The following is a 115,343-nucleotide window of genomic DNA, read 5'->3' as shown; positions in this document are numbered from 1 at the left end:
CGCACGCTGCAAACCTTGCTGAATATATCACAGGTTCCAAAATTGAAAAACTCTGTGCAGACCTGAACATTATGGTGCCGGGCCGCGCATTGGACGACGATGGTGGCGTATTACTGCGTTTCGACAATGGAGCTGCCGGTGTATTGATGGCTTCTCAGGTTGCTGCAGGTGAAGAAAACGCTCTTAAAATCCGTGTTTACGGAGAAAAAGGCGGTTTGGAATGGGCACAACAGGAGCCAAATACTCTCCTTGTAAAATGGTTAGATAAGCCAACAGAAATTTACCGTGCCGGTAATGGTTATGGCTTCCAATCGAGCTACATGACTGCCAATACACGCACTCCGGGCGGCCACCCTGAAGGCTACCTGGAAGCATTTGGTAACTTGTATCGCAACTTCGCCCGTACACTTACCGCGAAAATCGATGGCACTCAACCTGCTCCTGAATCTCTTGATTTCCCAAGTGTAGACGACGGTATCCGTGGTATGGCGTTCATCGACAACGTTGTTCGCTCTTCACAAAGTGAAGCAAAATGGACTACCTTCGAGATTTAGTACTCATCACTAGAACGACTGTATGAAAACGATAAAAGGACCTGGTATTTTTCTGGCGCAGTTCATGGGAGATGAAGCGCCTTTCAATAATCTGAAATCCATTTGCGAATGGGCTGCCTCAATTGGCTTTAAAGGAGTACAGATTCCATCCTGGGACACGAGGTTGATAGATCTGCAGAAAGCCGCTGAAAGCAAAACCTATGCAGATGAGATCAAAGGTATCGTGAATGCTGCCGGTTTGGAAATCACTGAACTGAGCTCTCACCTGCAAGGCCAGCTGGTGGCTGTAAATCCTGCATTCTCCGAAATGTTTGATGGATTTGCACCTGCAGCTTATCATAATAATATTAATGCTCGCACAGAATGGGCTGTTAACCAGCTCAAATATGCTGCTAAAGCAAGCCGTAACCTCGGATTAAGCGCACATGCTACTTTCAGCGGTGCCTTACTTTGGGCTCCTGCCTTATATCCTTGGCCTCAGCGCCCTGCAGGATTGGTAGAAACCGGATTTGCTGAATTAGCAAAACGCTGGCTGCCTATCCTCAACGAATTCGAGGAAAACGGAGTTGATGTTTGTTATGAAATCCATCCGGGCGAAGATTTGCACGATGGTATTTCTTTCGAACGTTTCCTGGAGGCTACCGGTAACCATAAAAGAGCTAACTTGCTCTACGATCCAAGCCACCTGCTTTTACAATGCCTCGACTATCTCGAGTACATCGATATCTACCACGAAAGAATTAAAGCATTTCACGTAAAGGATGCTGAATTCAACGCAACAGGCAGATCTGGTGTATATGGTGGTTTCCAATCGTGGATCGACAGGCCCGGACGTTTCCGCTCATTGGGAGACGGACAGGTTGATTTTAAATCCATCTTCAGCAAACTCACACAATACGATTATGCCGGATGGGCTGTCATGGAATGGGAATGCTGCATCAAGCATCCGGAAGATGGTGCTAAAGAAGGAGCTCCTTTCATTAAAGATCATATTATCCGAGTAACAGAAAAAGCATTTGATGACTTTGCCGGAGCTGGCACGGATGATGCTTTTAATAAACGCATACTCGGTATATAAATCGTACTGCAACAACCTATATTTTGGGATTTTGTTTATTGATTCTTTTGAACCCATAGACAAAATCCCAAAGTCATTAAATCAGTAATTCACAAAAAATCTATTATAAACAACTTATTAAAACTTCAACAAATGAGAAAGAGATATCTGGCGCCGCTGGTACTAAGTGCTTTATTTTTTGCAGCATGCGGAGGAGAATCCAAACAGGAAGAAAAGAAAGCTGATAACAGCGCTCAGGAAGCTCCGGCAGATAATTCAATGGTGTCTCCAAACGCAGGTAAACCTGAAAGCAAAGGAGAAAAATTAATGGCTGCCAGCGATTGCGGTACTTGTCACAAAGAAGGAGTTAAAGTTGTTGGACCTGCATTGAAAGACATTGCAGCTAAATATCCTAACACTCCTGAAAATGTTGACAAACTGGCTGAAAAAGTAATCAAAGGTGGTTCCGGTAACTGGGGTGAAGTAGCAATGCTGCCACATCCAAACGTTTCTAAAGATGATGCTAAAGAAATGGTTAGCTACATCTTGTCTTTAAAATAATCTCTATCATCAATCAACTTTATAGTAAATGAAAAAAATCATCATGGGTGCCCTGATGCTTGGTGCTGTAATAAGTACTCAGGCTGTTAATGCCCAGAAGTTAAATACCTTGTCATCTAAAGAGAAAAAACAAGGCTGGAAACTCCTTTTCGACGGTACTTCCACCAACGGTTGGCATAGCTACAACCAATCTTCTGCCAGCCCAGCCTGGAAAGTAGTTGATGGCGCTATTGCACTCGACCAATCTGCAAAGAAAAATGGAGCTCCGGGTGGCGACCTCGTTACCAACGATGAGTATGAAAACTATGAGTTTACTATCGATTGGAAAATCTCTGAAGCTGGTAACAGTGGCGTTATCTTCAGCGTGCATGAAGATCCTTCTTTAAGCCAATCTTATTTAACAGGTCCTGAAATGCAGGTGTTGGATGATGATAAACATCCGGATGGCAAAAACATCAAACATAATGCAGGTGATCTTTATGATATGATCCAGGCTCCTAAACGCATGGCTAAACCAGTTGGCCAGTGGAATACTGCAAAAATCATTAAAAAAGATGGCCACCTGACTCTTTGGCTGAATGGTACTAAAACTGCCGAAACTACAATGGGTACTCCTGAATGGGATGCTTTGGTTGCTGGTAGTAAATTCAAAAACTGGAAAGAGTTTGGTAAATACCAAAAAGGACGTATAGCCTTACAAGATCACGGTAACGATGTATGGTACCGTAATATCAAAATAAGAGAACTTTAATCCCTTTTCTCGCAAAGTCGCAAAGGAAGCAAAGCAGCAAAGGTTTTTTAAAGAATTAAATTCAAATTATTAAAATAAAACCCTTTGCCACTTTGCTTCTTTGCATCTCTGCGAGAAACAATAACCCACGTATACAATGAAAACATTAACCACGTTTTTAACACTCATGCTCCTCATTGGTGCGACAGTTGCAAATGCAGGTCATAAACCAAAAGTTAAAAGAGTTTTAGTGTTCTCCAAAACCAAAGGTTTCCGTCACGATTGTATTCCAGCTGCTAAACTGGCAATCATGAAACTCGGAGAAGAAAATGGTTTTAAGGTAGACACTACGGAAGATGCCAGTGTTTTCACTCCTTCCAATCTTAAAAATTATGCTGCTGTAATTTTCAGCTGCACTACCGGTGATGTGTTGGATAGTACACAACAGGTAGCTTTCGAAAATTATATACACAAAGGTGGAGCATGGATGGGGATTCATGCTGCTACAGATACAGAGTATGATTGGCCTTGGTACAACAAGTTGGCTGGTGCCTGGTTTTTAAGTCACCCTGCCCAACAAACCGCTACACTCAGAGTTATTGATCACAATCATCCGGCTACTAAAGACTTGCCAGATGAATGGATCCGTAAAGATGAGTGGTACAACTTCAGAAATCTTAACCCCGATGTTAATGTGCTGATCAAAATTGATGAAAGCACCTACAACGGCGGTAAAAATGGGGATAACCATCCAATGTGCTGGTACCATGATTTCGAGGGTGGACGCGCCTTTTATACTGAGCTGGGCCACGTTAAGGAAGCCTATCAGGATCCTGTATTTTTGAAGCATTTGCTGGGTGGAATCGAGTATTCCATCGGCAACTGGAAACCCACTAAAAAAGACTAGCTATAGTAATGAAAAATTCAATTAAACTTCTTCTTCTCCTGGCGCTTGTTGGTTTTGCTGCCTGTCAGAAATCCCGCCCGGGAAAACCTAAAGTACTGGTATTCACAAAAACTGCCGGCTTTCACCACTCTTCTATTACACCTGGTATTACCGCCATGTATAAATTAGGGCAGGAAAATGGATTTGATGTTGATACTACTGTTGATGCTTCTAAATTTAATGAAGACACGCTTCAACAATATTCTGCAGTAATCTTCCTCAATACCACTGGCGATCTGTTGGATAATTACCAGGAAGCCGACTTTGAAAGATATATTCAGGCTGGTGGTGGATACGTTGGTATTCACGCCGCTGCTGATGCCGAATACGAGTGGGGATGGTATAACCACCTCGCCGGCGCATGGTTTCAAAACCACCCTCCAGGTGTGCATAAAGCTTCTATCCAAATAGTTGATAAATCTTTCCCTGCAACTGAAGGACTCCCGGAAAAATGGGAACATACCGACGAATGGTATAATTATAAAAACGTAGATACCACTACTACTGTATTGCTGAAACTCGATGAAAAGAGCTATGAAGGCGGTACTATGAATGGTAATCACCCAATTAGCTGGTATCATGATTACGACGGTGGCCGTGCTTTCTATACTGGCTTAGGACATACCGAAGAATCATATACAGATAGCCTGTTCCTGAAACACCTGGCTGGCGGTATCAAATACGCTATCGGTAAAAACCTGGTGCTGGATTATAGCCGCGCTACTACCTTACGCGTTCCGGAGGAAGATCGTTTCACCAGAACCCAATTGGTATCCGGCGAATTATTCGAACCAACGGAAATGGCTATACTTCCGAACCTCGACGTGCTGATCGCTCAACGTCGTGGTGAACTGATGCTCTATAATAATGCCGAGAAAAAACTCTCTCAGGTAGGAATATTGAATGTTTATCACCATACCGATGCTCCTAAAGTAAATGCTGAAGAAGGTTTCATCGGTCTGGCTGCCGACCCTCACTTCAAAGACAATCACTACATCTATACGATGTATTCACCTAAAGACACTTCTGTAAACCGTTTGTCTCGTTTCAAATTCGAAAACAACAAACTTGATATGTCTTCTGAAAAAGTAATCCTTCAGTTCTATTCACAACGTGATATCTGCTGCCATACCGGCGGTTCTATCGCATTCGGACCTGATGGTTTACTTTATTTATCTACAGGTGATAATACCACACCATTCGACGAACCAGGTCAGAAATATGTGAGCAAAGGATTTGGCCCAACCGACGACAGACCAGGTCACCTCCAATATGATGATCTGCGTGGTTCTGCAAATACCAATGATCTCCGTGGTAAAATCATTCGTATTAAAGTAAACGAAGACGGTTCTTACTCTATTCCAAAAGGTAACCTCTTCCCTGAAGGTACTGCCAACACTCGTCCTGAAATCTTCGCAATGGGTACTCGTAACCCATATCGTATGACAGTGGACCAGAAAACCGGGTTTGTATATTGGGGAGAAGTAGGACCTGATGCAAATAACGATGATTCACTTCGCGGACCAAGAGGTTATGATGAGATAAACCAGGCCAAGAAACCAGGTTTCTTCGGTTATCCTATGTTTATCGCTAATAACAAACCTTACAGAATGTATGATTACGAAACAGGAGAAAGCGGACCATATTACGATCCGTTAAAACCAATCAACCATTCTCGTAATAATACTGGCTTGAAGGAACTGCCACCAGCTACATCTGCTTTCATCTGGTACCCTTATGGTAAATCTGAAGAATTCCCGATTGTAGGTTCCGGAGGTCGTAATGCCGAAGCCGGACCAGTATACTACAGCGAATTCTATCCGAAAGAAACACGTTTCCCTGAATACTTTAATGGTAAACTGTTTATCTATGACTGGATTCGTGGTTGGATCATGGCTGTAACAATGGATAAAAACGGTAATTTCTCTAAAATGGAGAAATTCATGCCGCATACCAAATTCATTGCACCTATCGACATGGAAATGGGCCCTGATGGCCGCATGTATGTACTTGAATATGGTAATGGCTGGTTTAGCAAGAATGCTGATGCTGGTCTTGTACGTATCGATTACAACGGTGGTAACCGCGCTCCTAAGGTTGAAATTTCTGCAAGTCACCAAACCGGTGGTCTGCCATTTAAAGTAAAATTAAGTGCTGAAGGTTCTAAAGATCCGGATGGCGATAAACTTACTTATATGTGGAACTTCGGTAATGGAACCAAAAAAGAAACTACCGAACCTTTTGTAGAATATACATACACTACCGCTGGCGAATACCAGGCATTCGTTGAAGTGGCTGATGATAAAGGCGCTAAAACCAAAAGTAAAAACATCGACTTATACGCCGGTAACGAAACTCCTGAAGTGAAAATCGACATCGCTGGTAACAAGATGTTCTACTTCCCGGGCAAACAAGTTCGTTATACCGTTAACATTAATGATAAAGAAGACGGTAATTCAGCTGATGGTAAACTGGATGTTAACAACATCTTTGTGAAAGCTGATTATATCGATGGAAAAGATAAAGCAGCAGCTCCTCAGGGTCACCAGATCATCAGCGGCGCTATTGCTGGTAAAAATATCATGGAAGTTTCTGATTGTAAGACTTGTCACAAAGTTGATGAAAAATCTATAGGACCATCATTCAAACAAGTGGCTGAGAAATACAAAAATGATCCTGAAGCACCTGAAAAACTGGCTAAGAAAATCATCAATGGTGGTGGTGGAGTTTGGGGAGAAACAGCTATGTCTGCTCACCCTGCCATTTCAATGGGAGAAGCTAAACAATTGGTAGAATATATCTACTCTGTAGGTGGTAATACTACTAAGGTAGCTTCCCTGCCTGTTAGTGGTAGCATTAACCCAACTTTGGGTGGCGAAGTAAAAGACAATGGTACATTGTATATGCTTGCCAGCTATACCGATAAAGGTGGTCCTGGTATCAAACCAATTACCGGTATTGCAACCATCGAACTGCGCAACTCTAAACTGGGTGCAGGCGATTATTCTAAAGGTAATGGCGTTTCTGCTTTCTCTATCAATAACATGAAGCTCTTAATTCCTACTGATGGTGGTTCTGCAAGTTATAATAAACTTGATCTGACTGAAGTTGGTGGAATTGAACTGACTTATATGTCTCAGGAAGCTCTTCAACAAGGATATGTTGTTGAAGTATTCTTAGATGATGAAAATGGTACTCGTTTGGGAGAACTAACAATCGGCCCGGGCGCAGTAGCCATGGCTCCTAATAAAGCTATGCTTAAATTTACTCCGGTTACTGACGGCAAATTACACAACCTGTATCTCCGTTTCAAATCAACCGACGCAAATCAAAAAGTGCAGTTAGGTGTGGTTTCTGTAGCATTACTTCCTTAATAATCAACATTTATAAGGAAAGGGCATCTCATTTTTGAGGTGCCCTTTTTTTTGCCATTTTCAGGCATGATAAGTTTATGTCGTATTACTACTATTTCTGTAATTTAAAAACTTATTTCTTTGCACTTTACAAATTAAAACCTATGCCTTTGAAAAAGATCCTACCCCTGGTACTATCGGTTGCATTCTTAGCATCCTGTTCGAAAAAAGATGAAAAAAATGTTGAAAAATCAAATGCAGAACTGAATCAATTTGCAGCAACTGCCAAAATTCAGTTACTCGATCTTACTTCCGATATTGCATTGATTAAAGTTAGTGGCGAAGCCAGTAAACTGCTTCAGTATAATGCCTCTGTAGAATTGACTACTGACGGTAGTTCCACTACTTTGAACCCACATAACAATGAAGCATTTTCATTTGCCTCACTTGTCAGAAAAACCAAGTATAAAGCCCGCCTGACGCTTCGTCAGAATAATGAAGTGAAAATAGCAGACTCCCTGGAATTTACGACTCCCAGCTTCAGCCTCGATTATATGAAAATGTATAACATGAATACCCCTGACTGGGCCAATCTCTATAACATTAATAAAATAGTTGGAATCGAAGGTGGAGAGCAAATATTTTATGGCGCAGGATTTAATGAGCAGACCAACAAAGCGGTATTGACCTCTAAAAATGATTCTACCAAAACTTATGATCTTACCGTTAAAACGCTGAATGATAATGCTATTAGCATATCATATCCTTTAAATATAGTAGTGGGTAAGGGGTATATAGATTTTAGTAACTTCTATCTGAAAATCAATAATACTATCTTCAGAACTTTTAGTGGTGCCCTTAATCAAAGATTGGATACAGCCACAGTAAAAATGTTTAATAGGGTTACTATACTGGATTCTTCCCGTGTTACTAATATGTCGGGCTGCCGTTTTGTTCAGCTTTATGGTAGATTCATGAATCAGAGTATTGGAGTTAGTCCTCGAACTATCCAAGGTATTCCGGCAATTCCTGGAAAAATTGAAGTTGAAATTTATCAGGGTACTCAAATCCTCCAACTTATTGAAGTGATGAATGGTTCTAACCAGAATGTTTGTGGCAAAGGATATCCGGCTAATGAAATGGAGTTTATAAGTGGTACGCCGCAAATGGAAAATATGATCGCATTTAATGAAATACACCAGATTGTAATAAGACCAACTTTACCGGCTGGAACTTATATGATGAGAGTAAAATTTACTCATGACAATGGTGATATTTATAAGACCAATCCAATAATGGTTGTAATTAGTGACTAAGTAATTATTGAAATCGAGTAGGAAGGTAGCCATTATTTGGTTACCTGTCCTCTCACATCACCGTACGTACGGATCCGTATACGGCAATTTGTCAGAATAATTTGATGTGATGTTTTCCAATTGCGCTAAATGTTGACTTACCCCCAACACTTATACATTTACTATTAAGTTTACTTTAGAGAATGGAAACTAATTTGCGTTGTAGGAAATAATCAATAAAAGCATAAAATTCCAGGCATTTATTATATAATAAGATGTCTGAAATTTTATAAACTAAATTATAACTACACTTGGTAAATATATGACATTTCGAATAATGCTTCATTAGCAGCCAGGTTGCCTTTAATTATTTCTGGGCCTATTACTGCATCAATTCCTTTAAATTCCTTTTTGAAACGCGCTACTTCATCTTTGGGAATATCTCCTCCAAAATATACATGTTTAAGATTTAGAAGTCCATCAATTCTTTTATCAAGGGGTGTTACATAAGATGCCGATAGTGTGTTCAGTTGCGGACTTTGGGATAAAGGATCGAATGAGGCAATGTTAATATGATCTATTTTCAGAATTTTTAATTCATTTACTTCAGGAACAAAATCAAGATTAGTTATCCTTTTACAGCGAGACAAATACACTAATTGCAAATCTTTCATTTTAGACAATAGTTTTGAATCATCATCATTAAAGTTGCTTAATTGTGAAAGCCATAGTACACGTAGGTCAGGAATATTAATAAGGAAGCTGTAATCTTTTATTTTAGTTTGATGAATACCAAGATTATGAATTGCAGGAATTTTAGATAGAAAATCAGCTTCTTTTAATTTAGGGATAGTTACACCTAAATGATTAAGTGCACCTGGCCAGACTATTTGATTAATATCCTGTTGAATATCTACAAGGTTAAGCCATTTTAGATTTTTTAACAATTGCAATGGTAATAATGAAGGATTTTTTTCCTCTACACTTCCTTCAATAGCTAATTTTTCAAGCATAGGAATTTTCTCAAGAAAATTAAGACTCTGTAATGTTCTGTCAATTCTAATCCAAAGCTTGCGAATGTGTGAGAACAACTCCCATTCTGCTTCATTAAGGAATGCATTCTTATAAAGGCGAAAATCTATCTGCGGTCTTTTTTTCAATGCATCAGCTATTGCTTCTAACTCGGAGGTGGAAATTCTGCTATTTATATGTATGCGGGAAACAGTATCCATTAACTCATCATTCTCAAGATCTTGGACATGATAAGTTTTGGGATAAAATTCATCTTTATAATAGTCTCCAAATTCAAGTATTTGATTTGCTCTCATTTTAATACCTTTTACGGCTTTACACCAAAGAACCCCCAAAGTTCTCTTTTAATGCTATTTACATCATTTAATAACGTTCCCCCGTTTTTCATCAGCCCATGTTGGTTAATAAGAGCCTGTTCTAAATAAGACCCGTCTTTGGTGTTTTTATATTCAATAAATCTCTTTTAACTTTTTTAATCAGTTCGCCCTACATATCACCTGATTTTAAGAGCTCTCGGCTTAAAGGTGACTTTAAAGATTTTACTTTTTGCCTTTCCCCAATTTAATAAACAACTCCGCGCAGAGCAATTTTATTATAACAATACATCTTAGTAAATACTCCCTTTTTCTCAAAATAAAAAAAGGCCGACCCAAAAGTATTTTGAGTCGGCCCCTTCGTATTAGTAGTGAATTTACACATTAAGTCATGAAGAAATAAATTCCCTCATCTCCTAATTTTTCCTATCTTATTTCTTCGCTTTAGCTCCCATCACAAAAGTGATAGTTCCTCCTTTCATTATTTCATCATGTGTTATGTAGTAACGATTTAAAGGAGTACCATTAAGAACCACTTTCTGTACATATACATTCTTATCGCTTTGATTCTTCACATCCACAACAAAAGTTTTCCCATTTTCCAATTGTAAGGTAGCTTTCTCAATTGCCGGACTACCCAGCGCATACTGATCGGAACCCGGACAAACAGGATAGAACCCAAGAGTAGTGAAAATGTACCAGGCACTCATTTGTCCGCAATCATCATTACCTCCTAAACCATCAGGCCCTGGATGATACATTTTTTTAAGAATCATTCTTACTCTTTCCTGAGTTTTCCATGGCTGACCTGTCCAGTTGTATAAATAAGCAACATGATGTGAAGGTTCGTTACCATGCACATAGTTACCGATGATTCCATCTCTGGTAATATCTTCGGTTTCTGCAAAGTATTTATCAGGCAATTCCATTGTGAAAAGAGAATCAAGATGCTGAGTAAATTGTTTTTTACCTCCCATCATAGCAATCATATCATCTGGATTATGCGGTACGTATAAGCTGTAGTTCCAGGCATTCCCTTCAATGAATCCCTGGTCGTGTGTTTGCAACGGATCGAAGCTGGCTTTAAATGTACCGTTATCCAAACGTGGACGCATGAATCCTGATTGAGAATCATACACATTCTTATAATTAGCAGAACGTTTGATAAACTCATTGTAAATATCAGTCTTACCCAACTTCTTCGCTACCTGTGCAATACACCAGTCGTCATATGCATATTCAAGTGTCTTGGAAACTGATGATCCGTTTTTATCTTCAGGTATATAACCTTTATCTATATAGTATTCCAATCCGTCGTAAGAGCGATGACGGGCAGTAGTTACACAGGCTTCCAGTGCTTTCTCAGCATCAAAGGGAGCATTTCCTTTCATAATAGCATCAGCAATTACTGAAACGCTATGATAACCGATCATACACCAGTTTTCATTTGCATAATGCGACCAAATTGGTAACATATGTTGTGCGCTTTGCTCGTAATGTTTCAGCATCGATTGCACCATATCTGCATTACGTTTAGGCTGAATCACATTGAATAACGGATGCAGTGCTCTATATGTATCCCAGAGAGAGAAAGTAGTATAGTTCGTAAAACCTTCGGCCTGGTGTATATTCATATCCAATCCTCTGTATGATCCATCAATATCCATATAGGTAGTAGGATTAATGAAAGCATGATACATAGCTGTATAGAAATTCTCTTTTTCTTCACGGCTATTGGATTCTATGTGGATTTTATTCAGTTCTTTTGTCCAAAGTGCTTGCCCCTGACGTTTTACCTCTTCAAAATCCCATCCTGGAATTTCAGATAGGTTTTTTACAGCGCCGGCAGTACTAACCGGCGACAATGCAAATTTGATTTTAATTTTCTCTCCGGCAGTTGTTTTAAAGTCGAAGTATGCACGAATTTGTCGACCTGCCATTTCAGGGAAATTCTTTGTCTGATCAAATTTTCTCCAGAAGCCACGATAAACGTCTTTAGAATTGTTTTGCTGCCCATATTGTACAAATGGTTTGGAAAACACCATAGCAAAATATTCAATTCTCGTACGTGCCCAACCGTTAGTTTGTCTCCAGCCTGTAATCAGTGTATCGTTTTCAACTCTGATGAAAGTCCAGACATTTTTATTTTCATGATTATAAATCCCCGACATCATATCCAATATGATATGAGCCTGATCTGTTTGTGGAAAAGTATATTGATGGAATCCAACTCTGTTGGTGGTAGTTAATTCAGCAAGGATGTTATCATCTTCCAGTTTTACTTTGTAATATGCTGGTTCGGCTACTTCTGTGCTATGAGAAAAGCGGGAGCGGTAGCCACTTTCGGGATTATCGGCGGTTCCGGGGTTTAACTGTAAGGTACCCACAGTAGGCATAATAAGGAAATCGCCCAGATCGGAGTGGCCTGTACCGCTAAAATGGGTATGACTAAAACCTACGATAGTTTTGTCTTCATATTGATAACCTGCACAATATTTATAAACATCGGGATTATACTTTCCATTCATATCGTATGGAATGGTATCAGTTTCAGGGCTTAGTTGCACCATTCCAAATGGTACAGTAGCACCGGGATAGGTATGACCCATCCTTTGGGTTCCTGTAATTGGCTTTACATATTGCAGCACATTTTCCTGAGCAAAGCTCTGCAAAGATGCCAGTAACAAAAATGATAAGATTGGTTTTTTCATGTGTTGATTTTGTTGTTACTCGCAAAGACGCAAAGAAGCTAAGAAGCAAAGGGAATTTTTTTAAGAAGCATAAGGATCGAAGCGAATATTTTTAAGAGCTACAATAGGTTTCTAATTAAACAAATTAGCTACATAATTGACATCCGCTTTGATCCTTATGCTTCTTAAAAAAATTCCCTTTGCTTCTTAGCTTCTTTGCGTCTTTGCGAGAAAGAAATTACTTAGAATAAGAGTATGGATAAGCAGCAGGGTCTATACCTCTTGTTTTCTCAGGAGCATCGCCCATTTTAAATTCAAGAGAACCACCTTTTTGTAAATCGTCGTGGCTTATCCAATTCTTCGAATATGGTTGCCCATTTAACGAAGCGCTTTGAACATATAAACTTTGTTCACTGTTCCCTGGTGCGTTGATCACCATTTTCTTTCCATCTTCCAAAGTCATCGTTAACTTAGGAAATAATGGAGTTCCGAAAACATATTGAGTAGTACCCGGACAAACAGGATAGAATCCCATTGCTGAGAATACATACCAGGCACTGGTTTGACCATTATCTTCATCACCGCAGTAACCATCTGGAGTAGCGTGATACAGCTTATTCATCACCTGACGAATCCAGTATTGTGTTTTCCAAGGCTGGCCAGCATAGTTATACAGGTAAATCATATGCTGGATAGGCTGATTACCGTGCGCATACTGACCCATATTCATAATCTGCATTTCGCGGATTTCATGAATAACGGTACCATAATAACTTTCATCAAAGATTGGAGGCATATTGAATACAGAATCCAGCATACCTACAAAAGATTCTCTTCCACCCATCAGGTTAGATAAACCCTGGATATCGTGGAAAACAGACCAGGTATAGTGCCAGCTGTTACCTTCAGTGAAGGCATCACCCCATTTGAATGGATTGAAAGGAGTCTGGAACTTACCATCCTTATTTTTACCACGCATTAATTTTGTTTCAGGATCGAAAAGGTTACGATAGTTCTGAGAACGTTTTTCGAACAATGCAATTTCCTTCTTAGGACGGTTCAAGGCTTTAGCCAATTGAAGGATTGTAAAGTCGTCGTATGCATATTCCAGCGTACGGGCAGCATTTTCGTTTACTTTTACATCGTAAGGAACATATCCTAATGTGTTATAGTATTTAACTCCCAGACGGCCTACAGAACTTAATGGGCCTTCATTTTCGGTATTTTTCAGAATAGCCTGATAGAGGGTATTAATATCGTATCCTCTGATTCCTTTGATATATGCATCAGCGATAAGAGAAGCGGAGTTGGAACCCACCATACAATCGCGGTGGCCAGGGCTTGCCCATTCAGGTAACCAGCCACTTTCCTTATAGGTATTTGCCAGTCCTTCCATGATCTTAGCACTTAAAGAAGGGTACATCAGTGTAAAGAATGGATGTACAGCGCGGAAAGTATCCCAGAAACCATTATCGGTGAACATATAACCAGGAAGTACTTCACCATTAAATGGACTGTAGTGTACTACTTCATTCTTACTGTTATATTCATAGAATTTTCTTGGGAACAGCAATACGCGGTATAAAGAAGAGTAGAAAGTACGAACCTGATCAACAGATCCGCCTTCAACAGACAGTCGGCCCAGTTCTTTATTCCAAACATCTTTAGCTTTCTGGCAGGTAGCATCGAAGCTATCCTGGCCGATTTCGCGTTGCAGGTTTAATTCTGCCTGTTCGAAGCTAATGAAGGAAGAAGCGGTTTTGATTCCTACCTTTTCACCTTTTTTAGTTTTGAATCCTACCACTGCGCCGGAATGATCCGCTTTCAGTTCTAACTGGCCCTTTACCAATACTGAATCGTGCCAGGTATCGGTAACAGTGAAAGGTTTATCGAATGTGATAACGAAATAGTTTTTGAAGTTGGCAGGAACACCACCACTGTTTTTGGTAGTATAGCCGATGATTTTCCTTTCAGCAGGAATTATTTTGATATAGGAACCTTTATCAAAAGCATCAACTACTACGAAAGCGCTATCAGTAGCAGGGTAGGTGAATCTGAGTTGAGCTGCTCTTTCCGTTGGAGTTATTTCTGTGGTAACATCCGGATCAGCAAGATAAACACTATAATAATAAGGTTTAGCTACTTCAGATTTATGAGAGAACCAACTAGCTCTTTTATTCTGATCAAATTTTACGGAACCTGTAACCGGCATAATGGCAAATTGGCCATAGTCGTTGATCCACGGAGAAGGTTGGTGTGTTTGTTTGAAGCCTCTGATTTTGTCGGCATTGTACTGATATGCCCAGCCATTACCCATAGTATTGGTTTGCGGCATCCAGAAATTCATGCCCCATGGCAGGGCGATAGCGGGATAGGTATTACCGTTAGACAGCGAAACTTTTGAGTCGGTACCCATTAGGGTATTTACCCAATCTGCTGGCGAGGTCACTTTATCCACTGCCTGGCTATAAGCGCCTTGTAAGCAAAATAAAGCTGCTGCTAACAATCCAACTTTTTTCATGCGTTCTTTTTAAATAAATGAAAATGGTGTTTGTTCATTTCAACAAACAATAAAGCCTTGAAAATACGTGATTTAAATCGCTAATTCGGCTTTAAAGTTAATTTGAAAAATCGATTTAGCACAGGTACCGAAAAAAAAGGGTCCCGTGACTGAATCCTTTTTTCCGTTTATTGCAATAGCAGCTTTAAAAATAAAAATATTTTTCGATTTTGTCTTCTTTTCAAGTCGATCCTCTGAGGATCATTCTACCTGGTAATTCCACAGCAAATTTTTTCAGGGGTCCTTTTCCTTTATCTAGTTGCTGCATTAGCATATCAATAGCTGTACGGGCAATATTATCGATGGGCTGTTCTATGACTGAAATACCTGGAGGATATAATCTGAAGATATCATGATCATCAAAACACATGACGGCTAAATCGTCCGGCATTTTCAATCCTAGTTGCGAAATTGCTTCCAAACCGATAATTCCGAGGTAGTTTGTGGCAAAAAATATAGCCTCCAGTTCGGGATTTTCTTCCAGGAAACTGCGAAGTTCTCTTAAAGAATCGCTTTGCTGGCGATGATATTTAAGTTGAAGTATATATTTCTTTTTAACAGCGATCTTGTTCTCTTTCAGCGTGTTAACATAGCCACGTTGGCGTTCTGTCAATTGAATAAGATCCAGATCCACTGTTACAAAAGCGATTTTTGTCAATCCCTTCTTTACCAGTTGTCTGATTCCCTGTTGTACGCCATCATAATTATTTGTTAAAACATAAGGCGCCTTAATTCCTGGGAAATAGCTATCCATCAGTACCAAAGGTCTTTGATTCTGAACGAGTTGCTGCACTCCTTTTTCCATTCCCGGTGCCGGAGTAATCAGATAACCATCCACCATCTGGCGACCGAGCATCTTAATTAGCTCAGCGCCTTTCTGTGCATTATTCTCTGTGCTGCAGTAAACTACATTGTAGCCATTGCGCTCTGCTTCCGTCTCAATCGTTTTTGCAAGGCTTGCAAAAAAACTACCGCTGATACTTTCAACGATCAGACCAAGGGTCTTAGACTGACCAGTTCTGAGGTTCACGGCCATTCTATGCGGTTCATAGCCCGATTTCTCGGCCACCTGCATAATCTTTTGCGCTACCTCGTCGCGTATCCGCATTTGCTTCCCCTTCCCATTCAATACAAATGAGACTGTGGAAGGCGCTACTCCAGCCAGTTTGGCTACATCCTTAAGGGTTAATCGTTCCATCTGCAAGGGCTGATTTTGGCATACATAAATTATTCATACGGGAATTACTCTCTGTTTAATGGTTGCATTTGCCCACTAGTGGTACTGCTATGACCGGGAAATTACAAAAATACCCGCAAATCCCAGGTAAGATTGAAAAAATGATTATCTTTCATTAATTCTAGTTAATAATATATCAGAATCAGCTACGTTATAGCATAGGTTCTTAGTTTTTGCATTCAATTGCCAACAACTACACTAACTGTAGACAATTCACAAAAGTTTTATGAAGTATTACTCAAATCAACTTACGGATCCTGTTTACATTAAGCCGGAACGTGAAACAAGCCTGGATCGGCTGTTTAAAAGCTGGATACGCGATGAAAGGGATCTTCCGTTTGTGTATTTGACAGTAAAAATTACGCTCGTTTTATGGCCACTGGCCATCTTGCTATACATTCCTGGTATCAATAACTGGGTATGGTGGGGAGCAGTCATCGCCTATCATTACTTTAATAATATTGTATTTAAAGGGCCCTTTGGCTTAATGCTTCATTGCACCAGCCACAGAGCCTTTTTTGAAAAAAAGTATCAGTTCATGAATAATTATCTTCCATGGGTACTTGGTCCATTATTTGGCCAAACTCCGGAATCATATTATTCACACCATATAGGCATGCATCATCCTGAGAACAACATGCCGGAAGATGATAGCTCTACAATGTTCTATCAACGCGATTCTTTCAGAGGGTTTCTTTTGTATCTATGGAATTTTGTCACTTTTGGGGTTTATGATACTGCCAAATATCATATTCGCAAAAAGAGAAATAAGTTAATGGTAAAACTTGTAAGAGGTGAGCTATTGTTTATTGGCGCCTGTATAGGTCTTTCCTTTATTAATTTCCCAGCAACCTTTGTTGTATTCATTCTGCCATTTATCATTTCCAGAATTATTATGATGGTGGGTAACTGGGCTCAACATGCGTTTATCTGCGCTACTGATCCGGATAACGGATATAAAAACAGTATTACCTGTATCAATACCAAATACAATCATAAATGCTGGAATGATGGCTACCATATCAGTCATCATATTAAACCCAATATGCATTGGACAGAGCATCCAACGTATTTTAATAAAACAATAGACGAGTATATAGTTAATGAGGCTATTGTTTTTGATGGAATCCATTTCCTGCATGTATGGGCCTATCTGATGTTTAAACGCTATGATTTGCTGGCTAAAAATTTTGTAAATATTGGAGATAGATTCCAGACAGATGCAGAAATTATTTCATTTCTGAAGAAACGTACCCGAAAATTTGCAATTGAACCATATTTAGTGGCATCTTCAGCCGCTGCTTAAATTTCTCGCAAAGCAGCCGAGTTTTTTTAAGAGGCATAAGAATTTTGTTTATCGATTTTGAAATTTTCAATTGATTTTATTCTTGACAAAGTCAATTAATCTTCCAATAAATAAAACAAAATTCTTATGCCTCTTAAAAAAACTCGGCTGCTTTGCGAGAAATACCCGCTACCAGCAAGGATTTTAACGTAATCCTACAAAAGTTATATTATATTATCTTAATGAAAATGATTAATCATAACAATAAGTAACTAAATTTGCGCTCTAACTTTTTTTATTAAAGTAAAAAATATGCGTACTGTTACACTGAAAAGGGTTGTGGTTACCGGTCTCGGAGCATTAACACCTCTCGGGAATGATGTAAATACTTTTTGGAACAATATGAAAGCTGGCGTAAGTGGCGCTGGCCCCATCACTAAATTTGATACAACAGAGTTTAAAACAAAATTTGCCTGTGAAGTCAAAGATTTTGATGTAGAAAAATATATGGAGAAGAAGGAAGCCCGGAAAATGGATAACTTCACTCAGTACGCGATGGCAGCTGCTCAGGAAGCAGTATTGGATGCGGGCCTTGATAAAGAAGGTGTAGATAAAACCAAAATTGGTGTTATCTGGGCCTCTGGCAATGGCGGGATGCTGACGTTCGAAGAACAAATCGTTGAATTTGCGGAAGCTAATTTCGTTCCTAAATTCAATCCTTTCTTCATTCCTAAACTGATTTCTGACATTGCAGCAGGTCAAATAGCTATGAAATATGGTTTCATGGGTGTTAACTTCTGTACTGTATCTGCTTGTGCCTCTTCCAGCAGCGCATTAGTAGATGCTTTTAACTATATCCGTTTGGGTAAAGCTAATGCTATTGTAGCTGGTGGTTCTGAAGCCCCGGTTACCCGTGCAGGAATCGCAGGTTTCAATGCATTAAAAGCATTATCTACCCGCAACGACGATCCTACTCACGCTGCCCGTCCATTCGACGCTGATCGTGATGGTTTCGTAATGGGAGAAGGCGCCGGTGCTATTATTCTCGAAGAATATGAACACGCTATCTCCAGAGGAGCTACTATCTACGGTGAAATGATCGGCGGTGCTATGACTTGTGATGCTTATCACCTTACTGCTACTCACCCTGAAGGACTTGGCGCTCGTATGGGTATGGAAGAAGCTATCAGAGATGCTGATATTCAAATGACGGATGTTGACTATATCAATGCCCATGCTACTTCTACTCCTGTTGGTGATGTTAGTGAATTGAAAGCTATCGTTGCTGCTTTTGGAGAACATACTCAAAAGTTAAATATCAGTGCTACCAAGTCGATGACTGGCCACTTACTCGGTGCTGCCGGTGCTATTGAAGCAATCGCTTGTATCAAAGCTACTCAGGAAGATATTATTCCTCCTACCATTAATACTTCTGTATTAGGTGAAGGAATCCCTACTAACCTGAACCTGACTTTAGGTAAGGCACAACAACGCACCGTTAACATTGCAATGAGCAATACCTTCGGTTTTGGTGGTCACAATGCCATCGTTGTATTTAAAAAATACAAAGCCTAAATAGCTCGCTGAAAAGCGATGTTTATTTTAAAAACATAAGTTTTAATAAATTACAAAGGCCTGGAAATTAGTTTAATTTTCAGGCCTTTGTGTTTCTTTGGCTCACAAAGAATTAATGTTTAGGTAAGAAACATAAGTTTTTTATAAATTATTTTTGTACTTAATATCCACCATAATCCTAATATTTTTCTCTAAAATTACTTATACTACTTAAACAAACTTTGCTTCTTTGCGAGCAACAATTCGTAATTATGGTGTAGTTTAGTGGTTTAATATTATGGCAAAGAAAAAAGAGAATGTACCCGCTCACTCCGACGCTCAAGCCCCGGCAGATGAACAGATAGCCATCTTTGGCGCTCGGGAGCATAATTTGAAAAACCTCGACCTCGAGTTGCCCAAAAATAAATTGGTAGTAATTACTGGGATCAGCGGCAGTGGTAAATCATCACTCGCCTTTGATACTATTTATGCCGAAGGACAACGACGCTACATGGAAAGCTTTTCAGCCTATGCCCGCCAGTTCATCGGCGATATGGAGCGCCCCCAGGTAGATAAAATAACCGGACTTTCCCCAGTTATTTCAATCGAACAAAAAACTACTAATAAAAATCCTCGCTCAACTGTAGGCACCATCACCGAAATCTATGATTTCCTTCGCCTCCTTTATGCCCGGGCAGGTACCGCATATTCATATATCACCAATAAACCAATGACCCGCTTCTCTGAAGAAGAGATCATTGCCCATCTATATAAAAATTATAATAATAAAAAATTAGCAATCCTCGCGCCCTTAGTTCGCGGCCGTAAAGGTCATTACAGAGAACTATTCGAACAGGTAAGGAAACAAGGCTACCTCAAAGTAAGAGTAGATGGCGAAATCCAGGACCTGAAAGAAAGAATGCAGGTAGACCGGTACAAAATCCACGATATTGAACTGGTTATAGATAGAATTCAGGTGAAGGAAGATGCCCGCACCCGCATCAGTCAAAGTGTTCAAAAAGCACTTACTATGGGTAAGGGAATAATGATGATCATGGATCATGATTCGGAAAAAGTGAGCCAGTTCAGCAAACAGCTAATGTGTGAAGATACCGGCCTCTCTTACGACGAACCAAGTCCGAATACCTTCTCCTTCAACTCTCCTTATGGTGCCTGCCCACGCTGTAAAGGCCTCGGAACTATCTACCAGATAGATATGAACGAAGTAATCCCTGATTACAGCGTAACGATTGCCGACGGAGGATTAAAACCACTTGGAGAAGCCCGCGATACCTTTACTTATAAACAGGTACAGCAACTCTCTAAAAAATATAAATTCTCTCTTACCGCTCCTATCTCAGATATCCCTCAAAAAGCACTCAACGTCTTATTATTTGGCGATGAAAATGGGAAACTCGAAGTAGATATGGATTTTGGTGATGATACCGCTAAAACTGAGTACTCTACCGAATACGAAGGAGTTGTTAACATGGTACGTCGTTATTTTAATGATACCTCCTCCGATTATGTTCGTAACTGGGCTGAAGGCTTCATGAAATTAAGTACCTGCCCCGAATGTAATGGTAGCCGACTCAAAAAAGAAAGTCTCTTCTTCAAAGTAGATGGCAAAAATATTTCCGAATTAGGAAATATGGACCTGGATAAACTGCTCCTGTGGTTTGGAAACATCGAAGAACGCCTGGAGAAGAAACAAAACGCTATTGCTAAAGATATTCTCAAGGAAATTCGTGAAAGACTTCAATTCCTGTTAAATGTAGGATTGAATTATCTCACGCTCAATCGCCCCACCAGAACACTTAGTGGTGGAGAATCACAGCGTATTCGGCTGGCAACCCAGATAGGCTCCCAGCTGATGGGGATCACCTATATTCTCGATGAACCAAGTATCGGGTTGCATCAACGCGATAATATGCAACTGATAGATGCTTTGCATAACCTGAAAGAAATGGGCAATACTGTGATTGTTGTTGAACATGATAAAGATATCATGCTACATGCAGATCACCTCGTAGATATCGGACCAGGAGCTGGTGTGCATGGCGGACAAATCATTGCTCATGGCACTCCAAAACAAATCCTGAAACTAAATACCCCTACTGCCAATTATCTGAATGGAAAGGCCGTTCCGCCGATTCCTGCTACCAGACGTAAAGGCAATGGAAATTTCCTTGAACTTAAAGGCGCTTCAGGCAATAACCTGAAAAATGTAAATCTGAAACTACCACTGGGTACCTTCATCTGTGTAACTGGAGTTTCCGGTAGTGGAAAATCTACACTAATCAATGAAACACTCTATCCAATCCTCTCTAAACATGCCTACGACTCCAAATTGGAGCCAATGCCCTATAAGAGTATAAAAGGACTGGAACATATCGACAAAGTAATTGAGATCGACCAGTCTCCGATTGGCCGAACTCCAAGAAGCAATCCGGCTACCTACTGTGGTTTCTTTACCGATATCCGTACCCTGTTTGCTTCAGTTCCGGAAGCCAAAATCAGAGGATACAATGCCGGCCGTTTCTCCTTCAACGTTAAAACCGGTCGCTGTGATGTTTGTGAAGGCGGTGGCATGAGAGTCATAGAAATGAACTTCCTGCCCGACGTTTATGTACCTTGTGAGAAGTGTAATGGTCGCCGTTATAACAGAGAAACCCTGGAAATACGTTACAAAGGGAAATCTATTTCCGATGTGCTGGACATGACGGTAGATGATGCTGTGGAGTTCTTCCAGCCGGTACCATGGATCTATCGTAAGATTAAAACCTTACAGGATGTAGGATTGGGTTATATTACCCTGGGCCAGTCGGCTGTTACATTATCAGGAGGTGAAGCTCAAAGGGTAAAACTGGCTACAGAGTTATCGAAAAAAGATACCGGCAAAACCATCTATATTCTGGATGAACCTACAACCGGGTTACATTTCCAGGATATCCAACTATTGCTGAATGTACTGAATAAGTTGGTAGATCGTGGAAATACTGTGCTGGTGATCGAACATAACCTGGATGTAATACAGATGGCCGATTACATTGTGGATCTTGGACCAGAAGGTGGATCAGGCGGTGGAACCATTCTGTGTACCGGTACTCCCGAACAGGTAAGTACTTGTAAAGAAAGCCATACTGCCGTTTACTTACGAAAGGAGCTGGGAATTTAATATCTTGCCAACCGGATTTACCACGAATGAAACGTATATATCAGATATTACTGGTTCTTTCATTATCAGCAGTGTTCTTTGCCTGCGAAAATGAAACCAAAGTTTGCGATCAGACTTTACGGAATGATCTGCACATTCACTTTTCCCGCGACAGTGCAGGGATTGTGCGGGATACTGTTATGCCTAAAGTAACGCTTTATGCATTAAACAGAGACTCAATCTATAAACAACAACCACTAAAAGATCTCTTTTTACAATTATCACCGCTTGCAGATAGTTCTGTATTCTATCTGAAAGTAGATTCTGCTCTGGTAGCAGATACGTTGATTTTCCGATATCAGCGCATCAAGCATTTCATCTCACCAGGCTGCGGTTTTGGTACCAATTTCTTAATTGATACCGTGATAACAACCAAAAACACGATCGACTCTGTAGTGATTAATAATAAGTCTGTAATCAGCAGTAATGACACGCACCTTACTTTGTTTTTCTTTAATCAGTAGTTTTCTGTTCTGCTTTTCAGCCCAGGCTCAGAACAAGCAGCAAAAAGATTCACTACACAAAGCAGCTATAGATACTGTACATAAAACAGCGTCTGATACTGCCCGAAAAACTGTCAAATTACCTCACGACAGTATCTATTACATTCCTGGCGGGGTGCGTATTGGGTTGGACTTAAGCCGTATTGTTACTGCTATTTATTATCCTTACAGAAAAGAAGTTACTATAGTAGCGGATGCTCGCATTAATGATAACTGGTATGCTGCTTTTGAAGGTGGTTTTGCCAGCACACCACACAGCGATACTAATTATACCTATAAAGGAACCGGGTATTTTGCTACTGTGGGTGTCGATTATAACTTCCTGAAACCCCAGTATCCTACGGAAAAGAATATCTTTTATGTAGGTATGCGATATGGGTTTTCTCATTTTAATTATTCAGTACCATCGTATTTGATTAAGGATAGTTATTGGGGGCAGAATATTACAGGAAGTATTCCCAGTACCAACGCTAATGCTCACTGGATAGAATTAGTTGTGGGTTTGAAAGCAGAAGTTTTGAAGAACTTTTTCCTTGGATGGAATCTGAGAGAGCGCTTTTTGCTAAACACTGTTAAAACACCAGATTTCACACCTCTGGTAATTCCTGGATTTGGAAATGGCGCCAAACGTGCTGTGTTTGATGTACAGTATACTGTTTCATATCTGATTCCTTTTTACAGGATAAAACAACAGAAAAAGTTGGTAGAAATCAAACCGAAAAAAGTTCCTAAGAAATAGTTTATAGAGGATGTTTCAAAAATAATCTGAGGGTTATGATAATTAAGTAAATAATAATACTCTCTATCAGGTATCCGAATAAAATCGGGATAAATTACATTAGAAACACCCTCTATTTTCTTTGATATCCTTTGTGGTTTCTATCAAAAAAAACAAAATAAAATACAGATTTATATATAAATCCAAATATCCTTGCTTTATCAAAAGCTTTGAACTGATATATAACAGGAATATTATCAACACTTACTTTTGAGTAATCTGATACTATACATTTAATAAACTCCGATTCGGAAATTGTGGTATCCTTAAGATCTACATTATGAAAATGAAAGGAGCTATCCCTCGATAATTCATCATAAGTCTTACCTGAAATTGTTTTAAGCATATGCAACAACCGATGATACTCTTTTACCCCATTGATTAATTTAGAATCAAAACAGAGAGGGGTTGATTTTAATGATAAAAAATCGAAAGCAAAAATTGGTTTATCGTACTTAAAATCACTTATCAGATTGCTGGTTTTACCATATGAGTATTTTTCAGTCGACTGGCTGATTGACTGACAGGGTCTGAAATACGGTAGGATTTATTCTTTTTCATCATCTAACAGAGAACTGAAGTATTTTTTAATAAGCTTCTTGTCTATAATACTATCACATTTGTCTACCGGCCCTAAATTTCCTCTGGTCTTTAACCAGGGTTCTTCCGAATGACTTAAAAGCTCCAACTGTAATGATGATACTACTCCATATTTATTCAAAACTTCCACGATTAGTTCTATCTGTTCTTCTGCGAGTTTAAATTTTTTAATCAGCTCTTTCCATTTTGCCCCGCTACTTTGTCCTTTTTTATATTTATTTACAATAGGTGAATAACCATATTCCTTATAATCCGTATAAATACTGGGAATCACCGGACCATGTATCCATGCCTCAAAATCTTCATCGATAATCGAAGATAGATGAACCAAAGACCAGCCTTCAATATAATATAATAGTTTTTGCAGCTTTTTATTCGTGATAAGATCTCCCTTAGAATCGAAATAGGTTACAATGATTTCCGCAATATTTTTAGCTTTCATATAAGATATGTTGGATTTAATTACTCCTAAGTTTAATCGAGAATATTAATTTCAACCCAATAAGCATTGGTTTTATTGGGGATAACTTCACACAACAAAAATCATTAACCCCAAACTGAGATCAGAGATAATTTTAAGGCTAACAATTTCATTCACAAATATAAATACAGTTAAAATCCTAATAAAACTCAAAATGATCAGGATTATATCAGAATATCACAATTAATTGATTATCAAATAAATAAAAGTCCAACATTAAAATATTTTAATCTACCTCTCTTCTCATTTTTATATGCGGAATTCCATCTTCCAAATACATATCACTCACTTGTTTAAAGCCCAAAGAACTATAAAACCTGTGTAAGTATTGCTGTGCCCCAATCATTATTGGCACCATACCGAAATGCTGTTCTACAGCCGCTATAGAACGCTCCATCAACTCTTTACCAATACCTTTCCCTCTTCCGTGCTTCGGCGAAGTAACTACCCGACCAATTGATGCTTCGGTGTATTGAATACCCGGTGCAAATAGTCTTGTATACGCAAGCAAATTTCCTTCATCATCTGTGCCCATCAGATGAAGGGCTTTCTGATCAGCATTATCCAGATCCTGGTACACACAGTTTTGTTCAACAACAAAAACTTCGCTTCTCAGTCGCAAAATCTCATATAACTCCTGCACTGTAAGTGCATCAAAAACTTTAATCTTCCAATTCATCATATAAATTTATGAACCTTTAAAATTTACTTATAATTTTATCTCCCGACAAACGAAATTTCACTTAGCCCAATAGTTAAAATTATGGACTCTCAGCAATCGTTTCTTTCGCTATCGAATATTACAGTAAGATACCTGGATAAAACATTATTCCCTTCCCTTTCCTGGCAGATCAACAAAGGTACAAACTGGGCCATTGTAGGACCAAGTGGTTCCGGTAAAACCGCTTTGCTAAATACTATTCTTGGAAAGTTTAATATCATTAATGGTAGTATTCATTACGATTTTTATGACAACTATCGTGCTACCCATACTATTACAGACCCATGGTTCAACTATCGCAATCTCATAGCATTTGTGGGTCATCATCATACTTTTAAAAATCTATCCAATACCACCACCGATTTCTACTATCAGCAACGCTTCAATAGTATGGATGCTGACAACTCTCCAACTGTCAGAGAATACCTGGAAATTGATACCATACCGGATTCAATGAAAGCTTTACGCCTTGAAAACTTACTGGAAAAAAGACTGATAAAACTATCAAATGGAGAAACAAGGAGAGTAATGATTGCCCGCTCATTGCTTCAACATCCTCAATTATTAATGCTCGATAATCCATTTATCGGACTGGATATACAGGCCCGTAAAGAATTTACGGAAATGATAAACGGAATTATAGCCAGTGGTACCACCGTAATTCTAAGCACTACTCCAACTGAAATCCCTGAAAATATCACCCATGTTCTTTCCCTGGACCAAGGAACTGTTACAGGCTCCTATACCAGGGCAGAATTTATAAAGCTGCCGGTTCAGGACTTTAAATCAGCTACGCTACCTGGAATAGATGCAGAAAAAATAGCTGCATTAGTAGCTGATGTTTCTATTCCTACCTTTGATACCATTGTTCGAATGGAAGATATAAATGTCAAATATGGTGAAAACATCATCCTTAAAGGAATAAACTGGGTGGTTAAACCTAACGATAAATGGGCATTACTTGGGCCAAATGGTGCCGGAAAATCAACTTTACTCAGCTTAATCAATGGAGATAACCCTCAGGCATATGCTAATAAACTCTGGCTGTTCGATCGTAAAAGAGGGTCCGGAGAAAGTATTTGGGATATCAAAAAGAAAATTGGTTTTGTATCCCCTGAACTACACCAATATTTTACCACCCGGGATCATTGCATCAAGGTGATTTGCTCCGGATATTCTGATATTATTGGCACTCCTAAACCTGTAAACCAGGAACAGGAAAACAAAGCCCGTAAATGGATGGAAGTGCTGGGTATCGAACAATATTCAGACGCTCCTTTCAAACAGGTTTCTGAAAGCGTTCAAAGGCTAACATTACTGGCCAGGGCCCTGGTGAAAAACCCTCCACTGCTGATTTTCGATGAACCTTGCCAGGGGCTCGATTTTCAACAAAAACTACATTTCAAACAGGTTATAGAACAACTCTGCGAACATCTCTCCATCGCCCTCATTTTTGTAACACATTATGAAGAAGAACTACCTGCCTGCGTAGATAAATTCATCAGGTTAAATAAAGGAGAGATGATTTAAATAGATTTTTTTTAGGGTGATTGATTTATAAACGAATATGTATCCAAGTTACCTTTTGATACTAATTTTTAATATTTCGAGATTTCTTATTTACATTCGTATATATATCGTTATTCACCCTAATATTTTTTCCTGATGTTCCCAATTAAGCGGTCTACTGTTCCGGTAGTAATCTCTTTTTTGGCCGCCCTTGTACTGATCTGTGGCTGCCGTTCCACTCGTAAAGAAATGAATCCCCAATTTGCAAGGTATATCGAAGCATATACTGCAGGGATTATTTCAAAACAAAGTGCAATCCGTGTACAACTAACGGGACAGGTAAACGTCACGCATACCCAAAATGAACCCCTTGAAAAGGAAGTATTCGAATTCTCTCCTTCCATCAAGGGAAAAGCTTATTGGGTAGATGCTACCACCATAGAGTTCAGACCAGATGAGAATCTACAACCTGGTAAAACCTACGAGGCAACGTTTAAACTAGGTAAAATAATTGAAGTGGCTAAAGACCTCAAAACCTTCAATTTCGGGTTTAAAGTAATTAAACCCGCTTATTCAACTGAAGGTTTTGGCTTAAAAGCCGCTACCAGTAATACACTGGATAAAATGTCCTACTCCGGAACCGTTTTCACCGCAGATGTGGAAAACCCTCAGGCTGTAGAAAAACTACTTACCGTTCAATATGCCGGTCAGGCCCTCCCTGTAACCTGGCAACATAATGAAGCCGATCGTACCTCCCGTTTTACTATCAATAATATTGTAAGAGGTAATACCTCCAGAAATCTTGAACTCAGCTGGAACGGATCTGTTATTAAAGCAGAAAACTCTGATAAGGTAACTGTAGAAGTTCCTGCTGTCGGTGATTTCAAAGTACTGGATATTAAAGCCATTGCAGAACCGGAACAACATCTTTTAGTGCAGTTCTCCGATCCGGTTAGCACCGCTCAGGTCCTGGACGGACTTATTGGCATCGCCGGACTTAGTGATCTGCGCTATACCATCGATGGTAGTGAAGTAAGCGTATATGCTCCTGCTAAAATGGATGGAAACTATAACGTAGTCGTGAATGAGGCAGTCACAAATATTATGGATAAATCCCTGGGTAAGGCTTATAGCGCCAGCGTGAATATTCCTAATACGATGCCTTCTGTAAGCATTCCTGGTAAAGGCGTTATTCTTCCTCAAAGTAATAAACTGGTAATGCCATTTGATGCGGTAAACCTGAAAGCCGTTGATGTTACCGTTATCAAAATTTACGAAAACAACGTTCCTCAATACCTGCAACGTAATGATCTCGACGGCTCTGAGGAACTTCGTCGGGTAGGTAAACCAGTGGTGCAACAAACCATCAGGCTGGATAACGACAAATCCTTAAACCTGCATAAACAAAATCGTTTCTTCATCGATCTGGATAAAATGCTTCGTACAGAACCCGGTGCTATCTATCGTATCACTATCAGTTTCCGTAAGGCATATGCCTTTACTGCCTGCGCCGCCGACTCTACCTCCGGTAGTTCTGCCAGCGATTCGGACGATGAAGATGATTACTACGGGTATGGCGATAAAATTGATGAAGATGATGCTTTCTGGCAAGGATATAACAGCTACTATCCTTATGGCTACAATTGGTCGCAAAGAGATGATGCATGCTCCAACTCCTACTATAATAAAGACAGATGGGCTGCCCGTAACGTCATTTCCTCCAATATAGGATTGATTGCCAAACGAGGTAATGACAACAGTATGTTGGTTGCCGTTACCGATATCCGCGACACCAAACCGATGATAGGAGTGGAACTGGAACTACTTGATTACCAACAACAAGTTATCTATAAAACTAAAAGTGACGGCGAAGGTTTCGCGAAGTTCGACCTGAAACGCAAGCCATACCTGCTGATTGCGAAGAAAGACAGTGAAAGAGGTTATCTCAAATTAGACGATGGTAGCTCTCTACCTCTTAGCCGCTTTGATGTTAAAGGAGAAGAAATTCAAAATGGTATTAAAGGATTCCTGTATGGAGAAAGAGGGGTATGGCGACCAGGAGATTCTTTATATCTGACTTTTATCTTGGAAGATAAAAGTGCGAATCTGCCTCCGGACCATCCGGTTACCCTGGAAATATACAATCCTAAAGGACAGTTATATAAACGCATCAATCAAACTGGTGGATTAAACGGCTTCTATACCTTCATTACCACTACCAATCCAGATGACCCTACCGGTACATGGGTGGCAAAAGTTAAGGTTGGTGGTGCAACTTTCACTAAGAACCTGCGTATTGAAACAGTGAAGCCAAATCGCCTCAAAATCAAAATGGATTTTGGTAGTTACACCAGCCTGCAAAAAGGTAGTACCCCTGGTACTTTGTCGGCGATGTGGCTATTCGGTGCAACAGCGCAACACCTGAAAGCAAAGGTGGATGTTTCCCTGGTGGAGCAAAAAACCGTCTTTAAAAACTTCCCTGATTATAGTTTCGATGACCCTGTAACTAAGTTCGAGGCAGAAAATAAAACAATATTTGAAGGCCCGTTAAACGAAAACGGTAGCGCACCTGTAAACGCTAATATTCAACTTGGAAAGGTGGCTCCGGGTCAGCTTAAAGCCAACTTTGAGGTAAAGGTATTCGAACCGGGCGGCGATTTTAGTATCGACCATTTCTCTATGCCTTATAACCCTTACACTTCCTATGTAGGTATTCAATTACCACAGGGCGATAGAAATACCGGCATGTTATTAACAGACGAAAATCATTCTGTTAGTATTATCGATGTAGATGGAAATGGAAATCTTACAAAAGGAAGCAAAAAAGTAAGAGTAGAGCTATATAAAATAAAATGGAGATGGTGGTGGGAAGAAGGTGAAGATGATGATTACAGCAACTTCACTCAGGGTTCCTACAATCAATTGCTTAGCAATGATGAAATCACTTTGAATGATGGTAAAGGTAAATGGAACCTCCGCGTAAATAGTCCGGATTGGGGCAGATACCTGGTGAGAGTGAAAGACCTGGAAAGTGGACATACCAGCGGACAGGCCGTGTATATCGACTGGCCAGGATGGGCTACCCGCCTGCAGCAAAGTAATCCACAGGAAGCTGCTATGTTGTCGTTTACTGCCGACAAAAAACAATACAAAGTTGGAGATGACATTGTATTAACCATTCCTAGCAATGCCGCTGGCAGAGGACTTATAAGCATCGAATCCGGTAGCCGTATTTTGAAAGCATACTGGATTAATACCGATAAAGGGCAGACTGTTTATCGCTTTAAAGCAGAGAAAAACATGTCGCCTAATATATACGTTAATATTAGTTTGCTGCAACCGCATGCACAAACGGCTAATGACCTCCCAATCAGAATGTATGGTACTATTCCGATTAAAATTGAAGACCCGGGTACCATTCTGAAACCGGTAATCAATATGCCGGAAAAAATCAGACCTGAAACTGAAGCGGCAATCACTGTCAGCGAGGCCAATGGTAAACCAATGACCTATACCATTGCATTGGTAGATGAAGGATTATTGGATCTTACCAGATTCAAAACTCCTGATCCGCACAGTTCATTCTATGCACGTGAAGCACTGGGTGTAAAAACCTGGGATCTCTTCGACTTTGTATTGGGTGCATGGAGTGTAAATATGGATCGTATTCTTACTATAGGTGGTGACGAGGGCCTCAACAGAAATGCTGGTGCAGCTAAAGCCAACAGATTTAAGCCTGTAGTGAAATTTATGGGGCCATTCTACCTGAAAACAGGGCAGAAACAAACCCATAAATTTAAACTTCCACCATACATTGGTTCATTAAAAGCTATGGTTGTTGCAGGCCAGGACGGTGCTTACGGCTCGGCAGAAAAAACCGTAGCAGTTAAGAAACCATTAATGTTGTTAACATCTGCTCCTCGGGTACTGGGTCCTACCGAAACAATACAACTACCTGTAACGGTATTCGGAATGGAGCCATCCGTCCGTAATGCAGTTGTGACGCTGAATACCAGCCCATTACTGGAAATAGTCGGCGATCGCAGTAAAACCGTAATATTCCCTCAACCTGGCGAACAAATTGTTTACTTCGATGTGAAAGTAAAACCTCAGACAGGTATTGCTAAAATCAAAGTAACTGCAACAAGTGGTGCTGAAAAAGCCGAAGAAGAAGTAGAACTCGATGTTCGCAATCCTAACCCTGTTATCACCAATGTTCTCGAAAATACATTGGAAGGCGGACAAAACTGGCAATCTGCATTTACTGCCGTAGGTATGGCCGGCAGTAATAAAGGAACGCTGGAAGTATCCACAATTCCTGCATTGAATCTGGGCAAAAGATTACAGTTCCTCATCCAATATCCACATGGTTGTATAGAACAAACCACTTCCGGTGTGTTCCCTCAGTTAGTCCTTAATCAATTAATGGACCTGAAAGAATCTGAACTGGCCAATATAGATAGAAATGTGAAAGCAGGAATAGTTCGACTCAAGAACTTCCAGACTTCTGATGGTGGATTCAGCTACTGGCCGGGAGAAGGGCAATCCGACGAATGGGGTACCAACTATGCGGGTAACTTTATGCTGGAAGCACAGGCACGTGGTTATACCCTCACTCCGGGTATTCTGGATCAATGGAAAAAATATCAACGTAATAAGGCAAGTACCTGGGTTCCTAATACACAGAACTTCTATGGTAGCGACCTTACACAAGCATACAGACTTTATTTATTGGCATTGGCTAAAGTACCTGAACTGGGTGCAATGAACAGATTGAAAGAATTCAAATATCTGTCGGCCCCTGCGAAATGGAGACTAGCCGCCGCTTATAAACTCTCCGGGCAACCTGAAGTTGCCAATTCCTTAATTCAGGGATTAAGTACCGATGTAAAACCATACACACAACTTGGTGGCACCTTTGGCTCCGATCTTCGCGATAAAGCGATGATCCTCGAAACATTAACAATCTTAGGTCAACGTACCCGCGCCAACGATTTATTGAAACAGGTAGCTGCTCAGTTGTCACAGGCCGACCAATGGTATAGTACTCAAACTACCGCCTATTCCCTGATTGCAATTGCTAAATACTGTGGTAGCAATAAAGGAAGTAGCAAGATGAGCTTTAGCTATACATTAAACGGAGTAAAAGGCAATGTAAATGGTACCTCGTTCCTAACACAAATACCTGTTACATTCAATAATGGCACCAATGGAAATGTTAGCATTTCTAACAGTGGAAGCAATGTTTTATATGTACGTTTAATCTTGCAAGGACAACCGGAATCAGGTCAGGAACCTGTTGCTACCAACAATCCAGACATTCTTGGTATGCAGGTTACCTACCATACCCGCGATGGTAAACCAGTTGATCCTGCTTCCTTGAAACAGGGAAGTGACTTTATGGCTACTGTTACCATAACAAATCCTGGTAAACGTGGTTATTACGAGCAAATGGCACTTTCCCAGGTATTCCCTTCAGGCTGGGAAATCATCAATACCCGTCTGATGGAAAATGACAGTGCTTTTGCTGCATCACCATTTACCTATCAGGATATCAGAGACGATAGGGTATATACTTATTTCAATATCGAAGAAAATAAAAAACGTACCTACAATGTATTGCTCAATGCAGCATACCTGGGTCGTTTCTATCTGCCAGCAACCAGCGTAGAAGCAATGTATGATAATACTATACATGCTTATCAGCCGGGTAAATGGGTAGAAGTAACTAAGTAAATCATTTTATAGAATGCAATTTTTTTTTTGATGTCTTTAATTGTAGGGAGGGCGGGGGCAAGCCCCGCCTCTACAGGATTTCATCAAATTGCAATTCCTATATTGATTCTAAGATAAAACCTGAATGCAAGAAGAAAATATGGTTTCATTGAAACTCTGTAGGGGCGGGGCTTTCCCCCGCCCTGTCTACGATTAAAGATGCCGGAAATCCAATATTTGCCCTTCATTCATAAATAAAACAATACCATTCAATAGAGCATTTTGTGATGAAGCTGGAATCTGTTAAACGTTGGTGTATTAGAAGGAAATGGTTCCTTGCAGTTGCAGGCGTCTTATTGATCGCTTATTATTTCAGTTTACCCTCTCAGCTTTTCAATAGCCCAACTTCCTATGTACTGGAAGATAGTAATGGAGATCTGTTAAATGCAGGCATAGCTCCAGATGGCCAATGGAGATTTCCATTTAATGAGCATGTACCTAAGAAATTTGAAAAGTGCATCATTGCATATGAAGATAAAAGATTCAAATACCACTGGGGTTTAGATCCTATTGCGATTGTCAGAGCCCTTAAGCAAAATATTCAGGGAAAAAAAGTAATGAGTGGCGGCAGCACTATTACCATGCAGGTAATTCGGTTATCAAGAAATCAACCCCGGAATATCTGGCAAAAAACAATAGAAGGTATACTAGCCACCCGTCTGGAATTTGCAGCTTCCAAAAACAAAATCCTGGCTTTATACGCCTCCAACGCTCCTTTCGGAGGAAACGTTATTGGACTTGAAGCCGCTTCCTGGCGATATTATGGTAGAAAATCCGATTTACTCTCCTGGGGTGAAATGGCTGCACTGGCCGTATTACCCAATAATCCGGCTATGGTTCATCCGGGTAAAAACAGGCAAACGTTATTGACTAAACGAAATCGGTTGCTCGACAAACTGCTTTCAGAAAAAACCATTGATAGCATTACCTGTCAGCTTTCCAAGCTGGAACCATTACCAGATCAGCCAATGGCACTCCCCCAGGATGCACCTCACCTGATGGACCTGTTCCATAAACAAAGAAAAGATGGTCCGACCCGTTTACGCAGCACTATATCTGCCAGCTTACAACGCAATACCAGCACAATCGTAGAACGTTACCACAGCAACTATAAGGCAAATGGTATCAACAATGCTGCTGTATTGGTATTGGATGTAGAAACCGGTAACACATTGGCCTATGTAGGAAATGCCTATCATCCGGAAGATTCGGATTTGGAAAGCCATGTAGATATTATACAATCACGACGCAGTCCCGGCAGTACTTTAAAACCGGTATTATATGCAGCAATGCTGAATGACGGACTAATTCTACCCAATACACTTATTCCTGATATCCCCACACAAATAGCCGGATATGCACCACAGAATTTCGATCTCGGTTTTGATGGAGCAGTACCGGCATCAAGGGCACTGGCCAGATCGCTTAATATTCCGGCAGTTAAAATGCTGCAACAATACAGGTATGAACGCTTTTACACTTTATTGAAAAGAGTAGGGATTACCACACTCAATAAACCCGCCGATCATTATGGTTTATCGCTGATCCTTGGCGGTGCAGAAACTACGCTTTGGGAAATGTGTGGCATGTATGCCAGTATGGCCCGAACACTGGATCATATTCAGCAATACAATGGGAAATACGACCAGGACGATATCCATCCACCAAACTATAGAGCAGATGCTGAACAACCCGACAACCACGATTTAAGCAATACAGGAGTACTGGATGCCGGATCACTGTGGTATGCATTTGAGGCAATGACTGAAGGTATGCGACCAGGAGAGGAATTATTATGGCAACAGTTTTCTTCCTCTCAACGTATTGCCTGGAAAACAGGTACCAGCTTTGGATTCAGAGATGGATGGGCTATCGGGGTAACTCCTAAATATGTTGTAGGGGTATGGGTAGGTAATGCAGATGGAGAAGGAAGACCCGGACTAATCGGTGTAGCCACTGCTGCTCCTATTTTGTTTGATGTATTCAGATTATTAAAAACCGGTAGTTGGTTTGTACCACCATATGCGCAATTAAGAAAAGTGGAAGTTTGTGCCAAAAGCGGTTACAGAGCCAATGAATTATGCGACGATATTGATACTATAATGGTTCCTGTAGCTGGCACCAGATCTGGTGTCTGCCCTTTTCATCAGTTAGTGCATTTAGATAGAACCGGACAATGGAGAGTTACTGAGAACTGTGAGTCGCCACAATATATGCAGCATAAAGCATGGTTCATTTTACCACCTTCACAGGAATTCTATTATCGTAATAAAAATACCTATCAGCAGCTCCCGCCTTATAAGCCTGAATGTTTGCCTTATGTAGGATTAGATAAAGCTCCAATGGAGTTGATCTATCCACGTCCTAATACCAGGATTTATGTTCCTATTGAAATAGACGGACAACCTGGGCAAACAATTTTTACTGCTACTCATCGTAACCCTACTATGAAAATATTCTGGCACCTGGATAATAAGTTTGCTGGTACTACAAGTGAGTTTCATCAAATGGCTTTTCACCCGGCACCGGGCCGGCATACTATTACTTTGGTAGATGAAAATGGGGAAAGAATTGAACAAAATTTTGAAATTCTGAACAAAGAGAAAGAAAAGAATAACTGATAATTATTTAATTTTTTTGAGCAAAGAGAAGATGTATTTTATTGATCCCTAAAAGAAAAGAAGCTAACAATTATATATGATTGGTAGATAATTTATTTTGATATTTTGAATACTGGAAAGAATAACTAATAATTATATTTTTCTTTCCAAAGATTCTTCAAATACCTGCGCAATTCTTCTTCTCTCGGGTTTTTACCTGGCTCATAAAATTTAGTTCCTTTAATTGCATCTGGCAAAAACTCCTGGGTTACAAAGTTATTCTCATAGTCATGTGCATAGGCATAACCCTTACTATAGCCTAATTCTTTCATCAATTTTGTAGGAGCATTACGAATGTGCATAGGTACTGGTAAATCGCCGGTTTTGGCCACCATAGCCTGTGCCGCACCAATTGCCATATAGGATGCATTACTTTTAGCAGAAGAAGCCAGATAGGTAACACATTGAGAAAGTATAATCCTGGATTCAGGATAACCAATCAGATTAACCGCCTGAAAACAGTTAGTAGCCAGCAACAATGCGTTTGGATTGGCATTTCCGATATCTTCAGATGCAAGAATAACCAATCGGCGGGCAATAAATTTCACATCTTCTCCACCTTCTATCATCCTGGCCAGCCAATAAACAGCAGCATTGGGGTCGCTACCTCTTATCGACTTAATAAAAGCTGAAATTACATCATAGTGTTGCTCTCCGCTTTTATCGTAGATGGCCACCCGTTGTTGGGCTATATCCATTACTTTCTGGTCTGTGACTACTATTGGATCTTCCTGAATGGTATTAACTACTAATTCAAAAAGGTTTAATAGCTTACGGGCATCGCCACCTGAAATATTGAACAGAGCTGAAGTTTCTTTTATATCAATATTCTTTGTCTGAAGCCATGCATCTTTTTCCATTGCCTGTTTAAGCAACTGCATTAGCTGATCGTTTCCTAAAGGTCGTAATACATAAACCTGGCTACGGGATAATACTGCCGCATTTACTTCAAAGGAAGGATTTTCAGTAGTAGCGCCTATCAGTGTAATAATTCCTTTTTCCACGGCCCCAAGCAGTGCGTCCTGCTGAGATTTGTTGAACCTGTGGATTTCATCGATAAATAAAACGGCATGAAGTTGTTTCTTAGCCATTTCAATTACCTCACGTACTTCTTTTACACCGGCAGAAATAGCGCTGAGCGTGTAAAATGGTACTTGTAAAGTATGAGCAATAATATTTGCAATAGTGGTTTTACCTACCCCCGGAGGGCCCCAGAGAATCATCGAAGGAATGGTTCCCTGTTCAATAGCTTTCCTGAGAATGCTATCTTTTCCGGTAAGATGTTCCTGTCCTACAAGGTCGTCTAATGTTTCTGGTCTTATTCTTTCCGCCAATGGTTTCATAAGCTGATCATTTAATGCTTATCCGGGTTAACTATCGGAATATCCGTATTGTGTTGAGGAGGATGATTGATTCTGTTTATTTTGAATGCCATCACCTCTTTGATGGATTTGGCTCTGTATATAGCTAATTCCGCTTTTTCACCTGTAAAAAGGGAATGAACTGTTGATTCCCAGATTTCAAGCCACCTGTTAAAGTATGCATCTTCAAGCGGGATAAGCTTATTTACTCTGAAGTGAGGCTGCATGGCATTACCAGTATAGGTTCCTTCGAGTAAAAGGCTATCCCAGAAATTATACATTTTAGGCAGATGGCGCTCCCAATCTACTTTGGCGATATCATTAAAAATATAGCCCAATACTTTATCGTTCTGCACATTTGAATAGAATGTATCTACAAGTTTTTGTACATCATCTCTATTCTCTATTTCTTTCAACGCCATAGTTGTAAGATTTAATCCGGCTACTCCTGCGGTTGCTGGTCCTGGCTTTCGTTGTGACTCTGCCGCTGTTGTATTCTCTTAAGTAGCCTGAATGAAAGAATTACGTTTACGGTAAATAAGATACCTATAAACAAAGTAAATGCTCCGAAACGTTTTATAACACCCGGAGTCAGGATACTAAATGCCTCCTGTTGTTGTTTCATCTGTGTAATCATATCATTAAGCATATGATTTGGCACAAGTAGTATAGATATCCCTATAAAAATACAAATGAATGCAAAAATCAATTCAATAACACCCATTATGCGCACCCCGCTGGGAGTACTTTCCTTCAACGGCATTTCAGGCATTAACCAGTTTCGCTGCAGATACATCGAGAGGATACTATGTATAAAACATGCACCACTGGCCAATAATGGCAGGATTACTTCAGGACTAAATCCTGCAACCAGGAAAGCGGAGATAGAAGAAAATACTGACATCCCGGACAGTGTCAGGGCAAGCGTATTGGTTATTCTGAAAAGTTTAAAGCCGAAATTCATTAACAGGTTGTTTTACAATCACAAACCTACCTAATTATTCATTAATTCCGGCTATTTCATTAAAGGTATTGCCGTTTATAAAAAACCTTTTAGACTAGTTGAGCCGTTTTCCATAACTTTAAATACTAAACCTGTTTGTAATATGAATAAAACCAATGCGGTAAAGCTACCCTTGATGGCCGCTATTGTTGCATTTACAGCTTGTAACTCCGGCAACTCTACACACCAGGAGGCAGCCGACAGCAGTAAAGCAAAAGTGCCAGCTTTTAATATGGCCGATATCGACACCTCCTTCAAATCATGCGAAGATTTCGATAACTATGCCAATGGCAACTGGAAGAAAAACAACCCTATTCCTTCAACCGAAAGCCGCTGGGGCGCTTTCAATGTCCTCGATAAGGAAAACAAAGAAGTTAGGTTAAAGAGCATCATTGCTGATATTACCAGCAAAAAAGATCTGAAAAAGGGAACTGAAGAACAACAAATTGCTGACTACTACACCTCTTTCCTTGATACCGCAACTATCGACAAACTAGGTATCACGCCACTACAACCTTATCTCGATAAAATTGAAGCAATCAAAACCCTGGCCGATTGGGCAAGCGTAACAGGAGAGCTTCAAAAAATCGGTGTCTCTACTTTCACTGGTTTTGGTGCCGATGCTGATGCCAAAAACAGCAAGGTAAATGTATTGTACCAAGGTCAGAGTGGCCTTAGTCTGGGCGAAAAAAGCTACTACGAAAGACAGGACTCTGCCACTAAAAACGTTCGTAACGAATTTGTTGGCCACGTAGATAAAATGTTTGGCCTGGCTGGTTTCAAAGAAGCAAATCCTGGTAAAACCATCCTGGATTTCGAAACTAAACTGGCAGGTGCTCAACTAACAAACGTTCAATTACGCGATCCACAGAAAACATATAACAGAGCTGCTTTCTCTGAATTAAAGAAACTGGCTCCTGATTTTGATTGGGATAACTTTGCTGCCAAGCAGGATATCAAAACAGATACCCTTATTCTTCAAAATAAGCCTTATCTGACCAAAGCGAATGCTATCCTGAAAAATACTCCGATCGAAACACTGAAAACATATACAAAATGGCATTTGCTTACCAACTTTGCAGGTTATCTGCCAGCAACTTTCGATAACGAGAATTTCCGCTTCTACGGTACTGTTATGACCGGTAAAAAAGCTCAGAAAACTCGTTCTGAACGCGCTATCCGCTCTACTGACGGACAATTGGGTATGCCATTAGGTAAACTTTTTGCTAAGAAATATTTCCCTGAAAGCAGCAAAAAGAAGGTATCTGAAATGATCGAGAACGTTCGTTCTGTATATGGAGAAAGAATTGATAAGCTGACCTGGATGGGCGATTCTACCAAACAAATGGCCCATAAAAAACTGGCGTCATTTACCTATAAAATTGGTTATCCTGATAAATGGAAAGATTATTCTTCTATTAACATCGATAAAGGCAAACTGGTTGATAACGTTGTTTCTGCAAGCTTGTATGAGCATAAAGAAAACATCGATAAAATCGGTAAACCGGTTGATAAAAGCGAATGGGGTATGACACCTCAGACCGTGAATGCATACTACAATCCATTAAACAATGAAGTAGTATTCCCGGCAGGTATTCTTCAACCTCCATTCTACAATCCTGATGCTGATGATGCTATCAACTATGGTGGTATTATTGCAGTAATTGGTCACGAATTCACCCATGGTTTCGATGATCAGGGTTCTCAGTTCGATGCCGATGGTAATATGGTAAACTGGTGGACAAAAGCAGACCGCGAAAACTTTGATAAACTTACTCAGAAATACATTAAATATTTTAGTAGCATCGAAGCATTACCTGGATTCAAAATCAATGGTGCATTAACTATTGGTGAAAACGTAGCCGATCTGGGTGGTCTTACATTAGCTTACCACGCTTTAGCAAAATCATTCGAAGGTAAAGAAGAGCCAAAACCAATTGATGGTTTAACCTGGAAACAACGTTTCTTCTTAGGTTGGGCTCAGGTATGGCATGGTAATATTACAGATGCAGCACTTCGTCAGCAAATTCAAACAGACCCTCACTCTCCGGCAAGATGGCGTATTAATGGCCCAATGCCGCACCTGGTTGAATTTGAAGAAGCATGGGGTTGCACTTCTGGTAATAAAATGGTATTGCCGGCAGCAGAAAGAGTTGTTATCTGGTAAGAACCGGATTAAGTATAGCATGAAGCCTGACCAATTGGTCAGGCTTCCTTGTTTATAAGCATAGGGCTTTTATTATAATAATCTTTTTAATCTCCACCCTCCTTTTTTATCGATACCTTTGCGAAAAAAAAGCGATGAAGTATATTTTAATCAGCTGTAGCGCCCTATTTCTGTTTGCCTGTGCACAACAACCTAAAGAAGCTAACAATAAGGAGAATACTGCTTCCGCAACTACTAAAGAACATGCAGTAGCGGCTAATGGCAAATTACCTGATCCGGTTTGTGAAATGCCATATGATACCACCTATAAGGAGTGGACAGTTTATAAAACTGATACCATTCATTTCTGCTCACCTACCTGTAAAGGGGTATTTGAGAAGAATCCGGAGAAATTTATGGCTAAATTAGGCAAGTAACTATCCTGGCAATCCAGGGTGGTTACTACCACCTGTTTTGAGAAGGAAATTGTCGGCTGCTGTTCAGGTAATTTAACAGTTCCGGCGATATATCCTGGTAATCTTTTCGCTCAGGTGTAATGTTGGTAGAAGCAGAAATCTGGAACAGGTGTTGGCTTTTGTTTCTAAAGGGCTTATCATCTTTGCTGCATAGTTCCAGAGAGAAATTAAATTTTTCCTCCATTTCTTCTTCAAATTCACGTAGGCTTAGGGTTTCATCGATAGGATATTCGACCAGTGCTTCTTCCTCGAACCCTGCATCCTTGAGGGTATCGAAAGCATTGGCCAGGGAATGGCGCACGTAAACCGCTACGTTACAAGACAACAATCGCTGTATCTGCATCTGCAACAGTGAGATTGTCATTAACGGATGTAACTTCAGTACTTTCATCTGCTTTTCTTCATTTTTCAATACGCGTGTAAAGCGCCTACTTATTTATTTTACTGGCAAACTTAGCAGCTTACCTTTAATTTAATATTAAGTAGTTGTTATGGTTTTGTGAATATTATATTTAAATATAAATATATACAATTATATTTAAATATAATGACACTAAGCCTCAGGAAATGAAATTGTTCGGGTGATATCCCAATCAGTAAGATTATCCTCTTCTTCATCTGCCAACACAATTTTAGACTTGGTGACAGGATGTTGGTATAGGTTCCATTGTTTATTGGAATATTCAAGCGAGGTAAGGCTTTCCACCCAATCTCCCGAATTCAGATAAACAACTGATTTATCATCTACGTGCATTTCTTTAATCAGGGGCTGATGTATATGTCCGCAACACACTACATCAAAATTTTTGTCCACTGCTATTTCTGCTACTGTTTGCTCAAAGTCTGAGATAAACTTCACAGCTGATTTTACCCCTTGTTTTACTTTTTTGGAGAACGACATTTTCTCGCGCCCCATTTTCTCCAGAGCATGATTCACCAATCTGTTTAGAATGATAAGCAGGTCGTACCCCTTACCTCCAAGCTTGGCCAGCCATTTGGAGTTCTTCATTGTCACATCATAAACATCTCCATGGAAGAACCAGTGTTTCTTTCCGTCCACTTCCAACACCAGTTTATTATCGATGGTAAAGTTGCTGAGCTCAAAGCCGGCATATTTACGGAGGGCTTCGTCGTGATTTCCGGTAAGATAGTAGACTTCGGTTCCGTTGCCTATCATCTTTAAAATCTTACGAATCACTTTGGTATGGGATTTAGGGAAATAACGCTTGCTAAACTGCCATATGTCTATGATATCTCCATTCAAAATCAAAATTTTGGGAGAAATGCTATCCAGGTATTGGACTAATTCTTTAGCGTGACACCCGTATATTCCCAGATGTACATCTGAGATAACTACTATATCTAATGGGCGTTTGTCTGACATTGTTATTTCAAAACTTTGACAGCCTGGGGCCGTCTGCTATGAGGATTATTTTCAATACAAAGGAAAAATTGCTATATTACTTTTATATTAATCCAGTGTTAAGGAATTATTAATTCGTTCAAATTACTGGCTGGGATAGATTCTGAAAGCTATTTTTGCGGCAAATTTTTTAAACTCAAACGTATGGGAGGCTTCAATTCTTTTGTAAAATTATTCATGCCGAAAGACCGGGTATTTTATTCATTGTTTGAAGACGTAGCTTCTAATCTTGTGGAAATGGCAACAGTGCTGAACGAGTTGGTAGCCACTTCAGATTTGGCGCTTAGGAAAGATAAAGTGCATTTGATAGAACGCCTTGAGCACAAAAATGATGATTATACACACCGTATATTTGTTGAATTAGGCCAAAACTTCATTACCCCTTTCGACAGGGAGGATATACACTACCTGGCTGCTACTTTAGATGACGTAGCTGATTATATCCATGGATCAGCAAAGAGAATGGATCTCTATAAAGTTCATCATGCCAACGACAGCATTCGCAAACTCGCTGAATTAATCCACCTGGGAGTTCTTGAACTGGCTAAAGCTATTCCTGAACTGCGTTATATGCAAAATATGCGCGTAATCACCGATGCCTGCGTAAAAATCAATAGCCTCGAAAATCATGCTGATGATATTTACGATATGGCGATTGCAGACCTGTTCGATACTGAGCAAAATGCTGCTGAACTGATCAAGATGCGTGAAATCTACCAGGCATTGGAAATCGCTACCGATAAATGCGAAGACTGTGCTAACGTAATTGAAACGATTATAATTAAATACTCCTGATTTGGGGAGAATCTTAGGTTAAAACATAAATTCTCCTGAAGTCATGGTCTTATTAGTAATTATTATAATATTGGCATTTGTCTTTGACTATATCAATGGCTTTCATGATGCCGCCAACTCTATTGCCACTATAGTTTCAACCAAGGTACTAACTCCCTTTCAGGCTGTACTTTGGGCCGCTGTATTTAATTTCGCAGCCTTCTTTATTGCAAAATATATCATTGGTGAATTCAAAGTAGCCAATTCTGTTGCCAGCTCTGTTTTTGAACAATTTATTACGCTTAAAGTAATTCTTTGCGGACTCGTAGCTGCCATCACCTGGAATCTTTTCACCTGGTGGCTGGGTATTCCTTCCAGTTCTTCCCATACCTTAATCGGAGGTTTTATTGGTGCAGCAGTTACTGCTTCCGGTAGCCTGGATGTGATTAACTATCATAAGGTACTCCCAATTGTATACTTTATCGTACTCGCTCCATTAATCGGTATGATTGTCTCCTTTATATTTACACTTATAATTGTAAATGTATGCCGCAGAGCCAATCCATACAGAGCTGAAAGTTGGTTCAAGCGCTTACAGCTGGCTTCTTCTGCCGCTTTGAGTCTTGGTCACGGTAGTAATGATGCTCAGAAAGTTATGGGTATTATTGCTGCGGCCATGGTGTCTGCCGGCCAAATAGAAAACATTAAAGCTATTCCTGATTGGGTGCCTTTAGCCTGCTTTACCTGTATCGCATTAGGTACAATGAGCGGTGGCTGGAAAATCGTAAAAACGATGGGAACCCGTATCACTAAAGTAACTCCGCTGGAAGGTGTTGCCGCAGAATCTGCAGGTGCTGTTACTTTGTTTTTAACAGAACATTGGGGTATTCCTGCCAGTACTACCCACGTAATCAGTGGTGCTATTATGGGAGTAGGTGCTACTAAAAGATTATCTGCTGTACGTTGGGGTGTGACCGTATCTCTGCTATGGGCTTGGGTACTCACTATTCCGATCAGCGGACTTTTAGCTGCTATTACTTATTTTATAGTAAATCTGTTTATTTAACTATCTCTGATAAACGAAATTCCGGAAGGTGATGTCTGTCAAGGCATCACCTTTCTCTTTATCTTAAATTCCCTTCCACTAAGGAATTTCCAAATCTTGTTATAAAAAAAACAATTCTTTTGACTGATACAACCTATTTTTGTGCGGTTTTGTTAGCGCTCAATTGAGTGTTAAAGAAGTTACCATCAAAATTTGATCACCCAATGAAAGGAATTATTCTTGCCGGGGGTTCCGGAACCAGATTGCACCCCATTACTTATGCAATCAGCAAACAGATAATGCCAGTGTATGATAAACCAATGATCTATTATCCTTTGTCTACTCTCATGTTGGCGGGTATTAAAGAGATTTTGATTATTTCTACACCACATGATCTCCCTTCCTTTCAACGGTTGTTTGGCAATGGTGAACATTTAGGTTTAAAACTTTCATACGCAGAACAGCCTACTCCAAATGGTCTGGCACAGGCATTCGTAATCGGAGAACAATTTATTGGTCAGGATACTGTTGCATTGGTGCTGGGAGATAATATATTTTACGGTGCCGGATTAGGTACTCAGTTAGCAGCCAATACAGCTCCGGATGGAGGTATCGTTTATGCTTACCAGGTATCTGATCCTGAAAGATATGGTGTTGTAGAGTTTTCTGAAAATATGACAGCAATTTCCATTGAAGAGAAACCTGCAAATCCAAAGTCAAATTATGCTGTACCAGGCTTATATTTCTACGATAATTCAGTTGTTGAAATAGCTAAAAACCTGACACCAAGCCCCAGAGGCGAATACGAAATTACAGATGTAAATAAAGAATATTTGAAGCGCGGAAAGTTAAAAGTTTCTATCTTACCACGTGGAACGGCGTGGCTAGATACCGGTACTTTCGATTCTCTTATGCAAGCATCTCAATTTGTACAGGTAATTGAACAACGCCAAGGCATTAAAATTGCCTGTATCGAAGAAATAGCTTATCGTAAAGGGTTTATCAATGCAGATCAACTTAGAGAACTTGCCAAACCTTTGCTAAAAAGCGGCTACGGTGCCTACCTCGAAACACTGCTCTCTCAAAAGGGGATCTGAGTATAATATAAATGTAAATCTCAAGTATCATGAAGGTTCTTGTTACGGGCGGTTGTGGCTACATCGGCGCCCATACTATTGTAGATCTGATCAATAATGGATTTGATGTGGTATCTGTAGACAGCAATATCAGAAGTACCACCCAACTATTAGAAGGCATCGAAAAAATTACCGGAAAAAAAATTCGTAATTACAAAGTAGACCTCTGCAACCTGGAAGATACCAACGCCGTTTTCCATGAAAACAGAGATATCGTGGGAGTTATACATTTTGCTGCACTCAAGGCAGTAGGTGAATCCGTTCATGAACCACTGCTCTACTTTCAGAATAACCTCACTTCTCTCATCAATGTATTGAAGTGTGTTAAAGAATATAATATTCCTAATCTGGTTTTCTCCTCTTCCTGCTCCGTATATGGCAACACCACTGCATTACCGGTTGTAGAAGAAACCCCGCTGGCTGAAGCTCAATCGCCATATGCCCGCACCAAACAAATGGGTGAGAAAATCATAGAAGATTATAGCCGTGTAAATGATACACAGTCTATTCTCCTGCGCTACTTCAATCCGGTTGGTGCACATCCTTCTGCTTTGATAGGCGAACTCCCACTTGGTAAACCAGATAACCTCGTTCCTGTAATTACCCAGACTGCCATCGGAAAAATTCCAAGAATGACCGTTTTTGGAACCGATTATGATACCCGCGATGGCTCATGCGTTCGCGATTATATTCATGTAATGGATATCGCCAATGCTCATACAAAAGCATTGCAATATCTCATCGAACATAGAAACAGCAGTAACTGCGAAGTATTTAATCTGGGTACTGGTAATGGAGTAACCGTACTGGAGGCAATTAAGGCATTTGAAAAAATTTCAGGTGTAAAACTTAATTATACTACAGGCCCTCGCAGAGATGGAGATGTTATCGCCATTTATGCCAATAACTCTAAAGCCAAGGAAAAACTGAACTGGGAACCTAAAATTGGAATTGAGGACTGCATGCGTACCGCCTGGCAGTGGGAAGTAAGCCTTCGCAATAAAGTGCTTAGTAACTAGGATCAGTTCTTTTTAATATTTACTTTTACGCCTCAATTTTAAAGATTCACGATGGTAAAAGATATTCAACCACTTAATGAAAAAGAAACCCGTGGTGGGTTTGGAGAAGGCATTCTCGAAGCGGGTCGCAAAAACCCAAATGTAGTTGCCTTAACAGCCGATTTGCTTGGTTCAATGAAGCTGAATGCATTTATTAAAGAATTCCCTGACCGCTTTGTTCAGGTGGGTATCGCAGAAGCCAATATGATGGGTATTGCTGCAGGTATGACCCTGGGCGGTAAGATTCCATATACTACTACTTTCGCTAACTTTTCTACAGGACGTGTATACGATCAGATTCGCCAATCGATCGCCTACTCTAATAAAAATGTGAAAATATGCGCTTCTCACGCCGGTCTTACCCTCGGTGAAGATGGTGCTACTCACCAGATCCTGGAAGATATTGGAATGATGAAAATGTTACCGGGTATGACCGTTATCGTACCTTGCGACTTCAATCAAACCAAAGCAGCTACAATTGCTATTGCCGAATACGAAGGCCCTGTTTATCTCCGTTTTGGTCGTCCAAAGTGGCCTAACTTCACTGCTGAAGATCAAAAATTTGAAATAGGTAAAGCCCAGATCCTGCACGAAGGTACTGATGTTACCCTTTTTGCATGCGGACACCTCGTTTGGATCGCTATTGAAGCAGGCAAAATCCTGGAAGAAAAAGGATATAGCGTTGAAATTATCAACATCCATACTATTAAACCATTAGACGAAGCTGCCATCATTGCTTCCCTTAAGAAAACCGGTTGCGCTGTTACTGCTGAAGAACACAATATCATCGGTGGATTAGGCGATAGCGTTGCTCATGTAGCTGCCCGCAATGTTCCTGTTCCAATCGAATTTGTTGGTACTAACGATACCTTCGGAGAAAGTGGCAAACCTGTTGAATTACTGAAAAAATATGGTCTGGATGCTGATCATATCGTAGCCGCTGCCGAAAAAGCAATGCAAAGAAAAAAACAATAATACAACTCGCGAGCTCGTTGTTTCTCGCAAAGAAGCAAAGAAGCAAAGAGGCATAAGGACCAAAGCGAATGTTATTAAGACCTACTGACTGGTTTCTATTATAGTAGAAACCTATCGGAAGTCCTTAAAAACATTCGCTTTGGTCCTTATGCCTCTTTGCTTCTTTGCTTCTTTGCGAGAAAAAAAACGAGCCTGCGAGTTAAACTTTTCGCTCTACAATTGGTCTCATGAGCAGGTTTTTACTTAAATTCAGTAATTAAAACCTGTTTTAGAACCATTTAACCTATGGCCGTTTCACAGGACGATAAAACATTATTGGCTATATATCGCCATTCCGATACTAAGGAGAAAGGCTTCACACTTATTATCCGCAAATATCAGGAAAGGCTATATTGGCATATACGCCGAATGGTAATCGATCATGACGACGCAAATGATGTTTTGCAAAATGTTTTCATCAAAGTCTGGAAGAACCTGGAAAACTTCCGGGAAGATGCTCAGCTTTATACCTGGCTCTATAAAATAGCTACCAACGAAAGTCTTACTTTCCTTGACCAACAAAAAAGGAAAACTTCAATATCACTTTCCGAAGTTGAATCAGGTTTAAGTAATAAACTGAAAGCAGACCCACAATTTGATCCTAACAAATTAGAATGGAAGCTGCAACGCGCTATACTCAGTTTGCCGGAAAAACAACGGTTGGTTTTTAACCTCCGATATTATGATGAAATGCCTTATGAAGAAATGAGCCGCGTTCTTGAAACTTCAGAAGGAGCGCTAAAAGCATCTTATCATCATGCCGTTAAAAAGATTGAGGAATTTATCAAAAACGGTTAGAAAATTTTATGAATATTTATTTTAAGTAATTTTTAAAGAATTTTCCAGAAACATTAAAATCCCATTAAACTTATTGTTCCATAGGATGTCTAAAAAAGTATGAAGAAGCGGATTACCATAGCAGAAGAATTAAAGCAAATTGCACCGGATTGCCACTGGCCTTCCAACGTGCCATTTGTGGTGCCGGAGGGATATTTCGACTCGCTTCCCAATACCATATTATTGCATATTAAACTGCAGGAAATTAACATTCAACCTTTTACTGTTCCGGACGGATATTTCGATTCTCTCCCCAGTGCCATTCTTGGAAAAGTAAAAGATGATGCTACCATTGAAATCAATGAAATTTCTCCTGTCCTGGCTGCTATTCCCAAAAGTATGCCCTACACAGTGCCATCAGATTATTTCAGTACGCTATCCTATAAGCCGGTAACAACCATAGTACGGCCTTTATACAAGCGTTCCTGGCTGAAATGGACTGCGGCCGCCTCTCTTGCATTAATTGTAGGAAGCACCATATTAATTCGTACCCAAACCATACCTGATCATATTAAATCTATTGAAAACCAAATCTCAAAATTTGATGAAGATGATATCATTTCCTATCTCCAGAATCATATAGATCCGCTCGAAAATGATGCGCTCCTGGCTGCTGCTACCGCACCCGGTGAAGATGCTTCCATCATTCAGGACCAATTGCAGGACTCCATTCCTCCTGCCGCAATAGAAAATTACCTACAACAAACAGACTTCTCCAAAGAAGTGTTACCCGATTATAAATGATGAAACGTATTAATTTCATATGGTGCGCAATTCTTTTATTGCTTACTGCTACAAGTATAAGCAGGGCTCAACAACCGGCAGCCGACGAAGCAGCAGAAAAAATCAAAGCAATACAGATTCAATACCTAACCAAAAAATTAGACCTTACCTCCGAAGAAGCCCAAAAATTTCTTCCGGTCTATAATAACTACACCAGAGAAGTAGATCAATTAATCGCCGAACATCGCCAGAAACTGGATCAGGACCATCTTACTCCTGATGAAGCAGGTAAAAAAAATATGGACAAGGAATTAAGTTATCAGAAAAGAATGCTGGACATACGTTCCCGTTATTCTACCGAATTCCAGAAAGTATTGCCAGGCAGAAAAGCAGGAATGGTTTTTAAAAGCGAAAGAGAATTCAGAAACATAATGGTTATTCATCTTAATAACCAAAGGATGAATAGAATGGGCCAGGGAACAGGCACCCACAGAAGACCTTAAAGCTCTGCGTAATGAGCTCTTACCTGTGTAACCAACCCCTGTTCATTCAATACCATTAACTCCGCACTCATCTTATTATTAATGCTCTTATAGTATAGAACTACCGAATTAATTCCTACTAATAGTTTGTGTAAATCGAAATGTAGCTCAGGATATGCCTGTAAGCCTCTGCTAAAGTATGCCCGCAGATTTTCCTTGCCCCGAAGGCAACCCAATGGATCATTATTCAATTGTTGAATAACAGGAGAATAAAACTCAATTGCTTCGTCGTAATGCAACATGATTGCATCCAAATCATGGGTATTCCAGGCCTCTAACCAGGCAGCTGCAAATTTTTCCGGGTTTTCCATCATTTATTAACATTTAGGGATTAAAATCTGGCAGTAGGTTCTTTGGTATCGTGATAAAATAAAAAGGTCCATCCTTCTTCCTTACCACGCTGCATAAATTCCTGTCTCAATTCCATACTCTTCTTTCCATCATAATCATACTTAGCAGCAAACCTGCTTTTCATCTGAGATATCTGTGGGGCAACATCTCCACCAAAAAAAACTTTATCCTCTCCATCATCAATCAAAAAAACCTGATGATATGGGCAATGCCCTCCTGTTACTTCGTATGAAATATAATCATCGATTTTACCATTTCCGGTGGTAAAAATTACATTATCCCGCTGCTGTAGCAACACAATATCTTCCGCGAAATACGACTTTCCCGAATGCTCAAGAGCATATTGCATTTCCTCATTATTCACATAATAGGTAGCCTGTGGAAAAGTAAGTGTACGTTCTCCGGTAATAGGATCTGCGGCAGAAATTCCTCCGGAATGATCTTTATGTAAATGGCTCATCAATACCTTGGTAATCTCCATTGGATTAACGCCATGATCTATCAGGTGTTGATGAATTTGTAGTACCCCATCAGGATTTCGGAATCCCAGCCCGGTATCCAATAAGATGAAGTCACGATCGGTGATCACTAAAAATGGTTGTATTTCAACCAACAAAGACCCATGCGGTCGTTCCTGCATTGTATCTTTTCCTTGCTGAAAAGGAATAAACTTCTTGGTTCCGTCTACGGTAAAAGACCCTTCTGATAATGGTATAATACGTGCCATAAAGCAAAGATACGACAATCCAAACTAGCGTAAAACCATTTGACGATCGGCATCTAAACGTAATAATATAAAAATCAGCATAGTAAAAGTCATCAATGAAGATCCTCCATAACTAACAAGTGGGAGAGGAATACCAATAACGGGAGCCAAACCAATCGTCATTGAAATATTGATCGCAAGATGGAAGAAAATGATACTGGCCACCCCATATGCATATACTCTCGTGAAAGTCGATCGCTGTCGTTCCGCTATAAATATGATCCTGAATAGCAAAGCCACATAAATTCCCAGGAATATTAAACTCCCCACAAAACCAAAATCTTCACCTACAGTACAAAAGATAAAGTCGGTACTTTGCTCAGGTACGAAATCATATCTTGTCTGAGTTCCTTTTAAATATCCTTTACCCCAGATACCACCAGATCCGATTGCAATCATACTCTGGCGCGTATTATAGGTAGCTTTCGGATCATTTTCCTTACCCAGCATTACTTCAATACGACGTACCTGGTAATCTTTCAATACTTTGGTGAATACAAATGGTACTACAAACATGACGAAGAGACCACAGAATGCATATACACCAAGTATTACTGCTAATCTCGATCGCTTTCGCTTTATTTCACGCCTGCTGAAATAAATAACCAATGCAGTTATAATGGTAAATATGGAGAATAATACGGTTTTATCTACCAGAAGTGCCGACAGTACCAATACTATAGCAGAAAATGCAATTACCAGCAATATTCCGGGTAAGCCTTCTCTGTACATTACCAGAAATAAAGAAAAGTATACAAGTGCCAATCCGGTTTCATCCTGTAAAATGATGATACCAGCAGGAACCAGCGCGATAGCAGCAGCTATCAATCTCGATCGGAGTTTGGTAAAATCTGTTTCCTGCGATGATAGATATTTCGCCAGCGCAAGATTGGTACATAGTTTCGTTAATTCTGCGGGTTGGAACTGAAAACCACCTATTACAAGCCAGGAATGCGACCCCTTCACATCCTTTCCTATTCCCAGCACCAGTAAGAGTAATAAAATACCTCCCAGATAGGCAAGATTTGCAGTAGCTGTAAAGAACTTACTATCGGTTAACCAAATAATAGATGCAAGCACTATCGAGACACCAAACCATATTATCTGTCGTGAGTAGTTTTTCGACGGATGTATGATATCCTGCCAGATATTATCTTCACCACGGTATTCCGCAGCAAAAATTGAAAGGATGCCGATGATCACCAAAGCTAAATAGAGGCCAACGATAGGCCAGTCTATTCCTTGTGTCAGTTTGGTTTGGGCGCGGTTCATGTTAGGTTCTTCTATTTATTCGGTTTAGTTAAGGTGTCTTTTTCTTTATTACAGCATTTTTATTTAAAGAGTCCAGATGCGATTTAGCAAGCATTGCAGCATCAATGGTCACTGTTTCCATTACAGATTTCATTAATGGCTGTCGTTTGGTAGATATACTGTCTTTTAAATATTGTTCCATCATTAAGCTGGCGATAGGTGCAGCATATTTAGCACCGAACCCTGAGTTTTCAACTATTACAGCAATTGCAATCCTTGCTTTTTCGGCAGGAGCAAAGGCCACAAACACGGCATGGTTCTTCAGTTTTGTTCTTACACCGTTAACAATACCATAGTTTTCAGCAGTACCGGTTTTACCACCAATAGTAATCCCATCAATTTGTGCAACACGGCCGGTTCCACTCTCCACCACATCGGTCATACCATGGATTACTGCACTATAGGCCGTATCAGTGATATGTGCCACATCATGTTTCTCTTTGTATTTGTCTAGCAAATGGGTATCATCATTATCGATACTGGACACAAAGTGAGGTATATAATAAGAGCCCCGGTTAGCCACAATACACATTGCATTGGCCATCTGAAGTGGTGTCAGCAATAATTCCCCTTGTCCGATTCCCAGGAATACGGAAGTACAGGAATTCCAACTTCCTTTATAACGGGCATCATAATATTTTTTATCTGGCACCAATCCTCGTCCTTCACTCGGGATATCTACTCCAATTCTGTGTCCAAATCCAAAACTATTCATATAATCAGCCCATTTCTGCATTCCACCTACTCGGATGCCACCAAATTTGGCTGCATCAACACTCAAACGGAATACGTGAGAGAAGTAGGCATTACAGGAGTGCGATAAGGCAAGACGCAGGTTGGCAGCATGGCCAGGATCATGGTGCTCACACTTAATTGGTCTGGTGCAACCATAATAGGCTCCATAGCATGGATATCCAAAACTTGGAGTAATTACACCTTCATCTAAGCCCACCAATGCAATCATTGGTTTAAATGTAGAACCAGGAGGATAGGTTGCCTGGATTGCACGGTTGAATAAAGGTTTGGTAGTATCCAGGTATAATTTATTAAAGTTAGCGCTCCTATACGGACCTGTAAGCAGGTTCGGATCGAAGCTTGGTCCGCTTACCATTGCAAGGATTCCTCCTGTTTGAGGATCAATAGCCACGATGCTTCCAGATTTTCCTTTCATTAGCTTCTCACCAAGCATCTGAAGATCAATATCCAATGAGAGGCGAAGGTTTTTACCTGCGATGGCGGCACTATCGAATTCCCCGTTTTCATAAGCTCCCTGAGGTCTGTTGAGATTATCCTTAATCAGGTAAGAAATACCTCGCTGGCCCATGAGTACAGATTCATAGGTTCTCTCCAAACCAGTAAACCCAATGTAATCACCGGAGTTATAGGAGCTATAATTAGCGGTATCTTTTAGCATTGCCGGTGAAATTTCAGCGATATACCCAAGGATATTTGCAGCAGCAGGATATGGGTAAGCACGAATTTGCCGGGGTACCAGTTCAAACCCTGGTTGAAAGAGGTACATACTTTCCTGAAGTTGCCCAAAAATTTCGGGAGCCAGGAGAGGCGCAAATACTGATTGCCGTACTCTTCCGTTTTTTATAATAGCAGTAACTATACGTTTTTTAAATTCTTCCTTATCAATGCTCAGGATATTACATAGGTAGGCAGTATCAATATTCTTGACACTGGCAGGAGTTACCACAAGATCGTAGAGTACATCATTACTCAGGATACTACGATTCTTACGGTCATATATAATTCCACGGCTTGGGTAAACAACTTTACGCAATACGGCATTGGCATCCGCCAGTTTAGCGTATTTCTTCTCAACTACTTGCAGATAGAATAACCGACAGATAATCAGTGTTATCATCCCAAGAATGATCAATTGTATTACACGGCGCCTTGACTGATTAAATACTGACATGTTACTTTTAAAGTTACAAACCTACATCAAAAAGTATTAAAGAGAGGTTAACAGCGTATCACTATTAACGTTCATTTAATGCTTTTACCAGCTTATTCACGTATGTAAGGCATTACTTCTTGGAGAAGAAAAGCAATTCATACAGCACTATCAGGAATAGGCTGGCTAATGTAGAAAATACAATCTTCATTATCAGGTATAAAGGGTTTCCCAGACCAAATATTTCTAAAGTAAAATAGACAGTATGGTGCAGGAATACCAGGATAGCGGCATAGATAAGGAATTGGGACACTCCCATGCTGGTCATGGAAGGAGTTTTTTGGGTAGTTTCAAATCCACCTTGCGGAGACAGAATATTGATAACAAACGGACGCAGATAGGCAATAAAAACGCAGGCAGCAGCATGCATACCGGCAGTATCCATAAACATATCCAGTGATAACCCCATCAACATCCCAAGCAACATTAGGGCTGGGCGAGGGAGGTTAAAGGGCAGCGCCAAGATGAACAACATATAAAGATATGGGCTCACCAATTGGTGCAACAATATCCCATTGAGCACAAACACCTGTATCAACAACAGGAGTACAAATCGAATTATATTTCTTAACAGTATACTCATTTAGTCAACTTATAAGTTGAATCTTCCAATCGTTGTTGTTCGTCTTTCAGCAGATTTTCTATTACATACACATATTGTAGGCTATAGAAATTCGTAGCCAGTTTTATACGGATGGTATAAGCTGTGCTGGCTTTATCTCCGATGGTAATGTTTTCTACATAACCAATGGGAATATTTTCAGGGAATAAGGCAGAATAGCCGCTGGTAACAACGGTATCGCCTTTATAAACTTTAGCGCTTTTAGGCACGTCTTTCAGCAGGGCAAAACCGGCATCATCACCATCCCAGTGTACAGAACCCATTTCTTTGCCTTTACCTACCCGGGCGCTGATAGAAACAGAATTGGATTTGGAGAGCATGGATAATACCACCGAGTAGTTTTCACTCACGCTTCTGACCACGCCAACAACACCGCTGGTGCTGATAACTCCCATATTGGGCTTAATACCTTGGGCACTACCACGGTGGATAGTGATATAGTTAACCGGTTTATTGATGGAGTTATTGATCACTTTAGCAGCGAAGTATTTGTATTTCAGGATTTTTGTATTGATGACACGGCGGATGGTATCATCGTTATATTCCTTTACAGTATCAATTTTGACCCCATTGGTGGTAACCATGCTATCGAAGCTGCTTCTCAGCATATTATGGAGTCGTACATTTTCGTTGACCAGGCTATCATTGGTAGATTTAAGGTGGAAGTAATACTGTACGTTACTGTATTTGTCGTACAATTTACCACTGATATCGTTGGCAGAGCTGAGGTAGGCTGCCCGCTGAAAATTGTTACGCTGAAAAACCAGCACCAAACAAATCACTTCCAGCAGCAGAAATAAGAAGAAGTTGAAGTATCGCCTAAAGAAAATGATTAAATTCCGCACAAGCGAGCCGTTGATTTATAGATTTAGAGATTTACGAACCTGCAGATCAATAGGGTATAACCGTTTGTAAACCTTACAGGTTCGTAAATATCAAATGAGTTTATTGCATCAGGAATGGATATTTGCCAACATGCTTGAGGGCAATACCAGTACCTCTAACTACTGCACGCAATGGGTCGTCTGCAACATGAACAGGTAGTTTGATTTTTTGGGCGAGGCGTTTATCTAACCCTCTAAGCAAGGCACCACCACCAGTCAGGTACAAGCCTCTGCGATAAATATCAGATGCAAGTTCCGGAGGGGTTGTTTCCAGTGCTTTCAAGATGGCTTCTTCAATCTTAAAGATGGATTTATCCAATGCTTCAGCAATTTCCTGGTATGAAACCATGATTTGTTTCGGAATACCGGTAACGAGGTCGCGTCCGTTCACTGGAATGTCATCTGGTGGGTTGTCGAGTTCTTTGAGGGCAGAACCGATGTGAATTTTGATCTGTTCTGCAGTTCTTTCACCGATTAACAAGCTATGATAACGACGGAGAGCTTCCATGATATCGGCAGTGAATTCATCACCGGCGATACGGATACTCTGGTCGCATACAATACCTGCAAGGGCAATAACTGAGATACCGGTAGTACCACCGCCTATGTCGATGATCATATTACCTACAGGTTCTTCAACATCGATGCCTATACCTAAGGCGGCTGCCATAGGTTCGTGAATCAAATATACCTCCTTGGCACCTGCCTGCTCTGCAGAGTCACGAACTGCTCTCTTTTCCACTTCAGTAATACTGGAAGGGATACAGATCACCATTCTCCAACTAGGAGCAAACAAAGGCTTCTTAGGATAAATCATTTTTATGAGTTCCCTGATCATACCCTCAGCGGCATTAAAGTCCGCAATCACTCCATCCTTCAGGGGACGTATAGTACGAAGATATTCGTGTGTTTTTTCGTGCATCATCATGGCCTTCTTTCCTACAGCCACAATCTTGCCGCTAGCCCGTTCTATCGCTACAATGGAAGGCTCGTCCACTACCACCTGGTCATTGTGAATTATCAGCGTATTAGCTGTACCAAGATCAATCGCGATTTCCTGCGTTAAAAAATTAAAAAATCCCATTGTTGATACGGTCAAAAATTAGAATGCAAAAATGAATAATTCCAACGAATATACGATGCAAAAAATGGATATTCTTGCAATAATACAGTAAATATTAAAAAAAGTTATTTGTTGTCCAAACGGCATAGTAACTCTTTCCTTCTGCTCCCGACCAGATAAACGGAAAATATCCGTTAATTATAGTTCCTGCCTATCGAAAAAATCCCTTACCAATCCCGCTTCTTTTCTTGCTACAGCCTCCTCCTGTACGTTGGAATGTTGGTTATTGCCTGCAAAGCTACATAAGAAGTAAAGACCTAAAGCTTTTTAATCAACTTTTAATACAAAAACTTCTTATCCCGTTTGCGGGATACAACCATATATGCTTTAAATAAATTCGTAGCCGATGTCCCGACGATACACTTTTCCTTCGAACTGAATCTTCTCCGCTGTTTGTACAGAATGAGCCAGAGCTTCCGATAAGTTGGCCGCCAATGAAGTAATAGCCAATACACGGCCCCCATTGGTCAACACCTCTTCTCCCTGTAATTTAGTACCTGCATGAAAAACAATCTGATCGTCAGTTGGGGTTGGAATGCCAGTTATAACCTTGTTCTTTTCATAAGACTCAGGATACCCTTTAGACACCAACATCACTGTAGATGCTGCACGCTCGTCGACATTTATAATTTGTGATTTAAGTTCTCCTGCAATTGTAGCCTGGAAAAGTTCCAGTAAGTCGTTCTTCAAACGAGGCATAACTACTTCTGTTTCAGGATCACCCATCCGACAGTTATATTCTATTACGAAAGGCTCTCCTCCTACATTAATCAGGCCAAAAAACACAAAACCATTATAAATTATACCTTCATCTGATAATCCCTGAATAGTAGGCCGGATCACCTGATCCTCCACTTTCTTCATGAAAGTTGCATCCGCAAAAGGCACCGGAGAAACAGCTCCCATACCGCCTGTATTCAATCCTTTATCTCCTTCACCAATACGTTTATAATCTTTTGCCTCTGGTAAGATCTGATAAGAATGGCCATCAGTCAGGGCAAACACAGATAATTCTATACCAGTCAGAAACTCCTCAATTACAACCGTTTTACTGGCATCTCCAAATTTAGCAGCTTTAATCATCTGCTCAAACTCAGATAATGCTTCTTCATGCGAAAACGCTATTACCACACCTTTACCAGCCGCCAATCCATCTGCCTTCAATACAATTGGTAAGGAGTGCTGTTGCAGGTAAATAACCCCTTCTTCATAATTCGATTCATCAAACTCACGATAAGCAGCTGTAGGAATATTATGACGTTGCATAAATAACTTTGCATATGCCTTACTACCTTCCAGTTGCGCGCCTTCTTTAGAAGGCCCCATTACCGGAATATGCTGCAATGCCTCATCTGCCCTGAAAAAGTCATAAATTCCGTTTACCAGTGCTTCCTCTGATCCGGGAACTACCAGAGTGATCGCGTTTTCCAGACAAAAATTTCTAATTTGTTGAAAATCACTCACTCCCATATTTATATTTTGCCCACATTGTGCAGTTCCTGCATTCCCGGGAGCAATAAATAATTTCTCACATAATGGGCTTTTCGACATTTTTAAGGCCAATGCGTGTTCTCGGCCACCACTTCCTAGTAATAGTATGTTCATATGAATTACCTAAATAATGCAGGTTGGAAAGAAAGTGCAAAGAAAGTTTAAAAAAGCGCAAAAAATGAGCATTTCCAGCATTTTTTTACAGAGATAATCGATTTTACTTAACTTGCCATATTTAGAGGTTCTCTAAGTCTAAACAAACTATTGCTAAAACTAACCAATTTTTATGACGCAATCTGCTGATGTGCTAGAGTCAATCCCTGTACAAGAAAAGGGCCATCCTAAAGGACTCAAAGTACTATTTGCCACGGAAATGTGGGAACGGTTTAACTTTTATGGTATGCGGGCGTTATTGACGCTCTTCCTGGTAAATGCACTTGCTTATTCCGAAGCTGATTCCTCTTATGTTTATGGAGGATTTTTAGGACTCTGCTACCTTACACCTATGCTTGGCGGATATATAGCCGACCGCTATCTCGGTAACAGAAGCTGTATCATTCTCGGCGGTACTGTAATGGGTATCGGACAATTACTGATGGTTTTAAGTGCCACTCTCTATGCCACCAATATTCAATTGGCCAATACGGTTGTTCTAATCGCCCTGTTGGTAATTATTTTTGGTAACGGTTTTTTCAAACCTAATATCTCCTCCATGGTAGGTAGCCTTTATCCGAAAGGTGATAATCGTTTGGATGCTGCTTTCACTATCTTCTACATGGGTATCAACGTAGGCGCCTTCCTGGGTATGTCTATCTGTCCTTTCCTGGGTGATAGAGAAGTAAATGGAGTAAGAATTGTAAGCGCTTTTAAATGGGGCTTCCTGGCTGCGAGTATCGCAATGTTCCTGGGTACCTTCATATTTATGCGCATGAAAGACAAATATGTGGTAACTCCGGACGGAAAACCTATTGGTGGGAAACCTGATTTTAGCAAAAAAGCTGGTAATACATCCGGTGAAGCAGATAAAGCTAAATTCACTACGGGAGCAATGGTAGGAGTTTCTATACTTGCAATTGTACTCTTTATTGGAATCCACTTCCTGTCTCTGGATCCAAATCCAATCAAATCCTGGCTTTATCCATTTATTTATGCAGTAGGTATTAGCCTTGCTGTATTGATATTAACTGATAAATCGATCACTAAAATTGAAAGACAACGTATTATCGTTCTCTACTTCGTTGCTTTCTTCGTAATATTCTTTTGGGCATGTTTCGAACAGGCGGGCTCTTCCCTGACTTTCATTGCTGATTATCAGACCGATCGTCACTTCCTGGGCTTCAACCTTCCTCCAAGCCTGATTCAAAATGCCAACTCTATCTTTATCATCGTTTTTGCTATCCCAATGAGTTATGTATGGATTAGACTGCAAAAACGTGGTTTAGAACCTATCTCTCCTGTAAAACAATCTTTAGGTCTGGCATTACTGGCATTAGGTTTCTTCATTATTGCATTGCAAATGAAAAGCCTTGGCCCTAACGAAAAGTTAGGTGTTAGCTGGTTAATTCTGATGTATTTATTCCATACAATCGGTGAACTTTGCCTGTCTCCGATCGGCCTGTCTCTGGTTGCCAAACTGGCTCCTCAAAGATTCGCTTCTTTGCTGATGGGTGTTTGGTTCCTTGCAAATGCTGCAGGTTACGCTTTAGCAGGTACTTTGGGCGCATTGCTCCCTCCAACAATGGACAAATACAAATTGGCTACCGAAAATGGTATTGACCTGAGAGGAATCATGGATGGTACTATTACGGCCACCGCTCAACAACTGGATAAATTGCACGAACTTAAACTGCCAATCAATTATCCAACATTTGCAGGTTTCACTATTCACAACCTCTATGAATTCTTCATGGTGTTTGTGATTCTGCCAGGTGGCGCAGCTGTATTGCTGTTCTTATCTTCTGGCTTCCTGAAAAAATGGATGAACGGCGTTAGATAATATCGCTTCTTAAGCACAAAGGGATCTGATCGAAGATTAATTTTGAGAAATTATAAGTAGCAGTTGGAACTTAATCTCCGCTCCTTTTCTCAAAATTCGACCAGATCCCTTTTTTTATTTGTATTTTTTAAAGCAGTACCCAATTCCATTTTATGGCTGATAACAATTTCAAACCATTTGTACCACCAGAGGTTCAGATGAAAGAGTTTACAATTAAATCTATCCTGCTAGGCTGCATTTTCGGTATTATTTTCGGCGCCGCAACAACTTATCTTGCATTAAAAGCTGGTCTTACAGTTTCGGCTTCTATCCCGATTGCCGTTATTGCTATTACCTTAGGGCGTAAATTCTTTAAAACCACCATCCTCGAAAACAACATCATTCAAACTACCGGATCGGCCGGTGAATCTATCGCCGCCGGTGTGGTATTTACCCTTCCAGGGTTTCTGTTTCTAAGCGATGGTATCGGTAAAGAATACTTTAACTATCTCACCATCCTTACCCTGGCTATTTTCGGAGGTATACTTGGTACTTTAATGATGATCCCTCTCAGAAGATCCCTTATCGTTAAAGAACATGGAGTACTCCCTTACCCGGAAGGTACCGCATGCGGAGATGTTTTAATTGCCGGTGAAAAAGGTGGCGATTTCGCTAAAACTGCCTTCTATGGCCTCGGCTTTGCCTTCCTCTATGCCATACTTCAAAAAGTATTGAGAGTCATTGCTGAAACTCCTGAGTACATGACCCAGCAGGCCAATAAATTCTTTCCTTCAGCTAAACTCAGTGCCGATATAACTCCTGAATATATGGGAGTAGGCTATATCATTGGCCCTAGAATAGCCGGAGTACTGGTAGCCGGTGGTGTTTTATCATGGTTGGCCCTCATTCCACTACTCTCCTCGCTGATTCCTCCTGATACTATTGCAAGCCAGCTTGTAAAGTTGGGATATCTGGCTAATCTGGAAACCGCAGGTGGACAAGGAAACTGGAGCCCCGGCATGCATACCTTCGATGACTATTCGGCCGCTATTTACTATGCATATGTAAGGCAAATCGGAGCGGGAGCAGTAGCTGCAGGTGGTTTCATCACCCTACTGAAAACAATTCCAACTATCATAGCTTCTTTCAAAGGAAGTCTGAGTTCCATAAAAACCTCTGGCGACAAATCAGCTAAACCTGCAGAAGTTCCAAGAACAGAAAGGGATTTAAGCCTGAAAGTTGTACTAATAGGTAGCATTGGACTTGTATTATTAATGGCATTTTTACCACAACTGCCAGGTGCTTCTGTTGGTCAGAAATTGCTGATCGGTTTACTGGTTGTTATATTCGGTGCATTTTTCGTTACCGTTTCCAGCCGCATAGTTGGGCTTATCGGCTCATCCAATAATCCAATTTCCGGAATGACCATCGCTACCCTTATGGGTACCTGCCTGGTTTTTATATCAGTTGGGTGGACAGGTAAAGTTTACGAGCCTATGGCATTGGTTGTAGGAGGTATGATCTGCATTGCTGCCGCTAACGCCGGAGGAACAAGCCAGGACCTGAAATCCGGTTATATTGTAGGAGCAACTCCGAAATATCAGCAGATTGCGTTATTTATTGGAGCTATAGTTTCTTCCATCGTAATCGGGCTTACTGTGAAGTTCCTCGATAATCCAACCAGAGAAATGATTGCTCACGGAGTAAAAGACCATGCTATCGGTAGTATTTATTTCCCTGCACCTCAAGGAACGTTAATGGCTACACTGGATATAGGTATTTTATCAGGGAAACTCGACTGGCAATTTGTTATTGCAGGAGCCTTCCTGGCAATTACTATGGAGCTTTGCGGTATTAACTCCTTATCTTTTGCTGTAGGGGCTTATCTGCCATTGTCTACCACCCTGCCTATTTTTGTTGGTGGAGCAATTCGCGGAGTTGTAGATTATAAACAGAAGAAGAGTAATAAGAAAGTTGCCCCTGAAGAAGAGGAATTAGGTAAAGGAAATCTTTTTGCCACCGGATTAGTGGCAGGAGGAGCGGTGGCAGGTGTAATAATAGCCGTGCTGGCCGGATTCGATAGTTCTGCAGCTGTATTAAGTGCCTTGCATTTAGATGCCGGAATTATCAAGATTATCGGAAGCAACGGTTATTATATAATAGGATGTGCATTTTTTGCGTTTATGGGCTGGTACTTATACCGCATTGCCCGTAAAGCTTAGTAGATAAGTTTGTAAAGATTTAAACGCCAGGCAATTCTTTAATAGCCTGGCGTTTTTATGTAACAATGTTTGTCCTATATCCGTTTTTATATTTAGAAATGTTTAATTTTAGGACCAATTTTAAAGCCTGTTTATAATTGAACCTATGCGAAAATCTGCGTTCTTTTTACTTGGCATAGTTGCCCTACTGAGTGTATCTTGTTCTAAAGTCAAAGAAGATAGCCGTTTACGTCGATTTGTCTCTATGAAAATGGATAACAAAATATACTTGTCAGAAAATCCGACTGGCGTTATATATATCCCTGATCCTGAGGAACAAAATCCTGAAAAACAATACCCTCGCATGGAAATTACCGCTCATAGCTATAATGGTGATGTCATTACTTTCACACTTGCTAAGGCCGAACTTCCATTTACTCCGGGTACCTATTATGTTACTCAGAAAGGAAATAGCATGACGGTAGCTACCAATTCGCTTTACTCAACTACCTATACTTCTGCCAATAGCAAAATGTTCTATATCACTATTGATAAAATAGACAACATTGCAGTTGAAGGAAGTTTTTCGGGTATGCTGAAAGATGTAATGGGCTTTAGCGGCGATGTTGCCGTTCAGGACGGGGCATTCAGAGCATTGATCTCACAAGTCAGATAATTCTGTCATAATATTTTACAGCCCATTCGGTTATACGTAGCCGAATGGGCTATGTATTTTCAAACAAAAGACATCAACGGATAATCCTGCTTTAAAATTTCTTTATCATTGGCATGCAACCAATTGGCTAACAGTGTAGCATACACGCTTTTGAAATCTACACTATACTGTAAATCCCCATCTTTCAATTGCTGCAAATTCGGACCATCATTTAAAACCCCTGCCTGCTTCAGATTTCCCCCAATAACAAACATATTATTAGCCGTACCATGATCTGTACCTCCACTCGCATTCTGGCTAACCCTTCTTCCAAACTCTGAGAAAGTAACTACTACCACATCTTCAAACCTATGATGTTGTTTAAGATCATCAGTAAATGCGGTTACTGCATCACTCAACTGATTAAATAAACGGGCTTGCTGATCCTGCTGATTCACATGAGTATCAAAGCTCCCATGAGAGACATAAAAAACTTTTGTATTGATGTCTGATAAAATCAAACTTGCAATTGTTTTCATATCCCGGCCCAATTCGGTGTTAGGGTAAGAAGCAGTTGTTTGAAATGACTTGAATTGTTGTTGGATATAAGATGCCGAAGAAACTGTTTCCCGCATAGTTTTATATAGATAATCTACATTACTATGTTCATGATCATCGTTTGTACGCTGTTGCAACAGATCTGTAAAGTATTTATCGTTGCTGGTTCCATACAATCTTGCCGGATCAGTAAGCGCTAAGCCCTTATTACTATTTCCTTTCATAGCCAGGCTTAAAGTATCATCTATCTCCAATGCCTGCGTAGGTTTATCACAACCTTTACACTGGGCATCAAGATAACGGCCAATCCAGCCATCAGTCCAATATTCACTGGCCGGAGAGCCAGATTGCCAGATATCCATCGATCTAAAATGAGAACGATCCGGATTTGGATATCCTACATTATTTAAAACACCTAGCATGCCATCATCATATAAAGATTTAAAACCCTTTAATTTAGCATGAATGCCCAGTTCATCATTCAACCTTAAAATTCCATCCTGTTTCAAACTCAATGTAGGTCGTTCTCTATAATAAATATCATTACGATAGGGGACTATTGTATTTAACCCATCATTTCCCCCTGAAAGCTGAATAATCACCAATACTTTATTCCCAGCGGGAACCAGAGGCCTGGCTTCCATTGCTTTTAAAAACTTAGGAAGCATTAAAGAAGCCGACGCCAAAGAACCTACCTGCAAAAATTTACGCCTGTTAAGTATTAGCATAAAATATAGTTTAGAGATACAAAGATTAACACAACTGATATTCAGGTGTACTCATTACATCTATAGTAATAGTTTTAATATAACTTTCTCTATTGCTGCTATCTGCATATTTATCCAACAATACCGCATTTACATTCCTGTTTTGCAACAGTGAATCTGCAATAGCCTTAGCCAGAGAGGCTCTTTCAACTTTCTCAAAGCCTTTCAGATAACTCTCCCAAAGAATAGTGGCATTTACCTTCTTTGCATATTGTTTTTTCAGAAACTCATTGATCTGCAAAGTCATTTTATAATTATTACCATCACCCATTTCTGCCATTAATTCTTTTGGCTTGATATTAAGCACATCAGAATAGAAGATAACCTGTGGTACACGAAGCCTGAACATCAGGCTCGAACTATCTATCCAGTTCCTCCCACCTGGCCATCCGGCCACATTTGGCGGATAAAACAACAATTGCCCCAATACTCTCTGGAATAGCAGCATCACTTCCTCTTTTTCAAAATCCATTGGCACAGTTCTTCGGATTCCTACCAATAATTCTACAGGAGATTTTATTTTATTCCCCACCAGGCTACTATCATAAAACCAATCAGACATAAATATCTCTTTCATCAAAGTCCTGATTTTGTAGCCCGAATGATAAAACTTCTTCGAAAGTTCCGCTATTCTCTCTTCATCCGGAGTTTCTGAAACAAAGAATCTGTAAATCTTGCGTGTGATGAATGTAGCTGTTTGAGGATGGTCTAATAGTATTTTCAGAATATCATCTCCATTCCATTTACCCTGTTTGCCTAAGAACAATTTACTATCATCGTCGTGCTGCTTATCTCTAAAAACAAAATTACCTTCTGCGTCGTATCCCCATCCGGTAAAGGCCCTTGCCGCCTCTTTCACATCATACTCTGTATAATTCCCTCTACCCAATGTGAATAACTCCATTACTTCCCGGGCAAAATTCTCATTGGGATGCTGCTTACGATTCTGCTGATTATTTAGGAATTCTAACATTGCAGGACTTTTGGAAACTGCTGATAGCAAGTCTCCAAATTCTCCCAAAGCATTATCTCTGATAACGCTTAATAATTGTTGATTGAATAACACATTTTGGGTTCTGCATGCAAAATGTCCATGCCAGAAAAGGCTCATCTTCTCTCTCAGCGGATGTTCGCTGTGAATCATAGTATTGAGCCAACTTACATTGAGATCTTTGATCCCCTGGGTATTCATTTGCTGCAACTGTTTCCGTTCTTCCGCCGTCATATCCTTTTTGCGGCGAAAATTGGGTAACTCACTGTCTGAAACAACTATTACATCACTGACAGACTTATTAGATTTTCCCATCAGAATTTTGTTCACAATTTCTTTGCGCCGTTTATTATCCCAATCAGAGATAGTAGGAAGGGTTTCTCCAAAGCCAGCCCTCCAGGCAAGATGTTGCAGCTGTAATTGTTGATCTACTACAGCCATAAAGAAAAGAGTTTAAGAAATAAGACTAAAAACTATACCGTAGGTTTAACGAAACTTCCAGACCTGAAAAGATTTTCCTTTCTCAAAATAACTATCAGCAGCGGGTAAAACAAGAAAGCCATCAGCATTCAACAAACTTGCCAAATCACCAGAGCCCTGATAGGGTTGGGGATGAGCCAACACAACTCCCGAAGTATTAACTTCCAGTTTAACCGGTAAAAAATATTCGAGATTAGCTTCAAATACTACTTTCTCTGACAATTCAGCATAAATTGGTTGGGAAACCTGACCACGCATTGCTGCTAAAATATAGGGGCGTACATAACGATAAAAACACATAAAACTGGAAACAGGATTTCCAGGCAATGCAAAAACAACCGGACCATTCTCAAATTCTCCAAACAGAAAGGGTTTCCCTGGTCGCTGCTGCACTTTATGAAATAGCTGTTTCATTCCCAACTGCTGTAAAATAGCAGGAAGAAAATCGTATTTACCTGCGCTAACAGCACCCGAACTTATCCAGATATCTGTATCCGATAATAAGCTTGTAAGGGTAGCCGACATAATATCCTCATCATCAGTCAGGTGTATGAATTCTGCATCAATATCCATTGCTTTCAGCGCAGCTAATAAACTATATGCATTAGAAATCCTTATTTGGTGCGGTGCAGGCGTTTCATGTACCTGTACCAGTTCATCACCGGTTGCCAGAATCACTACCCTGGGCTTTCGGCTTACTTCCACAGTAGTTTGACCAACAGTAGCCAAAACTCCGATTTCAGCCGGTCCAATTAGGGTACCTGGCGCAAGGAGAATAGCTCCCTGCTTTACATCTTTACCTTCTTCATGTATATGTTGCCCCTTCTTAGCGGCAGTATGCACTGTAAATCTTTTGAATCCTTCATGTTCACTTAGTGTAAGATGTTCATATGGTATTACTGTATCTGTAAGTTCTGGCAATACAGCACCTGTCATTACTTCAATGCAATTAGCAGTATTGGATAATTGTAATCGCGGTTGCCCGGCAGCCTGGACATCTTCAACTCCGAAAATATGTTGTCCTCTGGCATAACTGTCGAAATTAATGGCAATACCATCCATCATAACCCTATCGAAGGGTGGAAATGGGCGATCGGCCAATATTGGCTGCCTTAAAATTCTTCCGGACGAATACTCGAAAGGCACGGTTTCTGTGCCTGATTCTCTAACTGTTCGTAAGACGATTTCGTATGCAGCAGTAACAGTCAACATCTTTTCAATTACATTTGTATTAGGTGATACTAGTTAAATTTATGCTTTTATGTCCAATGAATCAAACAGTGGTTTCACTCACCTCAATGAAACAGGCCAACCGGCCATGGTAGATATTAGTGGTAAACATGATACCTATCGTGTAGCTATTGCTGAAAGCAAGGTATATCTGCCTGCAATTATTCGGGATCAATTTCAGGGAAATGAGATCCATACCCGCAAAGGTGGTGTGTTTCAAACTGCAATCATTGCAGGAATAATGGCAGCCAAAAAAACACCTGAATTAATTCCTTTATGCCACACAATTTTACTCGATGGATGTGATATCGAAATTCACCTGGCAGGGGAAGAAGCTATTATCAGATGTACTGTAAAAACTACAGGTAAAACAGGAGTTGAAATGGAAGCCCTGACGGGTGCGAGTATTGCAGCACTCACTATTTACGATATGTGTAAAGCACTTTCTCAGGAAATGGTGATAAGAGAAACCAGATTAATCAGCAAAAGTGGTGGCAAACAGGACCATTCAAAATAAGCATGAGTGAATCAGAAAACATAGAAATTAAGGGTTTAGTCCTTTGCGGAGGATATAGCACCCGTATGCAGGAAGATAAAAGTACTATCGCTTATCATGGCGTTCCGCAATGGAAATATCTTGTAAAACTCCTGCAAAATCTTATTCCCGAAGTTTACATTTCATGCCGCCCGGATCAGCTGTTACAGTTTGCTGATCACCCAATGCTGATACCTGATAATGTGGCTACTAAAGGGCCCTCAGCCGGGATCTTATCTGCTTACCAAAAAGACCAGCACGTTGCATGGTTGGTTATCGCATGTGACCTCCCAAACATAAGTGAACAATCTTTAAAATATCTGATTTCAAACAGAAATATTACTAAAGCAGCTACTACATTTATTAGTCCGGTGAATCATCTCGCAGAGCCATTGATTACCATTTGGGAACCGGCCGCACTTAAGTCGCTCGCCCATAATACAGAAGCAGGGATCACCTGCCCCCGAAAAACATTATTAAACTGTGATATTCACTTATTGGAGAATCCTTTTGCTGAAGAGCAGTTCAATGCAAATACACCTGATGAAAAAGCAAGAATTAGTGAGCTGATTCATCAGCAAAAAATTCCTTCTTCCAGATAGGCACTGTTTCTTTTAATATATCTATCACATATTCACAGGCATCAAATGCAATTCCACGATGTGCTGAAGCAACTGCAATAACAACAGCTACATCACCTGGGTATTTATCACCGATAGCATGTAGCATTACCAGTTTTTGAATGGCCCATTTTTCTTTTACCTGATCCGCAATCTTTTGCATTTCAGAAATTGCCATAGGTTCATAACACTCATAAAACAAATGCGTTACCGGTCTTTGTTGTGTATTATTCCTTATAGTTCCTGCGAATATTACTTCCCCTCCGCAAGCTGGTGATTGAATAAACTCCAGCGCCTCTTGTACCGTAATATTATCTTTTATCGCTATTAATACATCCATAATCTTTAAAAATCAACCTCCACTAACAGGTGGAATGATAGCTACTTCATCTGTATTACTGAACGCTTGATTATCAGTAGCATAGGTTCTGTTTACAGCTATCAGCAACGACGACAACTGCTTCAGTGAAGGATATTCCTCATATAGCCACCTTTTTAGTGAGGCTACATCATTTATCGCTGCCGGATATTCCAATACAGATGATCCAACTGTTTCTCTCACTACCCCAAACAATAATATTCCCATACTGGTTAAATTAATAAGCTAAAACTACAATATCCCTCCGAGAAGTAGTAATTTTAATAGCGCAGAAAAAGCAATAATTATGAAAATCAGATTACGTGGAAACAGTATCAGATATCGTTTGGATAAAAATGATGTTGAACTGCTAAAAGCGACCAATAAAGTAGAATCTTCTACTCATATAGGTGCCGGAATATTGCATTTTTGTATCAAGAGAAAAGAAATCAGCGATCCGGTTATCAAATTGGAAGCAGATGGTGTACATCTTTTTCTACCTGAAGAACAAATCGATAATTGGTTATTACCAGAGCAGGTTGGTTTTGAAATCATCATTCCCAACACCGATGGTACAGAGGTAAAAATCCTTGTAGAAAAAGATTTTAAATGTTTGAATACCCGGGATGAAGATGATAGTCAGTCGTTCGACCATCCGAATTCCGGGCAAAATTGCTAATCATGCTGCTCGATGCTCATCAACGAATTATCAACTATGTCAGACTTTCTGTAACCGACCGATGTAATCTTAGGTGTACTTATTGTATGCCGGCCAATATGCGCTTTCTGAACAAAATTAAATTACTGACAGACGATGAAATTATTGATATTTTGTCGACCCTTGCCAGTGCTGGTGTTTCTAAAGTAAGAATCACTGGTGGAGAACCATTTCTACGTCCGGGATTAATTAAATTATTGGAGAGAATTAGTTATGTTGATGGAATTACCAACATAGCGATAACTACAAATGGTGTTTTAACCCGCGAATATATCCCTGCATTAAAGAGCATGGGGATCAACCATATTAATCTGAGTTTAGACAGCTTACAACCAGAGCGCTTTAAACAAATTACCCGTAGGGATTCATTTACAGAGGTGATGAATACTTTGGACAGTCTGGTTTTACACAATATGAACATTAAGATAAACATGGTGGTGATGGACCAGCTCAATACGGCTGAAATAAACGATTTTGTGGCGTTGACCAGAGATCAGAACATATCTGTTCGCTTCATCGAAGAAATGCCTTTTAATGGGCAGGGAAATGGCTTTTCAGGTATTACCTGGCATTACAAACGAATCATGGAAACTATAGCAGCACAATATGCATTAAATAAAATGGCAGACGAACCCAATAGCACTTCCTTTAATTATCAGATTTTGGGGCATAAAGGCAACATCGGTGTTATACCTGCTTATAGCCGAACATTTTGCGGCACCTGTAACCGATTACGTATATCCGCTACTGGTAGTATCAAAACTTGCTTATACGGAAATGATGTTTTAAATCTTAAACCTTTATTACAACAGCAGCAACCTATACTTCCTGCCATTATCAATACTCTGAAGGCTCGTTATATTGATGGTTTTACAGCAGAAAAACATTCAACCAATATCAATAAAACAAGTATGTCTGTTATTGGAGGTTGAGTTTATTTAATCAGCATTCTTACACCGGCATATAAAATCAATAAGGCTGTTGCACCTGCAACATATCTTGGTTTCAATACCCTGGCACTTAAGCGGGCACCTAATTGTCCGCCTATTACTACTGATACTAAAAGTGGTGCAGTAAATTTCCAATCAAATGCAATTGGATGTTTGATAGCCTGACCTGCTAATCCGGCTATTGAGTTCACTAAAATAAAGAAGCTGCTAAGCCCTGCAATATTCTTAGCGGTATCATACTGTCCCAGTTTTAAAACGGGTGACAGATAAATTCCGCCTCCGATGCCTGTCATACCGGATAATAGCCCAATTGCCCCGCCAATCGAACTATAAATCCATGTGCTATTTTTTTCTCTGGGAACAATTATTTCCTCTTTTTCAAAAAAGAAACGATAACACATTGCTAAAGCTGCAATAGTAAGGGCGATACCTAAGATCAGGAAAAAAGTAGCTTGTTTCAGCGGAATATAACCTCCGACAAATGCAAGAGGAACGCTGGCCAATGATAATTGCCAGGCCTTCTTCATGGGCAAATGGCCACCTTTATAGAAATGATAAACTCCTCCAGTTACAACAGCCACATTGCATAATAAAGCTGTGGATTTCATCAATTGAAAATCTATTCCCCACAATGCCAGGATGGCAAGGTAACTGGAGCCTCCTCCAAAGCCGGCAGCGGAATAAGCCAGTGCAACTATGAAAAATAAGATGCAGAGTTCTGTTATCACTATTAATAAGTTTGCATATCAGGATCTATTTTCACTGCCCAGGCATGAATACCGCCTTCAACGTTATAGACGGAAGAATATCCTGCTGCTACCAATTGTTGTGCAACTGCTCTGCTTCTCATACCGTGGTGACATAATACGGCTACGGGTATTCCCTTCGGCACCAATGCAGGTTGCTGGAGTACGCGCCCCATTGGCAAATGAATTGCCTCTGGGATATGGCATATTTCCCACTCATCTACTTCTCTGACATCTACCAGCACAAACTTCTCTTCCTGTTCTATCCACTGCTGCAGTTGATTTACTGATATTGATTGCACTGTATTCATTTCACAAACAGTTTGATGATAATCTTTTGCTAATGTTTTAATATTTTGATTTTCAGATACCGGATTAAAATTAAAAACCTGTTGTGTATTATTTAGTGTATCGATAACCATTAACTGGTTACTAAGTACAGTGCCTATACCAGTAATAATTTTTACTGTTTCATTGGCCTGATAACATCCAATAATTCCAGGTAATACACCCAATACCCCAATTTCGCTACAATTGAGCATTTGCCCTGCTTCCGGTGGTTCAGGAAAAATGCACCTGTAAGTTGCTCCTCCCTGATAATTGAAAACGCTTACCTGTCCTTCGTACTGATAAATGGCCCCATAGACCAATGGTTTGCCTGTTATTACACAGGCATCATTGATAAGGTAACGGGTACCAAAATTATCTGTGCAATCTACTACTACATCATAAGTTTCAATTATTTCAAGTGCGTTTTCAGCAAGTATCCAGGACGGGTGTTTGATGAAATTAACAGTTGGGTTTAATTGCTTAAGCCGCTCTATTGCCAGATCTATTTTGGGTTTCTTTTCATCTGAAGTATAATAAAGAACCTGGCGTTGCAAGTTGGTGATCGATACAGTATCTTGTTCGGCAATTCCTATTGTGCCAATTCCCATGGCCGTCAGATATTGTAATACCGGCACTCCCAGGCCACCGGCTCCGATTACAAGCACCTTAGCCTGTTGCAATAAAACCTGTTTTTCCTGGCCAAATCCCTTGAGTCGGGTTTGGCGATCATACCTATCCATACGTCTTCATTTAGCTTTAAAAATACTACACTAATGGCTTAATGTTTCTATACATTGTAATCAGGTCTGTATACCTGCCATTGAGTTGTTGAATACCATTGGGGATGCGGCCGCATTCAAGGAATCCGAAGTTTCGGTATAATTGCAATGCTTTTTCATTGGATGAAAAAACGTTGAGCGTAATAATATTTAATTCGGGTTGTTCCTCTGCCCATCTGAGCATGGACGTTATCAGTCTTCTTCCTATTCCCATATTCTGCCATTTGCTTTCAACGGAAATACCCATTTCGGCGATATGCTTCTTCTTCCTGAAACCGCTGTGATTCACGTTTACAGATCCAACAATCTGTCCTTTAACGGTAGCAAGTAATAATAATTGATTGGGATTATCGAGATAGGATTGAATAAATTCCTCTTCTGAAGTAAGATCGAGGTCTAAAGATTCGGTGGGTGTAAATAATAAAAATTCTGATTCTCTGGTCATGCGCTGAAAGTTGCTTAACAACCCGGCTGCATCGCTGATCAAAGGCGGTCTTATTATTAGTTCATCGCCAGTTGGGAGAAAATGTTTCATGACCATTTATTGTTTGTGTTTCTCGCAAAGTGAGTAAGTTTTTTAAAGATACTTAAGTATCGTCGGTGAGGATTAGTCTTTCTTCCTAATAATACAAACAAGCCTTATGCTTCTTTAAAAAACTTACTTACTTAGCGAGCAACCACTATATCATATGGCTACCGTAATAGGTTTGTAAAACGGTTGGCACCTGAATACCTTCAATTGTCTGATTGTTTTCCAGCATACACGCCAGAATTCTTGGCAATGCCAGGGAGCTACCATTCAGAGAGTGTACTAACTGAGGTTTACCGTTATTTTCTTTAAAACGGATTTTCATCCTGTTACTCTGATATGCTTCGAAGTTGCTCACAGAGCTAACTTCCAGCCATTTTTGCTGAGCGGCACTATACACTTCAAAGTCATAGGTGATAGCAGATGCAAAGCTCATATCGCCACCGCATAAACGAAGAATACGATAAGGTAGTTCTAACTGGTTGAGCAGCGCTTCTACGTGAGCAACCATTTCATCCAGTGCTTCAAATGATTTATCGGGATGCACCAGTTGTACGATTTCAACTTTATCGAATTGGTGAACACGATTAAGGCCTCTTACATCTTTACCATAAGATCCGGCTTCTCTGCGGAAACAAGGGCTGTAAGCCGTCATTTTCACAGGCAGGTCGGTATCTTTAAGGATTTCGTCGCGGTAAATATTGGTAACCGGAACTTCAGCCGTAGGAATCAGGAAATAGCTATCCTGGGTCAGGTACATCTGACCTTCTTTATCAGGCAATTGACCAGTACCGTAGGCACTTGTTTCGTTTACCATGTAAGGAGGAGCATATTCTGTATATCCGTTGCTGGTGTTATAATCGAGGAAATATTGAATTAAAGCACGTTGTAAGCGGGCACCTTTATTTTTGAAAACAGGGAATCCGCTACCGGTGATTTTGTTACCCAGTTCGAAATCGATAAGGTCGTATTGTTTAGCGAGATCCCAGTGTGGTACAGCACCAGCGTAAAGGTCAGGGATTTTTCCTCCCTGGCGCACTACTTCATTCTCTTCAGGTGTTTTTCCTGCAGGAACGATTGCTGCCGGCAAGTTTGGTAATTTCACCAGTGCGTTATGTAAAGCTGCTTCAGTTTCGTTCAATGCTTCGTTTACGGGGCCTAGTTTTTCCTTTAAGGCTGCAACAGCGGCACGTTGAGCTTCCCCTTCCTCTTTTTTGCCCTGAGCCATCAGCTTTCCAATTTCTTTGGAAAGACTATTAACCTGAGCCTGAGTTTCATCATATTCGAGGGTTAACTTCTTACGCTTGTCGTCCAGTTCCAAAACTTCATCCACTACTTCCAGCTCTTTAAAATGCTTAAAAGCCAGACGCTCCTTCACAAAATCGGTATTTTGACGTATAAACGGTACTTGTAACATGTTGTATGATCAAATTTTAGCAAATATATTAATAAATCGAGGCGTTAACTAAGGTATTTACCTACAATAGGCATTCTGCGGCCTACGCCAAAGGCTTTAGAAGATACCCTGATAATAGGGCAGAACTGATTACGTTTGTATTCGTTGGTATTGACCATCTTTAAGGTCCGCGAAACCAATGCGGCATCGAACCCTTGTGCCACTATTTCGCGTGGTCCCTGCCGCCTTTCAATATACTGATACAGTATTTTGTCTAATACTGCGTAATCCGGTAAACTGTCGCTATCCTTCTGGCCCGGACGTAACTCGGCCGAAGGAGCCTTATCTATAATATTTACAGGTATTATTTCTTTATTTCTGTTGATATATCTCGCTAACGAATATACCTGCATCTTATAAAGATCTCCCAAAACCGATAATCCACCCGCCATATCACCATATAAAGTGCCATAGCCGGTAGATAATTCGCTCTTATTGGAGGTATTCAGTAAGATATATCCAAATTTATTGGACAATCCCATTAATAAATTTCCTCTGATACGACTTTGTGTATTTTCTTCTGCCACATTAAAGGGCAGCCCTTTGAAATATGGTTCCAAAGTTTCTAAGAAAGTTTCATAAATATTATTGATCCTGATAATATCATAGGGGTTACCCAGATTCTCCGACAATGCTACTGCATCATCCACCGAATGGCTGGTTGAGTAGGGAGAAGGCATCAAAATAGCCCGTACATTTTCTTTCCCTAAAGCATCACAGGCAATAGCTAATGTTACTGCACTGTCGATTCCGCCAGATGATCCCAATATTGCTTTGGTAAAGCCCATTTTTCTGAAATAGTCTTTGATCCCTAATACCAGTGCATCATAGATTCTATTGATATTATGATCAAATTCCAAAGTAGTTAAAGGGGTAAATACAGTTGGCATTACCTGGGGCAGCGGACTATCAATAAGTTCTTCCAGTTCCACACCATCCATCGCTTCCTCAAAATAAGGGAACTCCTTAACTATGTTGCCTTTGGCATCATAAATCAGGGAGCCCCCGTCAAATACGATTTCTGTCTGAGATCCCACGGTATTGCAGTAATACATAGGGATCTTATATTTCAGCACATTGGCCAGAATAATCTCTTTTCTGTCTTCATCATGATCATAATCAAAAGGGGAAGCAGAGAGATTGATCATTACATCCGGTTCCTGCGCGATCAATTGATCCATCGGACAAATACGGTACAATGGATTATCTCCCAGGTTCCAGATATCTTCACAAATGGTAACTGCCAGCTTTTTGCCTTTGAACGGAATTACATTCCATTCGTAGGAAGGCTCAAAATATCTGTATTCATCAAACACGTCGTAAGTTGGTAATAGCGTTTTATGAATAACCTGCTTTACCTGTTTCTCATAAAGGAACCAGGCGGCATTAAACAGGTCTTTACCCTCTTTTTGTGGATTTCGGGCTGGTGCCCCTACCAACACAGCAATATCCTGGGTATGCTCCTTGATTTGATCAATAGCATGGTAGCATTGTCTGATAAAGTCTTCAAATTCAAGAAAATCTCTCGACGGATATCCACAAATGCATTGTTCTGAAAATACTACTAAGTCGGCCCCCTGCGCTTTTGCTGCATGAATGGCTTCTATAATCTTCGCTGTATTCTGTTCAAAATTCCCAATATGATAATTCTGCTGTGCCAGTATTATTTTCATAATAAATGATAGTCTGAATTAAAAGTAAATACCCAGTCTGAGTGCAAAGCTATTCATATTTATTCTACCATCGTTCCACTTTTTATTACGGGTAACATCCACAAACCCATTTTGATAGGTAATGCCTGCCATTCCCCTTAAAGTTTCACCCAGCGGATACTCCACACCTGCACCGATGAGCATACCGATATTAATTCTGTTCATTTCCGGCAGAATATTCACTTTGTTGAAGGTCTGACCCGCCGAAATCACATTAGCACGGCCTGCAACCGGGAAATCGAAAAATGTACCGAACTGTCCAAACCAGGTCATATCATTAACAGGCTTGGTTTTCAACTTCAATGCCAAAGGTATTTCAACATAGGTGAGCTTCATATTGTATTCGGAAGGAACTGCTTTAAAATCGCTCAATCCCACTCCTGCATCATATTTCAGGGTGCTACCGGCAAATAAAGCCTGGAAACCAGAGCTCAGTGAATAAGTTCCGCTCTCGTTGAGGCGCAGATCTGCCATCAGACCAAAGTTGAATCCTACCTTTACGCTATTACGCTTAACACCGGACTCCTGTGGATTTAATACTGAAATCAAAGGGCTTGCGGTAAATCCTAATTGAACTCTTTTGTCGTTGGCTCCATACTGTGCGATACTTACTTTAGCCGCAACTAAAGCGATCATTACTAAAAGTGTCTTTTTCATTATTTGGTTGTTTCGGGCGTCAAAATACGAATTAACAAACTATTCATACATTGCAATTCGTATTTTTATACTCATGCAAAAACATCTCACTCTTTACACCTGCCTACTGGCGCTGATTTTAGGGGTTTCCTGCAATAATGGAAAAAAAATTCCGGATGTCAGCAATATAACCATGTCCGTTAGTCTGAACAGATTCGACTCTGCCTTTTTTACCATCGATACCAATAATGTTCAGATAGGGTTAAACACATTATATCCTAAGTATCCTCTGTTTTTACCAGTATACATTACAGATATAATGAACCTGGGAGCATTCAGAGATAGCGTAAATGTTCCCAAACAGGTACATCTGTTTCTGACAACACCAGATTTCAGACAGTTGGAAACTGCTGTGCAGGAAAAATTTAAAAATACCAGGCAGCTGACAGATCAGTTAGCTCAAGCTTTCAGATATACCAAATACTATATACCTTCTTTTCATCATCCTAAGATTGTAACGTTTATATCAGGAATTGCCAATTATGGTGCAATTACGGTCGACAGCCTTCTTGGAATTGGCTTGGATATGTATATGGGAGCCGATTTTCCGCCCTATGCTCAGATTCCTGATTATCCTGAATATATGATCCGCAGATTTGATCCTGCTTATATTCCTGTGAATTGTATGCAGGTTATACAGCAGCAACTATATCCGGCAGCACGTAGTGGAGGTAATTTACTGGAACAGATGATTGAAGCGGGAAAACAGCAGTACTTCCTCGATAAGGTATTACCAACAACAGCAGATACGCTGAAAATGGGATATACTAAAGAACAATTGAAGTGGTGCTACGATAATGAGCAAATGATCTGGCAATTCTTCGTTCAGAATAATTTACTCTATTCTTCCGATTGGCAGGATATCAACCATTTTATCAATGACGGCCCCTCTACTCAGGGAATGCCGGAAGGATCACCGGGAAAGATTGGATACTTTGTAGGCTGGCAGATTGTGAATAAATATATGGAAAAGCATAGCGAGATAACGCTACAGCAATTGATGGGAACCAAGGATTTGATGGAAATATTTAAAGCCGCAAAATACCGGCCAAAGTAATAATGAATTGGGAATTGTCTGTTGGTTGGTGGCTAACAGCCAATTCCTTTTCCTTGAATAAAGTGGCATCCGTACAGGTTAAACTAAAGACGGGATTAGTTCAGTTTAAAAGGAACTATCATCTGAAATTCAGGGATTTTTACTTCAAAAAGCTTCTTATCCAACTGATTTTCCATCTGATAGGTACCGTACATCTTTCCAATTTCAGTGCGCAGGTTGGAACCTGAAACATATTGATAAGTTTCACCAGGCGCCAATAATGGTTGTACTCCAACCACGCCTTCGCCTTCAACTTCACGATGAGCCCCATTGGAATCAATAATATACCAGTGACGACGTAATAACTTTATAGGGAAATTATTATTGTTTTCAATGGTAATACGGTAAGCAAACATGAATTCGCTTCCAATTGGATTCGAATAATCCGGCTGGTAAAACGTTTCAACGCTGATAGTGATGCCTTCTGTTACCTTCTTAACCATAAAATCAACCTTTAACGTAAAAATAAGGAAAATAACCCCAGGTACTATAAAAAACCTGACTTTAACGAATATTTAGATTATTTCGATCCCATCCAGGATCTCAGAATCCTCTTCAGCCGCACGGGCAGCCGCTTCCAGGGAATTATTATAATATCCCTTCTGAAGATATTCTGCTAAATATCGCCATAAAAAGCCAATTTTCCCATATTGCTGATACTGTTTTATATGGCAGGCTTCATGTCGCATCCATGAAATATCAGACAAAAAGCGTTCTCTGGACGCTCCATGCAAATAAATTGTGCGTCCAACTACCACGGCTACAGATTGTACACGTAATGAACGAGCTGCTACACGTGCCAGCCATGAATTTTCCTGTATACGACATCTAATATTCTTCAAAGTAGCTGAAATATAGCATTAATAATGCCTGTTTCTCGCAAAGAGGCATAAGAAGCAAAGAGGCATAAGGATCGAAGCGAGTATTTTTAAGGACTTCCGATAGGCTTCAATACAAATAGAAACCAGTCAGCAGCGCTTAGTAACATTCGCTTCGATCCTTATGCCTCTTTGCTTCTTATGCGGCTTTGCGAGAAACATTATTACATTTGTAACAAATAACCACTACTGTGAATATCGAACAACTATATAGCATCTACCAGCAACATCGCTCCGTACAAACCGATACAAGAAAGTTAAAGTCCAATGATCTTTTCTTTGCTTTAAAGGGCGATAATTTCAATGGAAACGAGTTTGCAGCTAAAGCACTGGAATTGGGGGCTGCATTCGCAGTAGTTGATGAAGCAGCATATTTTACCGTTCCTGAAAAAATGATGCTGGTACCCAATGCTCTCGAAACTTTACAGCAGCTGGCATTAAGGCACAGGAAAGAATTAAAAATTCCCTTTCTTGCTATTACCGGTACCAATGGAAAAACCACAACCAAAGAACTGGTAAGTACCGCCCTGGCAGCCGGACTTAAAACTTATGCTACCGTAGGTAATCTCAATAATCATATAGGTGTTCCCCTCACGATCCTCAGTATCCAACCGGATGTGGAAATCGCGGTAATTGAAATGGGAGCTAATCACCAGCACGAAATTGAGGGATATTGCAAAATAGCCCTACCAACGCATGGAATAATTACCAATATTGGTAAAGCCCACCTGGAAGGGTTTGGTGGCCCGGAAGGCGTTAAAAAAGCCAAAGGTGAACTTTACGACTTCCTGAGAGCCAATAACGGAACCGTTTTCGTTTGCAATGATTATGATTATTTACTCGAAATGTCCAAAGGCCTTCCACATATTGTTACCTATGGCAGATCAGAAGCCGATTATGTGGGAGAAGCAGTAACCGACAGCGCATTTCTGGCTGTTGAGGTACGTGGCGATAGCCAGGTTGGCTTTATTCAAACCCAGTTGGTAGGAGCCTATAATTTTCCAAATGTAATGGCCGCTGTGGCAGTAGCCAGCTACTTCAAAGTACCTGAAAATAAAATTGGGCAGGCAATTGCTGCCTATGCCCCTTCCAATAATCGCTCACAGGTAATAGTTCAGGGTAGTAATACAATTATCATGGATGCATACAATGCCAATCCATCCAGTATGAAAGCCGCTATAGAAAATTTTGCTGGCCTTAATGCCAGCAAAAAAGTATTGATGCTTGGTGCCATGATGGAATTGGGGCCAGATAGTATTGAGGAACATCAGGCATTAATCGCCTTGATAAGTTCATACCACTGGGATGCAGTAGTTTTAGTTGGAGGAGATTTCAAAAAAGTAAAACATTCTTTCACTTATTTAGATAATTCTGCCGCCGCTGCAGAATGGTTAAAACAACAACAATTTACTGGTACCCACATACTTATTAAAGGTTCAAGAAGTACAGGGATGGAGAAGGTTATAGCATAGAAAATTGTGCTGATTGTGATATTCAGATTTTAAAATATTTGTTAACGATTTCATAATTGTTTTAATTTTAATGAGTCAATCAGACGTTTGACCTTTACCAAAATCTGAATCGCAATGCACAAAAAACTATGGTTTTTGCTCAGTGTACTTCTATGTACGCTAACTGCCCCACATGCCCTGTACGCCCAAGAAACAACCGCCGACATCGCTGGAATTATTAACAGTTCTGATGGCCCGGTACCCGGAGCCAGCGTTATTGCGGTGCATCAACCCACAGGTACCAAGTATATGACAATCTCACGTAAAGACGGCAGATACAATCTTCCCAACTTACGTGTAGGTGGTCCTTACATTGTGACTGTTTCATTTGTAGGTTATAAATCAGAAAAAAGAGAAAACATCTCGCTATCATTAGGTCAGGAATATAAGGCTGATTTTAAATTGATAGCAAGTACCAGTACCTTAACTGAAATTGTTGTAACCACACAAACACAAAGTAAAGTAATCAACAAAGCCCGCACTGGTAGCCAGGAAGTGATCACACGATCACAGATGGACAGATTACCTACCATTACCCGTTCGATGCAGGACTTTACCCGCCTGACCCCTTCAGCAAATGGACTGAACATAGGCGGTAGAAGTAATCAGCTGAACAACATCACAGTTGACGGAGCCAACTTCAACAACTCCTTTGGCTTACAAGCTACATTAGGATCTCAAACTTCTTCACAGCCTATCAGCCTGGAAGCATTGGAACAAATTCAGGTAAACATTAGCCCCTATGATGTAAGACAAGGAGGATTCTCCGGCGCCGGTATCAACAGCGTAACCAAGAGTGGTACCAATACCTTTAAAGGCTCCGTATATACTTACATTCAAACACCCGGACTGCAAGGTTTAAAAGCCGGTACATCCACTGTTCCGAAACCAGATTTCAATTACAATCTTCGCGGGTTTACAGTAGGTGGTGCTATTAAACCTAACAAACTATTCTTCTTCGTAAGTGCGGAGCAGGAAAGAGTTGCAGCTCCGGCTACCAGCCTTGTAGCAAACAAACCAGGTGGAACCGCCGGTGGTAACGTTTCTCAGGCAGTAGCAGATACGCTCGATCAACTTAAAAAGTTCCTGATCGATAAATTCAAGTATGATCCGGGAGACTATCAGGGTTATACTTATCGTACACAAAGTGATAAAATGACATTGAAGTTAGACTGGAACGTGAACTCCAACAACACCTTTACGATCAAGTACAACTACCTGAAGTCGTTCAAAGATATTCCTGCAAGTAATAGCGGGGCACCTGGAACTGGCCGTCAGCCTAGCGCCACAGGTCTTCCGTTTAGTGGTAGTGGTTACACTATCAATAATAACTTCAACATATTTATTGCAGAATTAAATACACGAATTGGTAACCGTGCTTCCAATAAATTACAGATTGGTTATTCTGCGCTCCGCGATTTCAGAAAGGCGCTTTCTTCAAAAGAATTTCCGCTGGTTGATATCATGAACGGACAAGGCGCCAGCTACACAGCTTTTGGCTACGAACCATTTACCTACAATAATAAACTGAATACAGATGTATTCCAGTTGTCCGACATCTACACAATGTATAAGGGCAAACATGAAATCACCGTTGGTACACAAAACTATTATAAGAAATTCCTTAATGGTTTTGCCCCTAACTATGTGGGTAACTATCGGTACAATAACCTAACAGAGTTTTATGCGAGCGTTGAGAAAGATGTACCATCAGCAGTAAGATATGCATTGTCTTATACAACCACCAAAGACAAGTCTTTTCCTTACGCTAAAATCAACATGCTCGAATTAGGTGCATTCATTCAGGACAAATGGAATGCCAGCAATAACTTCACCTTAACTTATGGTTTACGTGTAGACGTTCCTGTTATAGGCAGCACATTCGATACTAATGAAGCCTTAACTAAATTAACATTCAGAGATGGAATACAGGTAGATGTTGGTAAAGCACCAAAAACAACTCCACTTTTCTCTCCACGCCTTGGTTTCAACTGGGATGTAACCCATGACGGCAAAACACAGGTTCGTGGTGGTGCAGGTTTATTTGCAGGTCCTCCTCCGGGTGTTTGGATTAGTAACCAGGCTGCCAACAATGGTGTACAATTTGGTTCTTTCACTGCTCAAACCAGTGCTACGGTTACCTCAATTCCTTACGTATTCAGCGATAATCCTGATAAATACCGCGATAATTCTGGTAATCTGTCTACTCAATATAATATTGCCGTAACAGATAAGAACTTCAAGTATCCACAGGTGATGAAGATGACGTTGGCAGTTGACCGTCAACTTCCTTTTGGAATTATCGGAACGCTTGAAGGTAACTATTCTAAAGACATCAATGCAGTGTACTTCGACAACATAAATATCCCTGCAACCGGTTTAACTTTAGATGGAACTCCTGACAACCGTACCCGTTATAACTCAAGCAAAATATATGGTGCAGGCACCAGTCTGGACAATCCTAATATCAGCGATGCTATCCTGATGCGGAATACTAATAAAGGTTACTCTTACTTTGCAACAGTTCAATTACAAAAAACTACTCCACACTTATATCTGATGGCTGCATATACTTATAGCAAATCTAAAAGTGTAAATGATGGAGGTTCCATTGCACAAAGTAACTGGCGCGATCGCCCGGTAGCTGGAGATCCTAATGCGAATACCCTCGGTTATTCCAACTATTATTTACCGCATCGCGTTGTAGCCGCTGCAACCTATCGTTTCACCTGGGCTAAAAATTTTGCAACATCAATTGGTGCAATATTCGAAGCATCACCAAGCCTGAATGGATTGTATAATACAACATCCTATACATACAACGGAGATATGAATGGTGATGCCAATACAAATAATGACCTGATCTATATACCTCGTAACAAGAGCGAAATTAAATTAGTGCCTGTTGGCTATGGTGATAAAGGATTTGATCCTGCTACTGCAGCTGATAAACGTAGTGCTGATATTCTCTGGAACCAGCTCGACAACTTCATCAAACAGGATAATTATCTGAGTACCCATCGTGGACAATATGCAGAGCGTAATTCAATTGTGCTTCCATTCTCTAAACGTATGGATTTAAACATCACTCAGGACATCTTCGTATACACCGGCAAAGAGAAGACCAAACATACTTTACGTATCAGCTTTGATATTATCAACTTTGGTAACTTCCTGAACAAAAGATGGGGTATTTCTAAAATACCAAATGTTTCTTCTTTCCTGAAATACGAAGGACAACTCAGAGATGGAGATGGTAAAGCAACTGCTACACCGGCCTTTTCATTCCCGTATCAAGACCCAACCAATCAAATACCTTTGACTAATTCCTGGAGAGATAATACAGGAACTATTTCACGTTGGCAAGGACAGATTGGTATAAGATATATGTTCAACTAATCGTTGATTATATTAATTGTGAAAAAGGAGAAGCAGTTTTGCTTCTCCTTTTTGTTTATAAAGACAGCTGGTAAGCTATCAACGTTATAACTAAATACTTCATTTTCCCCATTTCGATTCTCCGTTAGTCGACAACCCAATGTTGTTTAACAACGATCTCCTTTCGTCTGTCGACGGTCTGAAAACCAATATAGTTTAAGAAATACCTTTGTCTCATTCCTCTTCACAAGAACAAAAAATGCAGGTGAAATTTTATCAATTTAAATAAGTATAATTCATGAACTACAAAATAATTGACAAATACGTTTTACGTAAGCCAATTCTATCCATGCTATTTACATTAGTTGTTATCTTCTTTTGTTTTTCCTGTAAAAAAGATTCTTCTCCCAGAGACCCCGAACCGGAACCGCAATCAACACAAAAGCCAAAGCCAACAGAACATGGCAATTCCACAGGAAGCGTCATTTCCAAAACCATAGGTTCGGATGGAGGAACAATTGAAGACTCAACAGGTAGCCTGAAGGTTGTTATACCACAAGGGGCAGTAGATGGCCCTGTTAATTTTACTATAGAACCAGTAGAGAATAAATTTAAGGCAGGTTTTGGTACTACATTCAGAATTAAGCCGGAAAATACCACCTTTAAAAAGGATGTTGAAATTTCCATTAAGTATAACGAAGACGACCTTAAGGGAAGTCCAAAATCCTCTTTATTTCTTTGTTACCAGGATGCAGAGGGATACTGGAGAAAAGCTGCAGGTTGCATCATTGATAGTGCAAATAGTACATTGAGAGTAAATACCAAACATTTCAGTGACTGGACATTTGCGGCCGAAATTTCATCAAGCGGGGGCGACTATTTTGGTACAATTAAACTCAAACAAGGTGAAGAAGCTAAAATAGAAATTTATGGTATTGCTAAATATGATGAAGGCACCCTCGACGAATTAATATCCCCAGAACCCATTGATATTAAGGGGAAAGTGATCAGTTGGTCTTTATATGGATCAGGTAATCTGACACCGCAAGGAGATGCAGCAACATATAAAGCGCCGGGAAATTTCACTTCCAGTGAAATAGTTACAGTAATAGCAGGCGTAAAAGGGGGTAACCCATCTAAGCCGGATGAGGTGACCTATGTTATAAAAAAGATCCTGCTTATTAATGATGAATATATTGAGTACAGAATCGGAGGTGTACAACATATAGCCAGTGTTCCACAAATGAGATACAGTGGTGGTGGTGTTCTGGTTACCGGAACCGGATTTCTTATGTCTTATATAGGAACAAGAGTTGGTAAGTATCCTTTTGGACCAACTGCTGTTAGTGGTCATGTAAATATGTTTTTGACACATAGTATTGAAAATAAAAGCTACCAATCCGAAGCTAATTGCAGTGGTACAATGATCTATAATATAGGTTCAGTATTTTTCACATCAAATACAGGATATATTGAAGGTCGCTTTGCCGGTGATTTTTTTAAGGAAAATCTGTTTGGATGTCCAACAGGTAATTTATATGGTACCGGAACCTTTAGGGTAAAAGTAAAATAATTCAATAAGCTCTAATCACAGTTATTTACAAATTTAGAATAAAGAGATCGTTAAAGGAATTCTTTTTGCGATCTCTTTTTATAGTTTTTTATTAGAAATTGATTTTTATTGAAATCGTTGCCATTGATAACCTTCCGGCTTTACATATTAAAGTGGAAAGTTCACAAAAAAAGGCTGAAGATGTTATTAAGAAATAAGTTGTTTTTGGAGTGTCACTTATTTTTATAAAAAAGATTAAGCAGGCACAATTAAATAGTTCTGTTAGCGTTTTATATGAAACGCTGTACTATTTCTCTCCTATATTCTAATTCCAGGAAATTTTTTGATTTGTAGAAGCTCACATTACTAGTTGTGGCATATTCCATTTTATCAATTGGCTTAAAAAAAAAGACCTGCAAGCTAAAAAACCCGCAGGTGTTCATAACCTATGCCAACTTTAGAGTAATCGTTAGAATTTAAACCGTTTAATAAAGCTCAAATTCTGTAATATTTTGAGTTATGTACTTCTTTTCGTTTTTGTGTTTATATAGATAACATAACATAAAATGTATTTGTTCAAAAAAATTCAATTTTTTTTTTCTGACCATTTCTGTCTGTTATCCAAGCGCTACAATATTACTTACGTTCCCTTATTTTCTTTGGATTGCCAAAATGGAAAAAAAATTAAAAAAATTATTATTATTTATTTTTTTTATATATAAGTAAATGCTTACTTGATTTCCTGACAAATTTCGATTAAAACACCATTTGTAGATTTAGGATGCAGAAAGCAAATCAGCTTGTTATCGGCCCCTTTTTTAGGGGACTCTTGTAGCAACAAGAATCCTTCCTGCTTCAATCTTTCCATTTCTGCATAGATATCTGCCACCTCAAAAGCGATATGATGCATTCCTTCACTTTTCTTTTCTAAAAATTTAGCGATAGCACTATCCGGTCCGGTTGCTTCCAACAATTCAACCTTCGTATCTCCCGATTTAAAGAAAGCAGTTTGAACCTGTTCACTTTCCACCAATTCCTGTTTATAACAGTTTGTATTCAACAGTTTTTCAAATAATGGAACAGAAGCAGATAAAGATTTCACGGCAATGCCAATATGTTCAACCTTCAGCATAAGAATTTGATTTTGCAGTTTTTATGGCTGCTGCCATTAGCTTTAAAGACAGCATAACCAGGTAAAAATAGAACTTAAGTCTTACATTTGTTTGAGGTAGTGAATACTAAATCTATCTGTCTTCAATATGTTTCAACAACCTGTGTATCTCGATAATAATGCTACTACAGCTTGTGACCCAAGAGTAGTTGAAACCATGCTGCCATACTTTAGCCAGATCTATGGCAATGCTGCCAGCCGTAGTCATTCCTTTGGCTGGGCTGCCTCTGAAGCAGTGGATTTAGCCCGAGAACAGGTGGCTGCACTTATAGGTGCTACCAAACAGGAAATAATTTTTACTTCAGGAGCCACCGAAGCCATTAACCTGGCTATTAAAGGAGCTTATGAAATGTACGCCGGAAAAGGCAATCATATTATTACAGTTGCCACTGAACATAAAGCTGTACTTGATACCTGTGAACACCTGGCTAAAAAAGGCGCCCGCATTACTTTTCTTCCAGTAGAAGCATCAGGACTCATAGACCTTCAAAAACTGGAAGATGCCATTTCACCAGATACTATATTAATTAGTGTCATGTTCGCCAACAACGAAACCGGTGTAATTCAGCCAATCCGTGAAATAAGCCAGATAGCCAGAAAACATCAGGTAATATTTATGTCTGATGCCACTCAGGCTGTAGGCAAAATACCAGTAAACGTTAATGACCTGGGGATAGATATACTTACATTGAGCGGCCATAAGTTTTACGGCCCTAAAGGAGTTGGAGCCCTTTATATAAGGCGCCGGGATCCGAGAGTCAGACTCGTTGCACAACTCGATGGGGGAGGCCATGAAAGAGGGCTGAGATCCGGAACCCTCAACGTTCCGGGCATTGTAGGCTTAGGCAAAGCATCGCAATTAAGTATGCTGGAAATGGAAAGAGATATTCAACATATCTTACCATTGAGAGATAAACTGGAAAATGCCTTATTACAGCTCGAACAAACTTTCAGAAATGGAACAGCACAGCATCGATTACCACATACCTGCAATTTGTCGTTCAATTACCTGGAAAGTGAAGTGCTTATGATGACCTACAACAGGAAAATTGCGCTTTCTTCGGGATCGGCCTGCACCTCAGCCTCTATGGAACCGAGTCATGTACTGAAAGCCATGGGCTTAAGTGATGAAATGGCCTACGCATCGCTAAGATTTGGCCTGAGCAGATTTACAACCGAAGAAGAAATAGACTTTACTATCCAAACAATGCTTGAAGGGGTGGAGGAACTCAGAGGCAAAAGTATTGCCTGGGAGCTATACAAAGATTCCCTTTCCTAAAGCTACCCGCGAATAGCTATATTTGTATCTTTACGAATCCTAATCCATACAATACTGTTCATGCTCGCCATCTTTAAGAAAGAGATACATCAGTTTTTCAGCAGTGTCACCGGGTATGTGGCCATAATCCTATTTTTATTGGCTAACGGATTATTTTTATTCGTTTTCCCCGAAACAAGTTTGCTGGATACCGGATATGCTAATCTTGATCCGCTGTTTAATCTGGCACCAATGATTTACCTACTCCTCATTCCGGCTATTACCATGCGGAGTTTTGCCGATGAATTCAAAACCGGAACAATGGAGTTGCTTAGTACTAAACCTTTAAGCAGCTGGGAAATTGTTATGGGTAAATTCTGGAGCAGTTTATTAATTGTTATCATCTCCCTTATACCTACGCTTGTTTACTATCTGGCAGTTCGGCAATTAAGTGTTGATCCTCAATTATTGGATAATGGAGGTATTATAGGTTCTTATATAGGCCTGGTTTTGTTGGGAGCTGTATTCACTGCCATCGGTATCTGGTCATCTTCTCTCACCGCCAATGCAATGATAGCCTTCCTTATAGCGTTATTTACCTGTTTTATTCTATATAATGGTTTTGATGCATTAAGTAAAATCCCTGCTTTCGCCGGAGGATTGGACTATTATCTGCAAATGGCAGGTATTAAGTTTCATTATGCTTCTATAAGTCGGGGGGTAATCGATAGCAGAGATATCATCTACTTTATAAGTATAATCGGATTAATGCTCTATTTAACTAAATTATCGCTGCAACGCAAGCTTTGGCAAAAAGGCTAAGATTTCCAACAACAGCAAACAGCATGGCTACACGAAAAAAATATATACAACGCGCTATCACAATAGTCGGATTATTAATCGTTATCAACATTGTGGCAGCGTACTTTCATGGAAGATGGGATCTTACCACAGAAAAAAGATATACACTTACCCGCAACACCCAGCAAATGCTTAAACAACTGGATAGTCCGGTTACTGTTGAAGTATTTTTGAAAGGTGATTATCCCGCCAGTTTCAGACAATTAGCACAAGCTACTTCTGATCTCCTGGAAGAATTCAGGGAATATGGCAAACAAAATTTTCAATTTGTATTCATTAATCCCGGGCAGGGACTATCAGATTCTGCCCGCATGAAATTTCTCGGTGAACTTACTGCACAAGGCATTATGCCTTTCAATATGAAAGTGCAGCAGGATGCAAACCAAAGCTATGCTGAACAGTTAATTTTCCCGGGAGCTTTAGTAAAATACAAAGACAAAACTATTGGCGTCAACCTTCTTAAAAACCAGGGTGGACAAGATCCTATGCAAACTATGAGCAATTCGGAAGCATTGCTCGAATATCAGTTTGCAAATGCAATACATAAACTTACCGAAAAGGAAAAACCATTGGTAGGCTATATGCTTGGGCATGGCGAATCTTTAGGAATTGAAGTATATGATGCCTTAACAACCTTGCAACAGAACTACGCTTTAGATACACTTACACTACAATCGACCTCCTTTATCCCCAGAGATTTTGATCTGGTTTTATTTGCAAAACCATCGGGAACCTTTAGTGAAAATGATAAGCTGAAAATTGATCAGTACGTGATGAATGGTGGAAAGGTGCTTTGGTTTATAGATGAATCAGGTGCGTCTATGGATAGTTTGCATCAGCGTTCCGACTTCTTTGCTTTCGACAAACAATTAAACCTGGAGGATCTATTATTTAAATATGGGGTTAGAATCAATCAGAATCTCATTATGGATCTACAGAGTGATATAGTGCCGTTGGTAGTAGGAAATGTTGGCGATCGTCCTCAGATCCAACCTGTACCATTTCCTTATTTTCCATTTCTGATGCCTACAAAAGCTCATCCTATAGTAAAAAACCTGGATTTGGTGTTGAGCAGATTTGCAAGCTCAATTGATACTATAAAAAATGAATCTGTTAATAAAACCATATTACTAACTTCAGGCAGAAACAGTCGTACTACGCGTTTACCGGCCCAAATAAGCTGGGATATAGTAAAAGTACAACCTAATGTCAGGGAGTACAAACAGTCGTTTCTTCCGACCGCTGTGCTATTGGAAGGAAAATTCAGCTCATTATTTCATCACAGACAAGACCCTGTTGCGGTAAAAGCCCTGGAGCAGGCATCAGGTAAGCCTTTTCTGGAGGCAGGGCCCCAGGATGGAAAAATGATAGTAGTGAGTGACGGAGATCTGATTGCAAATGCGGTATCAAGAAAAGATGGCCCTTTGCAGATGGGAATTAATGAGTTTAATCCGGGTTTTTCCTTTGCTAATAAGGAGTTCTTCCTTAACTGTCTTGAATATTTGAGTGGGAATTCAGGTATTATGGAGGCTAGAAATAAAGAATTAACAATACGTTTATTGGATGCTGAAAAGATCAAAAAAGAAAAAAGTAAATGGCAGGCCATCTGTTTCCTGGTGCCAATAGGGCTGATCCTGGTATTTGCAACGATCTTTCAGTTTATTCGTCAACGGGCTTATGCAGGAGGAATTAAATAAATAGTCCATTTTGAATTCCTATCTTTGCCACTCAATTAAACCTGACAGTTACATGACGCCGACACAATGGACCTATCTGATATTCTTTATTATGATAGTAGTGGCATTGATTTTTGATCTTGGTCTATTTAGTAAAAAGAACGAAAAAACTACCATTAAAACGGCGTTGTGGCAAAGTATCTTCTGGATAGGTTTATCAGTGCTCTTTTTTGGATTTGTCTGGTATGAAGATGGTTCGGAAACCGCCATCAACTTTATGAGTGCTTATCTCATGGAAAAATCTCTTTCCATGGATAATATTTTCGTATTTATTCTCATATTTGGATTCTTTAAAGTAAAAGAGGAAAATTACTCACGCGTTTTACTTATTGGTATATTGCTGGCCATAGTATTCAGGGCAATCTTTATCAGCGTAGGAGTAGTGTTGATCAGTAAATTCCATTGGATTTTATATTTATTTGGAGTATTTCTGGTTTATACCGGTTACAAAATGTTCAGGACAAGTGAAGATGATGAATTTAAACCTGAAGAAAATTTTGTATATCGATTTATGAATAAATATATGCGGATAACACTGGAAGAGCCAAAGGGCCGATTCGTTATCCGTAAAAATAATAAAGCGTATCTGACCTCATTAGCCCTTGTTGTGGTGATGCTGGCATTTACTGATATTATTTTCGCGCTGGATTCAATTCCGGCCGTTTTTGCAATATCGCAACAACCATTGGTAGTTTATACTTCCAATATTTTTGCGGTATTAGGACTTAGGTCCTTATTCTTTTTGTTGAGGGGGGCGGTAGATCAGTTCGACTACCTGCCAAAGGGCATTGCCGTTGTGCTTGTTTTCATAGGACTGAAAATGCTGGCAGAACCATTTATTCATATACCCGTATACGTATCTTTATTAGTGATCGTATTTTGTTTAGTAGGGTCCATTATTTATTCCCACTACCATCAGAAAAAAGAATTAACTGAATCTGAAGAGAAGTAAACGGTGGAAGCCAAATTAGTTTGTTGTGCTTTCCACTAAGTGATTATTCAAACCTGATTAACGTGTATAACGCAGCAAGCATTAACAAAACTCTGAAAGGAGAATTGTTGCAAGAGACTGGATTTTCTGTTATTGAACACCTGTTATTAGACAGTAGAAAGCTAAGCTTTCCTGAAACTTCGCTGTTCATTCCTTTGGTTAGCTCAAGACGTAACGCGCATCAATACATTGAAGAACTGTATCGCAAAGGGGTTAGTAACTTTATTATAAGTGAACCTGTACCCCTGGAAAAATTTCCGAAAGCTAATTTCATTCTCGTAAAAGATACCTTAAATGCCTTACATACGCTGGTAGCTTTTCATCGCCAACAGTTTCATATTCCTGTAATAGGAATTACCGGTAGTAATGGAAAAACTATCATCAAAGAATGGCTGTATCAACTACTGGAAAAGGATTACAATATTGTACGAAGCCCTAAAAGCTATAACTCTCAGATCGGAGTTCCCCTTTCGGTATGGCAGATGAAACCAGAACATGAACTGGCTATTTTTGAGGCAGGTATTTCACAACCCGGTGAAATGGTGAACCTCGAAAAAATCATTCGCCCTTCCATTGGTATCTTCACGAATATCGGAGAGGCCCATAGTGAAGGATTTCTCAACATCCGCCAAAAGATCAATGAGAAACTGGTATTATTTGCGAAAAGTGATATACTCATCTATTGCAAAGATTACCTGGCACTTAATGAATGCGTACTCGCCTTCCATAACCAGGTAGGTAAGAAAGATTCTCAAGAGGGCGGAGGACCAGAACTCTTTTCCTGGTCTCGTAAAACAGATGCAGATTTACGAATTACAAGCATCGACAAAAACAACGAACATACCCGTATAGATGCCCTGTATAAGCAGGAACCGCTTCATTTCTCTATTCCTTTTGTTGATGAAGGGTCTATAGAAAATGCTATTCACTGTGTTGCTTTGATGCTTTACTTAGGTAAAGAACAAGAGGTTATCCAACAACGGATGGATCATCTCAGCAATATTGCCATGCGCCTTGAATTAAAACAAGGTATCAATAATTGCTCTGTAATCAATGATAGCTATAACCTAGATTTAGGTTCTCTGACTATTGCACTCGACTTCCTTCAACAACAGCAGCAGCACGCTACCAGAACGGTTATCCTGAGCGATATCCTGCAAAGTGGAAAGAGTGATGCTACTCTTTATGAAGAAGTGGCTGATCTGTTCCAAAAGAAAGGAATAAATAAACTTATTGCAATTGGAAAGAATATTGGTAGAGAGAAGAAAAGTTTTCAACAAATAGAAGGCCTGAAAACTCAATTTTTCACTACTACCGATGAATATATACAGCAATTCAATTCCGATGATTTTCAGAATGAAACGATTCTGGTAAAAGGTTCCAGGGTATTTCAGTTTGAAAGGATAGGGAAATTGCTTGAGCAAAAAGCTCATCAGACCATCCTGGAAATTAATTTATCGGCTATCTCTCATAATGTAAAGCTCTATCAATCATTGCTTAAACCAGATACCAAGCTCATGGCTATGGTCAAAGCATTTTCTTATGGTAGTGGCAGCTTCGAAATTGCGAACTTACTGCAATTCCACGGGGTCGATTATCTCACTGTCGCTTATGCTGATGAAGGGGTAGAATTAAGAAGGGCGGGTATTACTATGCCTATTATGGTAATGAATCCGGAACCAGCCAGTTTTGATGCCATTTTACATTGGAACCTGGAACCAGAGATTTATTCCATGCAAATTCTTACTCAATTCATGGAGGAAGTAGCGGCAAGCAACAAAAACGAGTTTCCTGTACACATTAAACTGGATACCGGCATGCACCGCTTAGGTTTTGTGAAAGGTGAAATTCAGGAATTGGCACAGATACTTACTGCTACGCCATTGTTGAAGGTTCAGTCTGTATTCAGCCATTTAGCAGCGAGTGAAGATGCTGAAAAAGATGCATTTACGCAAAAGCAAGGTCGACTCTTTTATGAAATGAGCCATGAATTGCAAAAAGCATTAGGATATACTGTAATACGTCATATTGCCAATAGTGCTGCCATTAGCAGGCATCCGGATTTGCAGCTGGATATGGTTAGATTAGGGATAGGAATGTACGGAATTGATAGCAGTAATGCGATTCAGGACCAGTTGAAGAATGTGAGCACCCTAAAAACCACTATTGCCCAATTAAAGCACCTGGAAGCGGGAGATTCTGTTGGTTATGGGGCAACCTGGACGGCAGAAGGCCCGGCTGTTACGGCAACGGTTCGTATTGGCTATGCCGATGGTTATCCTCGCCGATTGAGCAAAGGGAAAGGTAAAATGCTGATAAAAGGAAAGCTGGCACCGGTTATTGGGGTAGTGGCAATGGACATGCTAATGCTGGATGTATCCCATATTCCGGATGTAGCGGAAGGCGATGAAGTAATTGTTTTTGGCGAGAATTTACCGGTTCAGGAACTTGCTAACTGGGCCGAAACTATCCCTTATGAAATATTAACAGGAATTTCACAACGGGTAAAAAGAGTATATTTCCAGGAATAATGATATTGCAGGCTTCGACCTTTCAAATAAACTATTATTTTTGATAAAATTTTAATATCAATTGAAATATCGTCACGTCATATTTATCGTCATTTTGATCCTTTTGATAGATCAAACCTTGAAATTCTGGATCAAGACGCATATGTTCATGCAGCAGGAATTTATAATATTCCCTAATTGGTTCCGTATTCATTTTATCGAAAACGAAGGCATGGCCTATGGGCTAAAGTTTGGAGGAGATTTTGGAAAGATTATCCTTACCCTCTTCCGTTTGTTTGCCGTAGTTATCGGATTTGTATATATGAAAAAGCTGGTAAAAGAGAAATTTAATACCGGCTTACTTGTTTGCGGCTCTTTAATTTTAGCTGGTGCTGCAGGTAACCTTATAGATAGTATGTTCTACGGTCTGATATTCAGTGATAGCGTAGGTTACGAAGTTGCCAAGTTTATGCCTGGTGGTGGTGGATACGGTACTTTCCTTCATGGCAGAGTAGTAGACATGCTTTATTTTCCTATCTATGAAGGCTATTTACCTAAATGGATACCATTCAAAGGTGGTGACTATTTTGTGTTTTTCAGACCTGTATTTAATATCGCCGATGCAGCTATTTCTGTTGGCGTTATTACCATCCTGTTATTCCAGAAACGTTTTTTCGGAAACCACCTGCAGCCTAAAACTGCAGGGCAACCGGTTACACAGGATCATGTAATCGAATAATACTTCTAAGTATAAAGAGTTTGAAAGGGCATCTCATTTGAGATGTCCTTTTTTGTTTTTAGATCTATATTGAATGGGGTTTACTTTGTTTCCTTTCTTTACTGTAGTTAGGGCATGTATTAAGTAACGAGGAAGGATGTTGATTGAATATTGACTTTAATTTGAAAGACAGGTTTCCTTTACCGTAGGCAGGGCGGGGGCAAGCCCCGCCCCTACAGGATTTCATCGAAACTATATTTTCATTTGGTAGATATATTTCACGTTAAATGTCAATCTACTAATTTCAATTCTATAAAGAAACAATTCTACAATATAGAAACTGTAATGAGCTGAAGCCCTGTAGGGGCGGGGCTTGCCCCCGCCCTGCCTACGGTAAAGGAAACCATCCTTCAAATAGAAATCAATATTCAATCAACATCCTTCCTCGTTACTTAATACCCGCCCTGCCTACGGTAAAGAAAGCTAATCCTTAAAATTGCATTCAATATTCAATCAACATCCTTCCTCGTTACTTAATACCTGCCCTGTCTACGGTAAAGGAAATTTATCAATCAAATGAAGACAATAAAATCGGTCCGCCCTGCCTACGGTAAAGGAAACCGGTCCTTAAAATTGCATTCAATATTCAATCAACATCCTTACTCGTAACTTAATACCCACCTTGCTTATGATAAAGGAAACCAGTTCTTCAAATTAAAGTCAATATTCAATAAATACAACTTAATGTGCCTTGCCTACGCCAAGAAAGCCAGTACATCATATTATAATTCCTATAAAACCCAATTTTCTATCTCCGGAAATAAATCTCCCTTGCTAAACCTTTCTACTCAAAATATTTTTCAATCTTCAAACTAATTGATTATCAACATAAAAAATCACTAACTCATAAATATCAACGAAAGAAAATCTTCCCACTGCTTTGAAATGAAAAATACCCGAACTATATTTGTCTACTAATTCTATAGACTATATGGTTTTAAATTTTACAAATAGCTTATTTTCAAATCGATGTTGAGGCACGACATCGCACTTCTTACCCTTTTATCAAAATCCATCTTTCCAGAATCTATAACATTTCACATCTCATTACTATGCAAAAGATCTTACCTACATTGGCCAGGTATCTCTTTATTATATTGATATTTAGCCCCAACTTCGTAAAAGCCCAGCTAAACGGCTCTTACGTCATCCAGGGCCGCATTACCGACGATCATGGTAATAGCCTGCCCGGTGCCTCCATCCAAATTAAAGGCACCTCCTTCGGATCTACTACCGACAGTACCGGTAAATTCGAAGTAACTACTAACTCCAAATTTCCCCTGAAACTGGTTATACGCCTCATCGGATATCAACCCCAGGAATTTGAAGTCAAAAATAGTAGCAGCAAATTAGCCATTCAGCTATTCACACAATCTCTCCTGGTAAATGAAGTGGTTGTATCGGCATCCCGACAACAGGAGAAAATTCTTCGCTCTCCCGTTGCTATTGAAAAACTCGATATCAGAGCATTGAAAGAAACCCCTTCCTCCACATTCTACGACGCACTAGGTAATCTGAAAGGTGTACAAATGACCACTGCCGGACTTACTTTCAAAGTATTTAATACCCGCGGTTTCAACGTACCAAACAATTTCAGATTCATGCAGCTGGTAGATGGTGTAGATAACCAGGCTGCCACTCTTGGTGTACCTCTGGGTAACGCCATTGGCCCAACGGAGCTCGACATCAGCAGTGTGGAAGTAACTCCCGGCGCCTCTTCCGCTTTATATGGAATGAACGCTATTAATGGAATGTCGAACCTCCTCACTAAAAACCCCTTCCAATACCAGGGTATCAGCGTTTATCAGAAAGTAGCCGTTAACCACGTTGGCGATGCAGGCGGAGCTAAACCATTAACTGAAACGGCTATACGTTATGCACAAGCCTATTCTAAATGGTTCGCCTGGAAAATAAATCTGAGCTATATGAGAGGTACCGATTGGTATGCAGATAATCATAACGATTTCTCTCCTCAAACCAAAGCTAACCCCGATTTCCCTCAGTTGAGCGGTGCCAATAATATCGCCAACGACGGATGGAATAAATATGGCGATAACAGTAACCTGCAGGTAATAGATAAAGACGGCCGCGCTTACACCGTTCACCGCACCGGATACTGGGAGAAAGACCTGGTAGGTGACTTCACCGTTCAGAACAAAAAAGCCGACGTATCATTCAACTTCCGTATGCCACGTAGCCTGGAACTTTCAGCTACCTACAGATACGGAGAAATGGACGGCTTCTTCCAGCGTGGAAACAGAATCGGACTTAGAGGTGTAACAGTTCAAAATGCAAAACTGGAATTAACACACCCCGATTTTACCGTTCGTTCCTACATCTCTATCGAAAATACAGGCAATTCATATAACATGAATCCCCTGGCCGATAACCTCGAGAAATCATTCAAACCCGATAAACAATGGCTGGCCGATTATACTAAAGGCTTAAACGATGCCCTCACAGGCGGTGCCGACCTGGTTGCCGCCCATCAGGCCGCAAGAAATGCTGCCGACGCCGGTAGATGGACTCCCGGTACTCCGGCCTATGAAGCACAGCTTGCAAAAATTAAAAGTATCAACGACTGGGATATTTACCCTACCAGCAAAAACCCTGAAAATACAAGTGGTGGCGCTGCTCTACTCCAGAAAAGCCGTTTCTATCATACAGAAGGTACCTGGAACCTGCGTAAATTCATTCAATTTGCAGATGTGCTCGTAGGTGCAGATTACCGTAATTATGAGATTATCCCGGATGGTAACAACTTCGTTGATTTCTCTCAACCTCTGGATAAACGCAATACTCCAGGTGGCAAACATATCTGGTACGGAAAATATGGTGGCTTTGCTCAAATCAGCAAAACCTTCTTCAATGATGCATTGAAACTTACCGGCTCCCTCAGATACGATAAGAACGAACAATTCGATGGAAAGATCAATCCTCGTATCGCGGCCGTTTACAGCATCAAAGACAAACATAATTTCCGCGTATCCTGGCAAAATGGATTCCGCTTCCCTTCATTGTTTGAAGCATATTCTTTCGTAAATAACGGACAAGTAAGAAGAGTAGGCGGACTAGCATTTATTGAACAAGGCTTGGGTTACTTTAAAAACTCATTCCTCACAAGTACTGTCGATGCATTTGGTGTAGCCGTAAACAAAACCATCAATGCCGAGCATATCTCTAAAGATGCCGCTGCTACCAAGAATGCCGGAATCCTTAAAGTTGCAAACCTCGACCCAATTGTGCCCGAAGAAATTACAGCATTCGAAGCAGGTTATAAGGCAGTATTGTTGGAAAACAAATTGTTTATCGACCTCGATGGTTATTATAGCTCTTACAAACATTTCATCGGACAGATCGAAGCAGTTGTACCTAAAACCGGCAATGTAAACAACCCCGATCAGGCTGTATTACTTCAAATGCTGGATAAGGCCCAGCAGGATCGTTACAGAGTATGGACAAACAGTAAATCGAAAGTTAGTAACTATGGCTTTGCTTTAGCTGTTACATACGATTTTTATAAGAGCTATACGATTAGTGGAAATGCCAACTATAATAAACTAGCACAGGATAAAACGAAAGATGATGCCTTAATCCCGGGATTTAATACTCCTGATTGGTTTACAAACGTAAGTATCGGTAACAGAAATCTGTATAAAAATATCGGGTTTAACGTGGTATGGCACTGGCAAAATACTTTCTACTGGCAGAACCTGTTTGGTAATGGTGATGTTCCTTCCTACAGCACTGTAGATGCTCAGGTCACCTATCGTGTTCCAAAGATCAGTACCTCTTTCAAACTTGGAGCTTCCAACCTGTTAAACTCTTCATACTTCCAGTATGTTGGAGGCCCAACAATCAAAGGGCTATACTATCTCTCTATCACATACGATAACGTTTTCAAGAAAAAATAGCATAAAAGAGAGCGGACTATTTACTAAAAAGCGAGGCTGTATCAATATATAGCCTCGCTTTTTAATTATAAACTATTTCACTTCATTCAATAAAATTCCATCATCAACATAACTACGTATATTATTCAACGTTATATTCGATATCTGCATTAACGCTTCTTTTGTAAAAAATCCCTGATGCGCCGTTATCAGAACGTTAGGGAATGTAGTGAGTCGGGATAACACATCGTCCTGTACTATAGTATCCGAAAAATTCTGGAAAAATAAATGTTCTTCCTGCTCATATACATCAATGCCTAAAGCCCCTATATGCCCATTTTTCAAAGCATCGATTACAGCTACCGTATCAATAAGACCACCACGACTGGTATTAATGAGTATCACACCTTTTTTCATTGATACAATACTATTTTTATTGATCAGATGCTTCGTAGCCGGCATCAGTGGGCAATGCAAAGACACTATATCCGATTCAGATAATACCTCATCTAATGATTTATATGCCACTCCTGCAAGTACCAGTTCTTCATTGATATAAACATCATGGGCAATCACTTTACATCCTATTCCCAGCATTATTTTACAGAATACTGTTCCAATATTTCCGGTACCAATAATCCCAACAGTTTTTCCAAACAAATCAATACCTTCCAATCCGCTTAACGTAAAATTATTATCACGTACACGATTATACGATTTATAGATTTTTCTATTCAGTGCAGTTAGCAAGGTCAGTGCATGCTCAGCTACCGCATGCGGAGAGTAGGCTGGCACTCTAACAACTTTTATACCGGCAGTTGCAGCAGCAGCAAGATCTACATTATTAAATCCGGCACTTCGCAAAGCGATTAGTTTAACATTCTTTTCCTTTAAAATGGAAATTATTTCTGCAGTTACATGATCATTAACAAACACACAAATTACCTGCTCATCTTTAATTAAAGCAGTATTATCTACATTCAACGGTGCTTCTAAAAAGCGGAGCTCCAGCGGGGCAGCCTGATTGGCTCTGGTAAAATACTCGCGATCGTAAGACTGAGCGCTAAAGAAGAGGACTTTCATAATTAAGAGTTTATAAAAAAGGAGCCTCGTTTGCTGACGAGACTCCTTCTTCCATAAATATAATCAGATTCATTATTTTATTTCACCTACCATGTGAGAAGGTACAACCCATTCATCGAATTCAGCAGGGGTAACATAACCCAGTTTTACTGCCATTTCTTTCAGCGTAGTTCCTTCTTTGTGGGCTTTCTGTGCTATTTCAGCTGCTTTATAGTAACCAATTTTGGTATTCAGCGCAGTAACCAGCATCAGAGAGTTATCGACATGCTTTTTGATATTTGCTTCAATAGGCTCAATACCTTCTGCACATTTATCGTTGAAACTTACGCAACCATCACCGATCAAACGAGCAGAATGGAGGAAGTTAAAGATCATTACAGGTTTGAAAACATTCAGTTCGAAATGCCCGGTAGCACCACCAATACTGATAGCAACATCGTTACCCATTACCTGTGCAGCAATCATAGTTAATGCTTCACATTGAGTAGGGTTTACTTTACCTGGCATGATAGAAGAACCTGGCTCATTATCAGGAATATGAATTTCACCGATACCGGCACGAGGACCAGAGCTAAGCATACGAATATCGTTTGCGATTTTCATAAGGCTAACCGCCACTGTTTTCAAGGCACCATGAGCTTCTACGATAGCATCATGTGCAGCTAATGCTTCGAATTTATTTTCAGCAGTGATGAAAGGAATTCCGGTAAGTTGAGCTATGTTTTTAGCTACATTTTCAGAATAGCCTTTAGGAGTATTGATACCGGTACCTACTGCTGTTCCGCCTAACGCCAGTTCACTCAGGTGAGGTAGGGTGTTGTTAATAGCTCTGAGGCCATGATCGAGCTGTGAAACATAACCACTGATTTCCTGACCCAGGGTTAATGGAGTTGCGTCCATAAAGTGGGTACGGCCAATTTTTACGATATGTTTGAAAGCTTCAGCTTTTTGAGCAAGGGTATCGCGCAGTTTCTTGATACCTGGGATGGTAACTTCCAGCAGCATTTTGTATGCAGCGATGTGCATAGCCGTTGGGAAGGTATCGTTAGAGGACTGAGATTTATTAACGTCGTCGTTTGGATGTATGAATTTATCTTTATCGGTAAGTTGGCCGCCATGGATAACGTGAGCGCGGTAAGCAACTACTTCATTTACGTTCATGTTGGATTGGGTACCAGAACCGGTTTGCCAAACTACCAATGGGAATTGATCGTCTAGCTTGCCTTCCAAAATTTCGTCGCACACCTGACCAATCAGATCACTTTTTTCTTTCGGCAATACACCAGCTTCAACGTTAGTGAGTGCAGCCGCTTTTTTCAGGTACGCGAATGCCTTGATAATTTCTTTAGGCATTTTGTTGATGTCCTGGGCGATCTTGAAATTTTCAATGGAGCGTTGTGTTTGAGCACCATAGTAAGCATTTACAGGTACTTTTACCTCACCCATCGTGTCTTTCTCTATTCTATATTCCATGACTTAAGCTTTTGTTTAAAATTGGATACAAAAGTAAAGAATTATGATTTTAGGATTTTAATAAACTACTAAAAGTCATAACCTTCACTAAAACAAGCGATTATCACTCACCTGTGAAATTAGGAACGCGTTTTTGAATAAAGGCAGCGGTACCTTCTTCCATATCCTTGGTACCAAAACAAGCTGCAAATTCATCGAGTTCGGTTTCATATCCATCTACCTGCTTATCTATCGCAGCATTCACACATTTAATAACACGGGAAACTGCCAATGGGGCTTTAGCGTTAATTTTTTGCAGGATTGAAATTGTTTTAGACATTAATTCTGCTGCCGGAACAACGTAGTTAACCAGGCCCCAGGACAATGCATCGGCTGAAGAGATCATATCTCCAGACATCATCAGCTCCATTGCTTTACCCTTTCCTACCAGTTGTGTAAGACGTTGCGTACCACCATAACCGGGAATTAAGCCCAGGTTTACTTCCGGCTGCCCGAACCTGGCGTTTTCACTGGCTATTCTGAAATGGCAGGCCATAGCTAATTCACATCCTCCGCCCAATGCAAAACCATTTACGGCGGCAACTACAGGTTTAGGACTATTCTCAATCCGCTGAAAGATCACCTGCCCCAATTGCGCAAGATCACGTCCATTTTCTTCAGATAATGTGAGGAATTCACTGATATCGGCGCCTGCAACAAATGCTTTTTCACCAGCTCCGGTAATTATTGCTGCTTTTATAGTACGATCGCTGTAAATCTCTTCAACCGCCAGTGCCAATTCCTTTAAGACCTGCTGATTTAAAGCATTCATCTTCTCCGGACGATTGATGGTAATTGTGAAAATTCCATCTTCATTTTGTGTACTTATCATCTGATACATGAGCAGTAATTTATTTTATCAATATTAAGCAATATTCAACAACCTAACCAATCAGCCTGATTACCCAAACGGAAATAAAAAAAGCCCGGAATCTGATTCCGGGCTAAATAATTTATAGTATAAATCAGTTTAATAGTTTACCTCTATTTCTGCTTTACCACTTTTCATCTTCATGTAATGTCTTTTTGCCTTTACTTTGAAATAAGGCATACCATTGAAGTTATAGTTTAGGGTAACGAAAAGCAGTTTTGCATCCAGATCCTTATATGGAGTGACGGAATTATTGTTTTTATCTTTTGTTTTGAAGTCTTTATTGAAGAAGTTTTGCGGATAATATTGAACTTTCAATCCAAAGTCCGGACTAAAGCGCATACCGGCAAACAGGGAAGGCATAATTAATGGAGTACGATCGCTGAACCACTCATTGAACTTGCCCACTTTTTTACCATCTATAAATTCTTTTTCCTTATAATTAAATGCCAGGTCGATTTCTCCACCGGCAAAGAAGAAGAAAGAACCAGTACTCAGATCACCCAGCTTAAACCCGAGTGGCACACCTACTGTATAAACACGCTGCTTTAATTTTACAGAATCATAGGGTTTTGAGATGAGACCTATATTCTTAATATTAATACCAGTAAAGATTCCAAAGCTATTAGAGAAATCTTTATTAAAATTGGAACCTACATTGAAGAAAAGGGTGAATCGTGGAATATTTCTCATGTGTTCACCATTATTTTGCATGGAGGCAAAAGATAGCAGTGCACCATCTCCGCCATGGGTTGTGTATACACCCTGGCGATGTTTTGGGTATTTGCCGAAAATGAGAGAAAAATTCGACGATACCTTTTGGTCAGTATTTACTTCTGTGGTGGAATCTGTTTGTTCCTGAGCATAGGTAGCACCGCATAACAGCATCAGAATCAGGAGCAAAGGGCGTAACTTGTATTGCATAAACAGTCGTTATGGTTTTTAGAATTTGGTAGACTATGCTAAAAAGACGACCCGAAATACAAAATGTTACGCCAAAAAAATATTTTTTTAAAATTTTCTATGTTTTGCCACCCAATCTGTAATGTAAGCTGCTATATCCTGGGTATTTGTGCCGGGAGGAAATAATTCACCGACTCCCATTTCTTTCAGTTCCTTCATATCCTCTTCAGGAATTATACCTCCACCGGTCAATAACACGTCTTTCATCCCTTTTTCGTCCATCTGGGCAATTATCTTAGGAAATACTGTCATATGTGCGCCAGACAAAATACTGATGCCAATAGCATCCACGTCTTCCTGTAAGGCGGCATTTACCACCATTTCAGGAGTTTGCCTGAGGCCAGTGTAGATTACCTCCATACCAGCATCCCGAAGTGCTGATGCTATCACTTTTGCCCCACGATCGTGGCCATCCAGGCCCACTTTTGCCACCAATACACGGATCGGACGATTTAACGTATTGACCATACCTTTTTCTGATTGAGTGGGTAAATTTACGAAAAAGCATAAAGCACAAAGCTTTCAGCTTTTTTGTACATTTGCTCTCCAAGAAAAAATTAATATGAGCGAAGAAAAATCCCTCAATTTCATAGAACAAATTGTAGAAGACGACATAGCTAATGGCGTGAATGGCGGGCGTGTACTTACACGTTTCCCTCCAGAGCCCAATGGTTACCTGCATATCGGGCATGCCAAATCAATAGTCCTCAATTTTGGACTTGCCCAGAAATACAATGGGAAAACAAATCTGCGCTTCGATGATACTAACCCGGTAACTGAAGATACCGAGTATGTAGAATCTATTAAAAATGATATTCGCTGGCTCGGTTTCGAATGGGCTAATGAACTATATGCATCCGATTACTTTGAAGAGCTTTACCAGTTCGCAGTAAAACTGATCGAAAAAGGGTTGGCTTATGTAGAAGATGCTACCGCTGAGGAAATTGCAGCGGCTAAAGGTACTCCTACCACCCCTGGTACTCCAACGCCTGCCAGAAGCAGATCTGTTGAAGAAAACCTCGACCTGTTTGCACGTATGCGTAAAGGAGAATTCAAAGACGGAGAAAAAACACTCCGCGCCAAAGGCGATCTGGCTTCTCCTAATATGCACATGCGCGATCCTCTGATGTATCGTATCAAACATGCCCATCACCACAGAACCGGCGATGCATGGTGCATCTACCCGATGTACGATTTCGCGCATGGCCAGAGCGATAGCATCGAAAAAATTACTCACTCAATCTGTACCCTTGAATTTATTCCTCACCGTCCATTATACGATTGGTTTATCAAGGAATTAGAAATCTTTCCAAGCCATCAATACGAATTTGCCCGCCTGAATATTAATTATACGGTGATGAGCAAACGAAAATTAAAATTGCTGGTGGAAGAAGGATTTGTTTCAGGATGGGATGACCCACGTATGCCTACTATCAGCGGATTACGCCGAAGAGGTTATACTCCTGCCAGTATCCGCGAATTGTGCGAAAGAGTAGGCGTACAAAAACGCGATCATATGATTGAGCTTAGCCTGCTCGAATTCTGCATTCGCGAAGAACTCAACAAAACCGCTAACCGCGTAATGGCAGTGCTGGACCCCGTGAAATTAGTGATCACTAATTATCCGGAAGGACAAGTAGAGGAACTGACAGCCGACAATAATCCGGAAGATGAAAATGCTGGTTCCCGCACCTTACATTTCAGTAAAACTCTTTATATAGAGCGTGAAGATTTCATGGAAAATCCTACCAAGAAATACTTCCGCCTGGGCCCTGGCCTGATGGTACGCCTGAAAAATGCGTATATCATTAAGGGTGAGAGCGTGGAGAAAGACGAAAATGGTAATATCACTACTATTTATGCAACCTATCTCCCTGAAAGTAAGAGTGGTGGAGATTCCAGCGGAATCAATGTAAAAGGAACCATTCACTGGGTAAGCGCAGCTCATGCTGCAAAAGCAGAAATAAGATTATACGATCGCCTGTTTACCAGTGAAAATCCTAATGGAGAAGAAGCCGATTTCAGAACCTTCATCAATCCAAACTCTCTGCAGGTGATTAACGAAGCATACGTAGAACCAAGTCTATCTGTTGCTAAACCTGGCGATAGGTTCCAGTTCCTGCGTAAAGGCTACTTCGCTGTAGATCAGGACAGCACCAGTGAAAAATTGATCTTCAACAGAACTGTAACGTTGAAAGATACCTGGGCTAAGGAAGTTCGTAAAGAGGCGTAGTTCGCGTTGCTCACTTGTTTCTCGCAGAGAAGAAGAGATTAATATTAAGAGGCATAAGGATCGAAGCGGATATTTTTAAGAATTGCTGACTGGTTTCTATTATTGTTGAAACTTATCAGAAGTCCTTAAAAATATCCGCTTCGATCCTTATGCCTCTTAATATTAATCTCTTCTTCTCTGCGAGAAACAAAAACGAGCAACGCGAGTTTATTTAGTAAAAGCCGCCAGTCCGTTTGCAATTCTGGCTCGGGTTTCTTCAACTCCCAAGGTTGCAACTATATTGAACACCGGAGGACCAAATTTACCACCTGTAAGCATTATACGGAATGGTAACTGTACATCTCCCATCTTCAGATTTCTTTCTGCCGCCAATGCCTTAAATGCATTTTCCAACTCAACATCTGAAGCGGAGGTAAGACCTACCAGCTGTTCAGACCATGCACTAAAGAATGCAGCTTTATCGTCATTCCATTTTGGCAGCACAGCAGCTTCGTCATAGCCCTTAGGACGTTCGAAGAAGAAGAAACCATGTTCCCAAATATCATTTACAAAATAACAACGATCCTTAACCAGGGCTGTTACCTTTACGATATAAGGTAAATCGGCTTTGATGCCTTTTTCGTCCAGGACTGGTTGAAAAAGGGAGGCCAGTGTTTCATTGTCTTTATGTAAGATATACTGGTGGTTAAACCATTTTGCTTTTTCGAAATCGAATTTAGCACCGGCTTTATGAACGCGGTCGATACTGAACTTTTCGATTAATTCGTCTAACGTAAAAATCTCTTGTCCGGTACCATCATTCCAGCCCAGCATAGCAAGCATGTTAATAAATGCTTCCGGCAGGAATCCCATTTCGCGGAAACCTTTGGTCAGTTCCTGAGATTTAGGATCTGTCCAGTTCATTGCATAAACCGGGAAGCCGAGGCGATCTCCGTCTCTTTTGCTTAGTTTACCATTGCCATCTGGTTTCAGAATAAGTGGTAAGTGAGCCCATTCAGGCATATGAGATTCCCAGCCCAGGTACTTCCAAAGAAGAATATGTACCGGAGCGGAAGGAAGCCACTCTTCACCTCTGAAAGCATGGGTAATCTTCATCAGATAATCATCCACCACTACAGCCAGGTGATAGGTAGGCATACCATCGGCTTTCAACAGTACTTTATCATCTACTGTTGAAGTATTGAAGGTTACTTCACCTCTGACCATATCGGTAAAGGTCAAATCTATATTGGCCGGCATGTTTATACGAATCACATGCGGAGTATTTTTAGCCAGCAGATCCTGTACTTCTGCATCTTCCATTGTTATGGAGTTGCGCATTTTTTTCCTAACCTCGTGGTTGTATTGAGGAGAAGGATTTTCCGGAGTTTTTAACCGGGTGCGCATTTCTTCCAATTCTTCCTGGGTATCGAAAGCATAATAAGCATGGCCAGATTTAACCAGCTGTTCTGCATACTGCCTGTATGATTCCTTACGTTCACTCTGACGGTAAGGAGCAAACGGACCACCAACTTCCGGGCTTTCATCAGGATTCAGGCCGCACCAACGTAAGCATTCATAAATGTACTCTTCTGCTCCGGGAACATATCGTGTTTGGTCCGTGTCTTCGATTCGCAATACAAAGTCGCCTTTATGTTGTCTTGCAAACAAATAGTTGAATAACACAGTGCGAACACCTCCAAGGTGTAGACCGCCAGTAGGACTGGGCGCAAAACGCACTCTTACTTTTTTGTGACTCATAGACAGCAAAGATAATCATTTAGAGATTAGACTACTGTTCCCAAACTGCATGTAATTAACATCAAATTAAAATTATTTTAAGTCGATTTACCACAAATCCACATTAAGTATATTGCAGTTATATGTTCTATCTTACTAAAACACCTGGCATTCTTAAAGCGCTTTATAAAAGTTGTATCTGGAGCTTATCTCCGGCCGGCAATAAGGTATACCTGACTTTTGATGATGGGCCACATCCGCAGGCAACACCTTATGTGCTGGATCAATTGGCCAAATACAATGCTCACGCCACATTCTTTTGTATTGGAAAAAATGTTGTAGAGCATCCTGATATTTATCAGCGGATTCTGGAAGCCGGGCATTCTATCGGTAATCACACCCATAATCACCTCAATGGCTGGAAAACAAATACAGAAGAATATATAGCCAATGTGCTGGAAGCTGCTAAATATATTTCATCCCCGCTTTTCAGACCTCCTTATGGTCGTATTACTCCTTTTCAGATCAAACAAATAAAAAATAAAATCCCGGGGGCAAAAATTATAATGTGGGATATTTTAAGTGGTGACTTTGACACAAGTATCAATGGTGAAGCATGTGTTCAAAATGTTGTTTTTAAGCTGGAACCCGGATCTATAGTAGTATTTCATGATAGTGCAAAAGCCTGGGATAGGTTAGAATATGCATTACCAAGGGTTCTGGAGTTTTGTAAGAAGAAGGGGTTTGAATTAGCAGCCATTTAAATACTTCCTAAATAAAAAAGATCGGCTCAAACAGGTTATCTGTTTGAGCCGATCTTTCTTCTTATAAAACAATTACAGCTTAATTTCTTTCACCTTATCTCCAACAGTAATGGTAGCGGTACCACTACATGAAACGTTAGCATCAGTATATTCGATTACGCCGGTAATACTATTGAATTCAACTTTAAGTTTACCCTTACTGATATGTTCACAGATCCATTTTTTGATCAAAGGAGAAACAGTACTGAAATTGGCAGTCTGATTAGCCGGACCTCCCTTTACATAACTCAGGCTGGCAGTTCCTTCAATACTGAAAACATCATCAGCGGGATTTCTGATAGGCCAGTTTACTTCAAACCCTTCAGTTTGTCTAATAGTTCTTTTAGTATTGTATGCTAAAACGAGCGTATCAGCCAGATGTACAAGGCCATTTTTCACTTCGGCTGTATACTGAATACCTGTAGTTTTGGTATAGGATGCATTGCTGATAGTATAAGTACCTTCCAGCGCATGTCCATTTATCTTATAATTACTAGGCACTACAATTACAGAGGCATTACCGCTGAAAAGAGCACCGTTAAATGTAACGTTTAATTTACCGCTGCGATAGTTACCGTAGTTATCCAGGCAGGAAGTTCCAAAATCGATTTCAACGTGTTTGGGCCATGTATTGCCTGTTGCATCCAGTAATTCCACAAACGGGCAATTGGCCGGCATATCGGCATTCTCTTTTGATGGCTGTGCAATTCTGGCACCAGGAATAGCGGTACCCTGAGAAATAGCCGCGGTATTTACAGACTCGAAGATATCTGCAAACATAGCATTGGCTGTTGCTTCCTGTTGTACAGCAGCAATTGTGGCGTTATCATTTTGATTGTTAGGAGCTGTATCGGTTGTTACTTCCTTCTTACATGCAAAAAAAAGGGCTGTAACAGCTACACCTGTGAATGTCCAGGCCAGCACACGATTTGTACTGAAATAGCTTCTCATAGTTTAGGATTTTTTAGCAATTAGGTTTTTCGGTCTTTACCTTTGTAAAAGATAAAGATAACCTTTAAATATTAAAGAAAATACAAATTTAAAAGAAAAATAAAATATGCAGTGGATAGACACCCATACTCACCTTTATTCAGAAGAATTTGACGCCGATAGAACCGCTATGGTGGAAAGGGCGATATCACTAGGTGTGGATCAGCTATTATTGCCCAATATAGATGAAAGCTCCATAGATGTAATGCTGGCACTGGAAGCACAGTTTCCGGGTCAGGTACATGCCATGATGGGCATACACCCATGCTATGTAACTGCGGAAGTAGACAATCAGCTTGCCCTCGTGAAGTCGTGGTTCGAAAAGAGGAGTTTTAAGGGAGTGGGAGAAATAGGCTTAGACTTCTATTGGGATAAATCCTTGCTGGAACAGCAATTTAAAGCCTTCAGAGCCCAGCTTGGTCTGGCCAGGGAACTGCAACTACCCGTTTCAATTCATAGCCGGGAAGCCACCCGGGAAGCCATAGATGAAGTAAAGCAGCTACAGGATGGCAATTTAAGCGGTGTATTCCACTGTTTTTCAGGTACTCTGGAGGAAGCAAAAGAAATAATAGATCTGGGCTTTTATTTAGGGATTGGCGGGGTTGTTACCTTCAAGAAATCCGGCCTAGATAAGATTATTGAGGCATTACCATTGGAACATATAGTACTGGAAACAGATTCGCCGTATTTAGCTCCTGTTCCGTTCCGGGGAAAACGAAATGAAAGCTCGTATATTCCATTGATCGGAGAAAAGATTGCCAATGTAAAAAATCTAAAAATAGAAGAAGTAGCAGTTATAACAAGCAGTAATGCGCGCAAATTATTCAAAACGCTCTAACTGAATAGTGAATAACTTTGCAGGCAATGGCTACCAGCAAAATGAGTAAAATACTGATAATCTACACAGGCGGAACTGTGGGCATGATCTATGACGACAAAACCAAAGCACTCCGACCAATTGGCTTTAATGAAATACGGAATAACCTGCCAGAGCTTTATAGAATGGGCATTGATTTCTACGTATACACATTCAATCCACCCATCGATTCCTCTGATATGCAGCCGGAGATCTGGGTAGAACTAGCCAGTATTATAGAAGACCGTTACGATAGATATGATGGATTTGTAATCCTTCATGGATCAGATACTATGGCTTTCACGGCTTCGGCTCTGAGCTTTATGCTTGAAAATCTTTCCAAACCGGTTATTCTTACAGGTTCTCAACTTCCGATAGGAAAGATCAGAACAGATGCCAAAGAAAATATCATCACTGCTATGGAAATCGCCTGCAGCAGGCATAATGGCAGCAATATTTCTATGGTGCCTGAAGTTTGTATTTATTTCGACTTTTCACTTTTCAGAGGTAACAGATCCAAAAAGTATAATGCCGAGAAATTTGAGGCATTCTACTCCATGAATTATCCAAGGCTCGCGGAAGCAGGTATAGATATCAAATACAGACAAGGGTTTATTTTACCATCTCCCACAGCTCCATTGAAGGTGCATAAGGAGCTTGAAACCAATATTACTGTGTTAAAGCTCTTCCCAGGCATTACCAGAAGCGCCGTGGAAGCGATTTTAAGTGTGCCCGGACTCAAAGGTGTTATCATGGAAACCTTTGGTAGTGGAAATACCAGTACACAATCCTGGTTTATAGAGAGTATCAAAAAAGTGATTGACAAAGGTGCAATTGTTGTTGATATCACTCAATGTGATGGTGGTTCTGTTGAATTAGGAAAATATGAAACCAGTCAGCATCTGGTACAGGCAGGTGTGGTAAGTGGCCATGATATGACATTTGAGGCAGCAGTCACAAAATTGATGTTTGTACTGGGTCAGGGATTACCAAAAGAAGACACTAAAAAGCTTTTGGAAACCTCCTTAAGAGGGGAATTAACACCTATTCAGATATATTAAAATATTTAGAGGGAGATAGATTTTCTCAAGCGTCTGTCTCCTTCCTTTTGTTACCGTTGAACTTTTTTGTGGTCATTGTAGTTAACCAATACAGTTTCTTTTATTAACCACAAAATCAACCTCACTATGACGGTAACCTTATCGCAAAAATTTATTGCAGAACTTTTTGGCACCTTCGTACTGGTCTTTATGGGCTGTGGCAGTGCTGTTATTGCCGGCGCTCATGTAGGTAACCTGGGTATTGCATTTGCCTTCGGTTTATCGGTATTGGTAATGTGCTATGCCGTAGGACATATCTCCGGATGTCACCTCAATCCGGCTATTACGATTTCTATGTGGTCTACCGGTAATATTTCGGCCAAAGACACCGTAGCCTACATTATAGCCCAGATTCTGGGGGGTATAGTAGCAGCAGCTCTGCTTTTTTTCATTGCACAGGGAAAGCCCGACTACAGCCTGGCAGCAAATGGCTTGGGGGCCAACGGAGTGGAAGAAGGCTCCCCGGATCACTATTCACTGATCAGTGGCCTGGTGTCTGAAGTTGTGCTAACAATGATCTTTCTGGTAGTAGTTCATGGTAGTACCAGCAAAACCAATCAGAATGTAAAATTTGCCGGTATCGCCATTGGTTTATGTCTAACCCTGATCCATATAGTAGGAATCCCGGTAACCGGAGTATCCGTGAACCCGGCCAGAAGTATTGGTCCAGCTCTTTTTGTAGGAGGTCGTGCCCTGTCTCAGCTCTGGATTTTTATAATAGGACCTATTGTTGGAGGTCTGATTGGTGGTGGAATATGGAAGTTGTACGACAGAAAGTAGAAAAAACTTTGAAATACCAATGAAAAGATTATCTTTGCAACCCTGAATTGGAAAACGCAACCATTTTCCTTAAGTTCAGAAAGATAATCACGGAAGAGTGCAGGAGTGGTTGAACTGGCACGCCTGGAAAGTGTGTATAGGCGAAAGTCTATCAAGGGTTCGAATCCCTTCTCTTCCGCAGGTAACGAAAAAGGATAGTCGACAGGCTATCCTTTTTTATTTGATCTACATACTTCTCTAGCCAAAGTATCTTTTTGAAGGTAAAAGCTTCCTATGGTAACTTTACTACATAGTTAAACCCTCTTACTTATGGAACTTCAGGCAATTCTTCACAAAGTTCAATGGAAAGATCTCAAAAAACTTTCTACTCTTGAAATGTTAATTGAGAATAATATTTCTGTTCCCTGGTTAATAGCATCTTTATTCTGTGCGTGGAAAGGCTGGTATCTTGCTGCATTACCTTTTTCAGCTTTCTACTTCCTCACAGCCCTAAGGCAGGTACATAACGGGTTTCATAACTCTTTAGGCACTAACAAATTTCTCACCTGGCTCACGTTATACCTGAATAGTATATCTATGATGGCATCTATACATGCCGTTAAATTCAATCATATCAGACATCATAAATACTGCTTATCAGAAGAAGACTATGAAGGGAAATCTGCTTCTATGTCGTGGTACGGAGCAATATTATACGGCCCTGTTCATATGTTTCTCATTCATAAAATAACATTGAAACATGCTAATAAAAATTATGTACGTAATGTTTGGCTGGAAATGATTTCAATAGCCGTTGTTACAACGGTAATTATCTGGCTGAAAATACCGTTTTTGATTTACCATATAATTGTAATGGTAATAGGAGAGTTACTAATGGCCTTCTTTGCTGTATGGACAGTACATCACGACACACATGAACAGCCCGAACTCGCCAGAACGCAGCGTGGTGGTATTAAAAACTGGCTTACCTTCAGCATGTTTTATCATCTCGAACATCATTTGTTTCCCGCTGTTCCTACCATAAAGCTTCCAGAGCTTGCAAAACGGCTGGATGAATGTATTCCGGAGTTAGAGAAAAAAACTACATTCTAATTCATCAATAAATCTCTATAAAAAAGGGAACAGCATTCGATCATGAATGCTGTTCCCTTTTTTTATTTTTAAGATTGAAGATTTTATTAGTTATGTTTTTCTACTTTCTTCAAAAATTAAATCATCCATTCGTATTTATATCTTTTTTGAACATCTATAATTCGTATATCCATTTAAGTTATAAACTTATTAAAGCCATTTACATAGTAAAACAGATTTACTAAATTAACCTTGAAACTATAGAACCATTGCAGATTTGGCGGCTTTCACCCTACTTATCTTGATGGTACTAAATGTAGAATGAATCACTTTATTTCATACAAATAGTTCAAGTGGTTGACATATTTAAAAGGACTTCCCATCAAGATAAAAACTGAGATTTTCGTATAGCCACAGACGGTTTAACCCATTATCCGTTTTCAGAAATAAATCATAATCAATCAAATACAGAAATGTTAAAGTTTTGTTTAAAATTCCTTAACAATTGCATTATATTTCAATATAACCTTTGCGTTCCATTTATTAACTAAATCTGTACCAATGAAAAAAAAGCTATGCCTCATACGGATATTGGGCTTCATTTCCGTATTCTTATCCCTACCTGTATTATTAAAAGCGCAGCAAGTTGTACGAGGAAATGTGATCGATTCAAAGGGAAATAATCTTCCTGCCGTAAGTGTTGTAGTTAAAAATACTATAACAGGAGTGCTTACCGCTGAAGATGGAACCTTTTCTATTACAGTTCCCAATTCTAAAACCGTACTCGTTTTTTCATCCGTAGGCTTTGCTACCCAGGAAATTCCGGTAAATGGACAAACAAACTTAAAGGTAACCCTATTGGATGGTTCACAACAGTTAGGAGAGTTAGTTGTGACTGCAATAGGTATTAAACAACAGAAAAAAAGATTAGGATTTACTACTCAGGAAGTCAAAACAGAACAATTAGCCAACTCCAGAACAATGAACCTTGGTACGGCATTATCTGGCCAGGTAGCAGGTCTGACCGTTACTACTCCAACAGGTATGTTCCAAAAACCTCAATTCCAGCTTAGAGGTAAATCGCCATTGATTGTCATAGATGGTGTTCCAGTTGAAACAGATTTTTATGATGTGTCAGGTGAAGACATCGAGAATATTAACGTATTAAAAGGGATCGCCGCTTCTGCATTATACGGTACCCGCGGTAAGGATGGTGCAATTCTTATCACCACAAAAAATGCTAAAAAAGAAGGTCTGGAAGTCAACGTAAATACCAACAATATGTTTACTGCTGGTTTTACAGTTTTTCCAAAAACACAAACAGAATATGGTAGCGGATCTAATGGTCAGTATGAATTCTGGGATGGTGCCGATGGTGGTATCTCCGACGGAGATATGACATGGGGCCCAAAACTTAATGCCGGCCTCAAAATCGCACAATGGAACAGTCCTATCAGAGATAAACAAACTGGTCAGACTATCGACTGGTACGGAGATGTTAAAGGTACGATCTACGACGACCGCTCGAGATATGAACGTGTACCAACCGATTTCGTATACCATAATAACCTCAAAGATTTCCTGAGAACAGGTATCGTTAGCACCAACAGCTTTTCTGTAGCCTACAAAGGCGAAAAAACCCGTTTCTATGCTTCAGGAAAATATGCACATCAAAAAGGGCAAGTGCCTAATATGTCGCTGAACACTGGTGGTCTTAATTTCAATGCAGCGTTTGACATTTCAAAAAATTTCACGCTCGAAACCTCTCTCTCCTATAACAAGGTATTTACTCCAAATTATCCTCGTTATGGATACGGACCTAAGAACCACATTTACACCATTCTCATTTGGATGAGCGATGACGTAAACGGACAGGATCTAAAAAATCATATGTGGGTACCAGGTTTGGAAGGATATCGCCAGGCCAACTACAACTACGCTTGGTATAACAATCCATACTTTGCCTCTAATATGCTTAGCCAGGCACAGAACAGAGACGTAGTTGACATGCAGGTAAAAGCTAATTGGAAAATCAACAACGACCTGGTTTTTCAAATTCGTGGAAACGGCAGAAATACCACCAACTTCGAATCAATGAAAAGTCCAAAGTCCTACATGAACTATGGTGATTCTCGTAATGGTGATTACAAAATCTGGAATACACGTCAGCTGAATTTTGATGCCGATGCGTTACTCTCCTATAACAAAACCATTAATGATAATATTCAGTTCGGAGTAAATGCAGGTACATCTGTATTTAACCGTACCTATACCCAGGAATACCAATCATCCGATGGTTTGATCGTTCCGGAAGTATACAGCTTAAATAACACTCAAGGTCCGGTACAAGCTAGCAACTACCGTGGAGATAAATCTATCCGTAGTATTTACGCAGCCGCTAATCTTGATTTCTACAATGCATTTTTCTTAAGCTTAACAGCCCGTAATGACTGGTCATCTACACTTCCTACCAACAACAACTCTTATTTTTATCCATCCATCTCACTAAGTACAATGATTTCTGAGTTGGTTAAAATGCCGGATTTTGTTGGTTATCTTAAGCTTTATGGTTCATGGGCACAAGTATCAAGCGATTTGGCTCCATATAGTATCTATTCAGCTTATAATAAAGGAACTACCTATGGTTCTACCCAATCTGTTTACTATCCTTCCGGTATCGTAAACCCTAACATTCTCCCTGAAAAATCATCATCTTATGAAGTTGGTTTATCAAGTGGTTTGTTTAAAGACAGATTAACCGTAGACCTTACTTATTATAATATCAAAGATGAAAACCAGATCATAGACCTGGGTATTTCAGAAGCATCAGGATTTACTTCCAGAAAGGTGAATGGTAACGTTTACACCACAAAAGGTCTGGAAATAGTAGCAGGAGTTAAAGCCATCAAGAATAAAAACTTCAGATGGGATGTTGCAGCCAACTGGTCAAAATACGTAAAGAAGATTACCGAAATCTATGGTGATCAGGCTGTATTTGGCAACCTGAAACTTGGCGACAGAACAGATAGCTATTACACTACTGTATGGCAAAAGAGTGCAGATGGCAAGTTGATTTTAGGCGCTAACGGATTACCTATCAGAGATCCATTTGCCCGCAATATCGGACACCTCGATCCTTCCTGGAGATTAGGTTTCCAAAACAAATTCAATATTAAAGGATTCGATATTGGTATAGACATAGATGGAGTTTGGGGTGGTATTATGAACTCTACTACTCATGAAAAAATGTGGTGGGGCGGAAAACATCCAAATTCAGTAGAATATCGCGATGCTGAATATGCAGCTGGTCACCCTGTTTATGTACCGGATGGCGTAGTAGTTGTAGGTGGAGAATTAAAGCAGGATATATATGGAAATGTAATTTCCGACACTCGTAAATATGCGCCTAACACTACTGCTGTGAGCTGGCAAACATGGGGTCAGAACTACCCTTACCGTGCACGCGTAACCGAATCAGAAAGCAAACAATTTGCTAACACCTTCGATCGCTCATTCTTTAAATTACGTAGAGTATCTGTTGGTTACGAACTGGGCAAAGTATTCAATTTAGGCAAGACCGTAAAAGGACTTTATGTGCAGGCATTTGGCTATAACCTTGCTATGTGGAAAAAGATGCCGTTGCTCGATCCTGACTATGAAATTGGAAATGATGGTAATCTGCAGGATCCATCTCCTCGCTATGTCGGCTTCTCTGTTAACGTAAAATTCTAAACAACATCCGCGTCTAAAATATTTATAGAAGATGAAAAAGTTATTTATAATATCTATTGCTATTTTTACCGGATTGTCCTCCTGTAAAAAGTTAGAAGAAATTAATGTAGACCCCAACAGGGTTACTGAAACTCACCCTCAGCTGCAACTTACACAGATTGAGTGGGAAGCTTTCCGCTACAACAATGGTACCGGACCTCTTTATGCAGAGAAAAAACTGGTACAAACAGATGGAGAAAGTACTGAGCAATATTATAAATGGGATAG

91 protein-coding genes and 1 tRNA gene (2 of these 92 only partly in view) are annotated in these 115,343 nt (G+C 40.1%); 52 read left to right on the top strand and 40 right to left on the bottom strand.

Annotated features, from left to right (window positions below):
* The 7 genes from DVR12_RS12780 to DVR12_RS12750 form a co-directional block, all read left to right on the top strand.
* Nucleotides 1–554, top strand: the final stretch of a protein-coding gene (locus DVR12_RS12780; protein WP_116976059.1) for a Gfo/Idh/MocA family protein. It extends 610 nt beyond the left edge of the window; 554 of the gene's 1,164 nt are visible here — the last part of the coding sequence; its start codon lies beyond the left edge, outside the window; its stop codon occupies nt 552–554.
* A gap of 22 nt (nt 555–576) precedes the next feature.
* Nucleotides 577–1,632: a sugar phosphate isomerase/epimerase family protein gene (locus DVR12_RS12775; RefSeq protein ID WP_116976058.1), complete on the top strand. Its 1,056-nt coding sequence runs from the start codon at nt 577–579 to the stop codon at nt 1,630–1,632.
* Between the two features lie 132 nt (nt 1,633–1,764).
* Nucleotides 1,765–2,172: a c-type cytochrome gene (locus DVR12_RS12770; RefSeq protein WP_116976057.1), complete on the top strand. Its 408-nt coding sequence runs from the start codon at nt 1,765–1,767 to the stop codon at nt 2,170–2,172.
* 28 nt (nt 2,173–2,200) lie between these two features.
* Nucleotides 2,201–2,923, top strand: a complete 723-nt coding sequence (locus DVR12_RS12765) for a 3-keto-disaccharide hydrolase (RefSeq protein WP_116976056.1) — start codon at nt 2,201–2,203, stop codon at nt 2,921–2,923.
* A gap of 136 nt (nt 2,924–3,059) precedes the next feature.
* Complete coding sequence (locus tag DVR12_RS12760; RefSeq protein ID WP_116976055.1) at nt 3,060–3,809, top strand: ThuA domain-containing protein; 750 nt, start codon at nt 3,060–3,062, stop codon at nt 3,807–3,809.
* An 8-nt stretch (nt 3,810–3,817) separates the two neighbouring features.
* On the top strand, nt 3,818–7,222 hold the full coding sequence (locus DVR12_RS12755) for a ThuA domain-containing protein (RefSeq protein ID WP_116976054.1): 3,405 nt from the start codon (nt 3,818–3,820) through the stop codon (nt 7,220–7,222).
* Nucleotides 7,223–7,371: 149 nt separating this feature from the next.
* A complete protein-coding gene (locus tag DVR12_RS12750; RefSeq protein WP_147323451.1) occupies nt 7,372–8,517 on the top strand; it encodes a hypothetical protein in 1,146 nt (381 codons plus the stop codon).
* 284 nt (nt 8,518–8,801) lie between these two features.
* Here DVR12_RS12750 and DVR12_RS12745 read toward each other — a convergent pair whose 3' ends face one another.
* From DVR12_RS12745 to DVR12_RS12730, 4 genes are all read right to left on the bottom strand, one after another.
* A complete protein-coding gene (locus DVR12_RS12745; RefSeq protein WP_116976052.1) occupies nt 8,802–9,824 on the bottom strand; it encodes a hypothetical protein in 1,023 nt (340 codons plus the stop codon).
* A 449-nt stretch (nt 9,825–10,273) separates the two neighbouring features.
* Complete coding sequence (locus DVR12_RS12740; RefSeq protein WP_116976051.1) at nt 10,274–12,553, bottom strand: GH92 family glycosyl hydrolase; 2,280 nt, start codon at nt 12,551–12,553, stop codon at nt 10,274–10,276.
* Between the two features lie 217 nt (nt 12,554–12,770).
* Entirely contained in the window at nt 12,771–15,053 is a 2,283-nt protein-coding gene (locus tag DVR12_RS12735) for a GH92 family glycosyl hydrolase (protein WP_116976050.1), read from the bottom strand.
* Nucleotides 15,054–15,273: 220 nt separating this feature from the next.
* Nucleotides 15,274–16,290, bottom strand: coding sequence for a LacI family DNA-binding transcriptional regulator (locus DVR12_RS12730; RefSeq protein ID WP_116976049.1), 1,017 nt, complete (start codon nt 16,288–16,290; stop codon nt 15,274–15,276).
* A 265-nt stretch (nt 16,291–16,555) separates the two neighbouring features.
* Between DVR12_RS12730 and DVR12_RS12725 the strand changes: the two genes are divergently transcribed.
* The 5 genes from DVR12_RS12725 to DVR12_RS12705 all read left to right on the top strand — a co-directional run bounded on the left by DVR12_RS12725 (nt 16,556) and on the right by DVR12_RS12705 (nt 23,627).
* Entirely contained in the window at nt 16,556–17,635 is a 1,080-nt protein-coding gene (locus DVR12_RS12725) for a fatty acid desaturase family protein (RefSeq protein ID WP_116976048.1), read from the top strand.
* 291 nt (nt 17,636–17,926) lie between these two features.
* On the top strand, nt 17,927–19,189 hold the full coding sequence (gene fabF / locus DVR12_RS12720; RefSeq protein ID WP_116976047.1) for a beta-ketoacyl-ACP synthase II: 1,263 nt from the start codon (nt 17,927–17,929) through the stop codon (nt 19,187–19,189).
* Between the two features lie 277 nt (nt 19,190–19,466).
* A complete protein-coding gene (uvrA, locus tag DVR12_RS12715; RefSeq protein ID WP_116976046.1) occupies nt 19,467–22,346 on the top strand; it encodes an excinuclease ABC subunit UvrA in 2,880 nt (959 codons plus the stop codon).
* A 26-nt stretch (nt 22,347–22,372) separates the two neighbouring features.
* Nucleotides 22,373–22,849: a DUF6452 family protein gene (locus DVR12_RS12710; protein ID WP_116976045.1), complete on the top strand. Its 477-nt coding sequence runs from the start codon at nt 22,373–22,375 to the stop codon at nt 22,847–22,849.
* Nucleotides 22,812–23,627 carry a DUF6048 family protein gene (locus tag DVR12_RS12705; RefSeq protein ID WP_116976044.1) on the top strand — a complete coding sequence of 272 codons (816 nt, stop codon included), beginning with the start codon at nt 22,812–22,814 and terminating at the stop codon, nt 23,625–23,627. The genes DVR12_RS12710 and DVR12_RS12705 overlap by 38 nt, the downstream gene beginning before the upstream one ends.
* A gap of 586 nt (nt 23,628–24,213) precedes the next feature.
* Here DVR12_RS12705 and DVR12_RS12695 read toward each other — a convergent pair.
* Together DVR12_RS12695 and DVR12_RS12690 are read right to left on the bottom strand one after the other, a co-directional pair.
* Nucleotides 24,214–24,708, bottom strand: a complete 495-nt coding sequence (locus DVR12_RS12695; RefSeq protein WP_116976042.1) for a Panacea domain-containing protein — start codon at nt 24,706–24,708, stop codon at nt 24,214–24,216.
* 265 nt (nt 24,709–24,973) lie between these two features.
* On the bottom strand, nt 24,974–25,426 hold the full coding sequence (locus DVR12_RS12690) for a GNAT family N-acetyltransferase (protein WP_233522383.1): 453 nt from the start codon (nt 25,424–25,426) through the stop codon (nt 24,974–24,976).
* Nucleotides 25,427–25,510: 84 nt separating this feature from the next.
* Between DVR12_RS12690 and DVR12_RS12685 the strand changes: the two genes are divergently transcribed.
* The 3 genes from DVR12_RS12685 (at nt 25,511) to pbpC (ending at nt 35,373) form a co-directional block, all read left to right on the top strand.
* On the top strand, nt 25,511–26,998 hold the full coding sequence (locus DVR12_RS12685) for an ATP-binding cassette domain-containing protein (RefSeq protein WP_116976040.1): 1,488 nt from the start codon (nt 25,511–25,513) through the stop codon (nt 26,996–26,998).
* A 135-nt stretch (nt 26,999–27,133) separates the two neighbouring features.
* Nucleotides 27,134–32,713: an alpha-2-macroglobulin family protein gene (locus tag DVR12_RS12680; RefSeq protein ID WP_116976039.1), complete on the top strand. Its 5,580-nt coding sequence runs from the start codon at nt 27,134–27,136 to the stop codon at nt 32,711–32,713.
* A gap of 266 nt (nt 32,714–32,979) precedes the next feature.
* Nucleotides 32,980–35,373: a penicillin-binding protein 1C gene (gene pbpC, locus DVR12_RS12675; RefSeq protein WP_116976038.1), complete on the top strand. Its 2,394-nt coding sequence runs from the start codon at nt 32,980–32,982 to the stop codon at nt 35,371–35,373.
* Nucleotides 35,374–35,498: 125 nt separating this feature from the next.
* Here the strand turns inward: pbpC and DVR12_RS12670 are convergent, their stop codons facing one another.
* Genes DVR12_RS12670 through DVR12_RS12660 form a run of 3 tightly spaced genes read right to left on the bottom strand, consistent with a single transcriptional unit; the run spans nt 35,499 to nt 37,737 of the window.
* A complete protein-coding gene (locus DVR12_RS12670) occupies nt 35,499–36,755 on the bottom strand; it encodes a replication-associated recombination protein A (protein ID WP_116976037.1) in 1,257 nt (418 codons plus the stop codon).
* A gap of 11 nt (nt 36,756–36,766) precedes the next feature.
* Nucleotides 36,767–37,195, bottom strand: coding sequence for a group III truncated hemoglobin (locus DVR12_RS12665; RefSeq protein ID WP_199417096.1), 429 nt, complete (start codon nt 37,193–37,195; stop codon nt 36,767–36,769).
* 20 nt (nt 37,196–37,215) lie between these two features.
* Nucleotides 37,216–37,737: a hypothetical protein gene (locus tag DVR12_RS12660; RefSeq protein ID WP_116976036.1), complete on the bottom strand. Its 522-nt coding sequence runs from the start codon at nt 37,735–37,737 to the stop codon at nt 37,216–37,218.
* Nucleotides 37,738–37,879: 142 nt separating this feature from the next.
* Between DVR12_RS12660 and DVR12_RS12655 the strand changes: the two genes are divergently transcribed.
* Together DVR12_RS12655 and DVR12_RS27785 are read left to right on the top strand one after the other, a co-directional pair.
* Nucleotides 37,880–39,943, top strand: a complete 2,064-nt coding sequence (locus tag DVR12_RS12655) for a M13 family metallopeptidase (RefSeq protein ID WP_116976035.1) — start codon at nt 37,880–37,882, stop codon at nt 39,941–39,943.
* A gap of 134 nt (nt 39,944–40,077) precedes the next feature.
* Nucleotides 40,078–40,359, top strand: a complete 282-nt coding sequence (locus DVR12_RS27785) for a YHS domain-containing protein (RefSeq protein ID WP_199417095.1) — start codon at nt 40,078–40,080, stop codon at nt 40,357–40,359.
* A gap of 25 nt (nt 40,360–40,384) precedes the next feature.
* Here the strand turns inward: DVR12_RS27785 and DVR12_RS12645 are convergent, their stop codons facing one another.
* Both DVR12_RS12645 and DVR12_RS12640 read right to left on the bottom strand, forming a co-directional pair.
* Nucleotides 40,385–40,789 (bottom strand): hypothetical protein, encoded by a 405-nt coding sequence (locus DVR12_RS12645; RefSeq protein ID WP_147323450.1) that lies wholly within the window; start codon nt 40,787–40,789, stop codon nt 40,385–40,387.
* Between the two features lie 162 nt (nt 40,790–40,951).
* Nucleotides 40,952–41,782 carry a UDP-2,3-diacylglucosamine diphosphatase gene (locus DVR12_RS12640; protein ID WP_116976033.1) on the bottom strand — a complete coding sequence of 277 codons (831 nt, stop codon included), beginning with the start codon at nt 41,780–41,782 and terminating at the stop codon, nt 40,952–40,954.
* 183 nt (nt 41,783–41,965) lie between these two features.
* Here DVR12_RS12640 and DVR12_RS12635 point away from each other — a divergent pair, with 183 nt between their 5' ends.
* The 8 genes from DVR12_RS12635 (at nt 41,966) to DVR12_RS12600 (ending at nt 48,911) form a co-directional block, all read left to right on the top strand.
* The gene (locus tag DVR12_RS12635) at nt 41,966–42,616 is read left to right on the top strand and encodes a DUF47 domain-containing protein (RefSeq protein ID WP_116976032.1); all 651 of its coding nucleotides are present in this window, start codon (nt 41,966–41,968) and stop codon (nt 42,614–42,616) included.
* Between the two features lie 43 nt (nt 42,617–42,659).
* Nucleotides 42,660–43,661 carry an inorganic phosphate transporter gene (locus DVR12_RS12630; RefSeq protein WP_116976031.1) on the top strand — a complete coding sequence of 334 codons (1,002 nt, stop codon included), beginning with the start codon at nt 42,660–42,662 and terminating at the stop codon, nt 43,659–43,661.
* 203 nt (nt 43,662–43,864) lie between these two features.
* Complete coding sequence (gene rfbA / locus DVR12_RS12625; protein ID WP_116976030.1) at nt 43,865–44,737, top strand: glucose-1-phosphate thymidylyltransferase RfbA; 873 nt, start codon at nt 43,865–43,867, stop codon at nt 44,735–44,737.
* 29 nt (nt 44,738–44,766) lie between these two features.
* Nucleotides 44,767–45,795 carry a UDP-glucose 4-epimerase GalE gene (galE, locus tag DVR12_RS12620; protein WP_116976029.1) on the top strand — a complete coding sequence of 343 codons (1,029 nt, stop codon included), beginning with the start codon at nt 44,767–44,769 and terminating at the stop codon, nt 45,793–45,795.
* A gap of 51 nt (nt 45,796–45,846) precedes the next feature.
* Complete coding sequence (locus tag DVR12_RS12615) at nt 45,847–46,809, top strand: transketolase family protein (protein ID WP_116976028.1); 963 nt, start codon at nt 45,847–45,849, stop codon at nt 46,807–46,809.
* 285 nt (nt 46,810–47,094) lie between these two features.
* Entirely contained in the window at nt 47,095–47,646 is a 552-nt protein-coding gene (locus DVR12_RS12610) for an RNA polymerase sigma factor (RefSeq protein ID WP_116976027.1), read from the top strand.
* A gap of 99 nt (nt 47,647–47,745) precedes the next feature.
* A complete protein-coding gene (locus DVR12_RS12605; protein ID WP_116976026.1) occupies nt 47,746–48,429 on the top strand; it encodes a hypothetical protein in 684 nt (227 codons plus the stop codon).
* Nucleotides 48,426–48,911 carry a hypothetical protein gene (locus DVR12_RS12600; protein WP_116976025.1) on the top strand — a complete coding sequence of 162 codons (486 nt, stop codon included), beginning with the start codon at nt 48,426–48,428 and terminating at the stop codon, nt 48,909–48,911. The genes DVR12_RS12605 and DVR12_RS12600 overlap by 4 nt, the downstream gene beginning before the upstream one ends.
* On the opposite strand, the gene DVR12_RS12595 is transcribed toward DVR12_RS12600, so the two are convergent.
* The 8 genes from DVR12_RS12595 to purD all read right to left on the bottom strand — a co-directional run bounded on the left by DVR12_RS12595 (nt 48,908) and on the right by purD (nt 57,578).
* Nucleotides 48,908–49,264 carry a nuclear transport factor 2 family protein gene (locus DVR12_RS12595; RefSeq protein ID WP_233522382.1) on the bottom strand — a complete coding sequence of 119 codons (357 nt, stop codon included), beginning with the start codon at nt 49,262–49,264 and terminating at the stop codon, nt 48,908–48,910. The two genes, DVR12_RS12600 and DVR12_RS12595, sit on opposite strands and share 4 nt — an antisense overlap.
* Nucleotides 49,265–49,281: 17 nt before the next feature.
* Nucleotides 49,282–50,028 (bottom strand): MBL fold metallo-hydrolase, encoded by a 747-nt coding sequence (locus DVR12_RS12590; protein ID WP_233522381.1) that lies wholly within the window; start codon nt 50,026–50,028, stop codon nt 49,282–49,284.
* 24 nt (nt 50,029–50,052) lie between these two features.
* Complete coding sequence (gene rodA / locus DVR12_RS12585) at nt 50,053–51,339, bottom strand: rod shape-determining protein RodA (RefSeq protein WP_116976024.1); 1,287 nt, start codon at nt 51,337–51,339, stop codon at nt 50,053–50,055.
* A 28-nt stretch (nt 51,340–51,367) separates the two neighbouring features.
* Nucleotides 51,368–53,305 carry a penicillin-binding protein 2 gene (gene mrdA, locus DVR12_RS12580; RefSeq protein WP_116976023.1) on the bottom strand — a complete coding sequence of 646 codons (1,938 nt, stop codon included), beginning with the start codon at nt 53,303–53,305 and terminating at the stop codon, nt 51,368–51,370.
* Between the two features lie 112 nt (nt 53,306–53,417).
* Complete coding sequence (locus DVR12_RS12575) at nt 53,418–53,927, bottom strand: rod shape-determining protein MreD (RefSeq protein WP_116976022.1); 510 nt, start codon at nt 53,925–53,927, stop codon at nt 53,418–53,420.
* On the bottom strand, nt 53,924–54,811 hold the full coding sequence (mreC, locus tag DVR12_RS12570; RefSeq protein ID WP_158563264.1) for a rod shape-determining protein MreC: 888 nt from the start codon (nt 54,809–54,811) through the stop codon (nt 53,924–53,926). The genes DVR12_RS12575 and mreC overlap by 4 nt, the downstream gene beginning before the upstream one ends.
* A gap of 100 nt (nt 54,812–54,911) precedes the next feature.
* Nucleotides 54,912–55,934 carry a rod shape-determining protein gene (locus DVR12_RS12565; RefSeq protein ID WP_073078293.1) on the bottom strand — a complete coding sequence of 341 codons (1,023 nt, stop codon included), beginning with the start codon at nt 55,932–55,934 and terminating at the stop codon, nt 54,912–54,914.
* Nucleotides 55,935–56,300: 366 nt separating this feature from the next.
* On the bottom strand, nt 56,301–57,578 hold the full coding sequence (purD, locus tag DVR12_RS12560) for a phosphoribosylamine--glycine ligase (RefSeq protein ID WP_116976020.1): 1,278 nt from the start codon (nt 57,576–57,578) through the stop codon (nt 56,301–56,303).
* Between the two features lie 172 nt (nt 57,579–57,750).
* Between purD and DVR12_RS12555 the strand changes: the two genes are divergently transcribed.
* From DVR12_RS12555 to DVR12_RS12545, 3 genes are all read left to right on the top strand, one after another.
* Nucleotides 57,751–59,460 (top strand): peptide MFS transporter, encoded by a 1,710-nt coding sequence (locus DVR12_RS12555; RefSeq protein WP_116976019.1) that lies wholly within the window; start codon nt 57,751–57,753, stop codon nt 59,458–59,460.
* A gap of 152 nt (nt 59,461–59,612) precedes the next feature.
* The gene (locus DVR12_RS12550; protein ID WP_116976018.1) at nt 59,613–61,661 is read left to right on the top strand and encodes an OPT family oligopeptide transporter; all 2,049 of its coding nucleotides are present in this window, start codon (nt 59,613–59,615) and stop codon (nt 61,659–61,661) included.
* Nucleotides 61,662–61,806: 145 nt separating this feature from the next.
* Nucleotides 61,807–62,316 (top strand): hypothetical protein, encoded by a 510-nt coding sequence (locus DVR12_RS12545; protein WP_147323449.1) that lies wholly within the window; start codon nt 61,807–61,809, stop codon nt 62,314–62,316.
* Nucleotides 62,317–62,375: 59 nt separating this feature from the next.
* Here the strand turns inward: DVR12_RS12545 and DVR12_RS12540 are convergent, their stop codons facing one another.
* Genes DVR12_RS12540 through DVR12_RS12530 form a run of 3 tightly spaced genes read right to left on the bottom strand, consistent with a single transcriptional unit; the run spans nt 62,376 to nt 66,303 of the window.
* The gene (locus tag DVR12_RS12540; RefSeq protein ID WP_116976016.1) at nt 62,376–63,581 is read right to left on the bottom strand and encodes a DUF1501 domain-containing protein; all 1,206 of its coding nucleotides are present in this window, start codon (nt 63,579–63,581) and stop codon (nt 62,376–62,378) included.
* Nucleotides 63,582–63,606: 25 nt separating this feature from the next.
* Entirely contained in the window at nt 63,607–65,052 is a 1,446-nt protein-coding gene (locus DVR12_RS12535) for a DUF1800 domain-containing protein (protein WP_116976015.1), read from the bottom strand.
* Between the two features lie 45 nt (nt 65,053–65,097).
* Nucleotides 65,098–66,303, bottom strand: coding sequence for a molybdopterin molybdotransferase MoeA (locus DVR12_RS12530; RefSeq protein ID WP_116976014.1), 1,206 nt, complete (start codon nt 66,301–66,303; stop codon nt 65,098–65,100).
* A gap of 49 nt (nt 66,304–66,352) precedes the next feature.
* Here DVR12_RS12530 and moaC point away from each other — a divergent pair, with 49 nt between their 5' ends.
* Together moaC and mobA are read left to right on the top strand one after the other, a co-directional pair.
* Nucleotides 66,353–66,838, top strand: coding sequence for a cyclic pyranopterin monophosphate synthase MoaC (gene moaC, locus DVR12_RS12525; protein ID WP_116976013.1), 486 nt, complete (start codon nt 66,353–66,355; stop codon nt 66,836–66,838).
* A gap of 2 nt (nt 66,839–66,840) precedes the next feature.
* Complete coding sequence (gene mobA / locus DVR12_RS12520; protein WP_116976012.1) at nt 66,841–67,458, top strand: molybdenum cofactor guanylyltransferase; 618 nt, start codon at nt 66,841–66,843, stop codon at nt 67,456–67,458.
* Here the strand turns inward: mobA and DVR12_RS12515 are convergent.
* Both DVR12_RS12515 and moaD read right to left on the bottom strand, forming a co-directional pair.
* Nucleotides 67,415–67,816, bottom strand: a complete 402-nt coding sequence (locus DVR12_RS12515; RefSeq protein WP_116976011.1) for a molybdopterin synthase catalytic subunit — start codon at nt 67,814–67,816, stop codon at nt 67,415–67,417. The two genes, mobA and DVR12_RS12515, sit on opposite strands and share 44 nt — an antisense overlap.
* 12 nt (nt 67,817–67,828) lie before the next feature.
* Nucleotides 67,829–68,062 carry a molybdopterin converting factor subunit 1 gene (moaD, locus tag DVR12_RS12510; protein ID WP_116976010.1) on the bottom strand — a complete coding sequence of 78 codons (234 nt, stop codon included), beginning with the start codon at nt 68,060–68,062 and terminating at the stop codon, nt 67,829–67,831.
* Between the two features lie 79 nt (nt 68,063–68,141).
* Between moaD and DVR12_RS12505 the strand changes: the two genes are divergently transcribed.
* Complete coding sequence (locus tag DVR12_RS12505; protein WP_116976009.1) at nt 68,142–68,513, top strand: DUF7009 family protein; 372 nt, start codon at nt 68,142–68,144, stop codon at nt 68,511–68,513.
* A 2-nt stretch (nt 68,514–68,515) separates the two neighbouring features.
* Nucleotides 68,516–69,484, top strand: a complete 969-nt coding sequence (gene moaA / locus DVR12_RS12500) for a GTP 3',8-cyclase MoaA (protein WP_116976008.1) — start codon at nt 68,516–68,518, stop codon at nt 69,482–69,484.
* A 2-nt stretch (nt 69,485–69,486) separates the two neighbouring features.
* Here moaA and DVR12_RS12495 read toward each other — a convergent pair whose 3' ends face one another.
* The 6 genes from DVR12_RS12495 to DVR12_RS12470 all read right to left on the bottom strand — a co-directional run bounded on the left by DVR12_RS12495 (nt 69,487) and on the right by DVR12_RS12470 (nt 75,711).
* Nucleotides 69,487–70,230 carry a sulfite exporter TauE/SafE family protein gene (locus DVR12_RS12495; protein ID WP_158563263.1) on the bottom strand — a complete coding sequence of 248 codons (744 nt, stop codon included), beginning with the start codon at nt 70,228–70,230 and terminating at the stop codon, nt 69,487–69,489.
* 2 nt (nt 70,231–70,232) lie between these two features.
* On the bottom strand, nt 70,233–71,318 hold the full coding sequence (locus tag DVR12_RS12490) for a HesA/MoeB/ThiF family protein (protein ID WP_116976006.1): 1,086 nt from the start codon (nt 71,316–71,318) through the stop codon (nt 70,233–70,235).
* Nucleotides 71,319–71,343: 25 nt separating this feature from the next.
* On the bottom strand, nt 71,344–71,892 hold the full coding sequence (locus DVR12_RS12485) for a GNAT family N-acetyltransferase (protein ID WP_158563262.1): 549 nt from the start codon (nt 71,890–71,892) through the stop codon (nt 71,344–71,346).
* A gap of 145 nt (nt 71,893–72,037) precedes the next feature.
* The gene (gene serS / locus DVR12_RS12480) at nt 72,038–73,303 is read right to left on the bottom strand and encodes a serine--tRNA ligase (RefSeq protein ID WP_116976004.1); all 1,266 of its coding nucleotides are present in this window, start codon (nt 73,301–73,303) and stop codon (nt 72,038–72,040) included.
* A gap of 44 nt (nt 73,304–73,347) precedes the next feature.
* Nucleotides 73,348–75,015 carry an NAD+ synthase gene (locus DVR12_RS12475; protein WP_116976003.1) on the bottom strand — a complete coding sequence of 556 codons (1,668 nt, stop codon included), beginning with the start codon at nt 75,013–75,015 and terminating at the stop codon, nt 73,348–73,350.
* Nucleotides 75,016–75,033: 18 nt separating this feature from the next.
* Nucleotides 75,034–75,711 carry a porin family protein gene (locus DVR12_RS12470; RefSeq protein WP_116976002.1) on the bottom strand — a complete coding sequence of 226 codons (678 nt, stop codon included), beginning with the start codon at nt 75,709–75,711 and terminating at the stop codon, nt 75,034–75,036.
* A gap of 73 nt (nt 75,712–75,784) precedes the next feature.
* Here DVR12_RS12470 and gldB point away from each other — a divergent pair, with 73 nt between their 5' ends.
* Nucleotides 75,785–76,807, top strand: a complete 1,023-nt coding sequence (gldB, locus tag DVR12_RS12465; RefSeq protein ID WP_116976001.1) for a gliding motility lipoprotein GldB — start codon at nt 75,785–75,787, stop codon at nt 76,805–76,807.
* A gap of 95 nt (nt 76,808–76,902) precedes the next feature.
* Here gldB and apaG read toward each other — a convergent pair whose 3' ends face one another.
* Both apaG and DVR12_RS12455 read right to left on the bottom strand, forming a co-directional pair.
* A complete protein-coding gene (gene apaG, locus DVR12_RS12460) occupies nt 76,903–77,289 on the bottom strand; it encodes a Co2+/Mg2+ efflux protein ApaG (protein ID WP_116976000.1) in 387 nt (128 codons plus the stop codon).
* Between the two features lie 72 nt (nt 77,290–77,361).
* Nucleotides 77,362–77,688 carry a DUF4157 domain-containing protein gene (locus DVR12_RS12455; protein WP_116975999.1) on the bottom strand — a complete coding sequence of 109 codons (327 nt, stop codon included), beginning with the start codon at nt 77,686–77,688 and terminating at the stop codon, nt 77,362–77,364.
* A gap of 227 nt (nt 77,689–77,915) precedes the next feature.
* Here DVR12_RS12455 and DVR12_RS12450 point away from each other — a divergent pair, with 227 nt between their 5' ends.
* From DVR12_RS12450 to DVR12_RS12440, 3 genes are all read left to right on the top strand, one after another.
* The gene (locus DVR12_RS12450) at nt 77,916–79,196 is read left to right on the top strand and encodes a UDP-N-acetylmuramoyl-tripeptide--D-alanyl-D-alanine ligase (RefSeq protein WP_116975998.1); all 1,281 of its coding nucleotides are present in this window, start codon (nt 77,916–77,918) and stop codon (nt 79,194–79,196) included.
* A gap of 114 nt (nt 79,197–79,310) precedes the next feature.
* Nucleotides 79,311–82,634, top strand: coding sequence for a TonB-dependent receptor (locus DVR12_RS12445; RefSeq protein WP_116975997.1), 3,324 nt, complete (start codon nt 79,311–79,313; stop codon nt 82,632–82,634).
* Between the two features lie 277 nt (nt 82,635–82,911).
* The gene (locus tag DVR12_RS12440; RefSeq protein ID WP_116975996.1) at nt 82,912–84,186 is read left to right on the top strand and encodes a hypothetical protein; all 1,275 of its coding nucleotides are present in this window, start codon (nt 82,912–82,914) and stop codon (nt 84,184–84,186) included.
* A 709-nt stretch (nt 84,187–84,895) separates the two neighbouring features.
* Here the strand turns inward: DVR12_RS12440 and mce are convergent.
* Complete coding sequence (gene mce / locus DVR12_RS12435; protein WP_116975995.1) at nt 84,896–85,297, bottom strand: methylmalonyl-CoA epimerase; 402 nt, start codon at nt 85,295–85,297, stop codon at nt 84,896–84,898.
* A gap of 127 nt (nt 85,298–85,424) precedes the next feature.
* Between mce and DVR12_RS12430 the strand changes: the two genes are divergently transcribed.
* The 7 genes from DVR12_RS12430 (at nt 85,425) to DVR12_RS12400 (ending at nt 97,384) form a co-directional block, all read left to right on the top strand.
* Nucleotides 85,425–86,615: an IscS subfamily cysteine desulfurase gene (locus tag DVR12_RS12430; protein ID WP_116975994.1), complete on the top strand. Its 1,191-nt coding sequence runs from the start codon at nt 85,425–85,427 to the stop codon at nt 86,613–86,615.
* A gap of 60 nt (nt 86,616–86,675) precedes the next feature.
* Entirely contained in the window at nt 86,676–87,416 is a 741-nt protein-coding gene (gene gldF / locus DVR12_RS12425) for a gliding motility-associated ABC transporter permease subunit GldF (protein ID WP_116975993.1), read from the top strand.
* Nucleotides 87,417–87,439: 23 nt separating this feature from the next.
* Nucleotides 87,440–89,152, top strand: a complete 1,713-nt coding sequence (gene gldG / locus DVR12_RS12420) for a gliding motility-associated ABC transporter substrate-binding protein GldG (protein ID WP_116975992.1) — start codon at nt 87,440–87,442, stop codon at nt 89,150–89,152.
* Between the two features lie 52 nt (nt 89,153–89,204).
* Nucleotides 89,205–90,143 carry a TerC/Alx family metal homeostasis membrane protein gene (locus DVR12_RS12415; RefSeq protein WP_116975991.1) on the top strand — a complete coding sequence of 313 codons (939 nt, stop codon included), beginning with the start codon at nt 89,205–89,207 and terminating at the stop codon, nt 90,141–90,143.
* 62 nt (nt 90,144–90,205) lie between these two features.
* Nucleotides 90,206–92,713 carry a bifunctional UDP-N-acetylmuramoyl-tripeptide:D-alanyl-D-alanine ligase/alanine racemase gene (locus DVR12_RS12410; protein ID WP_116975990.1) on the top strand — a complete coding sequence of 836 codons (2,508 nt, stop codon included), beginning with the start codon at nt 90,206–90,208 and terminating at the stop codon, nt 92,711–92,713.
* Between the two features lie 61 nt (nt 92,714–92,774).
* On the top strand, nt 92,775–93,431 hold the full coding sequence (locus tag DVR12_RS12405; protein ID WP_116975989.1) for a lipoprotein signal peptidase: 657 nt from the start codon (nt 92,775–92,777) through the stop codon (nt 93,429–93,431).
* Between the two features lie 1,091 nt (nt 93,432–94,522).
* Entirely contained in the window at nt 94,523–97,384 is a 2,862-nt protein-coding gene (locus DVR12_RS12400; RefSeq protein ID WP_116975988.1) for a TonB-dependent receptor, read from the top strand.
* A 72-nt stretch (nt 97,385–97,456) separates the two neighbouring features.
* On the opposite strand, the gene DVR12_RS12395 is transcribed toward DVR12_RS12400, so the two are convergent.
* The 5 genes from DVR12_RS12395 to DVR12_RS12375 all read right to left on the bottom strand — a co-directional run bounded on the left by DVR12_RS12395 (nt 97,457) and on the right by DVR12_RS12375 (nt 102,260).
* Nucleotides 97,457–98,446: a 2-hydroxyacid dehydrogenase gene (locus DVR12_RS12395; protein WP_116975987.1), complete on the bottom strand. Its 990-nt coding sequence runs from the start codon at nt 98,444–98,446 to the stop codon at nt 97,457–97,459.
* Nucleotides 98,447–98,518: 72 nt separating this feature from the next.
* On the bottom strand, nt 98,519–99,919 hold the full coding sequence (gene fumC / locus DVR12_RS12390; protein ID WP_116975986.1) for a class II fumarate hydratase: 1,401 nt from the start codon (nt 99,917–99,919) through the stop codon (nt 98,519–98,521).
* 103 nt (nt 99,920–100,022) lie between these two features.
* Nucleotides 100,023–100,799: an enoyl-CoA hydratase/isomerase family protein gene (locus tag DVR12_RS12385; protein ID WP_116975985.1), complete on the bottom strand. Its 777-nt coding sequence runs from the start codon at nt 100,797–100,799 to the stop codon at nt 100,023–100,025.
* Nucleotides 100,800–100,928: 129 nt separating this feature from the next.
* Nucleotides 100,929–101,753: a hypothetical protein gene (locus DVR12_RS12380; protein ID WP_116975984.1), complete on the bottom strand. Its 825-nt coding sequence runs from the start codon at nt 101,751–101,753 to the stop codon at nt 100,929–100,931.
* 87 nt (nt 101,754–101,840) lie between these two features.
* Complete coding sequence (locus DVR12_RS12375) at nt 101,841–102,260, bottom strand: cobalamin B12-binding domain-containing protein (protein ID WP_116975983.1); 420 nt, start codon at nt 102,258–102,260, stop codon at nt 101,841–101,843.
* Between the two features lie 94 nt (nt 102,261–102,354).
* On the opposite strand from DVR12_RS12375, the gene DVR12_RS12370 reads away from it, so the two are divergent.
* A complete protein-coding gene (locus DVR12_RS12370) occupies nt 102,355–104,025 on the top strand; it encodes a glutamine--tRNA ligase/YqeY domain fusion protein (RefSeq protein ID WP_116975982.1) in 1,671 nt (556 codons plus the stop codon).
* A gap of 207 nt (nt 104,026–104,232) precedes the next feature.
* Here the strand turns inward: DVR12_RS12370 and gltX are convergent, their stop codons facing one another.
* Entirely contained in the window at nt 104,233–105,765 is a 1,533-nt protein-coding gene (gene gltX, locus DVR12_RS12365; RefSeq protein WP_116975981.1) for a glutamate--tRNA ligase, read from the bottom strand.
* A gap of 122 nt (nt 105,766–105,887) precedes the next feature.
* Here gltX and DVR12_RS12360 point away from each other — a divergent pair, with 122 nt between their 5' ends.
* Nucleotides 105,888–106,508, top strand: a complete 621-nt coding sequence (locus DVR12_RS12360) for a polysaccharide deacetylase family protein (protein WP_116975980.1) — start codon at nt 105,888–105,890, stop codon at nt 106,506–106,508.
* Nucleotides 106,509–106,580: 72 nt separating this feature from the next.
* Here the strand turns inward: DVR12_RS12360 and DVR12_RS12355 are convergent, their stop codons facing one another.
* Nucleotides 106,581–107,498, bottom strand: coding sequence for a hypothetical protein (locus DVR12_RS12355; protein ID WP_116975979.1), 918 nt, complete (start codon nt 107,496–107,498; stop codon nt 106,581–106,583).
* A 106-nt stretch (nt 107,499–107,604) separates the two neighbouring features.
* Here DVR12_RS12355 and DVR12_RS12350 point away from each other — a divergent pair, with 106 nt between their 5' ends.
* From DVR12_RS12350 to DVR12_RS12320, 7 genes are all read left to right on the top strand, one after another.
* Nucleotides 107,605–108,375 carry a TatD family hydrolase gene (locus DVR12_RS12350; protein ID WP_116975978.1) on the top strand — a complete coding sequence of 257 codons (771 nt, stop codon included), beginning with the start codon at nt 107,605–107,607 and terminating at the stop codon, nt 108,373–108,375.
* Between the two features lie 26 nt (nt 108,376–108,401).
* Complete coding sequence (locus tag DVR12_RS12345; RefSeq protein WP_233522380.1) at nt 108,402–109,454, top strand: asparaginase; 1,053 nt, start codon at nt 108,402–108,404, stop codon at nt 109,452–109,454.
* Between the two features lie 126 nt (nt 109,455–109,580).
* Nucleotides 109,581–110,273 carry an aquaporin Z gene (gene aqpZ / locus DVR12_RS12340; RefSeq protein ID WP_116975977.1) on the top strand — a complete coding sequence of 231 codons (693 nt, stop codon included), beginning with the start codon at nt 109,581–109,583 and terminating at the stop codon, nt 110,271–110,273.
* Nucleotides 110,274–110,364: 91 nt separating this feature from the next.
* A tRNA-Ser gene (locus DVR12_RS12335) sits at nt 110,365–110,451 on the top strand.
* Nucleotides 110,452–110,582: 131 nt separating this feature from the next.
* The gene (locus DVR12_RS12330; RefSeq protein WP_116975976.1) at nt 110,583–111,365 is read left to right on the top strand and encodes a fatty acid desaturase family protein; all 783 of its coding nucleotides are present in this window, start codon (nt 110,583–110,585) and stop codon (nt 111,363–111,365) included.
* Nucleotides 111,366–111,905: 540 nt separating this feature from the next.
* Nucleotides 111,906–115,076, top strand: a complete 3,171-nt coding sequence (locus DVR12_RS12325) for a SusC/RagA family TonB-linked outer membrane protein (protein ID WP_116975975.1) — start codon at nt 111,906–111,908, stop codon at nt 115,074–115,076.
* A gap of 31 nt (nt 115,077–115,107) precedes the next feature.
* Nucleotides 115,108–115,343 carry the beginning of a SusD/RagB family nutrient-binding outer membrane lipoprotein gene (locus DVR12_RS12320; RefSeq protein WP_116975974.1) on the top strand. The gene runs 1,249 nt beyond the window's last position, so the window shows 236 of its 1,485 coding nt (coding positions 1–236); its start codon is at nt 115,108–115,110; the stop codon falls past the right edge of the window.

The organism is Chitinophaga silvatica (assembly GCF_003419895.1).
In the GTDB taxonomy this organism is placed as follows: domain Bacteria; phylum Bacteroidota; class Bacteroidia; order Chitinophagales; family Chitinophagaceae; genus Chitinophaga; species Chitinophaga silvatica.
The sequence above is the reverse complement of the archived record's forward strand: the minus strand, read 5'-3'. Positions and strand labels throughout refer to the sequence as shown.

Bases quoted from the DNA above. Each gene is read 5' to 3' on its own strand.
- DVR12_RS12490 (WP_116976006.1), bottom strand. From the start codon at position 71,318: ATGGATAGGTATGATCGCCAAACCCGACTCAAGGGATTTGGCCAGGAA.
- purD (WP_116976020.1), bottom strand. From the start codon at position 57,578: ATGAACATACTATTACTAGGAAGTGGTGGCCGAGAACACGCATTGGCC.
- DVR12_RS12775 (WP_116976058.1), top strand. From the start codon at position 577: ATGAAAACGATAAAAGGACCTGGTATTTTTCTGGCGCAGTTCATGGGA.
- DVR12_RS12325 (WP_116975975.1), top strand. From the start codon at position 111,906: ATGAAAAAAAAGCTATGCCTCATACGGATATTGGGCTTCATTTCCGTA.
- mce (WP_116975995.1), bottom strand. From the start codon at position 85,297: ATGCTGAAGGTTGAACATATTGGCATTGCCGTGAAATCTTTATCTGCT.
- DVR12_RS27785 (WP_199417095.1), top strand. From the start codon at position 40,078: ATGAAGTATATTTTAATCAGCTGTAGCGCCCTATTTCTGTTTGCCTGT.
- DVR12_RS12630 (WP_116976031.1), top strand. From the start codon at position 42,660: ATGGTCTTATTAGTAATTATTATAATATTGGCATTTGTCTTTGACTAT.
- DVR12_RS12695 (WP_116976042.1), bottom strand. From the start codon at position 24,708: ATGAAAGCTAAAAATATTGCGGAAATCATTGTAACCTATTTCGATTCT.
- DVR12_RS12680 (WP_116976039.1), top strand. From the start codon at position 27,134: ATGTTCCCAATTAAGCGGTCTACTGTTCCGGTAGTAATCTCTTTTTTG.
- DVR12_RS12350 (WP_116975978.1), top strand. From the start codon at position 107,605: ATGCAGTGGATAGACACCCATACTCACCTTTATTCAGAAGAATTTGAC.
- mobA (WP_116976012.1), top strand. From the start codon at position 66,841: ATGAGTGAATCAGAAAACATAGAAATTAAGGGTTTAGTCCTTTGCGGA.
- DVR12_RS12440 (WP_116975996.1), top strand. From the start codon at position 82,912: ATGAACTACAAAATAATTGACAAATACGTTTTACGTAAGCCAATTCTA.
- mrdA (WP_116976023.1), bottom strand. From the start codon at position 53,305: ATGTCAGTATTTAATCAGTCAAGGCGCCGTGTAATACAATTGATCATT.
- DVR12_RS12710 (WP_116976045.1), top strand. From the start codon at position 22,373: ATGAAACGTATATATCAGATATTACTGGTTCTTTCATTATCAGCAGTG.
- DVR12_RS12355 (WP_116975979.1), bottom strand. From the start codon at position 107,498: ATGAGAAGCTATTTCAGTACAAATCGTGTGCTGGCCTGGACATTCACA.
- DVR12_RS12345 (WP_233522380.1), top strand. From the start codon at position 108,402: ATGGCTACCAGCAAAATGAGTAAAATACTGATAATCTACACAGGCGGA.
- DVR12_RS12645 (WP_147323450.1), bottom strand. From the start codon at position 40,789: ATGAAAGTACTGAAGTTACATCCGTTAATGACAATCTCACTGTTGCAG.
- gldB (WP_116976001.1), top strand. From the start codon at position 75,785: ATGCAAAAACATCTCACTCTTTACACCTGCCTACTGGCGCTGATTTTA.
- DVR12_RS12535 (WP_116976015.1), bottom strand. From the start codon at position 65,052: ATGGCTGTAGTAGATCAACAATTACAGCTGCAACATCTTGCCTGGAGG.
- DVR12_RS12770 (WP_116976057.1), top strand. From the start codon at position 1,765: ATGAGAAAGAGATATCTGGCGCCGCTGGTACTAAGTGCTTTATTTTTT.
- moaD (WP_116976010.1), bottom strand. From the start codon at position 68,062: ATGGGAATATTATTGTTTGGGGTAGTGAGAGAAACAGTTGGATCATCT.
- DVR12_RS12705 (WP_116976044.1), top strand. From the start codon at position 22,812: ATGACACGCACCTTACTTTGTTTTTCTTTAATCAGTAGTTTTCTGTTC.
- DVR12_RS12555 (WP_116976019.1), top strand. From the start codon at position 57,751: ATGACGCAATCTGCTGATGTGCTAGAGTCAATCCCTGTACAAGAAAAG.
- DVR12_RS12540 (WP_116976016.1), bottom strand. From the start codon at position 63,581: ATGCTAATACTTAACAGGCGTAAATTTTTGCAGGTAGGTTCTTTGGCG.
- DVR12_RS12475 (WP_116976003.1), bottom strand. From the start codon at position 75,015: ATGAAAATAATACTGGCACAGCAGAATTATCATATTGGGAATTTTGAA.
- DVR12_RS12485 (WP_158563262.1), bottom strand. From the start codon at position 71,892: ATGAAACATTTTCTCCCAACTGGCGATGAACTAATAATAAGACCGCCT.
- rfbA (WP_116976030.1), top strand. From the start codon at position 43,865: ATGAAAGGAATTATTCTTGCCGGGGGTTCCGGAACCAGATTGCACCCC.
- DVR12_RS12370 (WP_116975982.1), top strand. From the start codon at position 102,355: ATGAGCGAAGAAAAATCCCTCAATTTCATAGAACAAATTGTAGAAGAC.
- DVR12_RS12415 (WP_116975991.1), top strand. From the start codon at position 89,205: ATGACGCCGACACAATGGACCTATCTGATATTCTTTATTATGATAGTA.
- fumC (WP_116975986.1), bottom strand. From the start codon at position 99,919: ATGGAATATAGAATAGAGAAAGACACGATGGGTGAGGTAAAAGTACCT.
- rodA (WP_116976024.1), bottom strand. From the start codon at position 51,339: ATGAACCGCGCCCAAACCAAACTGACACAAGGAATAGACTGGCCTATC.
- DVR12_RS12575 (WP_116976022.1), bottom strand. From the start codon at position 53,927: ATGAGTATACTGTTAAGAAATATAATTCGATTTGTACTCCTGTTGTTG.
- DVR12_RS12545 (WP_147323449.1), top strand. From the start codon at position 61,807: ATGCGAAAATCTGCGTTCTTTTTACTTGGCATAGTTGCCCTACTGAGT.
- DVR12_RS12685 (WP_116976040.1), top strand. From the start codon at position 25,511: ATGGACTCTCAGCAATCGTTTCTTTCGCTATCGAATATTACAGTAAGA.
- DVR12_RS12605 (WP_116976026.1), top strand. From the start codon at position 47,746: ATGAAGAAGCGGATTACCATAGCAGAAGAATTAAAGCAAATTGCACCG.
- DVR12_RS12765 (WP_116976056.1), top strand. From the start codon at position 2,201: ATGAAAAAAATCATCATGGGTGCCCTGATGCTTGGTGCTGTAATAAGT.
- DVR12_RS12380 (WP_116975984.1), bottom strand. From the start codon at position 101,753: ATGCAATACAAGTTACGCCCTTTGCTCCTGATTCTGATGCTGTTATGC.
- DVR12_RS12665 (WP_199417096.1), bottom strand. From the start codon at position 37,195: ATGGCGTTGAAAGAAATAGAGAATAGAGATGATGTACAAAAACTTGTA.
- DVR12_RS12730 (WP_116976049.1), bottom strand. From the start codon at position 16,290: ATGGAACGATTAACCCTTAAGGATGTAGCCAAACTGGCTGGAGTAGCG.
- DVR12_RS12360 (WP_116975980.1), top strand. From the start codon at position 105,888: ATGTTCTATCTTACTAAAACACCTGGCATTCTTAAAGCGCTTTATAAA.
- DVR12_RS12740 (WP_116976051.1), bottom strand. From the start codon at position 12,553: ATGAAAAAACCAATCTTATCATTTTTGTTACTGGCATCTTTGCAGAGC.
- DVR12_RS12655 (WP_116976035.1), top strand. From the start codon at position 37,880: ATGAATAAAACCAATGCGGTAAAGCTACCCTTGATGGCCGCTATTGTT.
- DVR12_RS12600 (WP_116976025.1), top strand. From the start codon at position 48,426: ATGATGAAACGTATTAATTTCATATGGTGCGCAATTCTTTTATTGCTT.
- DVR12_RS12760 (WP_116976055.1), top strand. From the start codon at position 3,060: ATGAAAACATTAACCACGTTTTTAACACTCATGCTCCTCATTGGTGCG.
- DVR12_RS12395 (WP_116975987.1), bottom strand. From the start codon at position 98,446: ATGAAAGTCCTCTTCTTTAGCGCTCAGTCTTACGATCGCGAGTATTTT.
- moaC (WP_116976013.1), top strand. From the start codon at position 66,353: ATGTCCAATGAATCAAACAGTGGTTTCACTCACCTCAATGAAACAGGC.
- DVR12_RS12615 (WP_116976028.1), top strand. From the start codon at position 45,847: ATGGTAAAAGATATTCAACCACTTAATGAAAAAGAAACCCGTGGTGGG.
- galE (WP_116976029.1), top strand. From the start codon at position 44,767: ATGAAGGTTCTTGTTACGGGCGGTTGTGGCTACATCGGCGCCCATACT.
- DVR12_RS12745 (WP_116976052.1), bottom strand. From the start codon at position 9,824: ATGAGAGCAAATCAAATACTTGAATTTGGAGACTATTATAAAGATGAA.
- apaG (WP_116976000.1), bottom strand. From the start codon at position 77,289: ATGGTTAAGAAGGTAACAGAAGGCATCACTATCAGCGTTGAAACGTTT.
- DVR12_RS12640 (WP_116976033.1), bottom strand. From the start codon at position 41,782: ATGTCAGACAAACGCCCATTAGATATAGTAGTTATCTCAGATGTACAT.
- DVR12_RS12590 (WP_233522381.1), bottom strand. From the start codon at position 50,028: ATGGCACGTATTATACCATTATCAGAAGGGTCTTTTACCGTAGACGGA.
- DVR12_RS12635 (WP_116976032.1), top strand. From the start codon at position 41,966: ATGGGAGGCTTCAATTCTTTTGTAAAATTATTCATGCCGAAAGACCGG.
- pbpC (WP_116976038.1), top strand. From the start codon at position 32,980: ATGAAGCTGGAATCTGTTAAACGTTGGTGTATTAGAAGGAAATGGTTC.
- DVR12_RS12725 (WP_116976048.1), top strand. From the start codon at position 16,556: ATGAAGTATTACTCAAATCAACTTACGGATCCTGTTTACATTAAGCCG.
- gldF (WP_116975993.1), top strand. From the start codon at position 86,676: ATGCTCGCCATCTTTAAGAAAGAGATACATCAGTTTTTCAGCAGTGTC.
- serS (WP_116976004.1), bottom strand. From the start codon at position 73,303: ATGTTACAAGTACCGTTTATACGTCAAAATACCGATTTTGTGAAGGAG.
- gldG (WP_116975992.1), top strand. From the start codon at position 87,440: ATGGCTACACGAAAAAAATATATACAACGCGCTATCACAATAGTCGGA.
- DVR12_RS12445 (WP_116975997.1), top strand. From the start codon at position 79,311: ATGCACAAAAAACTATGGTTTTTGCTCAGTGTACTTCTATGTACGCTA.
- DVR12_RS12385 (WP_116975985.1), bottom strand. From the start codon at position 100,799: ATGTATCAGATGATAAGTACACAAAATGAAGATGGAATTTTCACAATT.
- DVR12_RS12660 (WP_116976036.1), bottom strand. From the start codon at position 37,737: ATGAATTTCGGCTTTAAACTTTTCAGAATAACCAATACGCTTGCCCTG.
- DVR12_RS12330 (WP_116975976.1), top strand. From the start codon at position 110,583: ATGGAACTTCAGGCAATTCTTCACAAAGTTCAATGGAAAGATCTCAAA.
- DVR12_RS12595 (WP_233522382.1), bottom strand. From the start codon at position 49,264: ATGATGGAAAACCCGGAAAAATTTGCAGCTGCCTGGTTAGAGGCCTGG.
- DVR12_RS12430 (WP_116975994.1), top strand. From the start codon at position 85,425: ATGTTTCAACAACCTGTGTATCTCGATAATAATGCTACTACAGCTTGT.
- DVR12_RS12610 (WP_116976027.1), top strand. From the start codon at position 47,095: ATGGCCGTTTCACAGGACGATAAAACATTATTGGCTATATATCGCCAT.
- DVR12_RS12565 (WP_073078293.1), bottom strand. From the start codon at position 55,934: ATGGGATTTTTTAATTTTTTAACGCAGGAAATCGCGATTGATCTTGGT.
- moaA (WP_116976008.1), top strand. From the start codon at position 68,516: ATGCTGCTCGATGCTCATCAACGAATTATCAACTATGTCAGACTTTCT.
- aqpZ (WP_116975977.1), top strand. From the start codon at position 109,581: ATGACGGTAACCTTATCGCAAAAATTTATTGCAGAACTTTTTGGCACC.
- gltX (WP_116975981.1), bottom strand. From the start codon at position 105,765: ATGAGTCACAAAAAAGTAAGAGTGCGTTTTGCGCCCAGTCCTACTGGC.
- fabF (WP_116976047.1), top strand. From the start codon at position 17,927: ATGCGTACTGTTACACTGAAAAGGGTTGTGGTTACCGGTCTCGGAGCA.
- DVR12_RS12530 (WP_116976014.1), bottom strand. From the start codon at position 66,303: ATGTTGACTGTTACTGCTGCATACGAAATCGTCTTACGAACAGTTAGA.
- DVR12_RS12470 (WP_116976002.1), bottom strand. From the start codon at position 75,711: ATGAAAAAGACACTTTTAGTAATGATCGCTTTAGTTGCGGCTAAAGTA.
- uvrA (WP_116976046.1), top strand. From the start codon at position 19,467: ATGGCAAAGAAAAAAGAGAATGTACCCGCTCACTCCGACGCTCAAGCC.
- DVR12_RS12670 (WP_116976037.1), bottom strand. From the start codon at position 36,755: ATGAAACCATTGGCGGAAAGAATAAGACCAGAAACATTAGACGACCTT.
- DVR12_RS12375 (WP_116975983.1), bottom strand. From the start codon at position 102,260: ATGGTCAATACGTTAAATCGTCCGATCCGTGTATTGGTGGCAAAAGTG.
- DVR12_RS12400 (WP_116975988.1), top strand. From the start codon at position 94,523: ATGCAAAAGATCTTACCTACATTGGCCAGGTATCTCTTTATTATATTG.
- DVR12_RS12515 (WP_116976011.1), bottom strand. From the start codon at position 67,816: ATGGATGTATTAATAGCGATAAAAGATAATATTACGGTACAAGAGGCG.
- DVR12_RS12690 (WP_233522383.1), bottom strand. From the start codon at position 25,426: ATGAATTGGAAGATTAAAGTTTTTGATGCACTTACAGTGCAGGAGTTA.
- DVR12_RS12550 (WP_116976018.1), top strand. From the start codon at position 59,613: ATGGCTGATAACAATTTCAAACCATTTGTACCACCAGAGGTTCAGATG.
- DVR12_RS12735 (WP_116976050.1), bottom strand. From the start codon at position 15,053: ATGAAAAAAGTTGGATTGTTAGCAGCAGCTTTATTTTGCTTACAAGGC.
- DVR12_RS12505 (WP_116976009.1), top strand. From the start codon at position 68,142: ATGAAAATCAGATTACGTGGAAACAGTATCAGATATCGTTTGGATAAA.
- DVR12_RS12755 (WP_116976054.1), top strand. From the start codon at position 3,818: ATGAAAAATTCAATTAAACTTCTTCTTCTCCTGGCGCTTGTTGGTTTT.